Raw genomic sequence first — 115,343 nt, 5'->3', positions numbered from 1 at the left:
GATCGCGGTGCCGCCGCGATCGTCGGCGTCGGCGGCGAACCGCCGCGCGCCGTGTCGCTCGGTGCGGAGGTCACGCCCGGCGCGAAGCTCGCCGAAGTCCGCCCCCGCTCGATCGTCGTCGACCGCAACGGCGCCCGCGCCGAAATCCAGCTGCCGGCGAACACGCCGTCCCCCGCGATCTACATGCGCTGAACGGTAGCGGCCCGATCGACTGTCGGGCCGTTACTGCACCATGTTGTTCAGCTCGATGATCGGCAGCATCACGGCCAGCACGATCACGAGCACGATGCCGCCCATCGCCAGGATCAGGAGCGGCTCGAGCAGGCTCGTCAGGAACATCGTGCGGCGCTCGAGCTCGCGCGCTTCGCCTTCGGCCGCACGATCCAGCATCGTCGTCACGTCGCCCGTCGCTTCGCCGGAACGGATCAGGTGCACGAGCACCGGCGGAAACGTCTTCACGTTGTTCAGCGCGCGCGACAGCGCGGAGCCTTCGCGCACGCGCACGATCGCGTCGTCGATGTTCGCGCGCATCGCGCGGTTCGACAGCGTCTCGCCGGCCGCCTGCAACGCGCGCAGGATCGGCACGCCCGCCGCGGTGAGGATGCCGAGCGTGCTCGCGAACCGCACCGTGTTGTAGCCGCGCACGAGCTTGCCTGCCAGCGGCGCGGTCAGCACCCAGCGGTCGAAGCGCAGCCGCGGGCCGTCACGCGACAGCGTCGCCTTCACGAACCACACGACGAGCACGACCGCGATCAGGATCGCCCACCACCAGTGCCGCACGAAATCCGACAGCGCCATCATCACGATCGTCAGTACGGGCAGCTGCTGCTTCGTGCTCGCGAACACGTTGACGACCTGGGGCACGACATAGCTCAGCAGGAACGTGACGATGCCGAATGCGATCAGCGTGACGATCCCCGGATACGTGAACGCCAGCAGGATCTTCTGCTTCAGCGCGTTGCTTTGCTCGATGTAGTCGGCGAGGCGCGACAGCACGATGCCGAGCTTGCCGGTGTGCTCGCCGGCCGCGACGAGCGCGCGATAGATTTCGGGGAAGTCGCGCGGATGCTGGCCCAGCGCGTTCGCGAGCGAATGGCCGCCGAGCACTTCCGCGCGGATCGCGGCCATCAGTTCGCGGATGTAGTCGCGCTCGGCCTGCTCGGTCAGCACGCCGAGCGCCTCGTCGAGCGGCAGCCCAGCGATCAGCAGGCTCGCGAGCTGGCGCGTCAGGATCGCCTGTTCGCGCTGCGACAGCTTGCGGCCGAACGCGAGCCGCTGCGACCGCGCCCCGCGCGTCGCGCTGGCGGCCGGCTCGACGACGAGCGGCGTCAGCCCCTGCGTACGCAGCTGGCCGCGCGCGGCACGCGCGCTGTCGGCGTCGATGACGCCCTTCTGCGCGCGTCCCGCCGAATCGATTGCTTCGAAACGGAATGCCGGCATCGCGCTATGCGCCTCCCGTCACGCGCAACACTTCCTCGAGCGACGTCGCGCCGGACGCGAGCCAGCGCTCGGCGTCGTCGCGCAGCGTGCGCATCCCTTCCGCACGACCGGCGGCGAGAATCTCCGCGTCGGCCGCGTTGCGGTGGATCAGCGAGCGGATCGACTCGTCGACCAGCAGCAGTTCGTATACCCCGCGCCGGCCCGCGTAGCCCGAATGACCGCACTTGTCGCAGCCGACCGGATGCCACACGGTGCGGCCTTCTTCCTGGCGTTCTTCCTTGCAGACGGGGCAGAGCTGGCGCACGAGCCGCTGCGCGAGCACGCCGAGCAGCGACGACGCGAGCAGGTAGGGTTCGACGCCCATGTCGGTCAGACGCGTGACGGCCGATGCCGCATCGTTCGTGTGCAGCGTCGCGAGCACGAGGTGGCCCGTCAGCGACGCCTGCACCGCGATCTGCGCGGTTTCGAGGTCGCGGATCTCGCCGATCATGATCACGTCCGGATCCTGGCGCAGGATCGAGCGCAGCGCACGGGCAAAGGTCATCCCGATCCGCTCGTTCACCTGCGTCTGGCCGATGCCGCCGAGGTCGTATTCGATCGGGTCCTCGACGGTCATGATGTTGGTCGTCGCGGTTTCGAGCCGCGACATCGACGCATACAGCGTGGTCGTCTTGCCCGAGCCGGTCGGGCCGGTGACGAGCACGATGCCGTGCGGGCGGGCGATCAGCTTGTCGAACTGGACGAGCGTGTCGCGGCCCATCCCGAGCGCCTCGAGGTTCAGCCGCTGCGCATCCTTTTCCAGCAGACGCAGCACCGCGCGCTCGCCGTGCCCGGTCGGCAGCGTCGACACGCGCACGTCCACCGGCCGGCCGCCGACGCGCAGCGTGATGCGGCCGTCCTGCGGCAGGCGCTTCTCCGCGATGTCGAGCTGCGCCATGATCTTGATCCGCGAGATCAGCGCACCGTGCAGCGCTTTCTTCGGCCGCACGACGTCACGCAGCGTGCCGTCGACGCGAAAGCGCACGACGGAAGCATTCTCGAACGGCTCGATGTGGATGTCCGATGCCTGTTCGCGCGCCGCTTGCGTGAGCAGCGCGTTGATCATCCGGATGATCGGCGCGTCGTCCTCCGATTCGAGCAGATCCTCGACTTCGGGGATGTCCTGCATCAGCCGCGACAGGTCGACTTCGCCTTCGACCTCGCCGACCACCTGCGCGGCGCTGCCGTCCTGGCGCGCGTACGCGTGGTTGATCGCCTGCGCGAGCTCGTCGGCCGGCACGCGATGCACGGAGATCGAGCCGAAGTTGCGCGCGATCTCCGCGAGCGCGGCATCGCTCGTGCGTTCGCTGATCCACACCTCGAGCGTGTCGTCGAGCTGGTGCGCGATCAGCACCTGGCCGCTCTTCGCGAAGCCGTACGGCAGCAGCCGCGCGGCGAGCGGCGACGGCGGCTGGCGTTCGCCCGGCGCGCCGTCGTGGGCGGAAGAGGCGAGCACGTCGCTCACTGCGAGGCTCCCGGCGTGGCCGTCAGCGGCTGTTGCGGCACCGCCTGCTGCGGCACGCTCTGCGGCTGCGCGGGCGTCGCCTCCGGCAACGGCTGGGCCGGGACCGGCACCACCTGGCGCTGTACCTGCTGGCGACGCATCTTGTCGAGATCGAACAGGTTGCCCGCGGCCGTGCCACCCTGGCTCGGGCCGATCGGCATCGGCGGGACGACCGGATCGTCCTTGTCGCGCATCACGTTGTTGTCGGACTTGTACGCGCCCGTCACGCCCTGGATGTAGTCGTAACGATTGGCCGTGACTTCCTGCGCGGTATTGCGATCGGAAATGATCACCGGGCGCAGGAATACCATCAGGTTGGTTTTCTGGCGCAGCTTCGTTTCGGAACGGAACAGCTGGCCGATCCACGGAATGTCGCCGAGCAGCGGCACCTTGCTGTTCGACACCTGGTAGTTGTCCTGCATCAAGCCGCCGAGCACGATGATCTCGCCGTTGTCCGCGAGGATCGTCGACTGGATCGAGCGCTTCGTGAAGGTCGGGCCGGTCTGCGCGCTGGTCGTGCCGGCGACCACCGCCGAATCCTCGGTATAGAGCTGCAGCTTGAGGATCCCGCCGTCGGTGATCTGCGGCTTCACGTGCAGCGTCAGGCCAACGTCGCGACGGTCGTAGGTGTTGAACGCATTGTTCGTGTTGCCGCTCGTCAGGTTCGAATACGAACCGGTCGCGATCGGCACGTTCTGGCCGACGACGATCTTCGCTTCCTCGTTGTCGAGCGTGATCAGGTTCGGTGTCGACAGCACGTTCGCGTCGCTCACGCCCGAGAAATACTGCAGCAGTGCACCGAGCCCCTGCACGCCGAACATGTTGTGCAGCCAGCCGATGTTGAGCCCCTGGCTCAGCGCCCCGAGATTGTTGGCCAGCCCGCCGCCGGTGATGCCGCCGGCGGCGTTGGCCACGCCGCCCGCCGTCAGGTTGATGATGCTGTTGCCCAGACCGCCAGTGGGGTTCAGGTTCGTGCCGCCGAGAAACTGGCCGCTCGCGACCTGCCACTGGATACCGAGGTTGCCGGACGTATTCGAGTTCAGCTCGACGATCAGCGCTTCGATATAGACCTGCGCGCGCCGCGCGTCGAGCTGGTCGATCACCGAGCGCAGGTTCCGGTACACCGGATCCGACGCGGTGATGATCAGCGAGTTGGTCGCCGCGTCGGCCTGGATCATGCCGCCCGGCTGGTTGTCGTCGCCTTTGTCCTTGTCGCCGCCGAGCAGGCCGGCGCTGCCGAGACCGCCGCCGCTGCCCGACGAACCGCCGTACCCCGACGAGGACGACGAACCGCCGAGGCCGCCCGACGGCAGCGGCGGGGTGCCGGACGTGCCGGTCGAGAAGTTGCCGCTCGACGACGAGCCGCCGTTCTGGTTGAAGCTGTTCGCATCGTTGGACGATGCCGACGAGCCGCTGTCGCTGCCGCTCCCCTTGCCGAGCATGCCGCGCAGCGTCTTCGCCAGCTTCACCGCATCGGCATTGCGCAGCGGCACGACATGCATGTTGCCGGGCACCCCGCTCGGCGCGTCGAGCTGCTGCACGAGGCGCTTCGCGGCCGCGAGGCGCGACGCGCTCGACGCGCGCAGCAGCAGCGAGTTGGTCCGCGGGTCGGCCGTGACCGACACCTTCAGCGTTGCGTCGCTGTTGCCGATCGCGCCGGGGTCGAGCATTTTCTGCAGCTGCGCGGCGAGGTCGATCGCGTTCGCGTTGCGCAGCGGAACGACCTGCACCTGCGCGCCCGCGGCGCTGTCGACGCCGGCGATGATCTGCGCGATGCGCCGCACGTTGTCCGCGTAGTCGGTGACGACGATCGTGTTGTTCGCCGGGTAGGCCGTCACCGTGTTGTTCGGCGAGATCAGCGGCCGCAGCACGGGCAGCAGGTTGTTCGCCGATTCGTTGTGCAGCTCGAACACCTGCGTGATCACCTGGTCGCCGCGCGCCTGCGGCGCGTTGCCGACGTAGGTCGGCACGCCCTGCAGCTTCGCGTCGGCCTCGGGCACGACCTTCAGCACGCCGTGATCCTGCACGAGCGCGAAGCCCTGCATCCGCAGCGCCGACTGCAGCGTCTTCAGCGCCTGGTCTTCCGGCACCGGCCGTTCGGCCACGAGGTTGAGCTGCCCCTTCACGCGGGGGTCGACGATGATGGTCTTGCCGGTTGCGGCGCCGATCGCCTTGGCGACCTGGTCGATATCCGCATTCACGAAGTTGAGCGTGACCTGAGCGTAGGCGGCCTGCGAAACGATGAGGCCGGCGACGATCAGGGTCGTGGCGACACGCCGCATAACGAAGCGATTTCTTGTCATGGATGAATGGGTCGATGCCGGCTCAGGCCACTTCCGGCGGTAGTGCTTGGGATCCAAGTCCTAAAGAGGCGACATTAGCAGTTTTTCATGTCCGAAATATCACATTGACCCGAGGACTGTCTCACATACGACATGTATTCTGCGAGCCGTATGCAATATGTAATGTTCGGCGCTATGCTCTGCATCCCGGCCATCGCCCCCGTTTCACGATGAACCGACACGGAAATGCGGTATAACCGGGCTGCCGTATTCCTGTATGTCGCAAGCTGACGGACTGTCGGTATGATACGGGCGGCGCGTTTCTCATCGCACGAATAACAGGCACGGGTTTTCCCGACCTTCGCGCAATTTATTATCGATTCCGCACCATGAACAGACGGTTGGCCTCGATTGCGTTGATCGCCGCCGGCGCGTGTTTCGCCAGCGCGAACGCTCGCGCGGACTGTTTCGACGAGGCGGCAAAATATCAGCAGGTCAATCCGCTGATCCTGCGCGCGATCGCGTGGCAGGAGTCGCGCAACCGGCCCGGCGCGCTGAACAAGAACACGAACGGCTCGGTCGACTACGGCCTGATGCAGATCAATTCGATCCACCTGCCGACGCTGTCGCGCTACGGGATCGGCCGCGACACGCTGATGGAGCCGTGCAAGAACGTCTACATCGCCGCGTGGCATCTCAAGCAGAAGATGAACCGCTACGGCAACACGTGGCAGGCGGTCGGCGCCTATCATTCGGAAACACCGTCGCTGCGCGACAAGTACGCGCGGCAGATTGCCGCCATCCTGACGCAGTGGAAGCTGTTGCCGCCCGTGCAATGACGCTGCGGCCCGGCGCGGCCTGACGCCGTACCGGCCGGCCGGCGCGCGTTTGATGCACAATGCGGATCTCACGCCGCAATTTCGCCCGTCCGCGGGACGATCGCGCCCCGGAAGGGCGCCGCGGCCGCTTGTTCAATTTTTCCGTTGGTGCGTATCGCTATGAATCCGGCTATGAACCAGCCGTTGCCCGTCACCGTGCTGTCCGGTTTCCTCGGCGCCGGCAAGACCACGCTGCTCAACCATGTCCTCGCGAACCGCGCGGGCCTGAAAGTCGCCGTGATCGTCAACGATCTCGCTGCGGTCAACATCGACGCATCGCTCGTGCGTGACGCGCAGGCGCTGTCGCACGTCGAGGAACGCCTCGTCGAGATGTCGAACGGCTGCATCTGCTGCACGCTGCGCGACGACCTGCTCGTCGAGATCCGCAACCTCGCGTCCGAGGGCCGCTTCGACGCGATCATGATCGAATCGACCGGTATCGCGGAGCCGATGCCGATCGCCGAAACCTTCACGTTCGTCGACGACGACGGCACGTCGCTGTCCGCGATCGCGCGGCTCGACACGCTCGTCACCGTGGTCGACGCGTACAACTTCCTCCGCGACTACGGCTCGGACGACGCGCTCGCAACCCGCGGCATCGCCGCCTCGGAGGAGGACGACCGCACGCTCGTCGAGCTGCTGATCGAGCAGATCGAATTCTGCGACGTGCTGGTGATCAACAAGGCCGACCTCGTCGGCGCCGACGAACTCGCACGCCTGCAGCACATCCTCGCGCGCCTCAACCCGCGCGCGCACCAGGTCGTGTCGACGTTCGGCAACGTGCCGCTCGACGAAGTGCTGAACACGGGCCGTTTCGATTTCGACGAGGCCGCGAACGCGCCGGGCTGGCTCGCATCGCTCGATCACGATCACACGCATTGCGACGACCCGGACTGCCATGACGAACATCATGCGCACGTGCACGGCGAAGCCGACGAATTCGGCATCGGCAATTTTGTTTACCGCGCGCGCCGGCCGTTTCATCCGGCACGGCTCTGGGCGCTGCTGCACCAGGAGTGGCCGGGCGTGCTGCGCAGCAAGGGCTTCTTCTGGCTCGCGACGCGCAACGACATCGCGGGCTCGCTGTCGCAGGCGGGCGGCGTATGCCGCCATGGCCCGGCGGGTCTGTGGTGGGCGGCGCAGGATCGCGCGGAATGGCCGGACGACGACGAACTGCTCGCGGAAATCCGCGCCGAATGGCACGGCGATCTCGACGATCGCGCAGTGGGCGATCGCCGGCAGGAACTCGTGCTGATCGGCATCGCGCTCGACGCGGATGCGTGGCGCGAGAAACTCGATGCGTGCCTGCTGACCGATGCGGAATTCGCGCTCGGCGCGGCGGGATGGCACGCGTTCGACGATCCGTTCCCGGTGTGGGATATCGATTCGCACGACGACGACGATCACGGCGACACGCAGATCGTGCACGTGTAACGCGTTGTAAAAACAACCGTTAAATCTTGCAAGAGTGGCGCGGACTGTGGCGAAAATGCCGCGCGCGCCCAACAAAAAACCCGCCGAAAGGCGGGTTTTTCTTGGAACAGGCGCTGGATTAACGCTTGTTGACGGCGTCCTTGAACGCCTTGCCAGCCGTGAACTTGACCGTCTTGGCTGCCGGGATCTTGATGGTTTCGCCCGTCTTCGGGTTGCGGCCCGTACGTGCTGCGCGCTTGCCCGAACCGAAGCTGCCGAAGCCGATCAGCTGAACCGCATCACCCTTCGACACGGCCTTCTTGATGACTTCGAGCAGCGTGTCCAGCGTTTCGCCGGTTTGAGCCTTGCTGGCGCCCGTTTGGGCGGCGACGGCGTCGATCAGTTCCTGTTTGTTCATTAAGGTTCCTTTATCAGGTTAGGTTGACACGAACAGCGCGAACGCGCCGATTATACGTGCGCGAACCGTGCCGTCGAGAGTCAGACTCCGACGACACAGCGCCGAATCCTGGCCCGCGCGACGCGCCCTCCGGTATGCCGGCGGCCACCCCGCGGTACGGCGTTGCTATGATAGCGCAGCGCAAACCCAATAACGACAAGGGTTTCAAAGATTTTCATCGGTATTTCGCCGAATGAATCACGGACTGCCCATTTTTTGACCAGCGCCAACCGGACAGGATACGCAGCGCGGTCCGCCCGTACGCCGCCCCGTTGGCTTTTTCCAACGGCCGGACGGACGGCCCCGCGCAATCCCTTGCCAGGCTTGGCTGCCACGTTTTTTGTTTCGCATGACCGACCGACTTGTTCCCGCCACGTTCGCCATCCGCGACGACGGCACGCTCGTGTCGCCCGAGTTCGGCGACATCTATCACAACGTCGCGGGCGCGCTCGCGCAGGCGAACTACGTGTCCGTCGCGGGCAACCGGCTGCCGGCGCGCTGGCAAGGCCGCCGCACGTTCACGATCGTCGAGACGGGGTTCGGCACGGGCGCCAACTTCCTCGCGACCTGGGCCGCGTGGCGCGAGGATCCCGCACGCTGCGAGCGGCTGCATTTCGTGTCGGTCGAGAAGCACCCGTTCTCGCGCGACGACTTGCGCAAGGCGCTTTCCCATATCGTTGCGAACACAACCATGTCGGCCGAAGCCGCGATGCTTGCCGATGCGTGGCCGACGCTCGTGCCGGGTTTGCACCGGCTCGAATTCGACGACGGGCGGGTCGTGCTCACGCTTGCATTCGGCGACGCGCGCGAGATGCTGCCGAAACTCGTCGCACGTGCCGATGCGTTTTATCTGGACGGTTTCGCGCCGGCGAAAAACCCGGACATGTGGTCGGCCGACGTGTTCCGCGCCCTCGGACGCCTCGCTGCCGAAGGCGCGACCTTCGCGACGTATTCGAGTTCGGGCGTCGTGAAACAGGCGCTCACCGACGCGGGTTTCACGTATCGCAAGGTCGACGGGTTTGCCGGCAAGTTCGTGATGCTCGTCGGCGAATACGCGCCGCGCTGGCGCGCGCGCCGGCACGAGCCGCCGCTCGCATTGCCCGTTGCGGCACGCCGCGCGATCGTGATCGGCGCGGGCCTGGCGGGCTGCGCGGTCGTCGAACGTCTCGCCGCGCGCGGCTGGGAGGTCACGCTGATCGAACGGCACGAGCGGATCGCGAGCGAGGCGTCGGGCAATCCGGCCGGCGTGTTCCATCCGCTGATGACGCGCGACGACAACGTCGCGAGCCGGCTCACGCGCGGCGGCTTCCTGCACGCGATCGCGCGCTGGCGCGCACTCGAACGCGCGGGCCATGCATTCGCGCGCAGCACGCACGGGATGATTCATCTCGCCGAATCGGCCGACGACTTCGCGCGGATGCGTGATGCTTTCGATGCGTTCGGCGCACCGTCCGACTACGTATCGCTGCTCGACGCCGATGCCGCGCGCACCCATCTGAACCTGCCGGTCGCGCACGGCGGCCTGCTGTTTCCGCACGGCGGCGCCGTCTGGCCGGCCGGCCTTTGCGCGGCCCAGTGCGAGGCGGCCGGCGAGCGCGTGCGCTTGCTCGCGTCCACCGCCGTGGCACGACTCGAACGGCGGGGCGATGCTTGGCATGCGCTCGACGATGCGGGCGGCACACTGGCCGAAGCGCCCGTCGTCGTGCTCGCGAATGCCGGCGATGCCGCACGCCTCGCCGGGCTGCAGCACGTCGCGCTGCAACCGGTGCGTGGCCAGCTCACGTTGCTGCCCCCCGGCAGCACGGCACCGCTGCCGTGCCCGGCGATCGGCGACGGTTACGCGGTACCGCTCGACGACGGCACGCTGCTGATCGGCGCAACGTTCGAGCCCGACGACGTCGATCCCGCGATGCGCGCGGCCGGTCACGCCGAAAACCTCGAGCGCGTGCGCCGTCTGCTGCCGGGCCTGATCGGCGACGTGCCGGATCCCGGCACGCTGCGCGGCCGCGTTGCGTTCCGCTGGGTTGTCGGCGATCGACTGCCGCTCATCGGCCCGCTCGCGGACGAAGCGGGAGCCGTCGCCAAAGCACGCGCGCTGAGCGGCGCGCAGGCACGCGACCTGCCGCGCATGCCCGGACTCTACGGCGCATTCGGTTTCGGTTCGCGCGGCCTCGTATGGGCCGCACTCGGCGCCGAACTGATCGCATCGCAACTCGAAGGCGAGCCGTGGCCGCTCGAACGCGAACTCGCCGACGCCGTCGATCCCGCACGCTTCTTGATCCGCGCATTGCGCGCGCGCCGCGTCAGCCAGGCCGGCTGACCGGCCCCCGAGCCTGATCACAGTTTCCCGATTTTTTCGCGCAAGGTTATCCACTCGACGCTGTGGATAACTGCGCGGAATCCGCACGCACTTCATGTGCAATCACAGTGGACGTAAACTGGGCAACTCGGCACAGCTGTGAAACGGCCCGAAAGTTGCTCAATCGAAACTTCTGTGCACGAACAGCCTGTGCAACGGGTTATGGACTCTCCAACACCTTGATCCGTCGACGTAAACTGAAGTTATCCACAGAACTGTGCGCGCCTTGTTAACTTCTACTACGTATATATACAAGTAAACCTTTGAAACCAAAGACCTGGGGTGCCGCACAGCGCCGCGAGTCGAATCAATGGGTTCCAGACCGAAAAAGCTGTGGCACAATCGGTTTCCTTCGCGTTCATCCGGCCAGGCGCCGGACATGCTTCAATGGAACGGTCGGCACGATTTCGAATCTGAATCTTCGAGACTGCGCAGTCCGTTCACACACCAGGCCGACAATCCAGATCGGCAACCTGAGCGACTTTCCGCCCTGTGGCGGAGCAGGCGGATCCCATGTCCCGCCGTCGTCGACACAACAATCACATTCGGGGCGATACCCAGCCGGCGCGCATCCATTTCTGACGCTTGACCCTGTGTCGCTGGCGGTCGCTTCCAAAGGAGAAGTCACCACGATGAAGTCGGCGTTCTCATTCCTGCCCAACTGGCCGCTTACGCCTGATGCCGTGTTCTGGGCCGGGCTCGCGCTGTTCGCGGCCGGCCTGTGCGGCGAGCTGTGCTACCGCGCATGGCGGCTGCCGCGCATCACCGGTTATGCGGTAATCGGTCTCGTCGCCGGATCGTTCGGATTCGGCGTGATCGATGCAAGCACCGACGAAACCTCGCGGCTGCTGATCGACGTCGCGCTCGGCCTGCTGCTGTTCGAGCTCGGCAGCCGTCTCGACCTGCGCTGGATCCGGCGCAATCCGTGGCTCGTCGCGTCGAGCCTCGCCGAAGCCACGCTGACGTTCGTGCTGGTGCTGTTCGTGATGCTGGCGCTCGGCGTATCGGGGATGGTCGCGCTCGTGCTGTCGGCGATCGCGATCGCGACATCGCCATCGATGGTGATCCAGCTGAAGACCGAACTGCGCGCGGAAGGGCAGGTGTCGCAACGCCTCATCACGCTCACCGCGCTCAACAGCGTCTATGCGATCGTGCTGACCAAGCTCGTGACGAGCTGGCTCCACCAGGAAGCGTACGGCAACGTTTTCGCGACGATCCTGCAGCCGCTCTACCTGCTCGCTGGTTCGTTCATCGTCGCGTATCTCGTCGCGCGTTCGTGCAATTTCCTGTTCCGCCACATGACGTCGACGATGCGCGACGAGCATTCGTTCGTCGCGCTGTTCGGGCTCGTGATGCTCGCGATCGCGGTGGCCCAGGCACTGAAGCTGTCGACGCTGCTCACGCTGCTGCTCGCCGGCATCATCGTGAAGAACCTCGAGGCGCGCCCGCAGCTGTGGCCCGAGCATTTCGGCACGGCCGGCTGGCTGCTGACGGTGGTCCTGTTCGTGCTCACGCTCACGTCGTTCACATGGGGCGACATCGCGCTCGGCGGCTTGCTCGCGATCGTGCTGATCGTCACGCGGCTCGTCGCGAAGCTGGCCGGTGTCGTCGCGTTCGCGAAGCCGAGCGGCATCGGGATGAAGCAGGGCATCGCGCTCGGCATCGCGCTCACGCCGATGTCCGCGCTGTCGTACCTGCTCGTCGACGACACCTACCAGCTCTATCCGAATTTCGACCCGCACCTGCGCGCGATCGTGATGTGCACGATCGTGATCCTGCAGCTCGTCAGCCCGTTCATCGTCTACCGCTGCCTGTCGGCGGTCGGTGAGCGCAGCGACAGCAACTGATTCCGGAACCTGCCATGGCACTCGAAACCTTCGTCAATTCCGAGCCGTTCACGTTCGGCGTCGAACTGGAGATCCAGGTCGTCAACACGCACAACTACGACCTGACCAAAGCGGCATCCGACCTGATGCGCCTGATCCAGGGCGAGACCTTTCCGGGCAACATCACGCCGGAAATCACCGAGAGCATGATCGAGCTGTCGACCGGCATCTGCCATTCGCACGAGCAGGCGGTGAGCGAGCTGCACGCGATCCGCGACGTGCTCGTGAAGGCGGCCGACCAGCTCAACGTCGGGCTGGCCGGCGGCGGCACGCATGCGTTCCAGCAATGGAGCGACCGGCAGATCTACGATGCGCCGCGCTTCCAGTACATCTCCGAACTGTACGGTTACCTGGCCAAACAGTTCACCGTGTTCGGCCAGCACGTGCACATCGGCTGCCCCGATCCCGACAGTGCGCTGTTCCTGCTGCACTCGATGTCGCGCTTCATTCCGCATTTCATCGCGCTGTCCGCGTCGTCGCCGTTCGTGCAGAACGTCGACACCGGCTTCCATTCGGCCCGCCTGAATTCGGTGTTCGCGTTCCCGCTGTCGGGCCGCGCACCGTTCGTGCTGACCTGGGACAGCTTCGAGGAGTACTTCACGAAGATGGTGAACACGGGTGTCGTCAACTCGATGAAGGACTTCTACTGGGACATCCGCCCGAAACCCGGCTACGGGACGATCGAGGTGCGCGTGATGGACACGCCGCTGTCGGTCGACCGCGCGGCGGCGATCGCCTGCTACATCCAGACGCTCGCACGCTACCTGCTGACCGACCGGCCGCTGAAGCTGTCGGAGGACGACTACCTCGTCTACACGTTCAACCGTTTCGAGGCGTGCCGCTTCGGGCTCGAGGGCACCTGCGTGAATCCTCAGACGGGTGAGCGCCGTACCATCGCCGAGGACATCCTCGACACGCTCGACCGGATCGCGCCGCATGCGGCCGCGCTCGGTTCGCGCGCGGCGCTCGACGAGATCGGCGCACTGGCCCAGGCGCGCGTGAACGACGCCTCGTGGTTGAGAACCGTTTTCAAACAGGAAAAATCGCTCAACGAGACGGTCCGCCAGCAGTGCTTACGTTGGCGCGAATGAAAAAATGTTTTGCAGATTACGGGGTCGACCGAGTCGCGATTCACTGAATGGCTCGCGGCCTCGATTGACGCCGAAATCGTTGCCGGTTGTCCTGAAAATCTGTGGATAACCCGATATTCCACTGCAAAGTCAACGATCTGTGCGCGGGATAACCCGGTGGATCATTGCGGTCGGCCCGATGGCCGATCCGAACAGGAAAATGTCCCGACACCCCGCTGCGCGGGCGTTCGGCATTGCAGGCACAACGAAAAATTTTGGTTATCCAGTGATTTTCCACAGAATGAAGGGGATAACTTAGCTGTGCGATTTTCCGCTCTCGCTTAGAATGTCGGCTTTGCGGACACCGGAACGATGCGTGTCTTACCGGTCGCCGCGAACGCGACCGCCGCGTGTGCCCTCGCGACGGCCGTGCTGACGCACTCGCAAGAGCGTGTCTGTTTTGAGATAGACATTCGATCTCCACACTACGGCCGCTCGGCAAACCGGGCGGCGGCAAAGCGAAAAGACTATGAGCGAAGGCGTTTACGGGAATCAGGCTTCGGGACGTGTGACCCACAGCCTGCTGCGGTTGAGTACGGCCATGCGAAGCCAGGCATGGGATTGGGCGGAAGGCGCTGGCCTCACGCCGACGCAGGGCGAGATTCTCGTGCTGCTGCTGCAGCGCAAGGGCCCGATGCGGCTCGGCGAGATCGCGCGCGAGACGCAGCTGACCGCGGCGACCACGAGCGATGCGGTCAGCACGCTCGAGACGAAGGGGCTCGTCGAGAAGCGCCGCGCGCTGGACGACGGCCGCGCACTGGCCGTGCGCCTGTCGGCTCGTGGCCGCACGGCCGCGAAGAAGGCGCTGCAATGGCCTGAATTCCTGACGAAAGCCGTCGGCAAGCTCGGTGCGGACGAGCAGGGCGCACTGTATCGCGCGCTGCTGAAGACGCTGCGCGAACTGCAGGTGGCCGGTGCGACGCCGCCGCAGCGCATGTGCTTGACGTGCGCCCACTTCCAGCCGGGCAAGCTGTCGAAGAAGACCGTGCATCATTGCGCGGCGCTCGACATCTCGATGTCCGACAGCGATCTGCGTCTCGACTGCTCGGTGCAGGAAGAAGCCGACGCGGCGACGCAGAAGAAGACCTGGAAGATTTTCGCCGGCTGACGTCCGTCGATCGACCGGGAGGCCGATGATGAACGCTGAAGTCGTGGCGATCCGCCACGTGCACTTCGAGGATCTCGGGAGTTTCGAGCAGGTGCTCGGCGAACGGGGCCGGCGGGTGCGCTACGTCGACGTCGGGTCGTCGCGCTTCGAGGTGCTCGACGTACTCGAACCGTCGCTCATCGTCGTGCTCGGCGGGCCGCTCAGCGTGTACGACGACGCGCAGTATCCGACGATCGCGCCGCTCGCGGCGCTCGTGCGCACGCGCATCGACGCCGGGCTGCCGATCCTCGGCATCTGCCTCGGCGCGCAGTTCATCGCCCGGGCGCTCGGCGCGCGCGTCTACCCGGCCGCTCAGCACGAACTCGGCTGGACGCCGTTGACGCTCACCGATGCCGGCCGCGCATCGCCGCTGCGCCATCTCGATGGCGCGGCGACGTCGATGCTGCACTGGCATGGCGACACGTTCGACCTGCCGGGCGGTGCGATTCATCTCGCGTCGACACCCGCCTGCCGCCACCAGGCATTCGCGTGGGGCCAGCATGTGCTGGCGCTGCAATGCCATCCGGAAATCCGCACCGACCGCTTCGAACCGTGGCTGATCGCCAACGCCGGCGAAATCGCGGCCGCGCCCGGCATCGACGCGCGCCAGTTGCGCGCCGATACCGCGCAGCACGGCCCCGCGCTCGAGGCGGCCGCGCGACGGATGTTTGCGGAGTGGCTCGACGGCGTCGGACTCTGACGCGGCAAGCGGCACTGCCGTTTGCCGCGAAGCGGTTGCCCGGCCCGCATCCGTTGCAGGCCGGCGCATCGCCGTATGCGCGCTGTTTGCCGCGTCGCCCGCAACCCGCCGCGGGCCGTACCTGACCATCCGCTTACTGCCGCGTGCACCGTCAGCACGCTTGCGGCCTGCGTGCTACGCTCGTTCGCTCTTTCCTTTCCTGGCGAGCGGCCTCCATGACTGCGCTGTTTTCCCCGTTCACGCTGCGCGGCGTGACTCTTCCGAACCGGATCGTGATCTCCCCGATGTGCCAGTATTCGGCCGAGCGCGGTGAAGCGACCGACTGGCACATGATTCACCTCGGCCATCTCGCGCTGTCGGGCGCGGGGCTGCTCTGCATCGAGGCGACCGCGGTGGAACCCGACGGGCGCATCACGCAGGGCGACCTCGGCCTCTGGGACGACGTGACCGAAGCCGCGCTGAAGCCCGTGCTGACCGCGATCCGCAAGCATTCGCCGATCCGCGTCGCGATGCAGTTGTCGCATGCGGGGCGCAAGGCGTCGAGCAACGTGCCGTGGCAGGGCGGTCAGCTCGTGTCGGTCGCCGACGGCGGCTGGTTGCCGCATGCACCGTCGGCCGTGCCGCACAAGGACGGCGAGACGCCGCCCCTCGCCCTTGATGCCGCCGGCCTGAACCGGATCCGCGAAGCATTCGCGGCCTCGGCGAAGCGTGCCGCACGGCTCGGCATCGACGCGATCGAGGTGCATGCGGCACATGGCTACCTGCTGCACCAGTTCCTGTCGCCGCTCGCGAACCAGCGCACCGACGAATACGGCGGCTCGCTCGAAAACCGGATGCGCTTTCCGCTCGAGATCTTCGAGATCGTGCGCGCGGCGTTTCCGGAGGACCGGCCGGTCGGCGTGCGCGTGTCGGCCACCGACTGGGTCGAAGGCGGCTGGGAGCTCGACGATACGATCGCGTTCGCGCACGAACTGAAGCGCCGCGGCTGCGACTGGATCGACGTGTCGTCCGGCGGCGTGTCGCCGCTGCAGAAAATCCCGCTGTCGCCCGGCTACCAGGTGCCGTTCGCGCAGGCGGTGAAGCGCGCGGTCGGCATGCCGACGGTTGCCGTCGGGCTGATCAACGAACCCGCGCATGCGAACCGGCTGATCGAGGCCGGCGATGCCGATTTCGTCGCGATGGCGCGTGCGATGCTGTACGACCCGCGCTGGCCGTGGCACGCGGCGGCCGAGCTCGGTGCGCAGGTGACGGCGCCGCCGCAGTACTGGCGTTCGCAGCCGCGCGAGCACAAGGCGTTGTTCGGCGACGTTGCCTTCGGCCAGCGTTGAGCAATGCACGCGCAATATTGCGCGTGATGTTGAACGAAGCAATCGTGAACGTGTAGGATGCGGGTGATTCGCCGCATGTCCCGACGCGGCACCGACTGGTGCCGCGTTTTCGTTTTGCGCGACGCCAGGCCGCGATCGCGGCCGCCCCATTCAAGTCGTTTTCACAAGGATTCGTTCGATGAGTTCACGCAGGATCGCGGTGCGCCGCTCGGGAGTACACGGCAAGGGCGTGTTCGCCGTGGCGCCGATCAAGGCCGGCGAGCGCGTAGTGGAATACAAGGGCGAACGAATTTCGTGGAAGGAAGCGCTGCGTCGCCATCCGCACGACCCGAGCGAACCGAACCATACGTTCTACTTCGCACTGGACGAGGGCGGGGTGATCGACGGCAAGATCGACGGCAACAGCGCGCGCTGGATCAACCACTCGTGCGCACCGAACTGCGAAGCCGAGGAAGTCAAAGGCCGCGTGTACATCCACGCGCTGCGCGACATCGGGCCGGAAGAGGAACTGTTCTACGACTACGGCCTCGTGATCGATGCGAAGCTGACGAAGTCGCTCAAGCGCGAATACGCGTGCCATTGCGGCGCATCGTCGTGCCGCGGCACGCTGCTTGCGACGTCCGACGACGGCGGCAAGAAGAAGAAAAAGAAGAAGGACAAGAAGGACGGCAAGTCCGAGTCCCGTTCGAAGGACAAGAAAAACAGGAAGTGACGCAGGCGGCGGTGCATCGTGCGCTGCCGCTGCCGTTTCAGCGCCCGGCTGCTGCATCATGCGGCCGGGTTTTCCGCCTTCGTCATCCGGCGTGCGACCCGGCCAGGGGCCGCCCGCCGCGAATCGCTCAGTGCGTCGACGCGGTGGCCGGGGTTTCGCTGGCCGGCTTGTCCGTGCGTGCAGCCAGCGGCACCCTCACCACGAAGCGCGAGCCGCCTTCCGACGCATCCTCGTACGATACGGTGCCGCCGTGCATCGCGATGATGTCGTGCACGATCGCGAGGCCGAGCCCGGCGCCCGTCTCGACGCCGTTGCCGTTTTGCGCGTCGCCGCGGAAGAAGCGCTTGAACAGGTCGGCCTGCTGGTTGGCGGGCACGCCGGGGCCGTTGTCCTCGACGACGATCTCGGCGGCCGGCTGGCCGTCCTCGAGCGCGCCGCGCGCGACGTTCACCGTGATCCGCGCACCGTCCGGCCGCGCGAGCGGCACGTACTTCAGCGCATTGTCGAGCAGGTTCGCGATCACCTCGCGCAACAGCACGGGGTTGCCGCGCACGACCAGCTTCTCGTCGTCACCCGGATCGTCGGTGCGCTGGAAGCCGAGGTCGACGTGCGACGCGAGTGCGCGCGGCACCCATTCGGCACCCGTCTCGAATGCCATCGCCGCGAGGTCGACGTCGACGAACCGCGCGGCCTGCTCGCCCGGTTCCGCGCGCGCGAGCGACAGCAACTGGTTCGACAGTCGTACCGCGCGGTCGGCGGCCGCGCGCAGCTCGCGCACCGCGGCGAAGGTCTGGTGCGGGTCGCGTGCCACGGCCGCTTGCTCCGCGTGCAGCTTCACGGCCGTGAGCGGCGTGCGCAACTGGTGCGCGGCATCGGCGATGAACTTGCGCTGCGCGTCGAGCGCGGTTTTCAGGCGGCCGAGCAGGGCGTTCATCGCGCTCGTCAGCGGCCGGATTTCCAGCGGCACCTCGGTTTCGTCGACCGGTTCCAGCGACGTGTGGGTCTGCCGGTTCAGTGAATCGGCCAGATGCGTGAGCGGGCCGAGCTGCTGGTTGACGACGCGCCACACGATGCCCCAGCCCGCAAGCAGCAGCAGCAGCAGCGGCATCATGATCGCGACGAGGAATTCGGCCGCGATCCGGTAGCGGTGCCGCACCGGCTGCGCGACCTCGACGACCATCGGCTTGCCGCCTTCGACGTTGTCGACGCGCACCTGCGCGACCCGTACCGCGCGATTGTCGTATTCGGCCTCGAACACGTACGCGTGATGCATGCGGCGCACGTTGATGCCCCGCAGCGGCAGCTTCGGATCGCCGGCGAGTTCCTGTTCGCCGTCGCTGATCCGGTAGATCAGCGCTTCGGCGGGATCGGAGAACATCGCCTGCGCGAGCGGCGGCACCGTAAACGGCGCGTCGGGGCCGGCGATCTGGATCTGTTTGGAAATGGCGGTCGCGAGATCGGCGAGCGAGCGGTCGATCACGTGCTGCGTGTATTGCCACGCGAGCCAGTAGGCGATCAGGCCGCTCATCAGTGCGAGCATCGACAGCGGGGCGGCGAGGCGCCGAAGCAGCGAGCGGCGCAGGCTGGTGGTCACAGCCGGATCAGGTGACATTTCGACGGGCAAATGGATAAGCGCCGCTCACGGGGAGCGGCGCGGTCGTACGCCGGGCGGCGATGCGGGCAGGGTGGGCGCGCCGGCGGGCCAGGCCGGCCGGTGCGCCGCACCGCCGTTCAGACGCTCGCCGTCTGGCGGATTTCCTGCAGCAGGTAGCCGAAGCCGCGCACCGTGACGATTTCGACGCGGCACTGCTCGAGTTTCTTGCGCACGCGGTGCACGTAGACTTCGATCGCGGTGTCGCCGAGATCGCCGCCGAAGTGCGTGAGGTGATCCTGCAGCTGGGCCTTGCTGACGACGCGGCCGTGACGCAGCAGCAGCATCTCGAGCACCGCGAATTCACGCGGCGACAGTTCGAGCGGCTTGTCGTCGTTGAAGATGCGGCGATCGACGCCCGACAGGCGGACGCCGCCGAGCGACACTTCCGGGCGCGGCATGTCGCTGTGCGGGCCGCTGCGGCGCATCACCGCGCGGATGCGCGCTTCGAGCTCGGCCGGCTCGAACGGCTTGAGCATATAGTCGTCGGCGCCGGAGTTCAGGCCCTGGATCCGGTCGTTCAGCTCGTCGCGTGCGGTCAGCACGATGACGGGCGTGTGGCGGTTGGTCTGGCGGAAGCGCGTGAGCAGCGTCATCCCGTCGATGCCCGGCAGGCCGAGGTCGAGGATCACGAGTTCGTGGCGATTCTGTGCCAGCGCCTGTTCGGCAAAGATGCCGTCATGCACCATGTCGACGGTGAAGCCAGCCTGCTCGAGGCTGCTCTGGATACCGCGTGCGATGGGGCGGTCGTCTTCGATCAGAAGGAGTCGCATGAAGTTCGCTCAAGTACAATGGGTTGGCGGTTCAGGCACGCGGACAGCACGACGCCGTTTCCACAGGGGTGCCGCGACACCTGACATCAAGCATGGCGGCCAGCGAACGATTAAATCCAATCATGTCCGATATTTCGATCAACGACCTAGAAGCCGCGATCAATTTCTGGCGCGCCCGCTCGCCGTCGAGCGGCGACGAACTCAAACTCTGCGAAGAGGCCAGCGCGCTTTCCAAGCCGTATGCGCTGCTGATTGTACAGCGCCAAGGCGCGCTGCAACTGGAAGGTTTGGACCCCAAGGCACGGAATGCGTACGAGACTTACGTGCGCCTTAAGGATGGCTTGGAAAGCTGAAGGCTTTCGCTGACTACATCCTAGAAAACGTTCATCGAAATGAAAAGTTGACGCGCCGCGCATCAAAGGACGCGCGGCGGTAGGGGAAGGTGTCAGGCGGCCGGTTTCGCGTGCGCGCCGGCAAGGTCGATGAAAAGCGCCAGTTCGATGTCGCGTTCGGTCAGGCCGTCGGCGTCGTGGGTCGACAGCGTGATGTCGACGCGGTTGTACACGTTGAACCATTCCGGATGGTGGTTCATTTCCTGCGCCTTGATCGCGACGCGCGTCATGAAGCCGAAGGCTTCGTTGAAATCGGCGAAGCGCAGGCTGCGCTGGATCGCGTCGCGGCCCGGTACGGCCGACCAGAGCGGCAGGCCTTCGAGCCGGGTCTTGCGTTCTTCTGATGTGAGCTTGTGGATCATCTTGCACCTCTCGTTCGGTAACGGCGCCCGCGCGCGGCTGCGCCGCGCGACGAAGCCGGCACCGGTCATTGTTTCATAGTTGTGGGACGGCCATCCGGGGACGGCCATCCGGCGACCATCGGCGCGTTCGCGGGTTACGCGTCGGCGTCGTCGGGCCAGCCTTCGCCGGTGCCGCGATGCAGCACGCGATCGGTGTCGAGCACCGCGCCGGCCGCGAACTCGGGCAGCGCCGCCAGCCGGTCGGCCAGCGCGCGGCCGTCGACGTCGGCGAGCGCGAACAGTTGCGCGAAATCGTCGATCACGAAGTAGGTCTTCTGGAACGTGTCGATCCGGTACTTCGTGCGCATCACGCGCTCGAGGTCGAAGCCGAGCCGGTTCGGCGCCGCGCTTTCGAGGCTGTACAGGCTTTCGCCCTTGCTCGATACGATCCCGGCGCCGTAGATCGACAGGCCGTTCGTGCCGCGCGAATCGCGGATCAACCCGAATTCCACCGTATACCAATAGAGTCGCGCGAGCCGCGCCAGCGCCGCTTCGTCGTCGGCGACCGCGAGCGCGGTGCGGCCGTACGCCTGCATGTAGTCGGCGAACACCGGGTCGATCAGCAGCGGCACGTGGCCGAAGAGATCGTGGAAGCAGTCGGGTTCCTGCAGGTAGTCGAGCTGGTCGGGGCGGCGCATCCACCAGGTGACCGGGAAGCGCCGGTTCGCGAGATGCTCGAAGAACACGCGGTCGGGCACGAGGCCCGGCACGGCGACGATCTCCCAGCCCGTTGCCGGCTTCAGCTGGCGGTTCACGTCGGCGAACGACGGCACGCGATCGGCCGGCAGGTCGATCTTCCCGAGCCCCGCGACGAACGCGTCGCACGCGCGCCCGCGCAGCAGCGCCGACTGGCGTGCATAGAGCTGCTTCCACACCGCGTGGTCGACCTGGCCGTATCGCGCGAGCGGCTGGTCGATGGTGAAATCGGCGCGGGTTTCGAGGCCCGCATCGAACTGCTCCTGCAGTTTCGCGGTGACGACGGTGGACATGATCTGGCTCTGCACGCGGCGGTTGTGAACCATGCAAGTGTAGAGCGGGCTGCGCGCGGAATGGGCGCAATATTGGCGTTGATTCGCACGATGATGCGATAATCGCGCATCAAATCAAGGATCAATGCGGAGAATGCTCATGCTGGAACTCGATCACTTCGATCTCGCGCTGCTGGACGTGCTGCAGCGCTTTGGCCGCGCGACGCATCAGCAGCTCGGCGAGGAGGTGCCGCTGTCGCCGTCGCAGATCGGCCGGCGGCTGCAGCGGCTCGAGGCGGCCGGCGTGATCGAAGGCTACCGCGTGATGCTCCGGCCCGAAAAGCTCGGGCTCGGCGTCACCGCGTTCACGAGCCTCAAGCTCAAGCACCACGGCGATTCGATCATCGAGCAGTTCCAGCAGCAGATCGACGTGCTGCCCGAAGTGCTCGAATGCCATGCGGTGGTGGGCGACGCGGACTACCTGCTGCGGATCGTTGCGCCCGACCTGAACGCGCTGTCGCAGTTCGTGATGAAGAAGCTGATGCGCGTGCCGGGCGTCGACAGTGTGCGCTCGAACATCGTGCTGACGACCTTCAAGCGCAACGGCGCGCTGCCGCTCGCGCACCTGGCGCCCGGCGCGGCCTGACACGGCGGCAGGGCGGCGACGGCGCGGCAGGGCCGAAGGCGGCGCGGGTTGCGCTGCCCCGGGGCGGGGCCGGATCAGGCCGCTTCGTGCTGCGTGTCGGCGTTCAGCAGGTCGACGTATGCGACCGCGACGAGATCGTCCGGCGACACGCCGAGCTTCGCGAACACGTCGTGCGCTTCGGCTTCGCCGCCTGCTTCGTCGTCGTCGGGGCCGAGCACGACTTCCAGTTCGATGAAATCGCCGAGGCCGTCGACGCGGTCGAGATGGATGCGCGTGCGGCCCGCCAGGTACACGTGCCGTTCCTTCGTCACGATCCCGCGCGTGGTCAGCGCGGTGGCGAGCAGCGCGTGCATCGCGTCGGGGTTCGTCACCGGGCTGCGCGTGTAGTACGACGCCTTCGGGCCGTCGCGGTCGTCGCGCTGGTAGAAGATCAGTTCGGCCGGCGTGCCGTCCTCGAAGCGGCGCAGCTTCAGCCGGCCGCGCGGCACGTCGTAGAAGAAATCCTGCTGGCGATAGAAGAGCGGCGCTTCGGTCGCGAGTTTGGCCGCCTGTTCGCGCAGCTGGTCGAATTCGCGGGCGCGGGCTTTGATCTCGATGTTGCGGGCCATGCGGGTCTCCTTCAATCGGGGTCTCGCGGTGTGCGAACGCACAATCTAGCAAAAACGTGGAGACGGTGGCGTGACGGCGGGGGCGGGGTGCGGCGTGATGACGCGTGTCGTGCCCGGCAACGGGATGCCCGACGCCCGACGCCCGGCACGCGCACTTTCATCAGCACCGCTCATATCGCCCACTGCGCTTCGATCAGCCGCAGCGCCGCCGCGATCGCCGGTTCGTCGCGCCGCTCGGCGAGCGTCACGAAGGTGAGCTCGGTCGGCACCGTCACGCGTTCGACGATCGTCAGCGCATGCGCGTGCGCTTCGGCCAGCGCGGTCGAATCGCGCGCGAGCGTCAATCCGATGCCCGATTTGACGAGATCGAGCATCGACTGCTCCTGGTCGACCTCGGCAACCTTGAGCGGCTGCGCGCCGGCGTCGGCGAAGCGCCGCGACAGCAGCCGGTGGTGCGCGGATGCCGGCGGCGTCCAGATCCACGGCAGCGTGGCAAGCGAGCGCCAGTCGTTCACGCGCTGTACGCGCTCCTTCCAGCCGGCCGGCGCGAGCACGCGGTACTCGAAATGCGTGAGCGTGACGGTGTGGAACAGTGCGCCGTCGAGCGGATCGTCCTCGCCCGGCCGGCCGATGTAATAGCCGACGTCGAGCGCCTGCGTGCGCACCTGTTCGATGACCCACCCCGACATCCCGTGCCGCAGCGCCGTTTCGATCTGCGGATGGGTTTCGACGAGCGCGCGCAGGAAGCCGCCGAGCCGCAGGAAGCCCGGATCGAGGATCGTGCCGATCCGCAGCCGGCCGCGCACCTCGTGCCGCAGCGCAGCAGCGGCGCGCTGCACGTCGGCGGCCGCGGCGAGCGCGCGTTCCGCATGCGGCAGCAGGGTCTGGCCGTCGCGCGTGAGCGCGAGCCCGCGCGACGTGCGCGTAAACAGCGTGACGCCGAGCGTTTCCTGCAGATGCTTGATCTGCAGGCTGACGGCCGGCTGCGTCAGGTGCAGCTGCACGGCGGCGCGTGTCAGGTTGCCTTCGCGTGCGACCGTCGCGAACGCACGGAGCAGGGTGAGATCCATCGTCGTGATATGAGCGCGGCTTATAACGCAGTTCAGCATAACTCATTGGATCGGCAGCCGGCGGCGGGAGTACGCTTCATCGGTCGTGTCGCGCGGCCGCCAGCGCGGGCCGCGACGCACTATGCTGAAAATGCGCGCGGCACCGCGCCGCGCGGCGCACAACAACGAAGAAGGGGACACGCCGTGAGTACTCCACGCACGCTCGAAGGCGAATTCGACTACGTGATCGTCGGTGCGGGCACCGCAGGCTGCGTGCTCGCGAACCGCCTGACCGAGGATCCCGACATCCGCGTGCTGCTGCTCGAAGCAGGCGGCAAGGACGACTATCACTGGATCCACATCCCGGTCGGCTACCTGTATTGCATCGGCAACCCGCGCACCGACTGGCTGTACAAGACCCAACCCGAAGCGGCGCTCAACGGCCGGGCGCTGTCGTATCCGCGCGGCCGCGTGCTCGGCGGCTGCTCGTCGATCAACGGGATGATCTACATGCGCGGCCAGCGCGAGGATTACGACAGCTGGGCGCAGGAAACCGGCGACGCCGGCTGGTCGTGGGACAGCGTGCTGCCGATCTTCAAGCGCAGCGAGGACCACCATGCGGGCGCGAGCGACGCACACGGCGCGGGCGGTTACTGGCGCGTCGAGAAGCAGCGGCTGCGCTGGGAGATCCTCGAATCGTTCGCGCAGGCCGCGCAGCAGACGGGCATCCCGGCAACCGACGACTTCAACCGCGGCGACAATTCCGGGGTCGGTTATTTCGAGGTGAACCAGAAGCGCGGCGTGCGCTGGAATACGTCGAAGGCGTTCCTGCGGCCCGCGATGGCGCGCCCGAACCTGACCGTGATCACCGGCGCGCACGCGCAGCGCGTGATTTTCGACGGGCGGCGCGCGGTCGGTGTCGAATATCGCGGCGGCGGCACCGATTACGTTGCGCGGGCGCGCTCGGAGGTGCTGCTGACATCCGGCGCCGTGAATTCGCCGCAGCTGCTCGAACTGTCGGGCATCGGCGACGGCCGGCGGCTGCAGGCGCTCGGCATCGACGTCGTGCAGGATCTGCCGGGCGTCGGCGAAAACCTGCAGGATCACCTGCAATTGCGGATGGCGTTTCGCGTCGAAGGCGTGCGCACGCTCAACACGCTGTCCGCGCACTGGTGGGGCAAGCTGATGATCGGCGCGGAATATGCGTTGCTGCAGCGCGGGCCGATGTCGATGGCGCCGTCGCAGCTCGGCGCATTCGCGAAATCCGATCCCGACGATCCGGCACTCACGCGCCCCGATCTCGAATACCACGTGCAGCCGCTGTCGCTCGAACGTTTCGGCGAGCCGCTGCACAGCTTCAATGCATTTACGGCGTCCGTGTGCCATCTGCGGCCGACGTCGCGCGGCAGCGTGCATGTCGTGAGCGCCGATCCGGGTGTCGCACCCGCAATCGCGCCGAACTATCTGTCGACCGACCACGATCGCCACGTCGCCGCGAACGCGTTGCGCCTCACGCGCCGGATCGCGTCCGCGCCGGCGCTCGCGCGTTATCGGCCCGAGGAAATCCTGCCCGGCACGCAGTACCGCAGCGAAGCCGAGCTGATCGACGCGGCGGGCGCCGTCGGCACGACGATCTTCCACCCGGTCGGCACCTGCCGGATGGGGCGGGCCGACGACGAGCATGCGGTTGTCGACAGCCGGCTGCGCGTACGCGGCATCGCCGGGCTGCGGATCGTCGATGCGTCGGTGATGCCCTTCATTACATCGGGCAATACCAATTCGCCGACGCTGATGATCGCCGAGCGCGCGAGCGACATGATCCGTGCCGATCGCCGCGCGGCGCGCGAAGCGACGCCGGTGCGAACGGAGCCCGCGGCGACGGCCGCGTGACGGAACGCTGACACGCACGACAGCGGGCCGTCATGATGACGCCCGCTGATTCGATATGCGAAACAAGCTGCCGGTGCCGATCGTGTCGATTGGGTCGCTTCACCGGCAAGATCCATGCAAGCCGTGCAGCCGCACGGCTTTCCTGTTGCGTGCCTGCCGCGCGTGCGAAGACGCAACGGTCGATGATGCACGTGTCAAAAAAACGTGGCGAAAAACCGAGCACAACCGCACGCGACATGGCGGCCAGCCCTATAAGTGCAAATCCCGATGATTGCACTGCACCAACGGCGAGACAATGTGGCGCAGTGTGCATACGCGTCGGCGCGGGAGACCACCCTCGAGGCGTAACACGGCGCCCGGGGCAGCCTGCTCATCCGCTGACGTGTTTCGCGGCCGCTTCGCGCGAATCTTCCCGGTGCTTCGCCTGACTTCGTATGGAAGGGAACATGATTCTCGGCGACACGATTCTGGAAACACGCGGACTGACCAAGGAATTCAGGGGTTTCACGGCCGTCAACGGCGTGAACCTGCGTGTGCGTCGCGGTGCGATCCATGCGTTGATCGGACCGAACGGCGCAGGCAAGACGACCTGCTTCAACCTCCTCACCAAATTCCTGACGCCGACGGCCGGGCAGATCGTCTTCAACGGGATCGACATCACCGACGAGCGGCCCGCGCAGGTCGCGCGGCGCGGCATCATCCGTTCGTTCCAGATCTCGGCCGTCTTTCCGCACCTGACCGCATTGCAGAACGTGCGCATCGGCCTGCAGCGCGCGCTCGGCACCGAATTCCATTTCTGGCGCAGCGAACGCACGCTCAAGCGGCTCGACGACCGTGCGATGGATCTGCTCACGCAGGTCGGCCTCACCGATTTCGCGCAGGTGCCGACCGTCGAACTCGCATACGGCCGCAAGCGCGCGCTGGAGATCGCGACCACGCTCGCGATGGAGCCCGAGCTGATGCTGCTCGACGAGCCCACGCAAGGGATGGGCCACGAGGACGTCGATCGCGTGACCGCACTGATCAAGAAGGTCGCGAGCGGCCGCACGATCCTGATGGTCGAGCACAACATGAACGTGATCGCGGGCATCTCCGACACGATCACCGTCCTGCAACGCGGCGAGGTGCTGGCCGAAGGCTCGTATGCGGAAGTGTCGAAGAATCCGCTCGTCATCGAGGCCTACATGGGCAGCGCCGACGCGGCGCTCGCGGGGGCGCACGCATGAAGCACAGCGAACGGGAGGAACGCGAATTGAGCGGCGTCGAAAGCGGTACGCCCGCGCTGGAGATTACGGGCCTGGAGGCCTGGTACGGGGAATCCCACATATTGCACGGTGTCGACCTGACGGTGCATCGCGGCGAGGTCGTCACGCTGCTCGGCCGCAACGGCGCAGGCCGCACGACGACGCTGCGCGCGATCATGGGCCTCACGGGTCGCCGCAGCGGGTCGATCAAGGTTGCGGGCAACGAGACGATCGGCCTCGCGACACACCGCATCGCGCATTTCGGTGTCGGCTACTGCCCGGAGGAGCGCGGGATCTTCTCGAGCCTGTCGTGCGAGGAGAACCTGATGCTGCCGCCGCCGATCGGGCCGCGCGATCACGCGATGTCGATCGACGAGATCTACACGATGTTTCCGAACCTCGCATCGCGCCGGCAGAGCCAGGGCACGCGGCTGTCCGGCGGCGAGCAGCAGATGCTCGCGGTCGCGCGGATCCTGCGCACCGGCGCGAACCTGCTGCTGCTCGACGAGATCTCCGAAGGCCTCGCGCCGGTAATCGTGCAGTCGCTGGCGCGGATGATCGTCGCGCTGAAGGCGCGCGGCTACACGATCGTGATGGTCGAACAGAATTTCCGCTTCGCGGCGCCGCTCGCCGACCGGTTCTACGTGATGGAGCACGGCAGCATCGTCGAACATTTCCAGGCGGCCGAACTGGAAAGCAAGATGCCGACCCTGCACGACCTGCTCGGGGTGTGACGCCGCCCCGTCTCTTTCGCCGCTAGCCGTGGCGGCTTCGAACAACCACAACGCATCAGAACAACAGGAGACGTCAATGAAAATGAAGACCCTCGCACACGCCTGTCTCGCGCTCGCGGCGGCCGCGTTCACCACCGGCGCCGCGCAGGCCGCGGATACCGTGAAGATCGGCTTCATCACCGACATGTCGGGGCTTTACGCGGACATCGACGGGCAGGGCGGCCTCGAGGCGATCCGCATGGCGGTCGCCGATTTCGGCGGCAAGGTGCTCGGCAAGCCGATCGAGGTCGTCTATGCCGATCACCAGAACAAGGCCGACATCGCCGCGTCGAAGGCGCGTGAATGGATGGACCGCGGCGGGCTCGACCTGCTGGTCGGCGGCACGAACTCCGCCACCGCGCTGTCGATGAACCAGGTCGCGGCCGAGAAGAAGAAGGTCTACATCAACATCGGCGCGGGCGCCGACACGCTGACGAACGAGCAGTGCACGCCGTACACGGTGCACTACGCATACGACACGATGGCGCTCGCGAAGGGCACCGGTTCGGCGGTGGTGAAGCAGGGCGGCAAGAGCTGGTTCTTCCTGACCGCCGACTACGCGTTCGGCAAGGCGCTCGAGAAGAACACGTCGGACGTCGTGAAGGCGAACGGCGGGCAGGTGCTCGGCGCGGTGCGTCACCCGCTGTCCGCGTCGGATTTCTCGTCGTTCCTGCTGCAGGCGCAGGCGTCGAAGGCGCAGATCCTCGGGCTCGCGAACGCGGGCGGCGACACGATCAACTCGATCAAGGCCGCGAAGGAGTTCGGCATCACGAAGACGATGAAGCTCGCCGCGCTGCTGATGTTCATCGACGACGTGCACAGCCTCGGCCTCGAGACGACGCAGGGCCTTGTGCTGACCGACAGCTGGTACTGGAACCGCGATGCGGCGTCGCGCCAGTGGGCGCAACGCTACTTCGGCAAGATGAAGAAGATGCCGTCGAGCCTGCAGGCGGCCGACTACTCGTCGGTGACGACCTACCTGAAGGCGGTCCAGGCTGCCGGCACGACCGATTCCGACAAGGTGATGGCCGAGCTGAAGAAGATCAAGATCAACGACTTCTACGCGAAGGGCTACATCCGCACGGACGGCAGCATGATCCACGACATGTACCTGATGGAAGTGAAGAAGCCTGCTGAATCGAAGGAGCCGTGGGATTACTACAAGGTGCTCGCGACGATTCCGGGCGAACAGGCGTTCGGGACCAAGCAGGAATCGCGCTGCGCGTTGTGGAAGTAAGCGGGGCTTGGCGGCGCGCGAGTTGCGCGCCGCACGGTGGCGGCCGCAGCGATGTGCCCCGCTGCGCCGCCCGCGTGCGCATCCCGAGAAGGTTGCGCGCGCAACGAAACTCATACTGACGGCTAAGTCGATGGAAATCTTTGGCATTCCGTTGCCGGCGATGCTGAGCCAGTTGCTGCTCGGGCTCGTCAACGGCTCGTTCTACGCGATCCTGAGCCTCGGGCTCGCGGTGATCTTCGGGCTGCTCAACGTGATCAACTTCGCGCACGGCGCGCTGTTCATGCTGGGCGCGATGCTCGCGTGGATGGGCCTGTCGTACTTCGGGCTGCCGTACTGGGCGATGCTCGTGATCGCGCCGCTGGTCGTCGGTGCGTTCGGGATCCTGATCGAGCGCTCGATGCTGCGCTGGCTGTACAAGCTCGATCACCTGTACGGGCTGCTGCTCACGTTCGGGCTCACGCTGGTCGTCGAAGGCGTGTTCCGGTCGATCTACGGCTCGTCCGGCCAGCCGTACGACGTGCCGTCGCAGCTGTCCGGCGCCACCAACCTCGGCTTCATGTTCCTGCCGAACTACCGCGCGTGGGTGGTCGTCGCGTCGCTCGCGGTGTGTCTCGTGACCTGGTTCGTGATCGAGAAGACGCGCCTGGGCGCCTACCTGCGCGCGGGCACCGAGAACCCGAAGCTCGTCGAGGCATTCGGCGTGAACGTGCCGATGATGATCACGCTCACGTACGGCTTCGGCGTCGCGCTCGCGGCGTTCGCGGGCGTGCTGGCCGCGCCGGTGATCCAGGTGTCGCCGCTGATGGGCCAGCCGATGATCATCACCGTGTTCGCGGTGGTCGTGATCGGCGGGATGGGGTCGATCCTCGGCTCGATCGTCACGGGCCTGATGCTCGGCGTGATCGAGGGTTTCACGCGCGTGTTCTACCCCGAAGCGTCGGCCACCGTCGTGTTCGTGATCATGGCGATCGTGCTGCTGTTCCGCCCGGCGGGCCTCTTCGGCAAGGAAAAATGATGCAGAGAAAAGTGCTCTACGGCGTGCTGCTTGCCGCACTGCTCGCCGCGCCGTTCATCGGCGCGTACCCGGTGTTCGTGATGAAGGTGCTCACGTTCGCGCTGTTCGCGGCCGCATTCAACCTGCTGATCGGCTATACGGGGCTGCTGTCGTTCGGTCATGCGATGTTCCTCGCGACCGCCGGTTATGCGACCGGTTATTCGATGCAGACGCTCGGCTTCACGCCGGAACTCGGGGTGCTCGTCGGCACCGTTGCCGCGACGCTGCTCGGGCTCGTCGTCGGGCTGTTCGCGATCCGCCGGCAGGGCATCTACTTCGCGATGATCACGCTCGCGTTCGCGCAGATGGTCTATTTCATCTACCTGCAGGCGCCGTTCACGCACGGCGAAGACGGGTTGCAGGGCGTGCCGCGCGGTCACCTGTTCGGGCTGCTCGACCTGTCGAACGACGTCGCGCTGTACTACGTCGTGGTGGCGGTGGTCGTTGCCGCGTGCGCGTTCATCGTGCGGGTCGTGCATTCGCCGTTCGGCCAGGTGCTCGTCGCGATCAAGGAGAACGAGGCGCGCGCGATCTCGCTCGGCTACGACACCGACCGTTTCAAGCTGCTCGCGTTCATCCTGTCGGCGGGCATCGCGGGGCTGGCCGGCTCGCTGAAGGTGCTCGTGCTCGGCTTCGAGACGCTGTCGGACGCGTACTGGACGATGTCGGGCCTGGTCGTGCTGATGACGCTCGTCGGCGGCATGGGCACGCTGTTCGGGCCGCTGCTCGGCGCGGCGCTGATCGTCGCGCTCGAAGACCGGCTCGGCGACATCGGCGAATGGCTCGCATCGGCGACGGGCGTCGCGTGGTTCCATTCGCTCGGCGAATCGGCGACGATCGTCACGGGGCTGATCTTCATCGTGTGCGTGCTCGCGTTCCGGCGCGGCATCGTCGGCGAGATGGTCGCGCGGATCAAGCCGCTCAGGGCCTCCTGAGCGCATGCCGCGCACGTCGCCGCCGGTTGATGCGAAGCACCATCCGGCATGCGCGTGAAGCGCGTCGCAGCGCGCTCGGGGCGGCACCGCGCGGCTGGCTGCTGCCCCATTTTCGTGCGGCGATGCACCATAGGGGTAAATGCTAAGTTGCCGTGGTGCTTAAGCCTCTTTAAGATTCACCCTAGTTCTGATGCACCGCGAAACGAATTTGCAGGTGGAGAACGAGGAGACAATCGAGGCACAAAGTGCCCGGACCCTAAAGCGCTGTTGGACGGAATCCAACAGCGCTTTTTCATTTGGTGCACGAATTTTCATCGATGGTGCAGGCGAACCGCGCTGCGTTCCGCGCGCCCGTGTTCTGCCTCGCGTCACTCGCGCGTCATCCCGTCCCCCCGATTTCATCCGTTCCTGCCGGTCGATCGCCGCCGGCGCGCAGCCGTGTGCATGCCGTCCGGGCTTACCCGGTTGGCGTGCGCAAAAAGCGTCCGTTACACTCAGCTTTCGCCGACCGTGCGGTCGGGAAAACGGTCGGCAGTTCTCCTACAAGCAAAATGCAGAAGAGGGAGTGCGGTTGGATGAGAAGCGCGGGACGAAGGATCGGGGCGGGAGGGGCGGCTGGCGCCGCTCGTTCGGGGGCGGACGTGCATCGGTATGCCCCGGCTTTCACGAGCCGCTCTGCGGCCGGCATGTGCGTTCCGATGCAATTTGCCGGCACGATGGTCTGTCCGGTCGTTGCGTTCGCATTCGATGCGTCGTTCGCATTCGCATGAACGGCCGTTTTTCCGATCCTGCATTGCCCGCGCATGGAGCCGTATCAGGCCCGCCGGCCGACCTTCCGGCGATCGTTGCGCCCGCATCGATCGCGTTTCGCACAGCGCCGCTTTTCTCCGTTTCCTTCATCCTGACGACATTGCCGCCGCGCATCGTGGCGGTCGAACGACCGTTTCGGCACGCGCTGCGGCGCGTGCATGTGCGGTATCGCCGGGGCTCGATGGCGGCGCCGGCGTTTCACGGGAAAACGAGTGTAGGCGGGGCAAGGCGAGATAGTTAAATTATTAACTTGTTTGGAGACCGGGAGCCGCCCGAGCGACCCGTGGCTTTTTCGAGCAGCGTTTGGAGACGACATAAATGAAGATGAATCGATGGATGGAAGTTCTGCTTGCCGCGGGCCTCGTGTGCGCGGCCGCCACGGCGTCGGCGCAGGTGAAGATCGGCGTGACGCTGTCGGCCACCGGGCCGGCCGCGTCGCTCGGGATTCCGGAAAAGAACACGATCGCGCTGCTGCCGAAGGAAATCGCCGGCAAGAGCGTGCAGTACATCGTGCTCGACGACGCATCCGACACGAGCCGCGCGGTGCAGAACGTGCGCAAGCTGATCGACGAGGATCACGTCGACGCGATCATCGGTTCGTCCGTCACGCCGAACTCGCTCGCGATGCTCGATCCCGTGTCGCAGGGCAAGACGCCGACGATCTCGCTCGCGGCGAGCGCGCAGATCATCTCGCCGATGGATGCGAAGCGCGCCTGGATGTTCAAGGTGCCGCAGAACGACCAGCTGATGGCCGACGCGATCGCCGGCTACATGGCGAAGCACGGCGTGAAGACGGTCGGCTTCATCGGCTTCGCCGATGCGTACGGCGACAGCTGGTACAACACGTTCAACGCGGCGGCCGCGAAGAACGGCCTGAAGGTCGTGTCGAACGAGCGCTTCAACCGTACCGACGCGTCGGTGATGGGGCAGGTGCTGAAGCTGATGGGCTCGAATCCGGATGCGGTGCTGATCGCCGGCTCGGGCACGCCGGCGGCGCTGCCGGCGAAGACGCTGAAGGAGCGCGGCTACAAGGGCAAGGTGTACCAGACGCACGGCGTCGCGAACAACGACTTCCTGCGTGTGTGCGGCAAGGACTGCGAAGGCGAGATCCTGCCGGCCGGCCCGGTGCTCGTGACCGACCAGCTGCCCGATTCGAATCCGGTGAAGAAGCCGGCGCTCGGGTACAAGGCCGCGTACGAGAAGGCCTACGGCGCGGGCTCGCTGGCGACGTTCGGCGGCCATGCGTGGGATGCGGGGCTGCTGCTGCAGCGCGCGATTCCGGAAGCGCTGAAGAAGGGCCAGCCGGGCACCGAGGCGTTCCGCGAAGCGCTGCGCGCGTCGCTCGAAAGCGTGAAGGACCTGCCCGTGTCGCACGGCGTGATCAACATGACGCCGACCGATCACAACGGCTTCGATACGCGTGCACGCGTGATGGTGCAGATCGTCGACGGCAAGTGGAAGCTGCAGGCCGAGTAAGCATCACGTGAAACCGGCGTGCGCGGCGCGAACGGCGCCGTGCGTGCCGTCGGCAGGGTGCGCGGCCCGACGGGTCGCGCCCATGCCGCCTGGAACCGCCGGGGCCCGTCGCCGGGTGCCTGCGCACCGGTCTTGCCGTCCGCGCGCCCCGGCCGTTTCCGTCTTTCGTTTCTCCGCAGCATTCTCGATACACGAAACGTATGGATCTCTCGATTGCAGCGATCCTCGCGCAAGACGGCATCACGACCGGCGCCATATATGCATTGCTGTCGCTGGCGCTCGTGCTGGTGTTTTCCGTCACGCGGGTGATCTTCATTCCCCAGGGCGAATTCGTCGCCTACGGTGCGCTGACGCTTGCCGCGTTGCAGGCGCAGAAATTTCCCGCCACCTGCTGGCTGTTGTTCGTGATGGGCATCGCGTGCTTCCTGCTCGAAGTCGGCGGCCTGATCCGGCATCGCGAACGTCGCCATCAGCTCGGCCGCACACTCGCGACACTCGGCAGCCGCTACGTCCTGCTGCCGCTCGCGGTGTTCGCGATCACGCGCAGCTTTGCCGCGCAGCCGCTGCCAATGCTCGCGCAGATCGCGCTGACGCTTGCGATCGTCGTGCCGATGGGGCCGTTCGTCTACCGGCTCGTGTACCAGCCGATCGCCGAAGGCACGACGCTGCTGCTGCTGATCGTGTCGGTCGCCGTCCACTTCGCGATGGTCGGCCTCGGGCTCGTGATGTTCGGCGCGGAAGGTTCGCGCACCAACGGGTTCTCGGATGCGTCGCTCGCGATCGGCAGCATGACTGTGTCGGTGCAGAGCATCCTGGTCGTCGTGACGGCACTCGTGCTGATCGGTGCGCTCTACGTGTACTTCGGCCGCACGATCGCCGGCAAGGCGCTGCGCGCGACGTCGGTGAACCGGCTCGGCGCGCGGCTCGTCGGCATCGGCACGACCGAGGCAGGGCGGCTCGCGTTCACGTTCGCGGCGGGGCTCGGCGTGCTGTCCGGGATCCTCGTCGGCCCGCTGACGACGATCTACTACGACTCGGGCTTCCTGATCGGCCTGAAGGGTTTCGTCGGCGCGATCATCGGCGGGCTCGTCAGCTATCCGCTCGCGGCCGCCGGCTCGCTGCTCGTCGGCGTGCTCGAATCGTATTCGTCGTTCTGGGCGAGCGCGTACAAGGAGGTGATCGTGTTCACGCTGATCATTCCGGTGCTGCTGTGGCGGAGCTTCGCGACGCCGCACGCGGAAGAGGAAGAGGAGTGACACGATGAAGACGATGGTACGCAACAAGACCTTCTGGGTGTTTCTCGTGGTGCTGTTCGCGCTGCCGGTGCTGCCTGGTGCGCTGCAGGTGCCCGAATACTGGATCACGCTGCTGAACTACATCGGCCTCTACGCGATCGTCGCGATCGGGCTCGTGCTGCTGACGGGCGTCGGCGGGATGACGAGCTTCGGGCAGGCCGCGTTCGTCGGCATCGGCGCCTATGCGACCGCGTTCCTGACGACGCGATACGGCGTGTCGCCGTGGCTCGCGCTGATCGTCGGCGTCGTACTGACGGCGCTCGTCGCGCTCGTGCTCGGCGCGGTCACGATGCGGCTGTCCGGCCACTTCCTGCCGCTCGGCACGATCGCGTGGGGCCTTGCGCTGTTCTACCTGTTCGGCAACCTCGAACTGCTCGGCAAGTACGACGGCATCAACGGGATTCCGGCACTGAACCTGTTCGGCGTCGAGCTTGGAAGCGGGCGCAGCCTGTATTTCCTGATCTGGGCCGTCGTGCTGGCTGCGATCGTGTCGGTGCAGAACCTGCTGAACAGCCGCCCGGGCCGTGCGATCCGCGCGCTGCGCGGCGGCGGCGTGATGGCCGAGGCGATGGGCGTGAATACCGCGTGGATGCGCGTCGTGATCTTCGTCTATGCGGCCGTGCTCGCGGCCGTATCGGGCTTCCTGTACGCGCACCTGCAGCGCGCGGTGAACCCGACGCCGTTCGGGCTGAACCACGGGATCGAGTTCCTGTTTATGGCCGTGGTCGGCGGCGTGTCGCACGTGTGGGGCGCGGTGCTCGGCGCGGCGATCCTGACCGTGCTGCAGGACTATCTGCAGACGCTGCTGCCGAAGCTGCTCGGCTCGGAAGGCAACTTCGAGATCATCGTGTTCGGCGTGCTGATGGTGCTGCTGCTGCAGTACGCGCGTCAGGGCGTGTGGCCGTTCGTCGCGAGGCTGTTCCCGCGTGGGCCGCGCGCGCATGTGCCCGAGCACGCGGATCCGTTGCCGCAACGCGCGAAGCCGACGGCCGGCGAGCCGCTGCTCGTCGTCGACAACGCGCGCAAGCAGTTCGGCGGGCTCGTGGCCGTCAACGACGTCAGCTTCGACGTGAAAGCGGGGCAGATCATCGGGCTGATCGGCCCGAACGGCGCCGGCAAGTCGACCACGTTCAACCTCGTGACGGGTGTGCTGAAGCCGACGGGCGGCACGATCACATTCCGTGGCGAGCGTATCGACGGGCTCACATCGCGCCAGATCGTCCGCCGCGGCATCGGCCGGACGTTCCAGCACGTGAAGCTGTTGCCGGCGATGACGGTGCTCGAGAACGTCGCGATCGGTGCGCACCTGCGTGGCCGTACGGGCGTGTGGCGCAGCGTCGCGCGGCTCAATGCACATGAGGAAGCGCAGCTGCTGGCTGAGGCCGCACGCCAGATCCGCCGCGTCGGGCTTGAAAAGCACATGTACGACGAAGCGGGCAGCCTCGCGCTGGGGCAGCAGCGGATTCTCGAAATCGCGCGGGCGCTGTGCTGCGATCCGACGCTGCTGCTGCTCGACGAGCCGGCCGCCGGGCTGCGTTACCAGGAGAAGCAGCAACTCGCCGATCTGCTGCGACGGCTGAAGGCGGAAGGCATGAGCGTGTTGCTCGTGGAACACGACATGGATTTCGTGATGAATCTCACCGACCGTTTGGTGGTGATGGAGTTCGGCACGCGGATCGCGGAAGGACTGCCGCAAGACGTGCAGCAGGATCCGGCGGTGCTGGAAGCGTATCTGGGCGGGGTGGAGTGATGACGGACACGACGATGCCGATTCTCGAAGTGCGCGGGCTGGCGGTCCGGTACGGGAAGGTGGAGGCGCTGCACGGCGCGGCGATCAAGGTTGGCGCGGGGCAGATCGTCAGCGTGATCGGCCCGAACGGCGCCGGCAAATCGACGCTGCTGAACGCGATCATGGGCGCGCTGCCGGTGACCGGGCATGCATCGGGTGCGATCGTGTACCGCGGGCACGACGTCGGCGCATTGCCGGTCGAACAGCGCGTCGCACGCGGGATGTGCCTCGTACCGGAAAAGCGTGAGCTGTTCAGCACGATGACGGTCGAAGACAACCTCGTATTGGGCGCGTATCGGCGCAAGCAGGCCGGTGAAGCGAACTTCCTCGACCAGCTCGATCATGTGTTCGCCCTGTTTCCGCGGCTGAAGGAGCGCCGCAAGCAGGCGGCCGGCACGCTATCCGGCGGCGAGCGGCAGATGCTTGCGGTTGGACGCGCACTGATGGGCAAGCCCGATCTGCTGATGCTCGACGAGCCGAGCCTCGGGCTGGCGCCGCTGATCGTGAAGGAGATTTTTCATATCATCAGCGCGTTGCGCGGTACGGGCGTGGCGACACTGCTGATCGAGCAGAACGCCCGGGCTGCACTGCAGATCTCCGATTACGGCTATGTGCTGGAGACAGGCGAATTTGCGCTGGAAGGGCCGGCGGCCGAACTCGCGCAGAATCCACGCGTGATCGAGACGTACCTCGGGCTGGCGAAGAAAACGGCCTGATCGGTGGCGTGATGGGCGGGAAACGGGCGGCGTGTTTCACGTGAAACACGCCGTTTTTGTTTTTTGGTGAGATGTGACCCCGGCACGCAACGGCTAGCGGCCGGGGGATAAGTGCAAGGTAAACAATCGGAAGCTCTGTGCAGCGCGGACGACGATCCGGAGCATCGTTCGCCGATGGCTGTCGCCTGTTCCGCACACTGGGGATGTTGTGCCGGATCACAGGGGATAAGTGTCGGGCGAACTGTCTGAAATTCTGTGAGGGAGAGGGTGGGTGCGGTCGCACAGGGTGTTCCGTCCAGGTTGCCGTGCGGGGCACAGGCATCGAACGGGTGTGTGTTCCGCGTGAAATTCCCCGGCAAGAGAATTTTTTGCACAGGCACGACGATGTGCTGCCGGCGGGCCGGAAGCGTTGCCGGAGTGGGCTCTGCGCCACGGATTCTTCGGCCGAGCACAGAAAAATCGCCGAAATGCACAGACCCTACCATTCGGACGGCCTTCGGGTGAAAAGCGAACCCGCTATAATTCGGCCCATACATTTCTCAGATAGGTTCGTGCGCCGTCCTGCGTACGGAATCCACCATGCTTTTTCCCACAGAATTTGACGTCATCGTTGTCGGTGGCGGTCATGCCGGCACGGAAGCCGCGCTGGCGTCCGCCCGCATGGGCGCAAAGACATTACTGCTGACCCACAACATCGAAACGCTTGGGCAGATGAGCTGCAATCCGTCGATCGGCGGCATTGGCAAGGGCCATCTGGTCAAGGAAGTCGATGCGCTGGGTGGCGCAATGGCAGCCGCGACCGACGAGAGCGGTATTCAGTTCCGGATCCTCAATTCGTCGAAGGGGCCGGCCGTGCGCGCGACGCGTGCGCAGGCCGATCGCATCCTGTACAAGGCCGCGATTCGCCACCGGCTCGAGAATCAGCCGAACCTGTGGCTGTTCCAGCAGGCTGTCGACGACCTGATGGTCGAAGGCGACCGGGTGGTGGGCGCCGTCACGCAGATCGGCATCCGCTTCCGTGCGCGTGCGGTCGTGCTGACCGCCGGTACGTTCCTCGACGGCAAGATTCACGTCGGCCTGAACAACTATACGGGTGGCCGCGCGGGCGATCCGGCGGCCGTGTCGCTGTCGTCGCGCCTGAAGGAGCTGAAGCTGCCGCAGGGCCGCCTGAAGACCGGTACGCCGCCGCGTATCGATGGTCGCTCGATCGACTTCTCGCAGCTGGATGAACAGCCGGGCGATCTCGATCCGATCCCCGTCTTCTCGTTCCTGGGCCGTGCGGAGCAGCATCCGCAGCAACTGCCGTGCTGGGTCACGCATACGAACGAGCGCACGCACGACATCATTCGTGGCGGCCTCGACCGTTCGCCTATGTATACAGGCGTGATCGAAGGCGTCGGGCCGCGCTATTGCCCGTCGATCGAGGACAAGATTCACCGGTTCGCTTCGAAGGAATCGCACCAGATCTTCCTGGAACCGGAAGGGCTGACGACCAACGAGTTCTACCCGAACGGGATCTCGACGAGCCTGCCGTTCGACGTCCAGCTCGAGCTCGTGCACTCGATGCGCGGTCTCGAGAACGCGCATATCCTGCGCCCCGGCTACGCGATCGAGTACGACTACTTCGACCCGCGTGCGCTGAAGGCGTCGCTCGAAACGAAGGCGATCAACGGGCTGTTCTTTGCGGGCCAGATCAACGGGACGACGGGCTATGAAGAAGCGGCCGCGCAGGGTCTGCTGGCCGGTCTCAACGCTGGCCGCTACGTGCAGGAGAAGGACGCATGGTGCCCGCGCCGTGACCAGGCCTACCTTGGCGTGCTGGTCGACGATCTCGTGACGCGCGGTGTGGCCGAGCCGTACCGGATGTTCACGAGCCGCGCCGAGTATCGCCTCAGCCTGCGTGAAGACAATGCCGACATGCGCTTGACCGAGATCGGCCGCGAACTGGGGCTCGTCGACGACGCACGCTGGGACGCATTCAGCCGGAAGCGCGACGCTGTTTCACGTGAAACCGAACGCCTGAAGTCGACGTGGGTCACGCCGAAGACGTTGCCGCCGGAAGAGGCGACCGCGCTCCTCGGCAAGGCGATCGACCACGAATACAGCCTCGCCGAACTGCTGCGCCGTCCGGGTATCAGCTACGACGGTGTGTGCGGACTGAAGGGTGGCGAGTGCGGCCCCGCCGAGCCGCTGGCCGACGATCCGGTGCTGCTCGAGCAGATCAAGGAGCAGGTCGAGATCGGCATCAAGTATCAGGGCTACATCGAGCGGCAGGCATCGGAAATCGAACGCAACGATGCGAACGAGAACACGCGCCTGCCCGACGGTATCGATTACCGCGAAGTCCGCGGCCTGTCGTTCGAGGTGAGCCAGAAGCTCAACGAGTTCCGACCGGAAACGATCGGGCAGGCGTCGCGCATCTCGGGTGTCACGCCGGCGGCAATCTCGCTGCTGATGGTGCACCTGAAGCGTCGCGGCCTGGGCCGCCGTAATGGCACGGCCGAAGCGGCAGCGGAGCAGGGGGACGGCGCCGTCCCGACGCGACAATGACGGCGCGTCGCGCGCCGGCGGTTAATCGGGACGTACTGGAACAGATGCTCGTCGAAGGCACGACGGCGCTCGACCTCACGCTGACGGATGCACAACGCAACCAGCTGCTCGACTATGTCGCGCTGCTCGGCAAGTGGAACGCGGTCTACAACCTGACCGCGATCCGCGACCCGAAGCAGATGCTGATCCAGCACATCCTCGATTCGCTTTCCATCGTTCCGCATCTGCGTGGCCGTGCATCGGCCCGCGTGCTCGACGTCGGCTCGGGCGGCGGATTGCCCGGTATCGTGCTGGCGATCGTCGAGCCGGATTGGCAGATCACGCTGAACGATATCGTGCAGAAGAAGTCTGCATTCCAGACCCAGATGCGTGCGGAGCTGAAGCTCGCGAACCTGTCGGTGGTCACGGGGCGGGTCGAATCGCTGCAGCCGGGTGTCGAAGTGCCGGAAAAATTCGACATGATCGTATCCCGCGCTTTCGCGGATCTGTCCGACTTCGTTAAACTTGCTCGACACCTGGTTGCGCCGGGCGGATCGATCTGGGCAATGAAGGGCGTTCATCCGGACGACGAGATTGCTCGGTTGCCGGAAGGCAGCCGCGTGAAGCAGACGATACGGCTGGCGGTGCCGTTGCTCGATGCCGAACGGCATCTGATCGAAGTGGCCGTCGACGAAGCGAATTGAAGGGCCGGCGCGCGATGGCGCGCCGTTTGTTTGAAGGTAAAGGGAACACACCAACGATGGCAAAGATCTTCTGCGTTGCGAACCAGAAGGGGGGCGTCGGCAAGACGACGACATCGGTCAATCTCGCCGCAAGCCTTGCAGCGCAGGAGCAACGAGTCCTGCTGATCGATCTCGACCCTCAGGGTAACGCGACGATGGGCAGCGGGATCGACAAGGCTGCTTGCGAAGCGACCGTGTACGAGGTGCTGGTCGACGGCGTGTCGGTGACCGACGCGCGCATCCGGCCGGAAGGCGTCACCTACGACGTGCTGCCCGCGAACCGCGAGCTGTCCGGTGCCGAGATCGAACTGATCAGCATCGACAACCGCGAGCGCCGGCTGAAGGCCGCGCTCGAGCAAGTGGCCGACGATTACGATTTCGTGCTGATCGATTGCCCGCCGACGCTGTCGCTGCTGACGCTGAACGGCTTGTGCGCGGCACATGGCGTCGTGATCCCCATGCAGTGCGAATACTTTGCACTGGAGGGGTTGTCGGACCTCGTCAACACGATCAAGCAGGTTCACGCGAACATGAACCGCGACCTGAAGATCATCGGCTTGCTGCGTGTGATGTTCGATCCGCGCATCACGCTGCAGCAGCAAGTCTCCGATCAACTGAAAGCGCACTTCGGCGACAAGGTGTTCGACGCGGTGATTCCGCGCAACGTGCGCCTGGCGGAAGCGCCGAGTTACGGGCTGCCGGGCGTCGTGTTCGACCGCAGCTCGCGCGGTGCGCAAGCGTATCTCCAGTTCGGTGCCGAGATGATCGACCGCGTTCGCGCGTTCGAGGTGTCGTGATCCGGACATGAGCGAAGCGAGGAAGAAAGACATGAACGCGGTACCAAAGAAGAAGGGCTTGGGACGTGGCCTCGAAGCGCTGCTCGGCGGCAGTGCCGATATCACCGAAGCGGTGAAGATCGAAGGGGCACCGAACACGCTCGCGCTCGGCAAGCTGCAGGCCGGCAAGTACCAGCCGCGGACGCGGATGGACGAAGGCAGCCTGCAGGAGCTCGCGGCGAGCATTCGCGCGCAGGGCGTGATGCAGCCGATCCTGGTACGGCCCATTTCGTCAGACAAATACGAGATCATCGCGGGCGAGCGCCGTTTCCGCGCGGCACGCCTCGCGGGCCTCGATGAAGTGCCGGTGCTCGTGAAGGATGTGTCCGACCAGGCCGCCGCGGCGATGGCGCTGATCGAGAACATCCAGCGCGAGGATCTGAACCCGCTCGAAGAGGCGCACGGTATCCAGCGCCTGCTCGACGAGTTCGGTTTCACGCACGAACAGGCGGCCGAATCGGTCGGCCGTTCGCGCAGCGCGGTGTCGAACCTGCTGCGCCTGCTGAACCTGGCTTCGCCGGTGCAGACGATGCTGCTGGCCGGTGATCTCGACATGGGGCACGCACGCGCGCTGCTCGCCGTCGATGCGGCCACGCAGATCACGCTCGCCCATCAGGTCGTCAACAAGCGCATGTCGGTGCGGGAGACCGAGAAGCTCGTCACGCACACGACGAAGGAAGCGCCGGCCGTGAAGGCGCGCGCGAAGGACGACGGCGGGCGCGATACGCGCCGTCTCGAGGAGGAGTTGTCCGACCTGCTCGCGTCGACGGTGAAGATCAAGCTCGGCCGCCGCGGACGAGGGCAGGTCACGATCGACTTCGGCAACCTCGACGCGCTCGAGGGCATTCTCGTGCGGCTGCGCGGCAACGTCGCGACCGAAGAGTAACGCGGTGCCGATGGAGAAGACGGGCGCGCCGACGCCGCGCCGGTGGCTGGGATGGCTTGCGCAGGAGCCGGTGCTGTCGGTGCTCGTACTTGGCCTGATCGTGCTGCAATGGGTGCGTCCGCAACCATTTTCCGTGTTGGCCGGTCGCGTCGACTGGCAGACGGTCGCGACGCTGGCGGGCCTGCTGATGCTGACCAAGGCGCTCGAATTGTCCGGCTGCCTGATGTGGCTCGCACACCGCATCGTGCATCACGTGCATTCCGAACGCGGGCTCGCGTTGTTGCTCGTGGGGTTCGCCGCGTTGTTGTCGATGTGGCTCACCAACGACGTCGCGCTGTTCGTCGTCGTGCCGTTGATGGTCTCGTTGCGTGCGCTGACGCCACTGCCGTTCCGGCGGCTCGTGATCGTCGTCGCGCTGGCGGTCAACGCGGGGTCCGTCGCGACGCCGCTCGGCAATCCCCAGAATCTATTCCTGTGGCAATTGAGCGGTGCGTCGTTCGGCCGCTTCGTGGTCACGCTCGGGCCGCTCGCGATCGCGCTGATGGCGCTGCTGCTCGTGCTGACCGCATGCGCGTTTCGCGCGAAGCCGCTCGACTTGTCCGGCGATGTTACAGCGCTGCCCGTGCAACGCATGCACGCGCTGATCGCGGCGGTGCTGTTCGCCGCGTTCGTGCTGCTCGCCGATGCGCATCATCCGCTGCCCGGTCTCGTCGGTGTCGCCATCGTGCTGCTCGCCGTCAAACGCGACGCAGTCCTGAAGATCGACTGGCTGCTGCTGCTGATCTTCGTACTGATGTTCGTCGTGCTGCGTAGCGCGGCTGCGCTGCCCGTCGTGCACGACACGATTGCGAATGCGCAACTCGATTCGCCGCTGCGCGTCTACGCGGCCGGCGCGCTGTTGTCACAGGTCATCAGCAATGTACCGGCCGCGATCCTGCTGTCGGAGTTCACGCACGACTGGCGTGCGCTCGCGTTCGGCGTATCGGTCGGCGGCTTCGGTTTCGCGATCGGCTCGCTTGCGAACCTGATCGCGGTGCGTCTCGCGAAGGAGCCGCGCATGTGGCTGCCGTTCCATCTGGTCTCGATTCCGTTCGCACTCGCCAGCGCGGCGGTCGGCGCGTGGCTGCTCGTTCACGGTTGAGTGACGCGGCTGCGTGTGGCACAGCCGTGCGATTCGGGTGGCGGGGCAGGTGCACAGTATTCGCGCTGGTTGCGGGGCTGTTGATAAGTCCGGCAATTCACAGTCGATCGCCTGTGGTGGCATGACAACTGATTGGATGATTCGACGCGTCGGCGTCGGCCCCGATTTCGGGCATCCGGTGCCGCCGGATGGTCACAGGTTTTTCGTGCTCGGCGCTTCGTGCTTGGCGTGAGCCCGGGGCCGCGTCACGGCGTGGATTCCGGGTGGCGTTCGAGCCGTCCCGCCGGCATCCGCATCGGGCCTCGTTTCCTTGTCATTTCCTCGTCGCCGGATTTTTTCGAGCAAGAAATACCGGCGCAAAAAAGCGACCTTACAACTGTCATCGTACGTCGTCGAATCGCGTGTTTTTTCACATGATGAGGCGTCGTTTTACGCAGGTTTTTGTCGCGTCTAAAGCCTTGAATCACTTGCAACTATCGCTTACAATCGCCCGGATTTGTTAGCTAGGCACCCCTGAAAGCTTTCAGAAAGCTTGGGGCCGGGTTCAAGGATTTTGCGGAAGATTGCGATGGCGGGTCAGGCGCCGGACGACAGGCACGATGATCAGCGCACGCAACGCACCGCTTCGGCGGCCGGCGAGCGGCGCGAATCCGACGATGACTGGGACGCCGAGCAGCAAGATAACAACATCGTTCCGCTCACGCGGGCAGAAGCCGAAAAGCTGTTCGGCCCGAACGTGAGCAAGCCCTCGCGCGTGACCCCCTATAAGGTGGTATTCGCGCAAGTGGTTCTGTCCCTGGTTGCAACGCTGGCGTGGTGGCTGTTTTCGAAGTCGCCGGGCGCCGCTGCGCAATCCGCGTTTCTGGGCGGAGCGATCGGCTGGGTGCCAAGTGCGGTATTCGTGGCACGACTGAAGGCAGGTGGTTCGGCCACCGTGATGAGCTGGGTGATGGGCGAAGCCCTGAAGCTCGCTCTGACGATCGGGATGTTCACTGCAGTGGCGTTCGGCTGGGCCGGCGTGCACTGGGTGCCGTTCCTCGTCACGTACCTCGTCGTGCTGAAGACGTACTGGATCGCACTGGCCTGGCGGTAAGGAACAAGCAGCGTGCGGTTTCGACAACGAACCGCGCCGGCCCGTTCCCGCAATAGCGTGTTGCGGAACTGGCAAAACGATTTTCGACAATTTGGGTGGCATTAACGATATGGCAGCTAGCGAAGGCACGCGCGGTCCGGATCCGTCCGAGTACATTGCGCACCACTTGCAGAATTTCTCCACCTCGCATCAGACGTCGATTTTCGACATCCACGTCTGGAATCTCGACACGCTGTTCTGGTCGATCGTTTGCGGCATCGTGACGATCGTCCTGCTGCGTCTGGCTGCCCGCAAGGCGACGTCGGGCGTGCCGGGCCGTTTCCAGTGCGCGATCGAGATGCTCGTCGAGATGGTCGAAGACCAATCGAAGGCCATCGTTCACGGCAATCGTACCTTCATCGCTCCGCTCGCGCTCACGGTGTTCGTGTGGGTCGCGCTGATGAACTCCCTCGACTTCCTCCCGGTCGACCTGCCGGGCCGCGTGATCGGCCTGCTCGGTCTGTCGGACGTGATTTCCCACCATCGCATCGTCCCGACGGCCGACCTGAACGGCACGCTCGGCATCGCGCTCGGCGTGTTCGTCCTGATGATCTACTACAGCATCAAGATCAAGGGCGCGGGCGGCTTTGTGCATGAGCTGCTGTCGGCACCGTTCGGCGCCCACCCGCTGCTGTGGATCCCTAACCTCGCGCTCAACATCGTCGAATATCTCGCCAAGACCGTCTCCCTCGGTATGCGGCTGTTCGGCAACATGTACGCGGGTGAGCTGTTGTTCCTGTTGATCGCCCTGCTCGGCAGCATGTGGAGCTTCGGTGGCGACGCAACGTTCCTCGGCTTCGTTGGCCACGTGATCGCGGGCAGCGTCTGGGCAATCTTCCACATCCTGATTGTTCTGTTGCAGGCATTCATTTTCATGATGCTGACGCTGGTGTATCTCGGCCAGGCGCACGACAAGCACTAAGCGCGGCGTGCAAAAAAGAGTTTCCGTTTTAGTTTTTTAAATCTCAGTTCCAAGTCTTTTCACAAAGGAGTGATCATGCAAGCTTACATCGCCAACATCCAGGGTCTGACCGCCATCGGTATCGGCATCATCATCGGCCTGGGTGCAATCGGCGCCTGTATCGGTATCGCGCTGATGGGTGGTAAGTACATCGAAGCCTGCGCACGTCAGCCGGAACTCATCAACCCGCTGCAAACGAAGATGTTCCTGCTGGCTGGTCTGATCGACGCGGCATTCCTGATCGGCGTGGGTGTTGCAATGCTGTTCGCGTTCGCGAACCCGCTCCTGTCGAAGCTCGTCGCAGGCTAAGGTTCCTCGGAAATATGCGTCCGGCGTGAGCCGGCGCAGGGCGGAACGGAGACTTGGGGCGCTGATCGAATGCAACTCGATGAGCGCCTTACCGTTTCATTTTTCCGGAATAGCAGATAAGGAAACACCGTGAATCTCAACGCAACTCTGTTTGCGCAAATGGTCGTGTTCCTGGTCCTCGCGTGGTTCACGATGAAGTTCGTGTGGCCGCCGTTGATCAACGCCCTCGACGAACGTTCGAAGAAGATCGCCGACGGCCTCGCCGCCGCCGAGAAGGGCAAGGCAGAACTCGACGCAGCGCACAAGCGCGTGGACCAGGAACTCGCGCAGGCCCGCAATGACGGCCAGCAGCGCATCGCCGACGCTGAAAAGCGTGCCCAGGCGGTCGCCGAGGAAATCAAGGCCAACGCCCAGGCTGAAGCCGCCCGCATCGTCGCCCAGGCGAAGGCGGAAGCAGAACAGCAAATCGTGAAGGCGCGCGAAGCGCTGCGTGGCGAAGTCGCTACGCTGGCCGTGAAGGGCGCCGAGCAGATCCTGAAGCGCGAAGTCGATCAAACGGCCCACGCCCAACTGCTGAATCAACTGAAAGCCGAGCTCTGATCATGGCCGAACTTGCAACCATCGCCCGCCCTTACGCAGAAGCGCTGTTCCGCGTGGCCGAGGGCGGTGACATCGCCGCCTGGTCCACGCTCGTGCAAGAGCTGGCCCAGGTTGCGCGTCTGCCGGAAGTGCTGTCGGTCGCGTCGAGCCCGAAGGTGACGCGCACGCAAGTAGCCGAGTTGCTGCTTGCTGCTGCGAAGTCGCCGCTCGCGGCCGGCGCCGAAGCGAAGAACTTCGTGCAGATGCTGGTCGACAATCATCGCATCGCGCTGCTGCCGGAAATTGCCGAGCAGTTCGAGGCGCTCAAGAACGAACGTGAAGGTGCCGCCGACGCCGAGATCGTGAGCGCGTTCCCGCTGAACGGCGCGGATCTCGACAGTCTCGTCTCGGGCCTCGAACGCAAGTTCAAGCGCAAGCTGAAACCGACGGTCGAAGTCGATTCGTCGCTGATCGGCGGCGTGCGCGTGACGGTCGGCGACGAAGTGCTCGACACCTCGGTTCGCGCGCGCCTCGCATCGATGCAGGCTGCCTTGACCGCCTGAGCGCCACGCCGGCACGCAACAGAATTGACTATCAGGAGCGAATAATGCAACTCAATCCCTCTGAGATCAGCGAGCTGATCAAGAGCCGGATCCAGGGCCTTGAAGCGAGCGCAGACGTTCGCAACCAGGGCACCGTGATCTCCGTGACCGACGGTATCGTGCGTATCCACGGCCTGTCGGACGTGATGCAGGGCGAAATGCTCGAGTTTCCGGGCAACACGTTCGGCCTCGCGCTGAACCTCGAGCGCGACTCGGTCGGCGCGGTGATTCTCGGCGAATACGAACACATCTCGGAAGGCGACATCGTCAAGACGACGGGCCGCATTCTCGAAGTCCCGGTTGGCCCGGAACTCGTCGGCCGCGTGGTCGATGCGCTCGGCAACCCGATCGACGGCAAGGGCCCGGTCAATGCGAAGCTGACCGATGCGATCGAAAAGATCGCCCCGGGCGTGATCTGGCGTAAGTCGGTGTCGCAGCCGGTGCAGACGGGCATCAAGTCGATCGACGCGATGGTGCCGATCGGCCGTGGCCAGCGTGAGCTGATCATCGGCGACCGTCAGTGCGGCAAGACCGCGGTGGCGCTCGACGCGATCATCAACCAGAAGGGCAAGGACCTGATCTGTATCTACGTCGCGATCGGCCAGAAGGCTTCGTCGATCATGAACGTGGTTCGCAAGCTCGAAGAAACGGGCGCGATGGAATACACGATCGTCGTCGCCGCTTCGGCTTCGGATTCGGCAGCGATGCAGTACCTCGCACCGTACGCCGGCTGCACGATGGGCGAATACTTCCGCGACCGCGGTCAAGACGCGCTGATCATCTATGACGACTTGACCAAGCAGGCCTGGGCATACCGTCAGATCTCGCTGCTGCTGCGCCGCCCGCCGGGCCGTGAAGCGTACCCGGGCGACGTGTTCTATCTGCACTCGCGTCTGCTCGAGCGTGCAGCTCGCGTGTCGGAAGAGTATGTCGAGAAGTTCACGAACGGCGAAGTGAAGGGCAAGAGCGGCTCGCTGACGGCACTGCCGGTCATCGAAACGCAAGCTGGCGACGTGACCGCATTCGTTCCGACGAACGTGATCTCGATTACCGACGGCCAGATCTTCCTGGAAACCGACCTGTTCAACGCAGGCATCCGCCCGGCAATCAACGCCGGCGTGTCGGTGTCGCGAGTCGGTGGCGCCGCTCAGACGAAGGTCGTGAAGAAGCTGTCGGGCGGTATCCGTACCGACCTCGCGCAGTACCGTGAACTGGCGGCATTCGCCCAGTTCGCATCGGACCTCGACGAAGCGACCCGCAAGCAGCTCGAGCGCGGCCGCCGCGTGACGGAACTGCTGAAGCAGCCGCAGTACCAGCCGCTGCAGGTCTGGGAACTGGCCGTGTCGCTGTACGCCGCGAACAACGGCTACCTCGACGACCTCGACGTCAAGCAAGTGCTGTCGTTCGAGAAGGGCCTGCGCGAATACCTGAAGACCAGCCACGCTGACCTCATCAAGCGCATCGAAGACACCAAGGATCTCTCGAAGGACGACGAAGGCGCACTGCGCTCGGCGATCGAATCCTTCAAGAAGTCCGGTGCCTATTGATCCGCGAGTGACACACTGAGGCCGCGTGGGTGCTGATGCGCCCGCGCCGCTTCGGTCAAGGAGCAAGCTATGGCTGGAATGAAGGAAATTCGCGGGAAGATCAAGAGCGTGCAGAACACGCGCAAGATCACGAAGGCGATGGAGATGGTGGCCGCATCGAAGATGCGTCGCGCGCAGGAACGCATGCGCGCCGCTCGTCCGTATGCGGACAAGGTCCGTGCCATCGCCGCGCACATGAGCCGCGCGAACCCGGAGTACCGTCACCCGTTCATGGTGGCGAACGAAGGCGCGAACACGGCCGGCATCATTCTCGTCACGACGGACAAGGGTCTGTGCGGCGGTTTGAACACCAACGTGCTGCGTGCGACGGTTCAGAAGTTCAAGGAGCTGGAAGAGAAGGGCCAGAAGGTCGAAGCTACCGCGATCGGTAGCAAGGGCCTCGGGTTCCTGAACCGCTTCGGCGCGAAGGTGATGTCGCAGGTCGTGCACCTCGGCGACACCCCGCATCTGGACAAGCTGATCGGCGCCGTGAAGACGCAGCTCGATCTGTACTCGGAAGGCAAGCTGTCGGCGGTTTATATCGCTTACACGCGCTTCGTCAACACGATGAAGCAGGAAGCCGTGATCGAGCAGTTGCTGCCGCTGTCGTCGGAACACTTCGAAGCCGATGACGGTACGCCGGCCACGTCGTGGGACTACATCTACGAGCCGGACGCGCAGGCAGTCGTCGACGAACTGCTCGTGCGTTACGTCGAGGCGCTGGTGTACCAGGCCGTCGCGGAAAACATGGCGTCCGAGCAATCGGCGCGCATGGTCGCGATGAAGGCCGCGTCCGACAACGCGAAGACGGTGATCAGCGAACTGCAGCTCGTGTACAACAAGAGCCGCCAGGCCGCGATCACGAAAGAACTGTCGGAGATCGTCGGCGGCGCAGCCGCTGTTTAAGCGCGCGCCACGGACGACAACTGCGCCTTTGCGCGAGTAAAGAATCAGGTATTTAAAGGAAAAGCGATGAGTACTGCTGCTTTGGTAGAAGGCAAGATCGTACAGTGCATCGGCGCCGTTATCGACGTGGAATTCCCGCGCGACAGCATGCCGAAGATCTACGACGCGCTCATTCTCGATGGCTCGGAACTGACGCTCGAAGTCCAGCAGCAGCTGGGCGACGGCGTGGTCCGTACCATTTGTCTGGGTGCATCCGACGGCCTGCGCCGCGGCCTGACCGTGAAGAACACGGCAAAGCCGATCTCGGTGCCGGTCGGCAAGCCGACCCTCGGCCGAATCATGGACGTCCTCGGCCGTCCGATCGACGAAGCCGGCCCGATCGAAAGCGAAACGACGCGTTCGATCCACCAGAAGGCTCCGGCGTTCGACGAACTGTCGCCGTCGACCGAACTGCTCGAAACGGGTATCAAGGTTATCGACCTGATCTGCCCGTTCGCAAAGGGCGGCAAGGTTGGCCTGTTCGGCGGTGCTGGCGTGGGCAAGACCGTCAACATGATGGAGCTCATCAACAACATCGCGAAGGAGCACGGCGGTTACTCCGTGTTCGCGGGCGTGGGCGAGCGTACCCGTGAAGGGAACGACTTCTACCACGAAATGAAGGACTCGAACGTTCTCGACAAGGTCGCGCTGGTGTACGGCCAGATGAACGAGCCGCCGGGCAACCGTCTGCGCGTCGCGCTGACCGGCCTGACGATGGCCGAGCACTTCCGTGACGAAGGCCTCGACGTGCTGTTCTTCGTCGACAACATCTACCGTTTCACGCTGGCCGGTACCGAAGTGTCGGCACTGCTCGGCCGTATGCCGTCGGCAGTGGGCTATCAGCCGACGCTGGCTGAAGAAATGGGCAAGCTGCAAGAGCGCATCACGTCGACCAAGAAGGGCTCGATTACGTCGGTCCAGGCCGTGTACGTCCCTGCGGACGACTTGACCGACCCGTCGCCGGCTACGACCTTCGGCCACCTGGACGCAACCGTCGTTCTGTCGCGTGACATCGCTTCGCTGGGTATCTACCCGGCGGTCGACCCGCTCGACTCGACGTCGCGCCAGATCGACCCGAACGTGATCGGTGAAGAGCACTACTCGATCACCCGTCGCGTTCAGCAGACGCTGCAGCGCTACAAGGAACTGCGCGACATCATCGCGATTCTGGGCATGGACGAACTGTCGCCTGAAGACAAGCTGTCGGTCGCACGCGCGCGTAAGATCCAGCGTTTCCTGTCGCAGCCGTTCCACGTCGCTGAAGTGTTCACGGGCTCGCCGGGCAAGTACGTGCCGCTGAAGGAAACGATCCGTGGCTTCAAGATGATCGTCGACGGCGAGTGCGACCACCTGCCGGAACAGGCGTTCTACATGGTCGGCACGATCGACGAAGCCTTCGAAAAGGCCAAGAAGATCTCGTAAGGGTCAGGCGTAACGCAGCGGGCGCCGCTACGTCCGTGAGGGATACCTTGATGGTATCCGTTCGCGGACAGGCGCTCACGTAATACGCTCAACCCGCCGTGCATGGGATCGGAGCAGGCGCTGAAGCGCTCGTTCCGATCGACAGGAGTCGATATGGCAACCATCAAAGTAGACGTCGTCAGCGCGGAAGAGCAGATCTTCTCGGGCGAGGCGAAATTCGTCGCGCTGCCGGGCGAAACGGGTGAGCTGGGTATTCTGCCGGGTCACACGCCGCTGATCACGCGGATTCGTCCGGGTGCGGTGCGCATCGAAGTCGAGGGCGGCAACGACGAATTCGTGTTCGTCGCGGGCGGCATTCTCGAAGTGCAGCCGGGTGCCGTGACGGTGCTCGCCGACACCGCGATCCGCGGCAAGGACCTCGACGCGGCGAAAGCCGAGGAAGCACGCAAGCGTGCCGAGGAAACGCTGCAGAACGCGAAGTCGGATCTCGACCTTGCGAAGGCGCAATCCGAGCTCGCGACCGCGATGGCGCAGCTCGAAGCGATCCAGCGTCTGGCGAAGATCCGCAGCCGGCACTGAGCCGCGCCGCGTATCCCGCGAAAGAAAGCAGCCTTCGGGCTGCTTTTTTTTCGGCCGTCGGTTTCGTCTGTTTTTACGGGTCGGATCATACCGTCCGGTCGTGCTATTTCACCCGTCCGCAGTAATTCGATGTCAGAGTGTCGTCAGCCGCGCACGGCATCATCCCGGAGAGGCTATCCGTCGCGACGGCGGCGGAGCAGACACGCGTGAGCCGCATGTCGGGCCGGTCAGACAAAAACGGACGGAGACATTCATGGCAGCAGACCTTGGCGTGGGGGCGCTGATCGCGCCCGAAAACGGATTGTCGTACGTGCGCGGCACGACCGACGTGCCGCTCTCCGAAGCGACGATCGGCCGGTTCCTGCTCGACACGGCGGGCCGCTTTCCCGATCGGCCGGCCGTCGTGTTCCGCGAGCAGCAGGTGCGCTGGACCTGGCGCGAGTTCGCGAACGAGGTCGACGTGCTGGCGACCGGGCTGGCCTCGCTCGGCATCGTGAAGGGCGATCGCGTCGGCATCTGGTCGCCGAACCGCAGCGAATGGCTGCTCACGCAGTTCGCGACCGCGCGGATCGGCGCGGTGCTCGTCAACATCAATCCGGCCTACCGGCTCGCGGAGCTCGAATACGCGCTGAACAAGGTCGGCTGTAAAGCCGTGATCGCCGCCGAGCGCTTCAAGACGTCCGCGTACGTCGAGATGCTGCAGACCATCGCGCCGGAACTCGCGACCGCGACGCCGGGCGACCTGCATGCGGCGCGCGTGCCGAGCCTGCGCACGGTCGTGTCGATGGGCGACGTCGCGCCGGCCGGCATGTTCCGCTTCGCGGACGTGATGGCGCGCGGCCGCCAGGCCGTCGATCCCGCGCTGCTCGATGCGATCGGCGCGACGCTCGAGGCCCATGAGCCGATCAACATCCAGTTCACGAGCGGCACGACGGGCAGCCCGAAGGGCGCGACGCTCACGCATCGCAACGTCGTCAACAACGGCCGCTCGATCGCGACCGCGATGCGCTTCACCGAACAGGACACGCTGTGCATCCCGGTGCCGCTGTATCACTGCTTCGGGATGGTGCTCGCAGTGCTCGCGTGCGTGTCGAAGGGGGCGGCGATGGTGTTCCCGGGCGAAGCATTCGACCCGGTCGCGACGCTCGCGGCGGTGGCCGACGAGCGTTGCACCGCGCTGCACGGCGTGCCGACGATGTTCATCGCGGAGCTCGATCATCCGGCGTTCGCGCAATTCGACCTGTCGACGCTGCGCACCGGGATCATGGCCGGCTCGCCGTGCCCGATCGAGACGATGAAGCGCGTCGTGTCGCAGATGCACCTGTCCGAAATCACGATCGCGTACGGGATGACGGAGACGAGCCCCGTGTCGTTCCAGAGCTCGACCGACGACCCGCTCGAGAAGCGCACGACGACGGTCGGCCGCATCCAGCCGCACCTGGAAGTGAAGATCGTCGATCCGGGCGGCGATATCGTGCCGGTCGGCGCGACGGGCGAGCTGTGCACGAAGGGCTATTCGGTGATGCTCGGCTACTGGGACGACGACACGAAGACGCGCGAGGTGCTCGTGGACGGCTGGATGCATACGGGCGACCTCGCGACGCTCGATGCGGACGGTTACTGCAACATCGTCGGCCGGTTGAAGGACATGGTGATTCGCGGCGGCGAGAACGTCTATCCGCGCGAGATCGAGGAATTCCTGTTTCGGCATCCGAAGATTCAGAGCGCGCAGGTATTCGGCGTACCCGATGCGAAGTACGGCGAGGAGCTGTGCGCGTGGATCGTGCTGCGCGCGGACGAGCAGATGACAGAGGACGACGTGCGTGCGTTCTGCAACGGGCAGATCGCCCACTACAAGATCCCGCGCTACATCCGCTTCGTCGACGAGCTGCCGATGACGGTGACAGGCAAGGTGCAGAAGTTCGTGATGCGCGACCGGATGATCGAGGAGCTGAAGCTCGACGTGCAGAAGACCGCTTAGCGCGGCATGAAGAAGGGAAAATGAGCTGGAAAAACGCGGCGGCCTGCGGGCCGTTGCGTTTTCGATGGACGAAAAAAAGCGGGCTTATTAGCCCGCTAAAAACCACACGCTACGGGGTTAGCGCGAGGAGACCAAAGATGAAACCGAGTCCGGCGGGGGGCCGGAAACGACTCCAACAGGGATGCCCCTTGGAAGGGCTTCGGTACGTGACCGACTGGCTCGCAGCGCTTCGCGTCCGCTCACACTTGGCACACGAGACCGCATCCGTGTTGAAACCGTTGAGGCCATTGTGGGCGAATTAATGACCCCTCGCGGTAACAAAGTGTTTCAGGTTGTAACGCCCGCCAGATAAGGCTTTCCGGGATTTTTTGCTGTTTTTGAGGGCCCGAAAAAGGTCATTTTTACCCATATTTTCCGCAGCGTTTTCAGCGCGTGCGCACGATGCGTTTTTCATGCGTATCAGGCTCGACGAATTGCCGATTTACACGCGAGAAAATGCGCGGTTCGGCAGATGCCGCGCATGACGATTCATTCGTCAGAAAGATTTTGAAACGTGATTGGGCGGCGCGGAAGTCGACCGTTCGGCCAGTTCGCCGGCATCGGGCCGATTTTGCCGGCGCCGGCGAGCTGCGTCGAAGTGTAACGGCGGCGATTCGGCCGCCACCGTGCAGCGATTTTCGCGGGCGGTGGCCGCGGGGTCGGTGCCCGCTAAAGTCACTGCGGGCCGCCGCGTGCGAACCCGCTTACTTCAGCCATTTGTCCGAAATCGCCTGGTATTCGCCGGTCGACAGCGCGAGATGCAGCCACTGATCGACGTACTGCTGGAACGCGACGTCGCCGCGCGGCACCATGTACGCCTTCTCGCCGAACTGGAACGGCTTGTCCGGATGCACCGAGCACAGGCCCGGATTCAGCTTTTGCTGCAGCAGCGTTTCGGACGCATCCGTCACCATCACGTCCGCCTTGCCCGCGAGGATTTGCTTGAAGATCGTTACGTTGTCCGGATAGACCGTGAGGTTCGCGTGCGTGAAATACTGCTTCGCGAAACGCTCGTTGGTGCCGCCCGGGTTCACGATCACGCGCGTTTCCGGCCGGTCGATCTGCGCGACGGTCTGGTATTTGTCGGCGTCCGCGCAGCGCACGATCGGCGTCTTGCCGTCCACGACGTACGGCTGCGTGAAGAACACGCGCTTCTGGCGCTCGAGCGTCGTCGAGACGCCGCCCACCGCGATGTCGCATTTCGAGACGAAGTCGCCGGTCAGGTTCGGCCAGCTCGTCTTCACGTAGTCGGTCTTCACGCCGAGCGATTTCGCGAGCGATTCGGCCATGTCGATGTCGATGCCCTCGAAGCGGCCGTCCGCACGGTAGTACGAATACGGCTTGTAGTCGCCCGTCGTGCAGACGCGCAGCGTGCCGCGCGCGAGCACGTCGTCGAGCCGCGAGCCGGCGCCCGGTGCGGCGGCGGCGGCGCCTGCGGCGGTCTGCGCGTGCGCGGCGGCGCAGCAAAACAACGCGGCGGCAGCGAGCGTGGCGAATGGTTTCATCGGTCTCCTCCTTCGTTTCGTTCGATATGAGCGTCCGATCATAACGGAGCCATCGCGCGCGTCATATGGCCGCCATCGTGTCGGCATGCGCAGCCTTGCGGCGGCTGTCCGGTAAAATGCCGCTTTGCCTTCGCACCGTCGCTCCTACCGTGGCCCATACCCTGCTCAACGACACCTTCCTGCGTGCGCTTCTGCGCGAGCCGACCGACTACACGCCGATCTGGCTGATGCGCCAGGCCGGCCGCTACCTGCCCGAATACAACGCGACGCGCGCACGCGCCGGCAGCTTCCTCGGTCTCGCGAAGAATCCCGACTACGCGACCGAAGTGACGCTGCAGCCGCTCGAGCGCTTTCCGCTCGACGCCGCGATCCTGTTCTCGGACATCCTGACGATTCCGGACGCGATGGGCCTCGGCCTCGACTTCCAGGTCGGCGAAGGGCCGAAGTTCGCGCATCCGGTGCGTACCGAGGCCGACGTCGCCAGGCTCGCGGTGCCGGACATCGAGGAGACGCTCGGCTACGTGACGGGCGCGGTGCGCGAGATCCGCCGCGCGCTTACCGACGGCCAGGGCCGCCAGCGCGTGCCGCTGATCGGCTTTTCGGGCAGCCCGTGGACGCTCGCGTGCTACATGGTCGAAGGCGGCGGGTCGGACGATTTCCGCACGGTGAAGTCGATGGCGTATTCGCGCCCCGACCTGATGCACCGGATCCTCGACGTGAACGCGCAGGCCGTGGCGGCCTACCTGAACGCGCAGATCGAAGCGGGCGCGCAGGCCGTGATGATCTTCGATACATGGGGCGGCGCGCTGGCGGACGGCGCGTACCAGCGCTTCTCGCTGGACTACATCCGCCGCGTGGTGGCGCAGCTCAAGCGCGAGCATGACGGCGAGCGCGTGCCGGTCATCACGTTCACGAAGGGCGGCGGGCTGTGGCTCGAGGAGATCGCGGCGACCGGCGTCGACGCGGTCGGGCTCGACTGGACGGTCAACCTCGGCGCCGCGCGCGAGCGCGTCGCGGGGCGTGTCGCGCTGCAGGGCAACCTCGACCCGACGATCCTGTTTGCGCCGCCCGCCGCGGTGCGCGAGCAGGCGCGCGCGGTGCTCGACAGCTACGGCAACCATCCGGGCCACGTATTCAACCTCGGGCACGGTATTTCGCAATTCACGTCGCCCGATCACGTCGCTGAACTCGTCGACGAGGTGCATAACCACAGCCGCGCGATCCGTAGCGGAGCCGCCGGCTGAACGCAAGCGCTGTCATGCTGCACTGCGGGGTGACAGCGTTTCGTTTTCGGCGCTAAACAGGGCGCAACCCCGCACCGGTTGCCGATTCAGTGCTTGTCAAGACTTGACTTATACACATTTTCCTCGTTGCAGCGCGGTAGAGCCCTGTGTCGGTCAAATTGCCTCGCTATGGTTCGGTAATTTGAATAGCAGCCTTATGGAATAAGGCTCCGCGGGGGACCGCCACAAACGGCGAAAATCAGCGGAAAGCGCGGCCCCGCGTGCGTTGCGGCCCGTGAGCGGCGAGTTCTCAACAAAGTTATCCACAGGCTGGGCAGGGTATACGGCGATTCCTAATGCGAATCCAAAACTTAGCGCCGAATCTGACGTTTTACTTTAAGTCCGCCGCCACGATGCGGGCGCGGATGCCGGCCGCCCGTCTCGATGCGGTGCATGCCGTCGCCGGAGCGCCGCGATGAGCGGCACCTACCTGCGCGTCGCGCTCGACCATCCGCTCGCCACCCTGTTCGACTATCGCTGCGACGCGCAACCGGCGCCCGTGCCGGGCACGCTTGTGCAGGTGCCGTTCGGCAAGCGGCAGGCGGTCGGGCTCGTCTGCGAAGTGACGACTCACACCGACGTGCCGCCGTCCCGGCTGCGTGCGGTCGACGCGATCTGCACCGACCTGCCGCCGTTGTCGCCGGACTGGCTCGCGCTCGTGTCGTTCGCTGCCGATTACTACCAGCGCGGGCGCGGCGAGGTCGCGCTGCCGGCGCTGCCGCAGGCGCTGCGCGATGCGGGGCGCTGGGGGCGGCTGCTCGCGCCCGAGGTGCGCTACCGGCCGACGGAGGCCGGCCGCGCGGCGCTGCCCGATGCGTTGCCCGCACGCGGGGCCGCGCTGCGGCGGCTCGCGCAGGCGCTGGTCGACACCGGCTCGCTCGCGCTCCCCGATGCACGCGCGCTGCACCCGAAGGCGGCCGCGACGCTCGACGACTGGGCGGCGCGCGGCTGGGTCGACGTCGAGGAGATCGGCTGGGCCGATGCGCCTGTGCCCAAAGCTGTGGATAACCTGTTGGCAGCCGGTGGACGAACTGTGCCGCCGGCGCTCACGGATCAGCAGGCCGAGGCGCTCGACGCGATCCGCGCCGCGCAGGGCTTTGCGCCGTTCCTGCTGCACGGCGTGACGGGCAGCGGCAAGACCGAGGTCTATCTGCACGCGCTCGCGTCGCTGCTCGACGCCCGGCCGGACGCGCAGGCGCTCGTGCTCGTCCCCGAAATCAACCTGACGCCGCAGTTCGAGGCCGCGTTTCGCGCGCGCTTCGCGGGTGCGCTCGCCGACGACGCGATCGTCACGCTGCACAGCGGGCTCGCCGAGGGCGAGCGGGCGCGCAACTGGCTCGCCGCGCATACGGGGCGTGCGCGGATCGTGCTCGGCACACGCCTCGCGGTGCTCGCGTCGATGCCGGCGCTCGCGCTGATCGTCGTCGACGAGGAGCACGAGCCCGCGTACAAGCAGCAGGAAGGGCTGCGCTATTCGGCACGCGATCTCGCCGTGTGGCGCGCGAAGCAGCTCGGCATCACGGTCGTGCTCGGCTCGGCCACGCCGTCGCTCGAAAGCTGGTGGCAGGCGGAGCAGGGCCGCTACACGCGACTCACGCTGTCGCGCCGCGCGGTGGCCGACGCGACGCTGCCGACCGTGCGGCTGATCGACCTCGAAGAGGAGCGGCGGCGCGGCCGCGCGTCGATGGGCGGGCTGTCGGGGCCGCTCGTCGCGGCGCTGAAGGCGCGGCTCGAACGCGGCGAGCAGAGCCTCGTGTTCCTGAACCGGCGCGGCTACGCGCCGCAGCTCGCGTGCGACGCATGCGGCTGGGTCGCAGGCTGCCCGCGCTGCAGCGCGTACGTCGTGCTGCACAAGCCCGAGCATGCGCTGCGCTGCCATCACTGCGGCTGGGAAGCCCGCATTCCGCGATCGTGCCCCGAGTGCGGGAACGTCGACATCGCGCCGCTCGGGCGCGGCACGCAACGCATCGAGGAGGCGCTCGCCGAGGCCGTGCCGGGCGCGCGCGTGCTGCGGATCGACGCGGACAGCACGCGCCGCAAGGGCAGTGCGCAGGCGCTCTTTTCCGATGTGCACGCGGGCGAGGTCGATATCCTCGTCGGCACGCAGATGATCGCGAAGGGGCACGACTTCCAGCGCGTGTCGCTCGTCGGTGTGCTCAATGCCGACACGGCGTTGTTCTCGCATGACTTCCGCGCGAGCGAACGGCTGTTCGCGCAACTGATGCAGGTGAGCGGCCGCGCGGGGCGCGCGGGGCTGCCGGGCGAGGTGCTCGTGCAGACGCGCTACCCGCGTCACGCGCTGTATCACGCGCTCGGGCGGCAGGACTATGTCGGCTTCGCGAATTCGACGCTCGGCGAGCGCCGCGACGCGCACCTGCCGCCGTTCGTCTATCAGGCGCTGCTGCGCGCCGAGGGGCGCACGCTCGACGCGGCGCTCGCGTTCCTGCTGCAAGCCGCGGCCGCGTTGCCTGGGCTGCCGGGCGCCGATCGCGTGACCGTGTACGACGCGGTGCCGATGACGATCGTCAAGGTCGCGAACGTCCACCGCGCGCAGTTGCTGCTCGAAAGCGCGTCGCGGGCGGCGCTGCAGCATGCGCTGCGCGCATGGCAGCCGGAGTTGCGCGCGCTGAAGGGCGTGCTGCGGTGGAGTGTCGAGGTCGATCCGCTGGATATCTGAGCGGCGCGCCATGCGGCCGTCGTGCCGCACACCGCACACCGCACACCGCACACCACGTGCCGCTGCGTCGACGCCCGGGCCGTCGGGCAGCCCCGAACCGTCTCTTGCGGCACGGCCACCCCCGGCCACCTCATCCGCCGCCACCCCAGTGCAACCCGTTTTCGTCCACCGCCACGCGCGGGGAAGGTTGCGCACGCACGCCAAACCGGCCTGCTCAGGGAAAACACCGATCCCCCGACCACGGGCAACTCCTAGGTTGCAACCGCATAAGTGGTTGATTATATTGACTAACCAAAGGGTGCAACCCATCTTGCAATTTGGTTGCACCTTTTTATTGCGTGCCGTAGGATTTCGCGCATCCTCTCACACCACATTGCCGGGCTCGCACCGGCGCACGAACCCACCATGGCAAGCACGACTCTCGGCGTCAAGGTCGACGACCTTCTCCGCTCGCGCCTCAAGGACGCAGCCGCGCGTCTCGAGCGCACTCCCCACTGGCTGATCAAGCAGGCGATCTTCGCGTATCTCGAGCGGATCGAGCACGGCCAGTTGCCGCCCGAGCTGTCGGGCCACAGCGGCGTCACGGAGCTCGCCGACGGCCAGGCCGCGGACGGCGACGACGACAACTCGCCGCACCCGTTCCTCGAATTCGCGCAGAACGTGCAGCCGCAATCGGTGCTGCGCGCGGCGATCACGGCCGCGTACCGCCGCCCCGAGCCGGAATGCGTGCCGTTCCTGCTCGGCCAGGCGCGCCTGCCCGCGAACCTGCAGGCTGACGTGCAGGCGCTCGCGACGAAGCTCGTCGAGGCGCTGCGCGAGAAGAGCTCGGGCGGCGGCGTCGAAGGGCTGATCCACGAATTCTCGCTGTCGAGCCAGGAAGGCGTCGCGCTGATGTGCCTCGCCGAGGCGCTGCTGCGCATTCCCGATCGCGCGACGCGCGATGCACTGATTCGCGACAAGATCAGCAAGGGCGACTGGCGCTCGCACGTCGGCCATGCGCCGTCGCTGTTCGTGAACGCGGCGACCTGGGGGTTGATGATCACCGGCAAGCTCGTGACGACCAACAGCGAAGCGGGGCTGTCGTCGGCGCTCACGCGCCTGATCGGCCGCGGCGGCGAGCCGCTGATCCGCAAGGGCGTCGACATGGCGATGCGCCTGATGGGCGAGCAGTTCGTCACCGGCGAGACGATTTCCGAAGCGCTGGCCAACAGCCGCAAGTACGAAGCGCGCGGCTTCCGCTACTCGTACGACATGCTCGGCGAAGCGGCGACGACCGAAGAGGACGCGCAGCGCTACTACGCGTCGTACGAACAGGCGATCCACGCGATCGGCAAGGCGGCCGGCGGCCGCGGCATCTACGAAGGCCCGGGCATCTCGATCAAGCTGTCGGCGCTGCACGCACGCTACTCGCGCTCGCAGCAGGACCGCACGATGAGCGAGCTGCTGCCGCGCGTGCGCGCGCTCGCGCTGCTCGCCCGCCGCTACGACATCGGCCTGAACATCGACGCGGAAGAAGCCGACCGCCTCGAACTGTCGCTCGACCTGCTCGAGGCGCTGTGCTTCGATCCGGATCTCGCGGGCTGGAACGGCATCGGCTTCGTGGTGCAGGGCTACCAGAAGCGCTGCCCGTTCGTGATCGACTACCTGATCGATCTCGCGCGCCGCAGCCGTCACCGCCTGATGATCCGTCTGGTCAAGGGCGCGTACTGGGATACCGAGATCAAGCGTGCGCAGGTCGACGGCCTCGAAGGCTATCCGGTCTATACGCGCAAGATCTACACGGACGTGTCGTACCTCGCGTGCGCGAAGAAGCTGCTCGCCGCCCCCGACGCCGTCTATCCGCAGTTCGCGACGCACAACGCGTACACGCTCGCCGCGATCTACCAGCTCGCGGGCCAGAACTACTACCCGGGCCAGTACGAATTCCAGTGCCTGCACGGGATGGGCGAGCCGCTGTACGAGGAAGTCACCGGCCGCGACAAGCTGAACCGGCCGTGCCGGGTGTACGCGCCGGTCGGCACGCACGAGACGCTGCTCGCGTACCTGGTGCGCCGCCTGCTGGAAAACGGCGCGAACACGTCGTTCGTGAACCGCATCGCGGACAAGACCGTGTCGGTGAAGGAACTGGTCGCCGATCCGGTCGACGAAGCGTCGAAGGTCGTGCCGCTCGGCGCGCCGCACGCGAAGATCCCGCTGCCGCGCAACCTGTACGGCGACGAGCGTCCCAACTCGATGGGCCTCGACCTGTCGAACGAACACCGCCTCGCGTCGCTGTCGTCCGCGCTGCTCGCGAGCGCGCACTTCCCGTGGCGCGCGGCGCCGATGCTCGCCGACGACACGCTCGCCGACGCGCCGGCCCGCGACGTGCGCAACCCGGCCGACCAGCGCGACACGGTCGGCACCGTCAGCGAAGCGACGGCCGAACACGTGAGCGCGGCACTCGCGCACGCGGTGGCCGCCGCGCCGATCTGGCAGGCGACGCCGGTCGACGCACGCGCCGATTGCCTGGTGCGCGCGGCCGACCTGCTCGAAGCGCAGATGCACACGCTGATGGGCCTGATCGTGCGCGAAGCCGGCAAGTCGCTGCCGAACGCGATCGCCGAGATCCGCGAAGCGGTCGACTTCCTGCGCTATTACGCCGCGCAGATCCGCGACGAATTCTCGAACGACACGCACCGCCCGCTCGGTCCCGTGGTCTGCATCAGCCCGTGGAACTTCCCGCTCGCGATCTTCATGGGCCAGGTGGCCGCCGCGCTCGCGGCTGGCAACACGGTGCTCGCGAAGCCGGCCGAACAGACGCCGCTGATCGCCGCCCAGGCCGTGCGCCTGCTGCGCGAGGCCGGCGTGCCGGCCGGCGCGGTGCAGCTGCTGCCGGGCGACGGCGAGACCGTCGGTGCGGCGCTGGTCGCCGATCCGCGCACGCGTGCGGTGATGTTCACCGGTTCGACCGAAGTCGCGCGCCTGATCAACAAGACGCTGTCGGCGCGCCTCGACCCGGACGGCAAGCCGATCCCGCTGATCGCGGAAACGGGCGGCCAGAACGCGATGATCGTCGACTCGTCGGCGCTCGCGGAGCAGGTGGTCGCGGACGTGATGCAGTCGTCGTTCGACTCGGCCGGTCAACGGTGTTCGGCGCTGCGCGTTCTGTGTCTGCAGGACGATGTCGCGGACCGCACGCTGACGATGCTGAAGGGCGCGATGCACGAGCTGGCGCTCGGCAACCCCGACCGGCTGTCGACGGACGTCGGCCCGGTGATCGACGGTGAAGCGAAGCAGACGATCGACACGCACGTCGCGGCGATGAAGGAGAAGGGCCACGCGGTCACGCAGCTGCCGGCGCCGGAAGCCTGCGCGCACGGCACGTTCGTGCCGCCGACGCTGATCGAGATCGGCAGCATCGACGAGCTGAAGCGCGAAGTGTTCGGCCCCGTGCTGCACGTGGTGCGCTACCGCCGCAGCCAGCTCGACAAGCTGCTGGAGCAGATCCGCGCGACCGGCTACGGTCTGACGCTCGGCATCCACACGCGGATCGACGAGACGATCGCGCACGTGATCTCGAATGCGCACGTCGGCAACATCTACGTGAACCGCAACGTGATCGGCGCGGTGGTCGGCGTGCAGCCGTTCGGCGGCGAGGGGCTGTCGGGCACGGGCCCGAAGGCCGGCGGCGCGCTGTACCTGCAGCGCCTGCTCGCGACGCGTCCGTCGGGCCTGCCGCGTTCGCTCGCGCAGACGCTGATCGCGGACGGCGCGGTCGAAGGCGATGCGCGCGGCAACCCGGCGGCAGCGCTCACGACGCTGCGCGACTGGCTGATCGAGCAGCGCGAGCCGGCACTGGCCGCGCGTTGCGACGGCTACCTGGCGCAGGTGCCGGCCGGTGCGACCGCCGTGCTGACCGGCCCGACGGGCGAGCGAAACACGTATACACTCGGCCCGCGCGGCACGGTGCTGTGTGTCGCGGCGACGCCGGGCGGCGCGCGCGCGCAGTTCGCGGCAGTGCTGGCGACCGGCAACCGCGCGCTGTTCGCGGGCGCGGCCGGCGAGGCGCTGGTCGCCGCGCTGCCGGCGTCGCTGAAGGCGCATGCGACCGTGCGCAAGCAGGCCGATACGCCGTTCGACGCGGTGCTGTTCGAAGGCGACAGCGACGAACTGCAGACGCTCGTGAAGGACGTCGCGCAGCGACCGGGCCCGATCGTGTCGGTGCAGGGCGTGTCGGTGGGCGCGTTCGAGAACGGCGATGCGGAAGATTACGCGCTGGAACGGCTGTTGACGGAGCGCTCGGTGAGCGTGAACACGGCCGCGGCGGGCGGCAATGCGAATTTGATGACGATCGGCTGAGCATCCTTGCCGTTCGGATCAAACAAAGGAAGCGGCTAGGCGATCCCGAAGCCGCTCCATTTACCCTGGTACCAAGGAGATGCTATGCAACACACGATGAAAAAGGTGGCAGGCGCGACGTTCGTCGCGGTCATGTCGCTGGCGGGGACGGCCCATGCGGATGACGTGAAGATCGGTTACGCAGGGCCGATGACGGGCGCGCAGGCGCACTACGGCAAGGATATGCAGAACGGGATCGTGCTCGCGATCGAGGATTTCAACGCGACGAGCCCGAAGATCGGCGGCAAGCCGGTGAAGTTCGCACTCGATACGCAGGACGACCAGGCTGACCCGCGCACCGGCACGACGGTCGCGCAGAAGCTCGTCGACGACGGCATCAAGGGCATGCTCGGCCACTTCAACTCGGGCACGACGATTCCGGCCTCGCGCATCTACGCGAACGCGGGCATTCCGCAGATCGCGATGGCGACCGCACCGGAATACACGCAGCAGGGTTACAAGACGACGTTCCGCATGATGACGTCCGACACGCAGCAGGGCTCGGTGGCCGGCACGTTCGCGTCGAAGGATCTCGGCATGAAGAAGATCGCGATCGTCGACGACCGCACGGCCTACGGCCAGGGTCTCGCCGACCAGTTCGAGAAGGCCGCGAAGGCCGGCGGCGCGACGATCGTCGACCGTGAATTCACGAACGACAAGGCGGTGGACTTCAAGGCGATCCTGACCAAGCTGAAGGCGGCGAAGCCGGATCTCGTCTACTACGGCGGCGCGGATTCGCAGGCTGCACCGATGGTCAAGCAGATGAAGACGCTCGGCATCACCGCCCCGCTGATGAGCGGCGAAATGGTGAAGACGCCGACGTTCCTGAAGATCGCGGGCAACGCGGCCGACGGCACGATCGCCTCGCTGGCAGGCCTGCCGCTCGAAGAGATGCCGGGCGGCAAGACGTACGCCGACAAGTACAAGAAGCGCTTCGGCGAAGACGTGCAGACCTACTCGCCGTATGCGTACGACGGCGCGATGGCGCTGTTCAACGCGATGAAGAAGGCCGATTCGACCGATCCGGCGAAGTACCTGCCGGTGCTCGCGAAGACCGACATGGCCGGCGTGACGTCGACGCACGTCGCGTATGACGCGAAGGGCGACCTGAAGAACGGCGGCATCACGATGTACAAGGTCGAGAAGGGCGAGTGGAAGCCGCTGAAGAGCATCGGCGGCAAGTAAGCAGCCTGTGACGTGACGAACGGGCGGCGGCGCACGTCGCTGCCCCGCCGGTCATGCGAAAAAGCCACCTGGCCGTCGGGCCGGGTGGCTTTTTCTTTTTTGCGGCCGGGCAAGCGGATTTAAGCGGCTTTAAGCGGCCATATGCGCCTATTCGCGACGCACACGCAGCAGGAACTTCTGCAGCTTGCCCGTAGGCGTGCGCGGCAGCGCCTGCACGAACGTGAACTCACGCGGAATCTTGTAAGCGGCGAGCCGCTCGCCGCAGAACGCGCGCAGCGCGTCCGCGTCGGGTACCGTGCCCGCGCGCAGCGCCACGTGCGCGACGACCGTCTCGCCCCAGTCGGGATGCGGGACACCGACGACGGCCGCCTCGGCGATGTCCGGGTGCGCGCCGAGCACGTCCTCCACTTCCTTCGAATAGACGTTCTCGCCGCCCGTCACGATCATGTCCTTCAGCCGGTCGACGATGAACAGGTAGCCATCCTGATCGATCCGCGCGATGTCGCCGGTGCGATACCAGCCGTGCGGCGCGAACGCGGCGCGGGTCGCGGCCGCATCGTCGAGATAGCCGAGCATCATGCTGTCGGTCTTCAGCCAGATCTCGCCGGTCTCGCCCGGCTGCGCATCGACGCCGTCCATCCGCACGACGCGCAGGTCGACGCCCGGGCCGCCGTGGCGGCCGATCGAACCGGCCTTCGCGATCTGCTCGTCCGGATACAGCGTCGTGCCGGCCGGGCCCGCTTCCGTCATGCCGTACACCTGGAAGAACGCGTCGCTGCGATACGCGCGCGCGAGCCGTTCGGCCTGCGCGGCGCCGATCGGGCCGCCGCCGTACAGCCATGCGCGCACGCTCGACAGGTCGAACGCCGCGAAACCCTCGATCGTGTCGAGCGGCAGCAGGTACGACACCGGCGCGCCGAAATACAGCGTCACGCGCTCGCGCTCGACGGCCTGCAGGAACCGCAGCGGATGGTATTCGCGCAGCAGCACGACGGTGCCGCCCGCATACAGCGTGCCGCCGAACCAGTTGTTGAGCGGCGACGAATGCCAGATCGGCATCGCCATCAGCGTGCGCTCGTTGCGGCCGATGCCGGTCGCGAGGGCCGCCTGCATCGCGGCGAGCGTCACGGTGCGGTGGCTGTGCACGCAGCCTTTCGGGTGGCCGGTCGTGCCGGACGTATAGAGGATCTGCGCGATGTCGCCGTCGGCCGGCTCGATGCCCGCGAGGCCATCCATCGTTGCGCACAGCGTGTCGAAGCACGGCACGCCGTCGAGCTCGCCTTCGGTCACGAGCCGTCGCGCGGGATGCACGATGCGCTCGACCACCGGCGCGAGCGTCACGTCGAACAGCAGCACCTTGCTGCGGCTGTGTTCGAGCACGTAGTCGACTTCCGGCGCCTGCAGCTTGTGGTTGATCGGCACGAACGTCGCGCCGAGCCGCCACGCGCCGAACATCAGGTCGACGAAGGCCGGCGTGTTGAAGCACATCGCGGCGACCCGGTCGCCGGCCGCGACGCCGAGCGCGCTCAGCACGGCCGCCGCGCGGTGCGAGCGCTCGCGCGCGGCGGCATAGGTGATCGTCGCGGATTCGCTGACGAGGAACGGCTTGTCGGGCGTCGCGCGGGCGGCGCGGTCGAGGGCGGCGACGAGGTTCATCGGGGCTCCGGGCGGGCGAACGAAGGCGAACGGGGGGAACCGGGCCGGACGAACGGGCGTCAGGCCGGGTACGCGCGCTGCAGCAGCGCGGCGACGTCGATCGCGTACGGGTCGAAGCCGCCCGCGATGCGGCCCCAGTCGGGCGCGGCAAGCCGTGTCGCGACGAACGCGTCGGCGACGGCCGCCGGCGCGTCGCGGCGCAGCAGGCACGCCTGCGCGACGAGCGCGAGGCGCTGTGCGAACACGCGGCCCGACGCCTCGAGCGTGTCGGCCGGTGCGTCGAGCATCGCGCGCAGCGCGTCGAGCGCCGCGCGGATGCGCGGTTCGCCCGCGCCGAGGTCGGCGAGTTCGGTGAACAGCGCGGCAGCCGCGTCGGGCTCGCGCGACACCGCGCGCAGCACGTCGAGGCACATCACGTTGCCCGAGCCTTCCCAGATCGAGTTGACGGGCGCCTCGCGGAAAAGCCGCGCGATCGGGCCGTCGTCGACATAGCCGTTGCCGCCGAACACTTCCATCACCTCGCCGGTCAGCTCGACCGCGCGCTTGCACACCCAGAATTTCGCGGCGGGCGTGACGATGCGCTTCCATGCGCGTTCGCGCGGCGAGTCGTCGCGCTCGAACGCGTCGGCCAGACGCATCGCCAGCACGAGCGCGGCTTCGCTTTCGAGCGCGAGATCGGCCAGCACGGTGCGCATCAGCGGCTGTTCGGCGAGCGCGCGGCCGAATGCATGGCGCTGGCGCGTGTACGCGATCGCCTGCACGACGCCCTGGCGCAGCATCGCCGCGCTGCCGAGCACGCAGTTCAGCCGCGTGTAGGTGGCCATTTCGATGATGGTCGGAATGCCGCGTCCTTCGTCGCCGAGCATGATGCCCCACGCGTCGTTCAGCTCGATCTCGCTGCTCGAGTTGCTGCGGTTGCCGACCTTGTCCTTCAGCCGCTGGATCTCGACCGCGTTCTTCGTGCCGTCCGGCCGCCAGCGCGGCACGTAGAAGCACGACGGGCCGCCGCCTTCGGTCTGCGCGACGACGAGGTGCGCATCGCACATCGGCGCGGAGAAAAACCACTTGTGGCCGCGCAGCCGGTATTCGCCGCCGCGCCCGCCCGCGCCGACGGCGGTCGCGAGCGTCGTGTTCGCGCGTACGTCGGAGCCGCCCTGTTTCTCGGTCATGCCCATGCCGAACCAGATCGAGCGCTTGTCGGCGACCGGCACGTCGCGCGGATCGTAGTCGTCGCTGTAGAGCTTGTCGCGCAGCAGCGCCCACAGCGCGGGCTCCTTCTGCAGCACGGGGATCGCGGACTGCGTCATCGTCGCCGGGCACAGCGTGCCGGCCTCGATCTGGCCATGCAGGTAGAAGCCGGCCGCGGTCGCGGCCCAGCGGCCGCGGCGCGATTCGCGGAACGCGAGCGACACGAAGCCTTCCCGGCGGTACCGGCCGAGCAGCGCGTGCCACGCCGGGTGAAAGTCGACGCGGTCGATGCGCCGGCCGCGCCGGTCGAACGTGTTCAGTTCCGGCGTGTGACGGTTCGCTTCGTCGGCAAGCCGCGCGGTGTCGGCGCTGCCGAGCCACGCGCCGTATGCGTCGAGCTGCGGCGCGGCCCAGTCGGCGCCCGCGCGGGTGAGCGCGTCGCGCAGCGCGATGTCCGTCGTGAAGAGGTTATAGTCGACCAGTTCGTCGAACTGGTTCGTGACGGCGTGAGTCGATTCGGTCATCGAAGTTGTCTCCGGTCTCATGCTTCGCGGGCGGCCGGCGTCATGCCGCCCGGATGACGCTTCGGCGCCGGTTCCGGCCCCCGGTAAAACGCATGCCCTGCTGATTTCCAGAGTAGCAAATATGCCGCCGCGACATGTTCAGGTTCCAGCGCCGCCCGGCCAGCCGGCGGCGCAACCCACGCCCGCGTTGCGTCGCCGGCCGCGCCAGTCGCGCGCGCAGGCGAGTTCCGACGCGCTGCAGCAGGCGTTCGTTCAGCTTTTGCTCGAACGCGGCTACGCGAAAGCGACGATCCGCGAGATCGCGGCCGTCGCGGGCGTCAGCATCGGCACCTTCTACGAGTATTTCGGCGACAAGCAGAGCCTCGCGGCGCTCTGCATCCATCGGCACGTGCTGGCGCTGGCCGACCGGCTGCGCGACGCGGTGGCGGGGCTGCGCGGCGCGCCGCGGGCCGAACTCGCCGCCGCGCTCGTCGACCTGCAGGTCGACGCGATCGGCGCCGACGCGGCGCTGTGGGGCGCGCTCTTCGCACTGGAGCGGCAGGTGTCGCCGCTCGCCGCCTACCGCCGGCATTACGACGCGTACGTCGCGCTGTGGCGCGACGCGCTCGCGCATGCGGCCGATCCGCCGCCGGCCGCGCGGCTCGACGGGATCGCGCGGATGGCGCACACGCTCTGCTACGGCGGGCTCTCGCAGGCGCTGCTGACGCTCGGGCCCGCGTTCGACATCGCCGCGCTGCGTGGCGAATTGCGGGCCGTGCTGCTCGCCTATCTGGCGGCGGCCGGCCGGTAGCATCCCTTAAGGGAAATGCCGGATTCGCATGTCGGCCAGGCAGGCGAGCCTTGCCGCAGCGTGCTTCTCTCCATGGGGCATGAGAAAAATACATGACCGCCATGACGAACTTTCGTTTGTCCGCCGATATTGGCTCGGGCTAAATCATGCGGCAGATGCAGGCCGCGCGCGTCGCGCGGGGCCGCCCGAAGGACATCAGAAGGAGGAGTCATGCGAAGCGCCACCGCGCCCCGTTCGAAACTGCCCGACGTCGGGACGACGATCTTCACGGTGATCGGCCAGCTGGCAGCCCGGCACGATGCGTTGAACCTGTCGCAGGGGGCGCCGAATTTCGCGCCCGATCCGGCGCTCGTCGAAGGCGTCGCGCGCGCGATGCGCGACGGGCACAACCAGTACGCACCGATGGCCGGCGTGATGGCGCTGCGCGAGCGGCTCGCGGAAAAGACCGAGGCGCTGTACGGCGCGCGCTACGACCCGGCCACCGAGATCACGGTGATCGCGAGCGCGAGCGAGGGGCTGTACGCGGCGATCAGCGCGCTCGTGCATCCGGGCGACGAGGTGATCTACTTCGAGCCGTCGTTCGACAGCTATGCGCCGATCGTGCGGCTGCAGGGCGCGACGCCCGTGGCGATCAAGCTGTCACCGGAGCATTTCCGCGTGAACTGGGATGAGGTGGCGGCCGCGATCACGCCGCGCACGCGGATGATCATCGTCAACACGCCGCACAACCCGACCGCGACCGTGTTCTCGGCCGACGATCTCGAGCGGCTCGCGCAGCTCACGCGCGACACGGGCATCGTCGTGCTGTCCGACGAAGTCTACGAGCACGTCGTGTTCGACGGCGCGCAGCACCAGAGCGTCGCGCGCCACCGCGAGCTGGCCGAGCGCAGCGTGATCGTGTCGTCGTTCGGCAAGTCGTTCCACGTGACCGGCTGGCGGGTCGGCCATTGCCTCGCGCCGGCCGAACTGATGGACGAGATCCGCAAGGTGCACCAGTTCATGGTGTTCTCGGCCGATACGCCGATGCAGATCGCGTTCGCGGAGATCCTCGCGCGGCCGGACAGCTATCTCGGCCTGTCGGCGTTCTACGAGGCCAAGCGCGACCTGCTCGCGCGCGAGCTGGCCGATTCGCGTTTCGAGCTGCTGCCGAGCGAGGGCTCGTTCTTCATGCTCGCGCGCTTCCGGCACTTCTCGGACGAAAGCGACAGCGATTTCGTGCTGCGCCTGATCCGCGACGCGCGTGTCGCGACGATTCCGCTGTCGGCGTTCTACACCGACGGCACCGACGCCGGCGTGATCCGGCTCAGCTTTTCGAAGGACGACGCGACGCTGGTCGAAGGCGCGCGGCGGCTGCGTTCGCTGTAAACCCCGTACGGCATCCGGCCACGGGCATCCGGCGACGGGTACGTCGCATCGACCAGACACAGGAGATCACGATGAAGCACACGGCCACCCTGAAACTCGCGTTCGCACTCGCGTGCGCCATCGGTTCCGGCGCGGCGCTCGCCGATGCGCAGACGCTGCGCTTCGGCCTCGAGGCGCAATACCCGCCGTTCGAATCGAAAGCGCCGAACGGCGACCTGCAGGGCTTCGACATCGACGTCGGCAACGCCGTCTGCCAGACGGCGAAGCTGTCGTGCAAATGGGTCGAGACGTCGTTCGACGGCCTGATTCCCGCGCTGAAGGGCCGCAAGTTCGACGCGATCAACTCGGCGATGAATGCGACCGAGCAGCGGCGCCAGGCGATCGACTTCACGACGATCATCTATCGCGTGCCGACCCAACTGATCGCGCGCACCGGCAGCGGCCTGCTGCCGACGCCGGAATCGCTGAAGGGCAAGCGGGTCGGCGTGCTGCAGGCGTCGATCCAGGAAACCTTCGCGAAGGCGCACTGGGAGCCGGCCGGCGTCGCGGTCGTCGCGTACCAGGACCAGAACCAGGCGTATGCGGATCTGGTCGCGGGCCGTCTCGACGCGACGCTCGTGCTCGCACCGTCCGGCCAGCGCGGCTTCCTGTCGCGTCCGGACGGCAAGGGCTTTTCGTTCGTCGGCCAGCCGGTGCACGACGACCGGATCCTCGGCAGCGGCATCGCATTCGGGCTGCGCAAGGGCGACAGCGCGCTGAAGGCGAAACTCGATGCGGCGATCGACAAGCTGAAGGCGGACGGCACGGTGAAGTCGCTCGGCCTGAAGTATTTCGGCGATATCGACATTTCGGCGAAGTAAGCGGGGCAGCGCGCGATGCAGAACCGGAACACGACCGCCGCGGGCGCCGAACCGGCGGGCACGCCGCTGTCGGGCGACGCGCTCGAAGCCGTGCTCGTCGCCGAACTGGGCGATGCGCTCGTCACGCGCGCGGCCGACATCGATCCGCGTTATTTCACCGCCTACAACGAGCCGGCCGGCGCGCGACCGCGCGCGCTGGTGCGCCCGCGCAGTGTCGGCGACGTGTCGCGCACGCTTGCGCTGTGCGCGCGGCTCGGCCAGACGGTCGTGCCGCAGGGGGGCCTGACGGGGCTCGCGCGCGGCGCGGTCGCGCTCGGCGGCGAGGTCGTGCTGTCGATGGAACGCTTCGCGGGCGTCGAGGCGCTCGACGCGGCGGCCGGCACGATGACCGTGCGCGCCGGGACGCCGCTGCAGACGGTGCAGGAAGCCGCGGAAGCGGCGGGTTTCACGTTCGGTGTCGATCTCGGCGCTCGCGGCTCGTGCCAGATCGGCGGGATGCTCGCGACCAACGCGGGCGGCACGCGCGCGATCCGCTACGGGATGATGCGCGAGCAGGTGCTCGGGCTCGAGGCCGTGCTCGCGGACGGCACGGTCGTGTCGTCGATGAACCGGATGCTGAAGAACAACGCGGGCTACGACCTGAAGCAGCTGTTCATCGGCAGCGAGGGGACGCTCGGCGTCGTCACGCGCGCCGTGCTGCGGCTGCATCCGTTGCTCGCCGCGCCGGCCACGGCGCTCTGCCGCGTGCGCGACTACGACGCGGTCATCGCGCTGTGGAATCGCGTGCGCACGCTGCCGGAGGTCGTCAGTTTCGAGGCGATGTGGCCGGCGTTCTACGACTACGTCGCGCGCCGCACGCCGGGCGTCTCGGCGCCGTTTGTCGGCGACGACGGCTTCGCGGTGCTGATCGAATGCGCGACGAGCGCACCGGGCGGCGATGCGCACCAGGCGCTGGAAACCGGCCTCGCGGCGGGAATCGAGGCCGGGCTCGTGGAGGATGCGGTGCTCGCGACGTCGGAGCGGCAGGCGCGGGACTTGTGGACGCTGCGCGAAGGCCTCGCGATCGACGCACTGCCGCATCTGGTCAACTTCGACGTGAGTTTGCCGACCGGCGAACTCGGCGTGTTCGCCGAACGCTGCGAAGCGGCGCTGCGCATGCAATGGCCGGATGCCGTGTGCCTGTTCTTCGGGCACGTCGGCGACGGCAACGTGCATATCGGCGTGTCACTGGCCGGGATGAGCGATGCGGACGCCGACGCGCTCGATCACTGCGTGTACGCGGTGGTGCGGGACATGGGCGGCTCGGTGTCGGCCGAGCACGGCATCGGCGTGCTCAAGCGGCCCTATCTCGCGCACACACGCAGCGACGCGGAAATCGGGCTGATGCGACGCCTGAAGGCCGCGCTCGATCCGGGCGGCATCCTGAATCCGGGCAAGGTGCTTTGACGGCGGCGTTGCCTGCCGCCGCCGGGCGCCCGCCTGCGTGATTCGTCAGTCGTCCACCCAGCGCAGCGCGCCGATCTTCAGGTGTTCGACGACGCTGCGCGCCCATCCGAGCTCGGCATTGAGCAGCACGAGCGCATGTTCGTTCTGCAGCAGGAACAGGCGCGGCACCTGGTCGGCCTGCGCGGCGTTGCGCAGCGATTCGAGGCGCTCGCGTTCGGCGTCGAGCCGGGCGATCCGAAGCTCGAGCTGGTGGCGGGCATCTTCGGCGTCGAGCAGCGGCAGGAAGGCGAGGCCGGCGCCGAACGCCGGGAATTCGCGCGCGGGCTCCGCGAGCAGCGCATGCAGCCACGCCTGCCCGGCCGTGTGCCCGGCCTCGGTCAGCGCATACAGCGTGCGCTCGGGAAACGCGCCGTCGCGCTCGGTGTCGTGAACGGCGATCAGCCCGTCGCGCAGCAGCCGGTCGATCGTCTGGTAGAGGCTCGTGCGCTGCCGGACGTTGACGACTTCGTCGTACCCGCGGGCCTTCAGTTGCTGCAGCATCCCGTACGGATGCATCGGCGTTTCGGTGAGCGTCGCGAGGACGGCCAGCGCGAGCGGGGACGGACGACTAGTGGACATGAATAGTTATCTCATATCTAGTAATAATATAACTATTCTCGATGAAACCATCATATTCCACAAGGATTTCAGCCGAGGTGCGAGCGCTTCGCGGTCGGTGCGACGGTTTCCATCGTCGCGAGACCGTGCACGATGCCGCAATCCTCGACCGAATGCTCGCCGACGCACTGTCGGCGCAATTCGGTGAGCTGGTCGCGCAGATGCGTGAGTTCCGCGAGGCGCGCATCGACGTGGCCGATGTGTTCGTCGAGCAGCGCATTGATCGAATCGCAGGGATCGGCCGGCGTGTCGGTGAGCTGCAGCAGCGCGCGGATTTCGTCGTGGGCCATGTCGAGTGCGCGGCAGTTGCGGATGAAGCGCAGCCGTTCGACATGCACGTCGGTGTAGTTGCGGTAGTTCGAGTCGGTGCGCTCCGCATCCGGCATCAGCCCCTCTTTCTCGTAGAAACGGATCGTCTCGGGTGTGCAGCGGGCCGCCTTGGCCAGTTCGCCGATCTTCATTGTCCTTCTCCCGTGCAAGGGTTGACCTTGTAGTGGCTTCAGGGTGTTAACTCTACTCCGTCAAGCCATTGAAAGCCATTGAGGAGGTTGTCATGACCGATGCCCAGCGTACCCACGACCCACGACACCGTCATGCCGGCGGCGCCGATGCGTGCTGCGCCGATTCGCGCGACACGCAGACGGCGACCGTTGCCGACGCGGTGCCGGCGGCCGGCGAGCGCGCGCACGGCCACGACCATGATCACGGCGACCACGGCGACGCGCATCGGCACGGCGCGGCGTGCACGCACGACCACGGCGCGCACGATCATTCGGGTCATGGCCACGATCATGCGGAAGGCAACGGCCATGTACACGGCGACGCGTGCTCTCACGACCACGGCAAGCACGACCATGCCGACCACGACCACGACCACGACCACGACCACGACCACGACCACGACCACGCGGCCGGCGACTGCTGCGCGCCTGCCGCGCTGACGCTCGCGCCGCTGCCGGTCGCGCAGGCGACCGCGTCGGGCCACGTGCGCTCCGCGTTCCGGATCATGCAGATGGACTGCCCGACCGAGGAAACGCTGATCCGCAAGAAGCTCGGCGGGATGAGCGAAGTGTCGGCGCTCGAATTCAACCTGATGCAGCGGATGTTGACCGTCGAACACGTGCCGGGCGCCCAGCCGGCGATCGAAGGCGCGATCCGCACGCTCGGGATGACGCCCGAGGCCGCGGCGGCCGGCGCGCCGGCGTCGCGCGTCGTCGACGCGCCCGCGAAGCCGTGGTGGCCGCTGGCGCTGGCCGGCGTCGCCGCGATCGCATCCGAGGGCGCGACGTGGGCCGGGCTGCCGGTGTGGCTCGCGGCGGCGCTCGCGCTTGCCGCGGTGCTCGCGTGCGGGCTCACCACGTACAAGAAGGGCTGGATCGCGATCCGCAACGGCAACCTGAACATCAACGCGCTGATGAGCATCGCGGTGACGGGGGCGATGGCGATCGGCCAGTGGCCCGAAGCCGCGATGGTGATGGTGCTGTTCACGATTGCCGAGCTGATCGAGGCGAAGTCGCTCGACCGCGCGCGCAATGCGATCCAGGGCCTGATGCAGCTCGCGCCGGACACCGCGACCGTGCAGGACGCTGACGGCTCGTGGCGCACGATCGAGGCCGCGCAGGTGGCGCTCGGCGCGGTCGTGCGCGTGAAGCCGGGCGAGCGGATCGGGCTGGACGGCGAGGTCGTCGCCGGCCGCTCGACGGTGAACCAGGCGCCGATCACCGGCGAGAGCCTGCCCGTCGAAAAGACGACCGGCGACGCCGTGTACGCGGGCACGATCAACGAATCGGGTTCGTTCGAATACCGCGTGACGGCGGTGGCGGCCAACTCGACGCTCGCGCGGATCATCCACGCGGTCGAGGAGGCGCAGGGCGCGAAGGCGCCGACGCAGCGCTTCGTCGACCAGTTCGCGCGTGTCTACACGCCGATCGTGTTCGCGGTCGCGCTGCTGGTGGCGGTGGTGCCGCCGCTCGTCATGGGCGGTGCGTGGCACGACTGGATCTATCGCGCGCTGGTGCTGCTCGTGATCGCGTGCCCGTGCGCGCTGGTGATCTCGACGCCGGTGACGATCGTGTCGGGGCTCGCGGCCGCGGCGCGACGCGGGATTCTCGTGAAGGGCGGCGTCTATCTGGAGGAAGGGCGCAAGCTCGCCTGGCTCGCGCTCGACAAGACCGGCACGATCACGCACGGCAAGCCGGTGCAGACCGACTTCGACCTGCATGCGACCGACGCCGATGCGGTGCGGGTGCGGCACCTTGGTGCGAGCCTCGCGGCGCGCTCCGATCACCCGGTGTCGCAGGCGATCGCCGCCGCGGCCCGTGACGCCGGCACGACGGCGTTCGCCGATGTGCAGGATTTCGAAGCGATCGTCGGGCGCGGGGTGCGCGGCACGATCGACGGCACGCGCTACTGGCTCGGCAACCACCGGCTCGTCGAGGAGCTCGAACGCTGCTCGACGGCGCTCGAAGCGAAGCTCGACGCGCTCGAGCGGCAGGGCAAGAGCGTCGTGGTGCTGGTCGACGAAGCGCGCGTGCTCGGCATCTTCGCGGTGGCCGACACGATCAAGGACACGAGCCGTGAAGCGATCGCCGATCTGCACGCGCTCGGCATCCGCACCGCGATGCTGACGGGCGACAACCCGCATACCGCGCAGGCGATCGCGAAGCAGGCCGGCATCGACGACGCGCGCGGCAACCAGTTGCCGGAAGACAAGCTCGCGGCGGTCGAGGAGCTGTCGGCCGGCGGCGCGGGCGCGGTCGGGATGGTCGGCGACGGGATCAACGACGCACCGGCGCTCGCCCGTGCCGACATCGGCTTCGCGATGGGGGCGATGGGCACCGACACGGCGATCGAGACGGCCGACGTCGCGCTGATGGACGACGACCTGCGCAAGATTCCCGCGTTCGTGCGGCTGTCGCGCGCGACGCATCGCGTCCTGGTGCAGAACATCGGCTTCGCGCTCGGCGTGAAGGTCGTGTTCCTCGGCCTCACGGTCGCGGGGCTCGGCACGATGTGGATGGCGGTCTTCGCCGACGCGGGCGCCAGCCTGATCGTCGTGGCCAACGGCTTGCGGCTGCTGTCGTCCTCCGGGGCGTTCGGCGGCGCGCAGGCCACGCGTTGAGGAGCGGGCGATGAGCTTTCTGAAGCGAATCCTGGGCGGCCATGGCGGTGGCCACGGCAATGGCGGCCACGGCGGCGGAGGCCACGGCGGCGGAGGCGGGCATCACGGCGGGCAGCGTCAGGACGCACACGGCGGCCACGACGCGCGCGGCCGCGATCGCCACGGCTGGGGCTGGCAGGCGCCGGCCGACGCCAGTGGCGGGCGAGGCGGCCAGGGCGGCAACGCGCCGCTGAGCCAGCTCGCGTGCGCCGGCTGCGGCGCGCTCAATGGGGCCGATGCGCGCTTCTGCGCGCAGTGCGGCGCGGCGCAACGCGGCAAGGCCTGCAGCCGCTGCCATGCGGCGCTGGCGGCCGACGCGCGGTTCTGTCCCGGCTGCGGGACGCAGGCGGCTTGAAGACGTCCGCGCGTTCGTGCCGGCTGCGCATGAGCGCAGGCCGGCACGCTTCGTTCGACGGCCGGCGCACCAGCCTGCCCGATATCGTCCAGGGCATCCTCGCGCCGGCAATATCGTCGCGGTCCGTCCAGTTACACGGCTCCACGACGCCCCCTTTGCTCAGCGCAGCGGCAGATGAATTTCGGTACGCAGGTCGGCCGGTGCCGCATCCATCGGCGTGTTGAGGTACAGCTCGAACGGCGGCGCGTCGGCGGCTTCGCGGCCCGAATGACGCAGCCAGTCGCCGTAGAGCCACTGGTAGGCCGTCTTCAGGTCCGCGTACGGCCCCGTATGCAGCAGCACCGCGTATTCGCCGCCCGCGACCGTCGCGCGTTCGACCGGCGGCACGGGCTCGACGTCCGGCGCGCCGTCGGCCGGCATGAAACACGCCTTCGCGCGCAGCTGCGCTTCGGGCGTCGTGTCCGGATCGTCGTAGAAAATGCCGATCATCTTCGCGCCCGGGCCGATCAGCCCGTGCTGCCCGACCCACGCGCCGATCCGCCCGAACGCGTCGCCGACCTTCATGTACGCGCCCGTGTGCGCCACCGCGTAGCCACGCAGTTCCGGCAGCCGCCGGATTTCGACTTCATGCTTGAACATGTCTTCCTCTCCTCTCTGTAGTGGATAGATGGGCCGGTGGCTGCCCGTGCGCCGGTGCTGCGCGGGCGGCACACCGTATGCGTCGCGAAACGCCCGCGCGAACGCGTGCGTCGAACCGTAGCCCGCGCGCCGCGCGATCTCGTCGATTGGCCGCGCCGTGCACACGAGATCCTCGGACGCGCGCACGATCCGCATCCGCCGCACCGTCAGCACGATCGATTCGCCGTACAGCGCGCGATAGACGCGCTGCCAGTGATACGGCGACAGGCACGCGACTTCGGCGAGCCGGTTCAGGTCGAGCGGGCCGTCGAGGTGCGCGCGGATGTATTCGTGGACGCGCGCCACGCTTGCCGCGTAGCGGGCCCAGGCAGGCTGGTCGGATTTCGTTTCGACGGTCATCGGCGTATCCGGGCAGGAACCGACGCCACGGTAGCACGGTGCGAATTGATAAATCTTGCGGAAATACGCAGGCGCGCCGACCCGTCGGGCCCTTTTTCATTTTGACGAAATGGGGTCTTGCCCCTCTGCGATCTATGACTAAAGTTAAAGACGGTGAAATCGGGTGATCGCGTCATTTTTCTCGGGTAAGTTGCTCCGTCGGGGCAGCACGCTTTTCGAAGTACGCAGGTAGTTCGTCGATGTCCAATCGCAACACCACGTTTTCGGGAGAAGAAGAAATGGATGCTTCCAGCTTCATCACGTCGCTGCAGACCACGCTAGGGGGGTATCTGCCAAAGATTGCCGGCGCGATCGGCATCCTGGTGATCGGCTGGCTGATCGCCGTCGTGGTGCGGGCCGGCGCGATGCGTCTGCTCGGCGCGCTGAAGGTCGATCAGCGGATCAACGAAAGCACCGGCCAGGGCGCATGCGTCGAGCGCATCATCGCCGGCGGCCTGTTCTGGCTCGTGCTGCTGGTCACCGCGGTGGGCATCTTCAACGTGCTCAACCTGTATGCGGTCTCCAACCCGTTCTCGCTGCTCGTCACCCACATCGTCAACTACCTGCCGAACCTGATCGGCGGCGCGGCGCTGACGCTGATCGCGTGGCTCATCGCGTCGTTGCTGCGCAGCCTCGCGAACCGCGCGCTGAAGGCGAGCAAGATCGACGACAAATTGTCCGAAGGCGCCGGCTTGCAGCCGATGAGCGGTTATCTCGGCGACGTGCTGTTCTGGCTCGTGATCCTGATGTTCCTGCCGGCGATCCTCGCGTCGTTCGCGCTGTCGGGGCTGCTGACGCCCGTGCAGGGGATGGTCGACAAGCTGCTCGCGATCGTGCCGAACCTGTTCGCGGCCGCGGTGATCGGCATCGTCGGCTGGATCGTCGCGCGCGTGCTGCGCGGCCTCGTGACGAACCTGCTCGTCGCCGCCGGCGCCGACCGCCTCACGCAGCGTCTCGACAGCCCGACGCCCGTGCGCGTGTCGAGCCTGATCGGCACGGTCGTCTACGTGTTCGTGTTCGTGCCGACGCTGATCTCCGCGCTCGACGCGCTGAAGATCGACGCGATCTCGGTGCCGGCCACCAACATGCTGAACCAGTTCCTCGGCGCGGTGCCGGACATCGTCGCGGCGATCGTGATCGTGCTGGTGACGTTCTACTTCGCGCGCTTCGTCGCGTCGCTCGCGCAGAAGCTGCTGGAAGCCGCGGGCGCCGACGGGCTCCCGGCCGTGCTCGGCGTCGAGCGCGTGTTCTCGGGGATCCTGCAGCCGTCGGTGCTGGTGGCGCGGCTGATCGTGTTCTTCGCGATGCTGTTCGCCTCGGTCGAAGCGGCGAACCGGCTCGGCTTCTCGCAGGTGCGCGACGTCGTCACGCTGTTCATCGAATTCGGCGGCCACGTGCTGACGGGCGGCGTGATCCTCGTGATCGGCGTGTGGCTCGCGGGCCTCGCGCGCCGCGTGATCGAGCAGGCCGACCGCGAGCACAGCGTGCTGTTCGCGCGCATCGCGCAATTCGCGATCCTCGGCCTCGTGTTCGCGATGGGGCTGCGCGCGATGGGCATCGCGAACGAGATCGTGCAGCTCGCGTTCGGCCTCGTGCTCGGTGCGATCGCGGTGGCGGTGGCGCTGTCGTTCGGCCTCGGCGGCCGCGAAGCGGCCGGCAAGCTGCTCGACCGCTGGTTCAACCAGCGCGGCGGCGGGCAATAAGTCTTGTGCGTCGATCATCCGTCCGGCCGCTTCGTGCGGCCGGCGGCGGCGGTCGCAGCGGGGCGGGCCCGGCATCGGCGCCTTTCGCGCATCGGGAGGCCGTACACGCCCGGAACAGGCGTTTCCGTCAGCGAAATGTCAGCCGCGATCTTTGCCGAATTTCGATAACACGTCGTTTAATGACTCTCTAGCATCGATTCTCAGTCGCGCAGGCCGCCAGGCCCGGCGCATTTGAGGAGAGAGTCCGATGAAAGCAGAGTCGAATGGCCGGCCCGCCGCCGGCGCCAAGTCGTCCGGCCAGCCCGCGCTGCAGCAGACGCTCGGGACCTGGCAACTGTGGGGCATCGCGGTCGGCCTCGTGATTTCCGGCGAATACTTCGGCTGGAGTTACGGCTGGGCGAGCGCCGGCACGCTGGGTTTCGTCATCACCGCGCTGTTCGTCGCGGCGATGTACACGACCTTCATCTTCAGTTTCACCGAGCTGACGACGTCGATCCCGCACGCGGGCGGCCCGTTCGCGTATGCGCGCCGCGCGTTCGGCCCGACCGGCGGTTATCTCGCCGGCGCGGCGACGCTCGTCGAATTCGTGTTCGCGCCGCCCGCGATCGCGCTCGCGATCGGCGCGTACCTGCACGTGCAGTTTCCGGGGCTCGAACCGAAGCACGCGGCGATGGGCGCGTATCTCGTGTTCATGGCGCTGAACATCGTCGGCGTGCAGATCGCCGCGACCTTCGAGCTGGTCGTCACGCTGTTCGCGATCTTCGAGCTGCTGGTGTTCATGGGCGTCGTGTCGCCGGGCTTCGCGTGGAGCAACTTCATGAAGGGCGGCTGGTCGGGTGCCGATCATTTCAGCCTGGGCGCGTTCCATGGGATGTTCGCGGCGATCCCGTTCGCGATCTGGTTCTTCCTCGCGATCGAAGGCGTAGCGATGGCCGCCGAAGAGGCGAAGAACCCGAAGCGCTCGATCCCGATCGCGTACGTGGCCGGGATCCTGACGCTCGTCATTCTCGCGATCGGCGTGATGGTGTTCGCCGGCGGCGCGGGCGACTGGACCAAGCTCGCGAACATCAACGACCCGCTGCCGCAGGCGATGAAGTACATCGTCGGCGAGAACAGCGGCTGGATGCACATGCTCGTGTGGCTCGGCCTGTTCGGCCTCGTCGCGTCGTTCCACGGGATCATCCTCGGTTATTCGCGCCAGATCTTCGCGCTGGCCCGCGAAGGCTACCTGCCGGAGTGGCTCGGCAAGGTGCATCCGCGCTTCAAGACCCCGCACCGTGCGATTCTCGCGGGCGGCGTGGTCGGCATCGCGGCGATCTACAGCGACGAGCTGATCCAGTTCGGCGGGCAGACGCTGACCGCGAATATCGTGACGATGTCGGTATTCGGCGCGATCGTGATGTATATCGTGAGCATGGCGTCGCTGTTCAAGCTGCGCCGCACGCAGCCGAACATGGCGCGGCCGTTCCGCGCGCCGCTGTACCCGGTCTTCCCGGCCTTCGCGATCCTCGCGGCGCTCGTCTGCCTCGCTACGATGGTGTATTTCAACGGGCTGGTCGCGCTGGTGTTCGTCGGCTTCCTCGCGGTCGGCTACGCGTACTTCCTCGCGACGCGTTCGCAGCGGGCGAGCGCGCCGGGCGACGCGCTGCTGGAGGAGTGAGCAGGTGAAGGTGAACGGCCGTTCCTGACGGCATCCGGCGCGCCCCGTCGAACGGGCGCGCCGTCAGCTTTTGGCAAGGCAAGGAGACTCGCACGATGTCCTATACGGAGACGATCGGCCCGCGCACGTACCGTTTCGCGGACCTGAAGACGCTGCTCGCGAAAGCGAGCCCGCTGCGTTCCGGCGACCAGCTCGCCGGTGTCGCGGCGGCGAGCGAGGAGGAGCGCGTGGCCGCGAAGATCGCGCTCGCGGGCGTGCCGCTGAAGGCGTTCCTGAACGAGGCGGTGATTCCGTACGAACACGACGAGGTCACGCGCCTGATCCTCGACGATCACGATGCGGCGGCGTTCGCGGAAATCTCGCATCTCACCGTCGGCGACTTCCGCAACTGGCTGCTGTCGCCCGCCGCCGACGGCGCGGCGCTCGAACGGATCGCGCCGGGCCTCACGCCCGAGATGGTCGCCGCCGTGTCGAAGCTGATGCGCAACCAGGACCTGATCGCGGCGGCGCGAAAGCGCCGCGTCGTCACGCGCTTTCGCAACACGGTCGGGCTGCCGGGCCGGATGTCGGTGCGGCTGCAGCCGAACCACCCGACCGACGACGTGAAGGGGATCGCCGCGTCGATGCTCGACGGGCTGATGTACGGCTGCGGCGACGCGATGATCGGCATCAACCCGGCCACCGACAGCCTCGCGGCGATCGTGAAGCTGCTCGCGATGATCGACGGGTTCCGCGAACGCTACGGCGTGCCGACGCAGTCGTGCGTGCTCACGCACGTGACCAACACGATCGCGGCGGTCGAGAAGGGCGCGCCGGTCGATCTGGTGTTCCAGTCGATCGCGGGCACCGAGAAGGCGAACGCGAGCTTCGGCATCTCGCTCGCGCTGCTCGGCGAGGCGCGCGAGGCCGCGCTGTCGCTCAAGCGCGGCACCGTCGGCAACAATCTCATGTACTTCGAGACGGGGCAGGGCAGTGCGTTGTCGGCGAACGCGCATTTCGGCGTCGACCAGCAGACCTGCGAAGTGCGCGCGTATGCGGTGGCGCGCAAGTTCGAGCCGTTCCTCGTGAACACGGTGGTCGGCTTCATCGGGCCCGAATACCTGTACGACGGCAAGCAGATCATCCGCGCGGGGCTCGAGGATCACTTCTGCGGGAAGCTGCTCGGCGTGCCGATGGGCTGCGACATCTGCTACACGAACCACGCGGAAGCCGACCAGGACGACATGGACACGCTGCTGACGCTGCTGGGCGCGGCCGGCATCAACTTCATCATGGGGATTCCGGGCGCGGACGACGTGATGCTGAACTACCAGAGCACGTCGTTTCACGACCAGCTCTACGTGCGCGAGGTGCTCGGCCTGCGCCGCGCGCCGGAATTCGAGGAGTGGCTGGAGACGATGGAGATCGCCGACGCGCACGGTGCATTGCGCGCCGCGAGCTCGCGCGTGCCGCTGCTCGCGGGCGCGAACGACTGGATGGGGATTTCGGCATGAGCGACGCCGTCGAAAAGAATCCGTGGGGCCAGTTGAAGTCGTTCACGAACGCGCGGATCGCGCTCGGCCGCGCGGGCAACAGCCTGCCGACCGCGCCGCTGCTGGCCTTCAACCTGTCGCACGCGCAGGCGCGCGACGCGGTGCACCAGCCGCTCGACTCGGACGCGCTGCGGCGCGAGATCGAGGCGGCCGGCCTGCTGCCGACGCTCGGCGTGCAGAGCGCCGCGCCCGACCGTGACCACTATCTGCGCCGGCCCGATCTCGGCCGCAAGCTGTCGGACGACAGCCGCGGGCTGCTCGCCGGTTACGGCGCGGCGCTCGACGACGCGCCCGATGTCGTGTTCGTGGTCGGCGACGGGCTCTCGGCGTTCGCGGCCGCGAAGCAGGCACTGCCGCTGCTGCAGGCCGTGCGGCCGCGGCTCGACGCGGACGGCTGGCGGATCGGCCCGGTGGTGGTCGCGACGCAGGCGCGCGTCGCCCTCGGCGACGAGATCGGCGAGCTGCTGCGCGCGAAGGTCGTGGCGATGCTGATCGGCGAACGGCCGGGGCTCAGCTCGCCGGACAGCCTCGGCGTGTACCTGACGTGGGCGCCGAAGGTCGGCTGCCACGATGCGCTGCGCAACTGCATCTCGAACGTGCGGCCCGAAGGGCTGCCGTACGCGGCGGCCGCGCACAAGCTGCATTACCTGATGACGCATGCGCGCCGGCTCCAGCTGACGGGCGTCGGGCTGAAGGACGACAGCGACGCGCTGTTGCCGCAGGCGGAAGCGGAGCGGATCGGGGCGGACTGAAAACGGTCGCGCGCGGGCCGCTCCCGCATCGCGGGTTGCGTGCTTTTCGGGCGGCAGGAGCGGCACGAGGGCGGCTGTCGAGGTGCCCGCTACCCGGCTACCTGAACAGCCGCTCGCACAGAAAATCGACGAACACGCGCAGCTTCGGCGACAACTGCCGGCTCGACGGCCACACGATCGAGAACTGCCCCGGCGCGATCCGGTAGTCGTCGAGCACGGTGACGAGCGCGCCGTGTTCGAGCGCGTCGCGCGCGAGGAAGTCGGGCATGTAGCCGATGCCGAGCCCCGCGAGCACGGTGCCGCGCAGGGCTTCCATGTTGTTGCAGGTCAGCGCGGTGCGCAGCTTCGGCGGCGTGCCGTCGGCGGCCGAGAGCGCCCAGTCCTGCAGCTTGCCGGTGGTCGGGAAGCAGTAGCGCACGCATTCGTGCGCTTCGAGATCGCGCGGCGCGCGCGGCGTGCCGGCCCGCGCGAGATACGCGGGCGTCGCGCACAGCACGAACGCAAACGGGCCGAGCCGCCGTGACATCAGGCTCGAATCGGACAGCGGGCCGCTACGGATCGCCGCGTCGAAGCCGCCTTCGACGACATCCACCATCCGGTCGTTGAAATCGAGATCGAGCTCGACGTCCGGGTAGCGCTGCCGGAACTCGGGCAGCACCGGCAGCAGGAACCGGTAGCCGATCACCGGCAGGCTCACGCGCAGCCTGCCGCGCGGGCGCTGCGCCGACGCCGTCACGGTCGCTTCCGCGTCGCGGAAATCCTCGAGGATCCGCTGGCAACGTTCGTAGAAGTGGCGCCCCTCTTCGGTGAGCGTGACGCGGCGGGTCGTGCGGTTGAACAGGCGCACGCCCAGCGACTGTTCGAGTTTCGCGATCGTCTTGCCGACCGCCGACGCCGAGATGCCGAGCGCGCGGCCCGCCGCGACGAAGCTCAGCGCTTCGGCGGTGCGGACGAACGCGACGATGCCGGACAGGTTTTCCATCGAATCGAAGCGCGCACGACGACGCGCGCGGTGAAGTGAATTGCGGAATTCTAGTCCGGTATATGCGGAACTTCGCGTGGTTTTTCTTCGATTGAATCGGATTTATCTTCTGTCGCTCTGACGGCGCATCCGCGCCGGCCTTTTGAGGAGCGATGATGGATCAGCCTTTTTCAGCCGCATCGACGCAGTCGGCACGCCGGCGCGCGTGGGTGCTGGCCGCCGTCTGCATGGCCGCCGTCGCGCTGCCGTTGTCGTTTTCGGGCGGCGCGGTCGCGACGCCCGCGATCGGCCGCGACCTGCACGGCGGCACGGTCGCGATGAACTGGATCACCAACGCGTTCATGCTCGCGTTCGGCAGCTGCCTGATGGCGGCGGGCGCGCTGGCCGACCAGTTCGGCCGCAAGCGCGTGTTCGCGATCGGCGTCGGCGGTTTCACGCTGATGTCGGTCGCGCTCGCGTTCGCGCCGTCGATGCTCGCGGTCGACCTGCTGCGCGCCGCGCAGGGGCTCGCGGCGGCCGCGGCGCTCGCGGGCGGCACGGCCGCGCTCGCGCAGGAGTTCGACGGCGCGGCGCGCACACGCGCATTCAGCCTGCTCGGCACGACCTTCGGCATCGGGCTCGCGTTCGGGCCCGTGCTGGCCGGCGCGCTGATCGGGCACGGCGGCTGGCGCACGATCTTCGTGACGAGCGCGGTGGCCGGCGGGCTGTCGCTCGGCTTCGGGCTGCCGCGCATGCACGAGTCGCGCGACCCGCACGCGACGGGGCTCGACTGGCCCGGCACGGCCGCGTTCACCGCCGCGCTGACGCTGTTCACGTTCGGCGTGATCGAGGCCCCCGCACGCGGATGGTCGAACGCGCTCGTGATCGCGCTGCTGGCCGGCGCGGCGCTCGGCGCCTGCGCGTTCGTGGCGATCGAGACGCGGGTCGCGCGGCCGATGCTCGACCTGTCGTTGTTCCGGATCGCGCGCTTCGTCGGCGTGCAGGTACTGCCGGTGTCGACCTGCTGCTGCTACATCGTGCTGCTCGTCGTGCTGCCGCTGCGCTTCATCGGCATCGACGGCTTCAGCGAGATCGACGCCGGCTGGCTGATGCTCGCGATTTCCGCGCCGATGCTGGTCGTGCCGCTGGTCGCGGCGACGCTCACGCGCTGGCTGACGGCCGGCGTGATCTCGGGGCTCGGGTTGCTGATCGCGGCGGCCGGGCTGGTGTGGCTGGACGTCGCGCTGCGCGGCGGTGCGGGGCCGGCGGCGATCGCGCCGATGCTCGCGATCGGCGTCGGGGCCGGCATGCCGTGGGGGCTGATGGACGGGCTGTCGGTGAGCGTTGTGCCGAAGGAGCGCGCGGGGATGGCGACGGGCATCTTCAGCACGACGCGCGTGGCCGGCGAAGGGATCGCGCTCGCGATCGTCGGCGCGGTACTGGCCGCACTCGCGCAGACGGGGCTGCGACAGGCGGCGGGCGCCGCCGGCACGCCCGATGCGACGCTGCGTGCGGCCGCGCGGCTCGCGACCGGCGATCTCGCGGGCGCGGCGGCTGCATTGCCGGGTGTCGGCGAGGCGGCGCTGCTCGCGAGTTACGCGCATGCATTCGACCGGTTGCTGATCGGGCTGGCGGTCGTCACCGTGCTGTGTGCGGTGGTGGTGTTCGTGTTTCTCGGCGGGCGGCGGGTGGCTGCGGAAGCGGGCGACGGCGCCGACGGGCACGCCCATGCCGACGTGCCGGTGCGCAACCGGATCGATGCGGCCTGCACGGAAACGCACGGGCGTTGAGCGGCGTATCGCCATGCACGGGCGCTTCGGTCACGGCAGCCGGAGCGCCGCGTCGTTTCATCGTCGTTTGCATCGCAAGTCGACGATCCGTTCAGTGCATCCCGTGAATCACGCCAGCACCAGCGGCGGCAGCGCCGCATCCGCGCGCGCCTGCGCCCGTTCCACTTCAACCACCACATAGCGCTGCGCGTCCGGCCACAGGTGGGCACGGCCTTGCGCATCCTCGTCGATCGTCGCGCGGCCCTGCACGAGCCAGGTCGTCTGGCGCACGAAATCGACGAACAGCAGCGCGACGGCCGGATTCACGAGCAGGTTGCCGATCGTGTTGAACAGGTTGTTGCCCGCGAAGTCGGGCAGCACGAGCGTGCGGCGGTCGGGGATGTCGACGAGCGGTTCGAACGAGCCGTCGGCGCGCGGCTGGCGGCCGCGGTACGAGCAGTCGCTGTTGCCGCCTTCGTCGGCGGTCGCGACGATCAGGAACGCCTGCTCGCGGATGAACGCGATGGCGTCGTCGGTCAGGGGGCCGCGGTCGTTCATGGTGTCGGTCGGCGCACTCGCCGTTGCGTGGGAATGCACGATGCGCACGCAAGCGACATGCCACGCGTCGCGGCCGGCGTCCGCCTGCACGCGCGCCCGCGCACTGTGGAAATTTCGCACACCGGCCTGGCTGCTGCGCAATCGCGCTGTTCAGAATGGGTACACCCGCCGTGCTGCATGGGTGAACACGGCACGGTGCGCACGCGGGCCGGCCGTGGTCGCCGTGCTTCCGTCCGGTTTGGCACGCATGTTGCGTAAACGGATGCAGCGCGATCCAACCGGCGCTGTACGCACACAAGCACGATGAACAGGAGACATGTATGAACCCGTTTGACCTGAAGCAACTGGGCCTCGACGTCGAATACCCGTACCGTCAGCAATACGACAACTACATCGGCGGCAAGTGGGTTCCGCCGGTGAAAGGCGAGTATTTCGAGAACGTGTCGCCGATCAACGGCCAGCCGTTCTGCCGCATTCCGCGCTCGGGCGCCGACGACATCGAGCTGGCGCTCGACGCCGCGCATGCCGCGCGCCGCAAGTGGGGCAAGACGTCCGTGGCCGAGCGCGCGAACCTGCTGCTCGCCGCCGCCGACCGGATGGAAAAGAACCTGAAGCTGCTGGCCGTGGCCGAGACGATCGACAACGGCAAGCCACTGCGCGAGACGATGGCGGCCGACCTGCCGCTCGCGATCGACCACTTCCGCTACTTCGCGGGCTGCATCCGCGCGCAGGAAGGCGGCATCTCCGAGATCGACGACAACACCGTCGCGTACCACTTCCACGAGCCGCTCGGCGTCGTCGGCCAGATCATCCCGTGGAACTTCCCGCTGCTGATGGCCGCATGGAAGCTCGCGCCGGCGCTCGCGGCCGGCTGCTGCGTCGTGATGAAGCCCGCCGAGCAGACGCCCGCGTCGGTGCTCGTGCTGATGGAGCTGATCGGCGACCTGTTCCCGGCCGGCACGATCAACATCGTGAACGGCTTCGGCAAGGAAGCGGGCGAAGCGCTCGCGACCAGCAAGCGGATCGCGAAGATCGCGTTCACGGGCTCGACGCCGGTCGGCAAGCACATCCTGCGCGCGGCGGCCGACAGCCTGATCCCGTCGACGGTCGAACTCGGCGGCAAGAGCCCGAACATCTTCTTCGCCGACGTGCTCGACCAGGACGACGCGTTCCTCGACAAGGCGCTCGAAGGGCTCGCGATGTTCGCGCTGAACCAGGGCGAGGTGTGCACGTGCCCGTCGCGGATCCTGATCCAGGAATCGATCTACGAGAAGTTCATCGAGAAGGCGGTCGCGCGCGTCGAGCGCATCAAGGCCGGCCACCCGCTCGACCTGCAGACGATGATCGGTGCGCAGGCGTCGCAGCAGCAGCTCGACAAGATCCTGTCGTACATCGACATCGGCCGCGGCGAAGGCGCGCAATGCCTGACGGGCGGCGAACGCACGGCGCCGGCCGCCGGCCTCGACACGGGCTACTACGTGAAGCCGACGATGCTGCTCGGCAACAACAAGATGCGCGTGTTCCAGGAAGAGATCTTCGGGCCGGTCGCGTCGGTGATGACGTTCAAGGACGAGCAGGAGGCGATCGAACTCGCGAACGACACGTTCTACGGGCTCGGCGCGGGTGTGTGGACGCGCAACGGCACGCGGGCGTACCGGATGGGCCGCGAGGTCGAGGCCGGCCGCGTGTGGACCAACTGCTACCACCTGTACCCCGCGCACGCGGCGTTCGGCGGCTACAAGCAGTCGGGGATCGGCCGCGAGACGCACAAGATGGCGCTGTCGAACTATCAGCAGACGAAGTGCCTGCTGGTCAGCTACCAAGCCGAGGCGCTCGGGTTCTTCTGACCCGGGGCGTCGACGCAGTGGCGGGGCGCCGGGATCGGCCGGCCGGCAGGGCAGCGCCGGCCGGGACGATCGCCGGGGTTCGTTGGTGGGGCGCGCGGGCTGCGTTCAATGTTCGATGGCCGGGTGACGTTTGCCCGTCCGTCGGGCGTTGCACATGCGGGTGCGATGCGGCGGCTACCGGCTATCGGCTGGTGGCCGTCGGCCCACCCGGCCACCCGGCACTTCGCCATTTTCGACTTCGACATCCGACCCCCGGCGCCGGCCGAGCATCGTCGCGGCCGGCGCCGGAAACGATACCGGCCGTCGTGTCGTCGCTGCGGCAGGGCGCGCCGATGCGTGTAACGAAAACCAGCATGGCAGAACTGCCCCGATCCTTTCCGCGTCACCCCGTGTTCCATGCGGGCGAACTCGACGCGCAGCACCGCTTCGGCGTGGCCGACGAAGCCGAGCGGATGAGCGACGTGGTGACGACACGCGTGAGCATCGGCGTGCGGCAGTTCGTCGAATCTCAGCCGTTCATGTTCATCGCCACCGCAGGCGGCTCGCGCACATCCGTGAGCTGCGACATCGTGCCGGGCATGCGCGATGCGAACGGCGATCTGCTGCCGGTCGTCCGCGTGATCGACACGAAGACGCTGCGGTTCGCGTTGCCCGCCGCCCCCGGCGCCGGGGGCCGGATCGATGCGGCGGCATGCGACGGCAGCGGCGTCGGGTTGCTGTTCGTCGACTTCGTGCGCGGCATCCGCTACCGGATCAACGGTCGCGCGACGCTGCGCGCCGATTTGCCCGAAGCCGACGCGGCGCCCTGGCCGGCCGGAAGCGCGATCGTCGAGCTGGCGGTCGCGCAGGCGTATGGCAATTGCGGCACGCGGGTCGTCCGGCTGAAGCCGGCCGGGTAGCCGGGATTCGGTGGCCGGCGGCGGTCGAGATGCGCGGTCGTCGCGCGGATCGCACCGGCGGCGTGCGCGGCACGCCGCCTTCGGGTGCGCCCGGATGGCGCGCAACGGCCGGGCAACGTGGAATGACGGGCCGTGCGCCGAACCGTGCGGTTCGGCACGGGACTTGCGTGACAGACGCGGTTCCGGGCAGGTGAGGGAGGACACGATGGACCAACACGTGGCGTATAGCGAAGAACCGACGGCCGAAGACACGCGGCGCAACGCGCAGGGCGACGATGCGCTGGCCGGGCAGGCGGTCGTCAGCGTCGCGCACGACGCCGACGAGCAGGCGCGCAACCTGATCGGCTGGCGGCAGACCTACGACCAGCTCGCGGCCGGCCGTTTCGTCGGCACGCTGACCGAGCTGCCGCTCGACACGATGAAACTGTTTCGGGAATCGACGAGCCACCTGCTGCGCCAGGCATGCGAGGTGCGCGGCGATGCGTACTGGTTCGGCATCCCGCTCGTGAGCGACGGCACCGCGCGCGTCGATGCGTGCCGCATCGGGCCCGGCGCGCTCGCGTTCCGGCCCGGTAACGTCGAATTCGAACTGGTGACGCCCGCGCAGTTCTCGATCTACGGGATCGTCGTGCGCGGCGACGTGCTGCGCCGTTATGCGGAGGAGGTCGAACACCGCGCGCTCGACGAGCGGCTGTTCACGCAGCGCGTGATGCAGGTCGGCGATGCGCGGCTCGCGCGCCTGTGCGCGCTGCTCGGCCGCCGGCTCGACGGGGCGGTGGCGATGGCCGGCCCGCTGGCCGATGCGCAGCGCGACGACCTGCAGGCCGAGGTGCTGGCCGCGCTGTTCGACGTGTGCGCGCAACCGGCCGACGACGATGCCGGCCGCGCGCCGTCGATGCGCCGCTGGATCGTCGAACAGGCGCGTGACTACGTGCTCGCGCATCGCACGCGCCCGGTCGGCGTGCCCGAACTGTGCGAGCAGTTGCACGTGAGCCGGCGCACGCTGCAGTACTGCTTCCAGGACGTGCTCGGCATGGCGCCCGCCACCTACCTGCGCACGCTGCGGCTGAACGGCGCGCGGCGCGACCTGTGCGGCCGCGCGGCCGGTTCGGTGCAGGACGTTGCGGAGGCGTGGGGCTTCTGGCATCTCAGCCAGTTCGCGACCGATTACCGGCGGCTGTTCGGCAAGCGGCCGTCGGAGACGCTGCGCGATCGCGCGGTGATGGTGGCGGGGTGAGCGCGGGGCGGCAGTCGGGGTGAGCCTGGCTCGGGCTCAGGCTCGGACTCGGACTCGGACTCGGACTCGGACTCGGACTCAGGCTCAGGCTCAGGCTCAGGCTCAGGCTCAGGCTCAGGCTCAGGCTCAGGCTCAGGCTCAGGCTCAGGCTCAGGCGGCGCGGGCACGCTATTGCGCTTTCGGCCACGCAGCGGATGCTGGCGTCCGGTTTTCCCGTGCGGCGGTCGCCGCGGCTTTGCGCGGCGCGGGCCAGGCCAGCGCGTCCCAGTCGATCGCCCGGTAAGCGGCCTCGACCGCCGCGAGATCGGCCGGCCGCTCGCTGCGATGCAGCCCGCGCAATTCGGCCGGCACGTCGAGCGCGACCGGCACGCAATGCGGATAGTCGCGCACACGCAGCGCCGGCCCGATCGTCGTGAAGCACGCGAGCGTCGGCACGTCGAAACCGTCGGCGAGGTGCAGCGCGGCCGTGTCGGGCGCGAACAGCAGGCTGGCGCCCTTGACCCATGCGATGAACCGGGCCGTATCGCCTGCCGCATCGGCGCTCACGTCGACATACGCGGGATGCGCGACCGGCCCGAACCCGGCCACCGGCAAGCCGTAGCGCCGGGACAGCTGTTCGACGAACGTTGCCCGAAGGGCAGGCGGCACGCTGCGCAACGCGGTGCTCGCGTTCGGACAGAACAGCACGTACGGACGCTGCCATTGCGCGGGCAACGCGGGCAACGGCAGCCGCGCGAGCCAGCGGTTGCGCCTGGCCGACGCCGGCACCGAGGCAGGCTCCACGCCGAGCGCGTCGAGGAAGAAATCGATCATCGGCAACCGCGCGAACGCGGGCCAGTACAGGTGATTGCCGACGTCGATGCACGGCGCGTCCGCCGGCAGCGCGTCGGCGGGGTACGGCAGCGCGCGCGACGGCGCGACGATGTCGGCCGCGAGCGCGTACAGCGCATCGACGTAGCGCGGCGCGCGGGCAGGCCGGTACAGCGTGAAGCCCAGGCCCGGGTGCGCTGCGCGCAGCGCGGCGAGGGCGGTGAGCCCGATCACCGAATCGCCGAGCGTGACCCCCATCCCGTTGATCACGTGCACCTGCCGTGCGCGGCCATAGTCGAGCCGGAACGGCCGGTGCGCCGCGTGCAGCAGGCCGCGCGCGGGCGCGGCCGCGACGTGGCCGGCGGCACGCGCGTCGCCGTGCTCGAGGTCGTAGGGCGCGACGAGCGTGCCGTCCGGTGCGAGCAGCGTGCCGGGGAGCGCGAGCGCGTCGTCGTGCGACAGCGCGCCGGCAGGCGGCGCGGCGTGCGTGCTCACCGTCATCCGCCGCGCGCGCGGCGGCCCTGTTCGCGGATCTGCTCGAGGGTCGCGGCCGGCGTGCTGGCGTCCTGCGGGATGCGGATCTCGATCAGCGCGGGCAGCCCGCAGGTCAGCGCGCGTTCGAGCGCGGGCGCGAAATCGGCGGTGCGCTCGACGGTCTCGCCATGCGCGCCGAATGCGCGCGCATACGCGGCGAAATCGGGATTCGTGAGCCCCGTGCCGTGCACGCGGCCCGGGTAGTTGCGCTCCTGATGCATGCGGATCGTGCCGAAATGCCCGTTGTTGACGACGATTGCCACGATGTTCAGCCCGTACTGCATCGCGGTCGCGAGCTCGTTGCCGGCCATCATGAAGCAGCCGTCTCCCGCGAGCGCGACGACGGCGCGCGACGGGTACAGCGACTTCGCGGCGAGCGCGGCCGGCAGCCCGTAGCCCATCGCGCCGCTCGTCGGCGCGAGCTGCGAGCGGAAGTGCCGGTACGCGAAGTGGCGATGCAGCCAGATCGCATAGTTGCCCGCGCCGTTGGTGAGGATCGCGTCGTGCGGCAGGCGCTCGCGCAACTGCACCATCACGTCGCCGAGCTGGACGTCGCCGGGCATCGGCAGCGGTGCATGCCATTCGCGATACGCGCGATGCGCGTCGGCGGCGCTGCCGGCCCATGCGGGGTGCTCGGGCGGCTCGAGCGCGGCGAGCGGCGCGGCGATCTCGGGCATCCCGGACACGATCGGCAGGTCGGCCGCATACACGCGGCCGAGCTCGTCCGCGCCCTGGTGCACGTGAACCAGCGTCTGGCGTGTCTTCGGGATGTCGAGCAGCGTGTAGCCGCCGGTCGTCGCTTCGCCGAGGCGCGGCCCGATCACGAGCAGCAGGTCGGCGTCGCGGATGCGCTTCGCGAGCGCGGGGTTGATCCCGAGCCCGACGTCGCCCGCATAGTTCGGGTGCGCGTTGTCGATCGTGTCCTGGTAGCGGAACGCGCAGGCCACCGGCAACTGCCAGCGCTCGACGAAGGTGCGCAGGTTCGCGCACGCGTCGGGCGTCCAGCCGCTGCCGCCGACGATCGCGAACGGACGTTCGGCGCGCGCGAGCCGCTCGCGCAGCTCGTCGAGCTGCGCGGCCGACGGCGCGGCCGCGACGCGTTTCGCGGCCGGCACGACGGGCTGCGGCGCGCAGGCTTCGGACAGCACGTCCTCCGGCAACGCGAGCACGACCGGGCCGGGCCGGCCGGCGGTCGCGACGTGGAACGCATGGCTCAGGTACTCGGGAATGCGGCGCGGATCGTCGATCTGCGCGACCCATTTCGCCATCTGGCCGAACATCCGCCGGTAGTCGATTTCCTGGAAGGCTTCGCGGTCGAGGTGCTCGCGCGCGCACTGGCCGACGAACAGGATCATCGGCGTCGAATCCTGGAACGCGGTGTGCACGCCGATCGACGCATGGGTCGCGCCGGGCCCGCGCGTGACGAACGCGATGCCGGGGCGGCCGGTCAGCTTGCCGACCGCCTCGGCCATGTTCGCGGCGGCCGCCTCGTGGCGGCAGACGACGGTCTGGATGCGCGCGGTGTCGTCCGCCAGCGCATCGAGTACGGCGAGGAAACTCTCGCCGGGCACGCAGAACACGCGTTCGACGTGATTGGCGAGCAACGCATCGACGAGCAGTCGCGCGCCGGTGGTGGCGGGCTGCTCGAGATCCTTGGAATGCGACATGGGCTGCCGTCTCCCTGGGTAGCGGGACGTACAGCTTACGCCTGTCGGCGGGGCGCCGGTACGCCGGCCGGAGAAAAGTGTCGGAACGCGGAGCGGTTCGTGGCGCGCGTCGTGGCTTCGGGTGGCCGAACGGCCGGCTTGTGTCGGCGTGCGCGAAGGTGAAAAGTGATTGCCATGGATGCGAAGCTGGACCCAATACCTGTTTGTCCGCTGAAAGTGGGCGCCGATTAACAATAAAATGGGCAGCCAGGCAATAGTAAAATTTCAACGAACGATGGATAAAGGGATCGAGGATCGCCATGACAACCGAAACGATCGATCAAAAGATGCTGACGGAGCTTGTCAAAGCCGGCGCCGTAAGCGCGGCCCGCGTGGTGGGGTGCGGCAACGGTTGGGCACTTTCCGCCCGTTGCGGTGCGCACGAACGTTTCCTGTCGGCGAAACGCGGCGACGTGCGGGTGTTTCGCCGCTTTGAAACGCTGGTCGGCTTTCTGCGCGACATCGGCATCAGCCGGTTCGATGTGGACGCGTCCACGTTCGACCCGGATGCGGCCTGCCGCGCGACCCGGCCCGATCGCGCAGCTGCGCTGAAGGCGGCACACGAGGCAGCGGCCCACGATCGCTGGTTTCGCGAGCAGGTGCAGCAGGCGCTGGACGACCCGCGCGCGTCGATTCCCGACGCGGAGGTGAGCGCCGACTTCGCGTCGCGCCGTGCGGCGCTGCGTGAACGGCTCGCGGGCAGGCGAGGGGATGCTTCTTGACCCTCGCGCTGCACTGGAATCCGAAGGCGTACGAGGATCGCGCCGCGATCATGGACCACATCGGCGAGGACGACCCGCAGGCCGCAATCGAACTCGACGAACTGCTGGAACAAAGGGCCGCCACGTTGCCGGCCCGTGCAGAGCTGTATCGGCAAGGGCGAGTGGCCGGCACGCGCGAACTGGTGGTCGCGCCGAACTACGTGCTCGTGTATCGCATCAGACCGGCTGAGGGGATCGTCGAGATCCTCCGCGTGCTGCATGCGCGACGGCAGTGGCCGTGATGCCCGATATCCGCAAGTCGGCGTCGAGCAGCGGATGAAGGATTTCACGGGAACGCATGTTATGTACACACATGGATTTACATCGCAGACCGCATCGGATAATGTACATCCCATGTACATCCGTGCGGAGATCGACATGCACACGACGAAGGTATTTCGGAACGGCAACTCGCAGGCCGTGCGAATTCCTGCCGACCTCGCCTATGAGCGTAACGATATCGAACTGGAAATCGAGCGTATCGGTGACGAAATCCGTATTCGACCGATGCGGCGGCCGTTGACCCGCGTACTCGAGAAGTTCGCGAAATTCGGGCCGGATTTCATGGCCGCAGGGCGCGGCGACCAGGAGCAGGCCGATCGCGAGGAGCTGTAATGCCGCGCTACATGCTCGACACCAACATGTGCATCTATCTGATGAAGAACCAGCCCGAGCAAGTCGCGAAACGATTTGCGCAGTGCTACACGGGGGATGTGGTGATGTCGGCGATCACGTATGCCGAGCTCGAGTACGGCGTCGCCGCATGTGCGAATCCTGCGCGGGAGCGTCGCCATCTCGCCGCGCTGATCGACGATATCCCCGTTGCGCCGTTCGACGTCGCGGCGGCGCAAGCGTACGGTCCGGTCCGCGACGCAACCCGCGAGCGGAAGAGGGATCATCTCGACAAGCTGATCGCCGCGCACGCGGTGTCGCTCGACGTTGCGCTCGTGACCAACAACGAGCGGGATTTCGTCAGCTATCCGGGATTGCGGCTGGAGAACTGGCTGAACGATTGATGTCGGGCATCGAGCCCGGCGGTCAGGCGGGACATCGATCCGCCCCGCATGACCGCCGAACCGGCATCAGCACTCGACGATGTTCACCGCGAGCCCGCCGCGCGACGTTTCCTTGTACTTCGTCTTCATGTCGGCACCGGTCTCGCGCATCGTCTTGATCACCGAATCGAGCGACACGTAGTGCGAGCCGTCGCCGCGCAACGCCATGCGCGCCGCGTTGACCGCCTTCACCGACGCCATCGCGTTGCGCTCGATGCAGGGAATCTGCACCATCCCGCCGACCGGGTCGCAGGTGAGGCCGAGGTTGTGCTCCATCCCGATCTCGGCCGCGTTCTCGACCTGTTGCGGCGTGCCGCCGAGCACGGCCGCGAGCGCGCCCGCGGCCATCGAGCACGCGACGCCCACTTCACCCTGGCAGCCGACTTCCGCGCCGGAGATCGACGCATTCAGCTTGTAGAGAATGCCGATCGCGGCGGCGGTGAGCAGGAAGTCGATCACGCCCTGCTCGTTCGCGCCCGGCGTGAAGCGCGTGTAGTAGTGCAGCACGGCGGGGATGATGCCGGCCGCGCCGTTGGTCGGCGCGGTCACGACGCGCCCGCCGGCCGCGTTTTCCTCGTTGACCGCGATCGCGTACAGGTTGATCCAGTCGATCATCGACAGCGGATCCTGCAGCGCACGCTCCGGGCTGCCCGTCAGCGTGCGGTACAGCTGCGGCGCGCGGCGCTTGACCTGGAACGGGCCGGGCAGGTTGCCGTCGGCATCCGGGTTGCCGATTCCGCAGCCGCGCGACACGCACGACTGCATCACCGCCCAGATCTTCAGCAGGCCGTCGCGCGTCTCTTCCTCGGTGTGCCACGCGCGCTCGTTTTCCCACATCAGCTGCGCGATCGACTTGCCGGTCGACTCGGTCAGCGCGAGCAGCTCGGCGCCGGTGCGGAACGGGTGCGTCATCTGCTCGGCCGCGCTCAGCACCTTCGTGTTCGGCGCGCCGGCCGTCACGACGAAACCGCCGCCGACCGACAGGTAGGTGCGCTCGACCAGCACCGCGCCGTTCGCGTCGCTCGCGCGCAGCTTCATCCCGTTCGGATGCTCGGGCAGCGCCTGGCGGTAGAACGCGATGTTCTCCTTCAGCACGAACGGCACCGGGTGCGTGCCGAGCAGCGCGAGCTTCTTCGACTGGCGGACGTCTTCCAGCCGCGCGTCGATCGTGTCGGGATCGACGGTGTCGGGCGCGTCGCCGAGCAGGCCGAGCATCACGCCGCGGTCGGTGCCGTGGCCCTTGCCGGTGGCGCCGAGCGAGCCGTACAGCTCGACCTTCACGTGGGCGGTCGCGTCGAGCATCCCGTCGCGCTCGAGGCCCTGGACGAACATCAGCGCCGCGCGCATCGGCCCGACCGTATGCGAACTGGATGGACCGATACCGATCTTGAAGAGGTCAAAGACGCTGACTGCCATTTCGATTCCTGCCTTGCTTTAAGAGTAGTGCTAGCGCGCCTGCAATGGCAGGCACGCGGCGAGCCATGCGGGCGGCGTTGGGGAAAGTTGCTGCGCGACGCGGGCATAGCGCCCGTCGAGCCGCGCGGCCAGATGAAAGAGTTCGGTGGCGTTTTTCGGGTCCCACTGCCCCGTGTAGCCCGGCAGGCCGGCTTCGCGGCGCTTCGCGTCGAACGGCACCGGCGAATTCACGAATTCCTCGTGCGTTTTCTCGCCGAGCGCGTACGGCACGAGCCAGTCGAGCGCGGCCTCCAGGGTCGCACCGTTCGTGCCGCGCTCGCGCAGCCAGTTGCGGTTGAAGCGGCGCGCGGCGAGCGCGGCCGTCACCAGCGGCTGCAGGTCGTAGACCGCGTAGTGCAGCGCATCGCGCTCCTCGAAGTCCCACGTCTTGCCGTCCGGGCCGATGTTGTCCGCCAGATGCTCGACAAACAGCCGCTGCGCGGCGTTCATCATCCTGCGGTCGCCGAGCGTGAACGCGGACAGCGCGATCAGCTTGATCCGGTGGCTCTGCCAGTTGTTGCGCCAGGTGCCGGTGAGCGGGCGCTTCTGCGCGTCGATCTGCGCGACATAACCGGCGCCGAGCTTCGCGATGAACGCCGCGGTCGCGTTGCGGGTCTTCACCGGCAGCGCGCTTGCGGTCATGTCGTACGCGACGATCAGGCTGTCGAAACGCGTCTCGTCGATCGGGTTGAAGCTCGGCTGGTAGGTGCCGACCCACGCGGACAGGAAGCGGTCGACGAGCTGCAGGTAGCGCGGCGCGTTCGTCACGCGCCACGCGAGCGCGGCATCGCGCATCAGGTCGAGATCCTTCAGCGCGGCGGCGCTCTGGTCGTAGATGCCTTCGTGCGGCAGCGTGCCCTCGGTGTGCACGCGCGCCATCGCCTTCGGCTGCTCGCCGATGCGTGCGTCGACGCTGCGGATCAGCGCCTGGACGCCCGGCTCGGCCTGCGTCGTCTCGCTCGCCTGCAGGGCCGGCGCCGCGCAGAAATTCATCGCCGCGCGCGCGCTGCCGCACGCGCCGAGGCCGGCAGCGGCCAACGACAGCGACGCGACGAACATCGGCACGAAGCGGCGCGCGCGCGGCCGCCCTTGCAGTGCACCATGGCCCGGAAACATCGGACGCACCATGCGGAACTCCTTCATTGGCTGGATCGCGTGTGATGTTAGCCGGATTGGCGCACGAACGTGCACGGGTTCGAGCGGCGAACAAAAAAACCGCACGCAACCCCGGGTTGCGTGCGGTGCGGGCACCATCGGACGGCTCCTGGCCTCGTGTGCGTTATGCGTATTCCGACATCGGCACGCACGAGCAGAACAGGTTGCGGTCGCCGTAGACGTTGTCCGCGCGGCCGACCGGCGGCCAGTACTTGTTCGTGCCGAGCGACGCGACCGGGTACGCGGCCTGCTCGCGCGAGTACGCGTGCGGCCATTCGTTCGCGGTGACGACGGCCGCCGTGTGCGGCGCGTGACGCAGCGGGTTGTCCTCGCGGTCGGCGCGGCCTTCCTCGACCGCACGGATTTCCTCGCGGATCGCGATCATCGCGGCGATGAAGCGGTCGAGTTCCTCCTGCGATTCCGATTCGGTCGGCTCGACCATCAGCGTGCCCGGCACCGGGAAGCTCATCGTCGGCGCGTGGAAGCCGTAATCCATCAGGCGCTTCGCGACGTCGTCGACGGTGATGCCGCTCGATTCCTTGATCGGGCGCAGGTCGAGAATGCACTCGTGCGCCACCAGTCCGCCCGGGCCCGAATACAGCACCGGGTAGTGCGGCGCGAGGCGCTTCGCGATGTAGTTCGCGTTGAGGATCGCGGTTTCCGTCGCGGCGGTCAGGTTCTTCGCGCCCATCATCGCGATGTACATCCACGAGATCGGCAGGATCGACGCCGAGCCGTACGGCGCGGCCGACACCGCGCCGATGCCGTTTTCGTCGCGCGAGTAGCCGGTCGAACGCTGGTTCGGCAGGAACTTCGCGAGGTGCGCGCCGACCGCGACCGGGCCGACGCCCGGGCCGCCGCCGCCGTGCGGGATGCAGAAGGTCTTGTGCAGGTTCAGGTGCGACACGTCGCCGCCGAACTGGCCCGGCGCGGTCAGGCCGACCATCGCGTTCATGTTCGCGCCGTCGACGTACACCTGGCCGCCGTGCGCATGCACGATCTCGCAGATCTCGCGGACGTTCTGCTCGAACACGCCGTGCGTCGACGGATACGTGATCATGATCGCCGCGAGGTCCTTCGCGTGCTCGTCGGCCTTGGCCTTGAGATCGGCGATGTCGACGTTGCCCTGCGCGTCGCAGGCGACGACCACGACCTTCATGCCGGCCATGTGCGCGGACGCCGGGTTCGTGCCGTGCGCGGACGCCGGGATCAGGCACACGTCGCGGTGCGCTTCGCCGCGCGATGCGTGGTAAGCGTGGATGATCAGCAGGCCCGCGTACTCGCCCTGCGAGCCGGCGTTCGGCTGCAGCGACACGGCCGCGTAGCCGGTGGCCGCGACGAGCATCTGCTCGAGCTGGTCGATCATCTCGCGGTAGCCGACGGTCTGCTCGGCCGGCGCGAACGGGTGGATGCCGCCGAATTCGGGCCACGTGACCGGCAGCATTTCCGACGTCGCGTTCAGCTTCATCGTGCACGAGCCGAGCGGGATCATCGAGCGGTCGAGAGCGAGATCCTTGTCCGACAGGCTGCGCAGGTAGCGCAGCATTTCGGTTTCGGAATGGTGGCGGTTGAACACGTGGTGCGTCAGGTACGCGCTCGTGCGCTCGAGGCCGGCCGGCAGCGCGGCAACGCCGGCAAGGCCCGCGTCGAGGGCATCGACGGCCGGGGCGGTGCCGCCCGCGGCCTGCGCGAACACGGCGAGGAGATCGGCGAGGTCGTCGCGCGTCGTCGTTTCGTCGACCGACACGCCGACTTGCGTGTCGCTCACGCGGCGCAGGTTGATGCGCTTGGCCTTCGCGAGTTCGTGGACCTGCGCGGTGCGCGCACCGGTATCGATCGTCAGCGTGTCGAAGAACGTGTCGTTGACGGTCGCGAAGCCGAGCTGCTTCACGCCGGCGGCGAAGAGGGCCGCGATGCGGTTCACGCGCAGCGCGATCGTCTTCAGGCCGTGCGGGCCGTGGTAGACCGCGTACATGCTGGCCATGATCGCGAGCAGCGCCTGCGCGGTACACACGTTCGACGTCGCCTTCTCGCGGCGGATGTGCTGTTCGCGCGTCTGCAGCGCGAGGCGCAGCGCGGGCTTGCCCTGCGCGTCGACCGTCACGCCGACGAGGCGGCCCGGCATCTGGCGCTTGAATTCGTCACGCACCGCGAGATACGCGGCGTGCGGGCCGCCGAAGCCCATCGGCACGCCGAAGCGCTGCGTGTTGCCGATCGCGACGTCCGCGCCCCAGTCGCCGGGCGGCGTCAGCACGGTCAGCGCGAGCAGGTCGGCCGCGACGACCACGTGGCCGCCGGCCGCGTGGATCGCTTCGGTGAGCGCGCGGTAGTCGCGCACGTCGCCGTTCACGCCCGGGTATTGCAGCAGCACGCCGAACGCATTCGCCTGCGCCGCGTCGGCGGCCGGGCCCGTCTTGACCTCGATGCCGACCGGCAGCGCGCGCGTGCGGATCACTTCGAGCGTTTGCGGCAGCACGTCGTCGGCGACGTAGAACACGTTCGACGCCGGCTTGCCGGTGCGTTGCAGCAGCGTCATCGCTTCGGCGGCGGCGGTGGCTTCATCGAGCAGCGACGCGTTCGAGATCGCGAGACCCGTCAGGTCGGCGACCATCTGCTGGAAGTTCAGGAGCGCCTCGAGGCGGCCCTGGGAAATTTCGGGCTGGTACGGCGTGTAGGCCGTGTACCACGCCGGGTTTTCGAGCACGTTGCGCAGGATCACGGCCGGCGTGTGCGTGTCGTGGTAACCCTGACCGATATACGAGCGGAACACCTGGTTCTTGTTCGCGAGAACCCGCAGCGCGGCGAGGGCTTCGGCCTCGCTCTTCGGCTGCGCGAACGGGCCGAGCGGCAGCGTTTCGGCGCGGCGGATCGAGGCCGGGATCACGGCGTCGATCAGGGCGGCGCGCGACGCGAAGCCGAGCGTGTCGAGCATGGCCTGCTGGCTGGCGGCGTCGGGGCCGATGTGGCGTTCGGCGAACGCGTCGTGCGTTTCGAGCGCGGCGAGCGAGAGGGGCGTGCGGTTCATCAGGCGGTCCGGGTGTTCGAGCTTCATGGCGTGACTCTGGTCCCGCGCGACGCCGGCCGGCGTCGCGCGGTTCGGGTAAGGGAATTAGTCGATCAGCTTGCTGTAGGCGGCGGCGTCGAGCAGGCCGTCGGTCGATGCGCCGTCGGCGAGCTTGATCTTGAACAGCCACGTGTCGTACGCGTCGCTGTTCACTTCTTCCGGCGTGTCGACGGCGTCCGCGTTGATCGCGACCACCTCGCCCGACACCGGCGAATAGATGTCCGACGCGGCTTTCACCGATTCGACGACGCCGATCGCGTCGCCCGCCTTCACCTGCTTGCCGACGGCCGGCAGCTCGAGGAAAACGATGTCGCCGAGCGTGTTCTGCGCGTGATCGGTGATGCCGACCGTCAGCGTGCCGTCGGCTTCAGTGCGGATCCACTCGTGTTCGTCGGTGTACTTCAGATCGGCCGGGACGTTGCTCATCGGATGCTCCTGATAAAAGGGTTTGTTCGTTTTGCTGGCGCGCCGCCGGGGCGCGCCGGGTGTGGTGTTGCGCCAGGCGCCATCTCCCGGCTTCCCGGGAGGCGGGCCTCCCGGCCGTTACGCAGCGAGGACCTTGCCGTTGCGCACGAACGGCAGTTTTACCACGCGCGCGGGAAGATTCTTGTCTCGAATTTGCACCTGGACCACGTCGCCGATCTGGACGGCCGCCGGCACGCGCGCGAACGCGATCGATTCCTGCATCGACGGCGAGAACGTGCCGCTCGTGATCTCGCCTTCGCCGTGCGGCGTGACGACCTTCTGGTGCGCGCGCAGCACGCCGCCCGCCTTGCCGTTTTCCTTCTGCAGGATCAGGCCGACGAACGCGGCGCGGGTGCCGTTTGCTTCAAGGGCGGCGCGGCCGACGAAGTCGCGCGGCGCGCCGAGGTCGACCGTCCACGCGAGGCCCGCGTCGAGCGGGGAGACGGTGTCGTCCATGTCCTGGCCGTACAGGTTCATGCCGGCCTCGAGGCGCAGCGTGTCGCGCGCGCCGAGCCCGCACGGGCGCACGCCGTTCTGCTGCAGCGCGTTCCACAGCGCTTCGACGTGCACGGCCGGGACGATCACTTCGAAGCCGTCTTCGCCGGTATAGCCGGTGCGTGCGACGGTGAGATCGCCGAACGGCGTGCCGGCGACCTGCGCGGCGTTGAACGGCTTCAGCTCGCTCGTCGCGGCACGCGCGGCGGGCACGGTTGCCCAGGCTTTTTCGCGGGCGTTCGGGCCCTGTACGGCGATGATCGCGAAATCGCGGCGCGGCGCGATCGTGACGCCGTAGCCGCCTTGCTCGTTCAGCTGGTTGAACCACGCGATGTCTTTCTCGGCCGTGCCGGCGTTGACGACGACGCGGAAGAATTCTTCGGTGAAATAGTAGACGATCAGGTCGTCGATGACGCCGCCCTGCGGATTGAGCAGGCACGAGTAGAGTGCCTTGCCGGGCGTCTTGAGCTTGCCGACGTTGTTCGCGATCGCGTGCTCGAAGAACGCGCGCACGCGGCTGCCGGTGAAATCGACGACGCACATGTGCGACACGTCGAACATGCCGGCGTCGGTGCGCACGGCTTCATGTTCTTCGATCTGCGAGCCGTAGTTGACGGGCATGTCCCAGCCGCCGAAGTCGACCATGCGGGCATTGAGCGCGCGGTGCGCGGCGTTGAGCGGGGTGTGATTCAGTGCAGTCATCGAGGCCTCAGGCAAGGCGCTTGCGCGCGGATCAGAACGGCCATGTGCCGACCACCGCGGCCGACGGCCTGCGAGCGATCCGGTACATGCCCCTCTGTCCTCGATACCTGAGAGATTGCGCTGCCGGCCAGGCCTGGCGAACGCGCGCCCCTTCGGTGGGCAGCCTGCCCGCGCAGCCTATGCGCTGCGGGCTACTGCCGCTCTCCAGAGTGCGGGGAGTGTGTGGCCCGCGCGATGCGCGGACGAGGTTCCCCGACGCGGTCGGTCCTTTTGCCTGAGAGTTTGCGGGTGTGCCCCTTCGGCGGCGCAACCGGCTGGAACAGCACGGTCACACGCTCTCCCGACGCGTGCGGGCGACTGTACGCGAGCAGGTGGGCCTTGTCAATTTGAGCAAAAGAATGTCGCTTCGCGACAAGCGGCGGCAACCGGTGCCGCCGCTTTTTCCGCGCCGGCGGGCGCCGGTGCGTTACTCGCCGATCGCGCGCGCGGCCGTGTCGAGTTCCTGGTTCAGCACGCGCTGCTCGTCGCCGGACAGGCCGCCGCTGTGCTGCGCGGACATGTCGTTCGCTTCCTGGCGGATCACGTCGAGGCGGTGGTGAAGCTGCGCGCCGTACGGCGGCGGGTAGTAGCCGCCGTTCACGCGCGCATCGATGCGGCGGTGCAGGTTGTCGATCCGGCCCTGGATCTGCTGCATCCGCTCGTTCGCGACGACCTGCGGATTCGGCCGCGGCGGAGGGGCCGGGCGAACCGGCTGCTGCGGCTGCACGATACAGGCCGCAAGCGAGGAAACCAGGACGCAGCACGCTGCTGCGCGAATCAACCGTTGCATCAACATTCTCCAGACGGATTGGTGTCGGATCGACTTTTTCGAGAAACGCGTCAGACTGGTCGGACGCTGACTTTCGTTCCCCCGGCATTTGTAACCGAATGTTCCTGTAATCGAATCCGCCGGGCCGGCCGCGCATGCCGGCCGGCCGTGACCGGCCGGCGCGCGGTGTCAGATCGTGCGGCGCACGAACGGCAGCCGGCGGCCGTCGTGCTCGCTCTGCGCGGCGAGCTCGATGATCGTCATCACGTCGACGGCATCCTGCGTGGTGACGGGGAACGGCGCGCCGTCGCGGATCGACGCGGCGAGCGCGCGGTAGAACTCCGCGTACTGGCCGTCGAGTGTCGGCACCGGGCGTTCGACCTCGACCTCGCCGTCGAGCACGCGCAGCAGGCCCGGCGGGTTGCCGCCGCCGAATTCGACGTCGTCCGCGGTGAGGCCTGCCTTGAGCTGGTCTTCCTGCGTGTCGAGCCCGAACTTCTGGTAGCTGCCGCGTGTGCCGTGCAGCGTGAAGCGCGCGGGTTCGATCGCCGACAGCGCGCTCGCATGCAGCGCCACTTCCTTGTCCGGATAACCGAGCTGCAGGTGCACGAAATCGGGCGCCGTGCCGTTGTCGCGACGGGTCTTGACGGTCGCGCCCACCGTTTCGGGCAGGCCGAACAGCGCGAGCGCCTGGTCGATCAGGTGCGGGCCGAGGTCGAGCAGCAGGCCGCCGCCGCGGGCGGGCTCCTCGCGCCAGCGCGTGCGCGGCGTCGGGCGGAAGCGGTCGAAGTGCGACGCGAAATACGTGAGCCGGCCGAGCTCGCCCGATTCGACGATGCGGCGCACGGTGAGGAAATCGCCGTCCCAGCGGCGGTTGTGGAACGGCGCGAACAGCCGGCTGCGCGCGTTCGCGAGCCGCGCGAGCGCAAGCGCCTCGTCGGCGGTGAGCGTGACGGGCTTGTCGACGACCACGTGGCGGCCGGCTTCGAGCACCTGGCGCGCGAGCGCGAAGTGCGTGTCGTTCGGCGTGGCGATCACCACGCATTCGATGTCGTCGAGGCCGAGCAGCGTGTCGAGATCGGGGACGACGCGCGCGCCCGGATACGCGGCCTGCGCGCGATCGGGCTGCCCCGTCGCGATCGCGGCGACTTCAGTGCGGCCGCTCGTGGCGATGACCGGCGCGTGGAACGTCGCGCCGGCGAAACCGAAACCCATCAAACCAATCCTGAGCAATGACGACATGGCAATCCCTGGCTGCGAAGGAAACTAAAGGATGGTGCGCCGAGACGGCGCGAAGACGACCGGCTATTTTGGCATGGCGCCGCCGCTCGTACCGGGGCGTTCGGGCGACACGCGCGGTGCGATGCGGCACTGGCGCAAGGAAAGCCGGCATTTTGCGCGGGCCCGTGTGCCGACCGGGCGGGGGTTTTGCCTCCCGGCCCGCGCGGTGAAAGGCCGGTGCCGGGGCGTCGTGCCGCGTCATGCGGCCGTCCGGCGCAGCACGGCGGCGGCGACTTGCGTGGCCCACACCGTGCAGGCGGCGGCACCGGGGTGGAAGCCGTCGGCGGCCATCAGATGGCGCTCGAGCGGCAGCTCGACGCGCAGGAACGTGCAGTGCGGCTGCGTGGCGGCCCAGCCGGCGAGCGCCGTATTGAGCCGTTTCGCGCGCAACCCGAGATACCACGCGAGCGGCTGCGGCAGCGCCGGAAAGCGCTCCATCGGCGGCACCGCCGACAGGATCGCGTGGCCGACCCGGAAGCGCGTGGCGAGCAGCCGGACGAGCTCGGCCTGCTGCGCCTGCCAGCGGGCCGGCGGCACGCCGCCCGTCACGTCGTTGACGCCGAGCGACGTGACGGCCACGTCGAACGGCTCGGCCGGTTCGGCGGCGAGCCAGTCGACGAGCTCCCGCGTGGTCAGGCCCGTGCGCGCGAGCAGCTTCCAGCGGACGCGGTGCGTGGCCGCGAGCGCGTTCGCCAGCTGCCCGGACAGCGCGTCGCGCTGCGTCGCGACGCCGACGCCCGCGGCGGCCGAGTCGCCGACCACCAGCACGCGCAGCGGCGGGCCGTCGCCCGCCACGCCGTCGCGCGGGCCGGCCGCCTCGGGCAGGCGCGGCGTGACGCGGCGCACGTAGCGCCCCTGCGCGAACAGCAGCGGGCCAAGGGCGGCGGTGGCGAACGGGTATCCCATGATGTCGATCCGGTGGCGATTCAGGCGATTCAGGCGATTCAGGCGATTCAGGCGGTTGGGCGCGGGGCGGCGCCGGGTGGAGATATTGTGGCCGATCGCTGCGCGAACGGGGCCGGATTGGCCGCACGGACAAGGGGCGGCTGCGGGATCCGCCCGCGCGGCCCCGTCCGGCGGCGCTCCCGAAAAGCGCGCCGCCGACGTGTTAACATGCGCGTCCTGCCCCGCGTGTCCGCCTGCTTCGCCGGCCCGCCGCGCACGGCATCCTCCCGGCGTTCCGCCGTCAACCGCAACACCATCCGCCATCATGTCCGCAGGCCTCAATCCCGCCCAGAACGAAGCGGTGCGCTACCTCGACGGTCCCTGTCTCGTGCTCGCCGGCGCGGGCAGCGGCAAGACCCGCGTGATCACGCAGAAGATCGCGCACCTGATCGAAGCGAAAGGCTTCGAGCCGCGCCACATCGCGGCCGTCACGTTCACGAACAAGGCGGCTGCCGAAATGCGCGAGCGCGTGGGGAAGCTGCTCGAGGGCAAGACGCTCACCACGCCCGGCAAGGAAGGGCGCAAGGTGCCCGTCAACCAGCTCACCGTCTGCACGTTCCACTCGCTCGGCGTGCAGATCCTGCGCCAGGAGGCCGAGCACGTCGGCCTGAAGCCGCAGTTCTCGATCATGGATTCGGACGACTGCTTCGGGATGATCCAGGAGCAGCTCGGCACGACCGACAAGGGGCTGATCCGCAAGATCCAGAGCATCATCTCGCTGTGGAAGAACGGCCTGATCATGCCCGACGAGGCGATGGCGATCGCGGCCAACGAGGACGAGCATCAGGCCGCGCTGGTCTACCGCAACTACGTCGCGACGCTGCACGCGTACCAGGCGGTCGACTTCGACGACCTGATCCGCCTGCCGGCCGAGCTGTTCGCGAAGAACGAGCAGGTGCGCGACCGCTGGCAGAACAAGCTGCGCTACCTGCTGATCGACGAGTACCAGGACACCAACGCGTGCCAGTACGAGCTGCTGAAGCTGCTCGCGGGCCCGCGCGCCGCGTTCACGGCGGTCGGCGACGACGACCAGGCGATCTACGGCTGGCGCGGTGCGACGCTCGAGAACCTCGCGCAGCTCGGCAAGGATTTTCCGAAGCTGCACCTGGTCAAGCTCGAGCAGAACTACCGGTCGACGGTGCGCATCCTCACCGCCGCGAACAACGTGATCGCGAACAACCCGAAACTGTTCGAGAAGAAGCTGTGGTCCGAGCACGGGATGGGCGATTCGATCACCGTCACGCCTTGCAACGACGAGGAGCATGAAGCCGAATCGGTCGTGTTCCGGCTGTCCGCGCACAAGTTCGAGCGGCGCGCGCAGTTCCGCGACTACGCGATCCTGTATCGCGGCAACTTCCAGGCGCGCATCTTCGAGCAGGTGCTGCGGCGCGAACGCATTCCGTACGTGCTGTCGGGCGGCCAGTCGTTCTTCGACAAGGCCGAGATCAAGGACCTGTGCGCGTACCTGCGGCTGATCGCGAACGCAGACGACGATCCCGCGTTCATCCGCGCGGTCACGACGCCGCGCCGAGGGATCGGCAACACGACGCTCGAGGCGCTCGGCTCGTTCGCGGGCCAGGCGAAGGTGTCGCTGTTCGAAGCGGTGTACATGGGCGGCATCGAGGCGCGGCTGTCGGCGCGCCAGGTCGAGCCGCTGCGGATGTTCTGCGACTTCATCCAGCGCCTGACCGAGCGCGCGGACAAGGAGCCCGCGACCGTCGTGCTCGACGACATGATGGAGGCGATCCACTACGAGGCGTACCTGTACGACGCGTTCGACGAGCGCCAGGCGCAGTCGAAGTGGCAGAACGTGCTCGAATTCCTCGAATGGCTGAAGCGCAAGGGCACCAAGCCCGAGACGGAAGCCGTCGACGGCGAGGCCGAAGGCTTCCACAACGCCGACGGGCTCGCCGATACCGGCAAGAACCTGCTCGGCCTGATCCAGACCGTCGCGCTGATGTCGATGCTCGAGGGCAAGGACGAGGATCCGGACGCCGTGCGGCTGTCGACCGTCCATGCATCGAAGGGGCTCGAGTATCCGCACGTGTTCCTGGTCGGCGTCGAGGAAGGCATCATGCCGCACCGCGGCGGCAGCGAGGACGACGGCCCGATCGACAACGAGCGGATCGAGGAGGAGCGCCGGCTGATGTATGTCGCGATCACGCGTGCGCAGCGCAGCCTGCACCTGAACTGGTGCAAGAAGCGCAAGCGGGCGCGCGAGACGGTCGTGTGCGAGCCGTCGCGCTTCATTCCGGAGATGGGGCTCGACGATGCGCCGCCGCCTACCCCGGAAGAGGCGCCGATGTCGCCGAAGGACCGGCTCGCCAGCCTGAAGGCGCTGCTGCAGAAGTGAGGCGGCGGCGCCGTCGGGCGTGCGGTGTTTCGACTAACCGACGGTCCGACAGTCAGCCGGTCAGGCAAAAACAAACCCCCGCGGTGCGCGTGCGCCGCGGGGGTTTTTTCTGGCCGGCTGGTGTTACTTCGCCGAGTTGACCATGTAGTCGACGGCGGCCTTCACGTCGGCGTCGGACGCGTTCGACCCGCCCTTCGGCGGCATCGCGCCCTTGCCGTGCAGCGCGTAGTTGTAGACCGTGTCCATCGAGTCCTTCAGGCGCGGCGCCCAGTCTTCCTTGCTGCCGAACTTCGGCGCGCCGAGCACGCCTGCTCCGTGGCAGGCCACGCAGGTCGACGAGTACAGTGCCTTGCCGGCGGTTGCGGCATCGGCGCTGGCCGGGGCGGCCGCCGGTTGTTCGCCGGCCTTCGGGATCGCGGCGATCGCGGCCTGCGCGGCGGCGATCTGTGCGCTCGCGGCGTCGGCCGGGCCCGATGCGCCTGCCGCGCCGCTGGCGGGCTGCGCCGCGTTGGCGGCCGGTGCTGCCGGTTCGGGGAAGTTCGCGCCGTCGTTGTTCGCCATGTAGACGATCGCACGGGCGATTTCATAGTCGCTGACGTCGTCGGGGCTCGTGCCGCCGCGCGGCGGCATCGCGCCCTTGCCGGCCAGCGCCGTCTTCAGCAGCGTGTCGAAGCCTTGCGAGATGCGCGGCGCCCAGTCGTCCTTGTTGCCGAATTTCGGCGCGCCGGCGGCGCCCGTGCCGTGGCAGGTCACGCAGACGGCCTTGTAGACTGCCTCGCCGGTCTTGTACGTGCGGGGCGCGTTGGCGTCCTTCACTTCGACCTGCGCGAGCGGGGCGATACGCGCGGCGACCTGCTCGTCGGATAGCGCGTCCGTGCCGGCGCCGGCGCGGAACGCATGGTTCGCATAATTGGCGAACAGGACGATCAGGATGATCGGAATCGCGAACGACGCGATGATGACGGCAATCAGCTGCCCGGGGGTTTTGACGGGAGATTCGTGGGGTGCTTCGCTCATGCTTGCCTCGTCTCCGTGAATAGGAATTGTGAGCGCGGTGCAACGGCAAAATGGCAGTCCAATGAAGCACGGACGATTATAGACGGAACGTTTACATCACGGCGAGCGGCGCGATGGCGCGTGTTTACCCGCACGCAGCGCGGTGCGGCGGGGATTCGTCGGGCAAGGTGGACGCGTCATGGGAAACCGGGTATCCTTGCCGTCTTGCCAATCGTGGGCGGCCTGTATATTGGGGTCGTTTCACTGTCACACGCGCCCGTAGCTCAATGGATAGAGTACTGCCCTCCGAAGGCAGGGGTTGCTGGTTCGATCCCAGCCGGGCGCGCCAAAACATGCCTGTTCAGGCGCTCGGCGGTTGCGCCGTCTCATCCGCATCACCATTTCCCCGCTTGCAGTAATATTCCGGCCGGCTATCAGCATGGCGGTTTCCGATCGCGTGCATCCGACCGGGCGAAACCTTGCACCGATGTCGTTCGACGCACCCGAAGCCCGCCTGAAACGCCGATTGAACATGTCGACCGAAACGAGGAACAGCCGCCCGGAAACCGGCGCCGCGATCATCGCATGAGCAAGTCCCTCCCAGTCCGGATCATCAACGACCCGGACGGCGCGCCAGCCTTCGTCGTGATTCCGTACGCGGACTATGTCGCGCAGCGGTGCGCCGCACGCGACCTGATTCCGCACGAGCTCGTGACGCGCGTCGTGTTCGACGGAAGCTCGCCCGCGCGTGCGTGGCGCGAGCATCTCGGCCTGACGCGGGCCGAGGTCGCGCGGCGGATCGGCATCAGTCGCACGGACTACGCCAAACAGGAAAAGCGCGGGAAGCTGTGCAAGTCGATGCGCAAGAAGATCGCGGCCGCGCTCGACATCACGATCGCGCAGCTCGATTTCTGACTTTCCGACCCGCGGCGCAGCGCGGCGAGCGGCCCCGGATGCAGGTGGCCGGCACGCCGTCGCGCCGCCTCGCCGATGTGCGAGAATCCCGCGCAATGACAACTCCAAGCGTCGATCGCGGCGGCCGTCCGCGCATCGCGCCGACTCCCGATGGCTGCCATTCCGTCTACCTCGACCGCAGTCGATGCCCGCGCGCTGACCGATGCGCAGCACGCGCTGCTCGCGCGTCTGCACGCGTATTCTCCTGACGACCCGAACGCGCCGCTGCCGTACAGCCGGCGTCTTGCCGAAGCCGAAGGCTGGTCGCATGCGCACGCGCTGGCCGTGATCGACGAATACAAGCGCTTCGCGTTTCTCGCGCAGGCGGCCGGACACCCGGTCACGCCGTCGGTCGCGGTCGATGCCGCGTGGCATTTCCACCTGCAATACACGCTCGAATACTGGGACGTCTTCTGCGCCGGCGTGCTGCGCGCGCGGCTGCATCACATGCCCGGCACGGGCGCGCCGGACGAGGCCGCCGTGTACGCGCAGCGTTATCGCGACACGCTGGACAGCTATCGCCGGCTGTTCGGCTGCGAGCCGCCGGAGTCGATCTGGCCGCGGCCTGCCGGCCTGCGTGCCGCATCCGGATCGCTGCCCCCGGAACCGTCGGCCGCGAATGGGGCGGGGGACGCGAACTCGCCGGCCGCCGTGCCGGCGCGCAGGACCTGGCGCGACCGGCTGCCGAAACTCGCCTGGCCGGCTGCCGCCGCGAGCGTCGCGGCGACCTGCGCATCGGCGCAGGACTTCAACGTGCTGAACTACGCGGGGCCGCAGTTTCTCGCGTTCTATGTGCCGGCGTGCGTCGTCGCGTTGTTGTTGATCGTCGTGCTTCAGGCGATCGAGTTCCGCTGTCGACGCTGGGGCGGGCGTACGCGCAAGGCGTCGGCCGACCTGAGCACCGACGAAGTCGCCTATCTCACCGGCGGCGAGGCACGGGTCGCCCAGGTCGTGACGATGTCGCTCGCGCAGGCGGGCGCGGTCGACCTGTGGACCGCACCCGGGCAGGGTGGCTACGTGCAGATCGCCGACATGGAACGTGCGGGGCGCCATGACGACCACTGCGCGTGGCTCAAGGAGCAGCCGTCCAGCACCGTGAGCTACGACGTGTTTCGCAAGCGACTCGCCGGGTATGCGCAGGAGGTCATCGACGGAATGCGCGCGCAAGGCTGGCTGTGGGCACCCGGCGAGATGCGCGCGTCGCGCCTGGCCGCGCGTGCGATCGTACTGATCGTACTGGGCATGGGGGCTGCGAAACTCGCGATCGGCCTGAGCCGCGGGCGGCCCGTGTTGCTGCTCGCGGTCTGCATGGTGGTGTTCGCGGTCGCGTACCGGATCGTCGTGCGGCGACTGACCGGTTTCGGGCGCGGTGGGGCGACGGCTGCCGGGCGGGCCGCGCTGCTTGCGCGCCGGATCGCGCACGATCCGCGCGCCGCGCGAAATTCGCAGCGCCCGCAACCCTTGCAACCCGATGCGCACGCAGCACAGCAGACGCAGCAGACGCAGGGCCGCGAACGCGACGACCCGGACCCGTTGCTGTGGACTGCCGCGCTGTTCGGTGCGGGTGCGCTGGCCGGCACCGCTTGGTCGGTGTATTCGCAAACCGTGCAGACCGCGTCGCGGATGTCGTCGCTCGCCGCGCTGAAAGCTGGCAGCGGTAGTTCGTTCGATGCATCGGACAGCAGTTGCTCGTCGTCGAGCTGCAGTTCGTCGAGTTCGTGCAGTTCCAGCTCGTGCAGTTCGAGTAGTTGCGGCGGGTGTTCGTCGAGTAATTGAGCGCGGGGGAGTGAGCGGCGCACACCGTTGGTGAAGGCGGCGGCAGCACATCGCCACGGCGGCCGGCTCCGGTGACGGAACGTGCTGGCCGGATCGAAGCGGCGACTCTGCCGACGTGTGAGCATCACGAAGGAAAACCGGGCGTCAACGCCCGAGCGCCGAATGATGCACGCACCCGTCATCGGCCGGCGACGGCAATTCCACGCCCACGCGCGGCGCATCCGGGCCGCGGACGCGAGACCTCACCAGCCCCTATCTCCGGAACAGAAGCCAGAACGCCGTTCTTATTCGTTGTCGGTTGCCGTCGCCGGCTTTCTATACTGCATCGTCCATGTTTGCGGCCGATGCGCCGCGACCTTTCCCACCGCCGTATCGAGCGGCCCGGCATCGAGCCGCCGCAGCGGCACACTTGCGACCGCGAATGAACGTTACGACCTCCGACGATTGTATTGGCGTGCTGCCTGACCATCCGTGGGCGAAGCATTTCATCGTACTGGGCTACCGGGATGGTGCCTTGTCGACGATTCCGAACAATTTTTTCCGCGACTGGCTCGATGAAGAGGCGCAGGTCGGTACTTTTCATATCGGCCGTTGCTCCGGGCTCGGTGTGGGCTCACTCGTGAAGTACGACCAGGGCCATCAGAAACTCATGATCGGCAAGAATGTGTCCGGCGGAATGCGTCTGCGATTCCTGTTGAACGGTCAGCACGAGATGCGCACCATTTCCACGAGCATGTTCAGCATCTACGGTAACGGCCTCACCAATCCGCCGATGCCGCAATACGCGGACACCGTGATCCACAACGACGTCTGGATCGGCGACGAAGCGCTGTTTCTCGGTGGCAGTCAGATCGAGAGCGGATGCGTGATCGGCGCGCGGGCCGTCATCCCGCCCAATTTCCGCACCGAGGCGTACGGCATCTATGCCGGCTCGCCGGCCCGTCTGGTGCGCTTCCGTTTCACGGAAAAAGTGCGCGAACGACTGCTGCAGCTCGCGTGGTGGGACATGCCGCTCGACTGGATCAAGCAGAACAACGATGCATTTCTGGTCGATCTCACCGCCGACGAAGGGCGTGCACTCGACACGCTCGCGGCGCTCCAGGAAGCCAGGGACCGGGCCGTCAGCCAGCCGGGCCAACCGGCCGCCGTGCCGGCGTCCGTCTGAACGTCCGTTCGCGCCGCGCGCCGTGCGGCGCCGCATGACATGACCCCTGCTTCCGACGAATCCGCGCTGGTTCAACACGCCGCAACCCGGTGCCAGAACGGACAGTTCGCCGACGCGCTGTCGCTCGTCGCGCCCCTGCTCGGCCGGCCGGCGCCGGCAGTCGCGGCGCTGCACATCGCGGCCGTCTGCGCGCTCGGCCTGAACCGGCTGGCCGACGCGGAAGCATGGTGGCGGCGCGCGATCGACGCGATGCCGGCGTTCGAGCCGGCCTGCGACGGCCTCGGCGCGCTGCTCGTGTCGCAAGGGCGCCTGGCCGATGCCGAGGCGCTCCTGCGCCGGCAGCTCGCGTCCGTCACGCCGTTGCGGGCGTCGCACCATCACCGGTTCGGCAAGGTGCTCGAAGCGCTCGGCCGGCTCGATGAAGCCGAGCAGGCATTCGGGCAGGCGCTGCTGATCGAGCCGCAGTCGGCCGACGTGCTGACCGATCTCGGCAACCTGTTGCGTGTGCTCGGCCGCCAGGCCGAAGCGGAACTCGCCTACCGGCTCGCGATTACCGTGCGCACGGACTCCGTGCTCGCGCACGCCAATCTCGGCGCGATCCTCGTCGACATGCAGCGGCTGCCGGAAGCGGAAGCCGCCAGCCGCCAGGCGCTCGTGCTGTGCCCGGATCACCCGGAGGCGCACTACAACCTCGGCGTCGCGCTGCAGAACCTCGATCGCCTGCCGGAAGCCGAAGCGGCCTATCGCGACGCGATACGTTGCCGTCCCGACCTGCCGCAGCCGCACAACAATCTCGGCTGCGTCCTGCGCGCGCAGGGTCGTCACGACGAAGCGATGGCCGTGTTCGCCGAGGCGCTGTCGCTCGCTCCGGACATGGCCGAAGTGCATTACAACCTCGGCACCACGTTCGCGCATGCCGGCCGCCACGACGACGCCGAACGCGCGTACCGCCGCGCGCTAGAACTGCGTGCGGACTATGGCGATGCGCGTTTCGGCCTGGCGACGCTGTTGCTCGGCCTGGGCCGGTTCGAAGAAGGCTGGCGGCGCTACGAATCGCGCTACGAACACGCGGCGTTCGTGCACCGCCGGACCCGCGAGGTGCTGCGGTGCGCGCAGTGGCAGGGCGAGCCGCTCGCCGGCAAGACGCTGCTCGTCTGGCAGGAAGACGGCCTGGGCGACATGCTGCAGTTCAGCCGCTATTTCGCGGAATTTCGTGCGCGGCACGCGGCACGCGTGGTGTTCGCGTGCCAGCCCGCGCTGCATCGGCTGATGGCGACGGTCGACGGCGTCGACGCGGTGCTCGATCACGAGACGGCGACGGCGCAAGCCGCGCAGTTCGATTACTGGACGAGTTTGCTGAGCACGCCGATGCACATGGGCACGACACTCGACACGATCCCGCCTCCGGTACGGCTCGCGCCCGATCCGGCCAGCGTCGCGCGCTGGCGCGCATGCCTCGATGTATTGCCGGCCGGCCCGCGCGTCGGCCTCGTGTGGAAAGGCAACCCGAAGCATCACAACGACGCGCACCGCTCGCTGCCGTCGCTTGCGTTGCTGACGCCGCTTTGGAGCGTGCCGGGGGTGAATTTCGTGAGTCTGCAGAAAGGGCAGGGCGAGGACGAGGCGCGTCAGCCGCCGGGCGGCCTGCCGTTGCTGCATCTGGGCTCGGAGATCGACGATTTCGCGGATACGGCCGCGATCGTCGCGCAACTCGATCTCGTGGTGTGCGTCGACACGTCCACCGCGCATCTGGCCGCGTCGCTCGGCAAGCCTTGCTGGGTGCTGCTGCCGAATCAGGACGTGGACTGGCGCTGGATGCACGGCCGCGACGATTCGCCGTGGTATCCGGGCACGGTGCGGCTGTTCCGGCGCGGGCGCGACGAGAGCTGGATCCGGTTGGCAGAGCGCTTGCGGGCGGCGTTTGCCGCGCATTTTGCAGCGGGTCGCGTGACGGCGGACGAGACGGCGCAGGTCGTCTGACACGATGACCGGAACGATCGATGGATCACCCGGTCCATCGCCGGACACGAGCAGCCTGCGTGTGCATAAATACAAAACGCCCGATGCGGTGCATCGGGCGCAATGGTGACCGACAACGGTCGATTCATGTCACGACTCGACAGGTTGAGTCATCCCGCGCAGGTAACACGAGGAACAGGATGCAATCCTGCTCGGTTCGTGCAAACGGCGCTCAGTTCGTGGGTTGAAACAACAACGCAGCTTGTCCCGTGTTGTCGAGGCAGTAGTCGTCGCTCACATAGGCGAAGACATTCGTGCCGCTACCGGCCATCTCGATGACGGTTGGACGCGCCGTGACTGCACCGCCCCACCGAATGCTGCCGAAGCCACCCTGGATGATCGCAGTGTCGATGTTGCAGCCATGCTCCAGCGCGCCGCCGCCGCAGCTCATCGAATTCGCGATAAGCGAAACGGTATATCGGCCCGGCGCGAGTGCGAGCTTGACCGGCGTGCCGCCGGACACCGTTCCGACATAGCTGGAAAGACAGTTGGCTCTCGCGTCGATCACGACGCTCGTCGCCGCGTCGCACATCAAGGGGACCATGGCCGCAAGTGCCGCAGTGATCAGT

General features: G+C 67.3%; 95 protein-coding genes, 1 tRNA gene and 2 riboswitches (2 of these 98 only partly in view). Of the genes, 66 read left to right on the top strand and 30 right to left on the bottom strand.

What is annotated here, in order from left to right:
• Positions 1–192 carry the end of a type II secretion system protein N gene (locus ACTJLD_RS23740; RefSeq protein WP_027788737.1) on the top strand. 219 nt of this gene lie to the left of the window's left edge, so 192 of the gene's 411 nt are visible here — the last part of the coding sequence; its start codon lies off the left edge, out of view; it ends in the stop codon at positions 190–192.
• Positions 193–222: 30 nt separating this feature from the next.
• On the opposite strand, the gene gspF is transcribed toward ACTJLD_RS23740, so the two are convergent.
• Genes gspF through gspD form a run of 3 tightly spaced genes read right to left on the bottom strand, consistent with a single transcriptional unit; the run spans position 223 to position 5,286 of the window.
• Positions 223–1,440, bottom strand: coding sequence for a type II secretion system inner membrane protein GspF (gspF, locus tag ACTJLD_RS23735; protein ID WP_021160406.1), 1,218 nt, complete (start codon positions 1,438–1,440; stop codon positions 223–225).
• 4 nt (positions 1,441–1,444) lie between these two features.
• Positions 1,445–2,944 (bottom strand): type II secretion system ATPase GspE, encoded by a 1,500-nt coding sequence (gene gspE / locus ACTJLD_RS23730; protein WP_027788736.1) that lies wholly within the window; start codon positions 2,942–2,944, stop codon positions 1,445–1,447.
• Complete coding sequence (gene gspD, locus ACTJLD_RS23725) at positions 2,941–5,286, bottom strand: type II secretion system secretin GspD (RefSeq protein WP_027788735.1); 2,346 nt, start codon at positions 5,284–5,286, stop codon at positions 2,941–2,943. Before gspD ends, gspE begins: the two co-directional genes overlap by 4 nt.
• Before the next feature lie 368 nt (positions 5,287–5,654).
• On the opposite strand from gspD, the gene ACTJLD_RS23720 reads away from it, so the two are divergent.
• Both ACTJLD_RS23720 and ACTJLD_RS23715 read left to right on the top strand, forming a co-directional pair.
• Positions 5,655–6,104, top strand: a complete 450-nt coding sequence (locus tag ACTJLD_RS23720) for a lytic transglycosylase domain-containing protein (RefSeq protein ID WP_440659772.1) — start codon at positions 5,655–5,657, stop codon at positions 6,102–6,104.
• A gap of 159 nt (positions 6,105–6,263) precedes the next feature.
• On the top strand, positions 6,264–7,577 hold the full coding sequence (locus tag ACTJLD_RS23715; RefSeq protein ID WP_027788733.1) for a GTP-binding protein: 1,314 nt from the start codon (positions 6,264–6,266) through the stop codon (positions 7,575–7,577).
• 118 nt (positions 7,578–7,695) lie between these two features.
• On the opposite strand, the gene ACTJLD_RS23710 is transcribed toward ACTJLD_RS23715, so the two are convergent.
• Complete coding sequence (locus ACTJLD_RS23710; RefSeq protein ID WP_006401505.1) at positions 7,696–7,974, bottom strand: HU family DNA-binding protein; 279 nt, start codon at positions 7,972–7,974, stop codon at positions 7,696–7,698.
• A 388-nt stretch (positions 7,975–8,362) separates the two neighbouring features.
• Between ACTJLD_RS23710 and mnmC the strand changes: the two genes are divergently transcribed.
• The 7 genes from mnmC to ACTJLD_RS23675 all read left to right on the top strand — a co-directional run bounded on the left by mnmC (position 8,363) and on the right by ACTJLD_RS23675 (position 17,275).
• Entirely contained in the window at positions 8,363–10,333 is a 1,971-nt protein-coding gene (gene mnmC, locus ACTJLD_RS23705) for a bifunctional tRNA (5-methylaminomethyl-2-thiouridine)(34)-methyltransferase MnmD/FAD-dependent 5-carboxymethylaminomethyl-2-thiouridine(34) oxidoreductase MnmC (RefSeq protein WP_440659771.1), read from the top strand.
• Positions 10,334–11,004: 671 nt separating this feature from the next.
• Positions 11,005–12,219, top strand: coding sequence for a cation:proton antiporter (locus ACTJLD_RS23700; RefSeq protein ID WP_027788731.1), 1,215 nt, complete (start codon positions 11,005–11,007; stop codon positions 12,217–12,219).
• A gap of 14 nt (positions 12,220–12,233) precedes the next feature.
• Complete coding sequence (locus tag ACTJLD_RS23695) at positions 12,234–13,349, top strand: YbdK family carboxylate-amine ligase (protein WP_021160413.1); 1,116 nt, start codon at positions 12,234–12,236, stop codon at positions 13,347–13,349.
• A gap of 508 nt (positions 13,350–13,857) precedes the next feature.
• On the top strand, positions 13,858–14,496 hold the full coding sequence (locus tag ACTJLD_RS23690) for a MarR family winged helix-turn-helix transcriptional regulator (protein WP_027788730.1): 639 nt from the start codon (positions 13,858–13,860) through the stop codon (positions 14,494–14,496).
• Between the two features lie 28 nt (positions 14,497–14,524).
• Positions 14,525–15,235, top strand: a complete 711-nt coding sequence (locus ACTJLD_RS23685; protein WP_124544915.1) for a glutamine amidotransferase — start codon at positions 14,525–14,527, stop codon at positions 15,233–15,235.
• 215 nt (positions 15,236–15,450) lie between these two features.
• Entirely contained in the window at positions 15,451–16,563 is a 1,113-nt protein-coding gene (locus ACTJLD_RS23680) for an NADH:flavin oxidoreductase/NADH oxidase (protein WP_226255889.1), read from the top strand.
• 178 nt (positions 16,564–16,741) lie between these two features.
• The gene (locus ACTJLD_RS23675) at positions 16,742–17,275 is read left to right on the top strand and encodes an SET domain-containing protein (protein ID WP_027788727.1); all 534 of its coding nucleotides are present in this window, start codon (positions 16,742–16,744) and stop codon (positions 17,273–17,275) included.
• 127 nt (positions 17,276–17,402) lie between these two features.
• On the opposite strand, the gene ACTJLD_RS23670 is transcribed toward ACTJLD_RS23675, so the two are convergent.
• Both ACTJLD_RS23670 and ACTJLD_RS23665 read right to left on the bottom strand, forming a co-directional pair.
• Positions 17,403–18,887, bottom strand: coding sequence for a sensor histidine kinase (locus ACTJLD_RS23670; protein ID WP_060349826.1), 1,485 nt, complete (start codon positions 18,885–18,887; stop codon positions 17,403–17,405).
• 119 nt (positions 18,888–19,006) lie between these two features.
• On the bottom strand, positions 19,007–19,699 hold the full coding sequence (locus ACTJLD_RS23665) for a response regulator (RefSeq protein ID WP_006401494.1): 693 nt from the start codon (positions 19,697–19,699) through the stop codon (positions 19,007–19,009).
• A 122-nt stretch (positions 19,700–19,821) separates the two neighbouring features.
• Between ACTJLD_RS23665 and ACTJLD_RS23660 the strand changes: the two genes are divergently transcribed.
• Positions 19,822–20,052: a DUF3717 domain-containing protein gene (locus tag ACTJLD_RS23660; RefSeq protein ID WP_021160419.1), complete on the top strand. Its 231-nt coding sequence runs from the start codon at positions 19,822–19,824 to the stop codon at positions 20,050–20,052.
• A 92-nt stretch (positions 20,053–20,144) separates the two neighbouring features.
• On the opposite strand, the gene ACTJLD_RS23655 is transcribed toward ACTJLD_RS23660, so the two are convergent.
• Together ACTJLD_RS23655 and phhA are read right to left on the bottom strand one after the other, a co-directional pair.
• Positions 20,145–20,522 carry a 4a-hydroxytetrahydrobiopterin dehydratase gene (locus tag ACTJLD_RS23655; RefSeq protein ID WP_255221837.1) on the bottom strand — a complete coding sequence of 126 codons (378 nt, stop codon included), beginning with the start codon at positions 20,520–20,522 and terminating at the stop codon, positions 20,145–20,147.
• Positions 20,523–20,587: 65 nt separating this feature from the next.
• Positions 20,588–21,481: a phenylalanine 4-monooxygenase gene (gene phhA, locus ACTJLD_RS23650; RefSeq protein ID WP_322036769.1), complete on the bottom strand. Its 894-nt coding sequence runs from the start codon at positions 21,479–21,481 to the stop codon at positions 20,588–20,590.
• Positions 21,482–21,620: 139 nt separating this feature from the next.
• On the opposite strand from phhA, the gene ACTJLD_RS23645 reads away from it, so the two are divergent.
• Complete coding sequence (locus ACTJLD_RS23645; protein WP_006408082.1) at positions 21,621–22,106, top strand: Lrp/AsnC family transcriptional regulator; 486 nt, start codon at positions 21,621–21,623, stop codon at positions 22,104–22,106.
• Positions 22,107–22,180: 74 nt separating this feature from the next.
• On the opposite strand, the gene ACTJLD_RS23640 is transcribed toward ACTJLD_RS23645, so the two are convergent.
• Both ACTJLD_RS23640 and ACTJLD_RS23635 read right to left on the bottom strand, forming a co-directional pair.
• The gene (locus ACTJLD_RS23640) at positions 22,181–22,714 is read right to left on the bottom strand and encodes a class IV adenylate cyclase (protein WP_027788723.1); all 534 of its coding nucleotides are present in this window, start codon (positions 22,712–22,714) and stop codon (positions 22,181–22,183) included.
• Positions 22,715–22,884: 170 nt separating this feature from the next.
• Entirely contained in the window at positions 22,885–23,784 is a 900-nt protein-coding gene (locus ACTJLD_RS23635; RefSeq protein WP_060062259.1) for a LysR family transcriptional regulator, read from the bottom strand.
• A gap of 183 nt (positions 23,785–23,967) precedes the next feature.
• Here ACTJLD_RS23635 and ACTJLD_RS23630 point away from each other — a divergent pair, with 183 nt between their 5' ends.
• The 25 genes from ACTJLD_RS23630 (at position 23,968) to ACTJLD_RS23510 (ending at position 53,213) form a co-directional block, all read left to right on the top strand.
• A complete protein-coding gene (locus tag ACTJLD_RS23630; protein ID WP_226190546.1) occupies positions 23,968–25,653 on the top strand; it encodes a GMC family oxidoreductase in 1,686 nt (561 codons plus the stop codon).
• A gap of 446 nt (positions 25,654–26,099) precedes the next feature.
• Positions 26,100–26,879, top strand: coding sequence for an ABC transporter ATP-binding protein (locus ACTJLD_RS23625; RefSeq protein ID WP_021160426.1), 780 nt, complete (start codon positions 26,100–26,102; stop codon positions 26,877–26,879).
• Positions 26,876–27,631 (top strand): ABC transporter ATP-binding protein, encoded by a 756-nt coding sequence (locus ACTJLD_RS23620; RefSeq protein ID WP_021160427.1) that lies wholly within the window; start codon positions 26,876–26,878, stop codon positions 27,629–27,631. The genes ACTJLD_RS23625 and ACTJLD_RS23620 overlap by 4 nt, the downstream gene beginning before the upstream one ends.
• A 76-nt stretch (positions 27,632–27,707) precedes the next feature.
• Positions 27,708–28,907: an ABC transporter substrate-binding protein gene (locus tag ACTJLD_RS23615; protein WP_027788720.1), complete on the top strand. Its 1,200-nt coding sequence runs from the start codon at positions 27,708–27,710 to the stop codon at positions 28,905–28,907.
• Positions 28,908–29,037: 130 nt separating this feature from the next.
• On the top strand, positions 29,038–29,922 hold the full coding sequence (locus ACTJLD_RS23610; protein ID WP_021160429.1) for a branched-chain amino acid ABC transporter permease: 885 nt from the start codon (positions 29,038–29,040) through the stop codon (positions 29,920–29,922).
• Positions 29,922–30,896 carry a branched-chain amino acid ABC transporter permease gene (locus ACTJLD_RS23605; protein ID WP_059490387.1) on the top strand — a complete coding sequence of 325 codons (975 nt, stop codon included), beginning with the start codon at positions 29,922–29,924 and terminating at the stop codon, positions 30,894–30,896. The genes ACTJLD_RS23610 and ACTJLD_RS23605 overlap by 1 nt, the downstream gene beginning before the upstream one ends.
• Positions 30,897–32,024: 1,128 nt before the next feature.
• Positions 32,025–33,182 carry an ABC transporter substrate-binding protein gene (locus tag ACTJLD_RS23600; protein WP_021160432.1) on the top strand — a complete coding sequence of 386 codons (1,158 nt, stop codon included), beginning with the start codon at positions 32,025–32,027 and terminating at the stop codon, positions 33,180–33,182.
• 200 nt (positions 33,183–33,382) lie between these two features.
• Positions 33,383–34,438, top strand: a complete 1,056-nt coding sequence (locus ACTJLD_RS23595) for a branched-chain amino acid ABC transporter permease (RefSeq protein WP_027788718.1) — start codon at positions 33,383–33,385, stop codon at positions 34,436–34,438.
• A 4-nt stretch (positions 34,439–34,442) separates the two neighbouring features.
• Positions 34,443–36,227: a branched-chain amino acid ABC transporter ATP-binding protein/permease gene (locus ACTJLD_RS23590; protein WP_222211340.1), complete on the top strand. Its 1,785-nt coding sequence runs from the start codon at positions 34,443–34,445 to the stop codon at positions 36,225–36,227.
• Positions 36,227–36,982, top strand: a complete 756-nt coding sequence (locus ACTJLD_RS23585; protein ID WP_059490317.1) for an ABC transporter ATP-binding protein — start codon at positions 36,227–36,229, stop codon at positions 36,980–36,982. Before ACTJLD_RS23590 ends, ACTJLD_RS23585 begins: the two co-directional genes overlap by 1 nt.
• Positions 36,983–37,561: 579 nt before the next feature.
• The gene (mnmG, locus tag ACTJLD_RS23580) at positions 37,562–39,532 is read left to right on the top strand and encodes a tRNA uridine-5-carboxymethylaminomethyl(34) synthesis enzyme MnmG (protein WP_226157720.1); all 1,971 of its coding nucleotides are present in this window, start codon (positions 37,562–37,564) and stop codon (positions 39,530–39,532) included.
• Complete coding sequence (gene rsmG / locus ACTJLD_RS23575) at positions 39,529–40,215, top strand: 16S rRNA (guanine(527)-N(7))-methyltransferase RsmG (protein ID WP_048023976.1); 687 nt, start codon at positions 39,529–39,531, stop codon at positions 40,213–40,215. The genes mnmG and rsmG overlap by 4 nt, the downstream gene beginning before the upstream one ends.
• A gap of 56 nt (positions 40,216–40,271) precedes the next feature.
• Complete coding sequence (locus ACTJLD_RS23570; RefSeq protein ID WP_440659770.1) at positions 40,272–41,051, top strand: ParA family protein; 780 nt, start codon at positions 40,272–40,274, stop codon at positions 41,049–41,051.
• Between the two features lie 31 nt (positions 41,052–41,082).
• Complete coding sequence (locus ACTJLD_RS23565) at positions 41,083–41,976, top strand: ParB/RepB/Spo0J family partition protein (protein ID WP_027788713.1); 894 nt, start codon at positions 41,083–41,085, stop codon at positions 41,974–41,976.
• Positions 41,977–41,986: 10 nt separating this feature from the next.
• Positions 41,987–43,117: an SLC13 family permease gene (locus tag ACTJLD_RS23560; RefSeq protein ID WP_440659769.1), complete on the top strand. Its 1,131-nt coding sequence runs from the start codon at positions 41,987–41,989 to the stop codon at positions 43,115–43,117.
• A 568-nt stretch (positions 43,118–43,685) separates the two neighbouring features.
• Positions 43,686–44,210: an ATP synthase subunit I gene (locus tag ACTJLD_RS23555; RefSeq protein ID WP_021160441.1), complete on the top strand. Its 525-nt coding sequence runs from the start codon at positions 43,686–43,688 to the stop codon at positions 44,208–44,210.
• Positions 44,211–44,319: 109 nt separating this feature from the next.
• The gene (atpB, locus tag ACTJLD_RS23550) at positions 44,320–45,171 is read left to right on the top strand and encodes a F0F1 ATP synthase subunit A (protein WP_012492242.1); all 852 of its coding nucleotides are present in this window, start codon (positions 44,320–44,322) and stop codon (positions 45,169–45,171) included.
• A 75-nt stretch (positions 45,172–45,246) separates the two neighbouring features.
• A complete protein-coding gene (atpE, locus tag ACTJLD_RS23545) occupies positions 45,247–45,519 on the top strand; it encodes a F0F1 ATP synthase subunit C (protein ID WP_021160442.1) in 273 nt (90 codons plus the stop codon).
• 129 nt (positions 45,520–45,648) lie between these two features.
• Entirely contained in the window at positions 45,649–46,119 is a 471-nt protein-coding gene (locus tag ACTJLD_RS23540; RefSeq protein ID WP_021160443.1) for a F0F1 ATP synthase subunit B, read from the top strand.
• Between the two features lie 2 nt (positions 46,120–46,121).
• Positions 46,122–46,661 carry a F0F1 ATP synthase subunit delta gene (locus tag ACTJLD_RS23535; protein ID WP_006482713.1) on the top strand — a complete coding sequence of 180 codons (540 nt, stop codon included), beginning with the start codon at positions 46,122–46,124 and terminating at the stop codon, positions 46,659–46,661.
• Between the two features lie 44 nt (positions 46,662–46,705).
• Positions 46,706–48,247 carry a F0F1 ATP synthase subunit alpha gene (atpA, locus tag ACTJLD_RS23530; RefSeq protein WP_031397081.1) on the top strand — a complete coding sequence of 514 codons (1,542 nt, stop codon included), beginning with the start codon at positions 46,706–46,708 and terminating at the stop codon, positions 48,245–48,247.
• 69 nt (positions 48,248–48,316) lie between these two features.
• The gene (atpG, locus tag ACTJLD_RS23525; protein ID WP_021160445.1) at positions 48,317–49,192 is read left to right on the top strand and encodes a F0F1 ATP synthase subunit gamma; all 876 of its coding nucleotides are present in this window, start codon (positions 48,317–48,319) and stop codon (positions 49,190–49,192) included.
• Positions 49,193–49,258: 66 nt separating this feature from the next.
• The gene (gene atpD, locus ACTJLD_RS23520; RefSeq protein WP_011350527.1) at positions 49,259–50,653 is read left to right on the top strand and encodes a F0F1 ATP synthase subunit beta; all 1,395 of its coding nucleotides are present in this window, start codon (positions 49,259–49,261) and stop codon (positions 50,651–50,653) included.
• 153 nt (positions 50,654–50,806) lie between these two features.
• Positions 50,807–51,232, top strand: a complete 426-nt coding sequence (locus ACTJLD_RS23515; RefSeq protein ID WP_006477288.1) for a F0F1 ATP synthase subunit epsilon — start codon at positions 50,807–50,809, stop codon at positions 51,230–51,232.
• 253 nt (positions 51,233–51,485) lie between these two features.
• Positions 51,486–53,213, top strand: coding sequence for an AMP-binding protein (locus ACTJLD_RS23510; protein ID WP_124533400.1), 1,728 nt, complete (start codon positions 51,486–51,488; stop codon positions 53,211–53,213).
• Positions 53,214–53,956: 743 nt separating this feature from the next.
• On the opposite strand, the gene ACTJLD_RS23505 is transcribed toward ACTJLD_RS23510, so the two are convergent.
• Complete coding sequence (locus ACTJLD_RS23505) at positions 53,957–54,757, bottom strand: transporter substrate-binding domain-containing protein (RefSeq protein ID WP_440659768.1); 801 nt, start codon at positions 54,755–54,757, stop codon at positions 53,957–53,959.
• 149 nt (positions 54,758–54,906) lie between these two features.
• On the opposite strand from ACTJLD_RS23505, the gene hemE reads away from it, so the two are divergent.
• From hemE to ACTJLD_RS23485, 4 genes are all read left to right on the top strand, one after another.
• Positions 54,907–56,001 carry a uroporphyrinogen decarboxylase gene (gene hemE / locus ACTJLD_RS23500; RefSeq protein WP_034195829.1) on the top strand — a complete coding sequence of 365 codons (1,095 nt, stop codon included), beginning with the start codon at positions 54,907–54,909 and terminating at the stop codon, positions 55,999–56,001.
• Between the two features lie 454 nt (positions 56,002–56,455).
• A complete protein-coding gene (locus ACTJLD_RS23495; RefSeq protein ID WP_027788705.1) occupies positions 56,456–58,717 on the top strand; it encodes a primosomal protein N' in 2,262 nt (753 codons plus the stop codon).
• Between the two features lie 405 nt (positions 58,718–59,122).
• Complete coding sequence (gene putA / locus ACTJLD_RS23490) at positions 59,123–63,055, top strand: trifunctional transcriptional regulator/proline dehydrogenase/L-glutamate gamma-semialdehyde dehydrogenase (RefSeq protein ID WP_048026158.1); 3,933 nt, start codon at positions 59,123–59,125, stop codon at positions 63,053–63,055.
• A gap of 84 nt (positions 63,056–63,139) precedes the next feature.
• Positions 63,140–64,279: a branched-chain amino acid ABC transporter substrate-binding protein gene (locus ACTJLD_RS23485; RefSeq protein WP_027788703.1), complete on the top strand. Its 1,140-nt coding sequence runs from the start codon at positions 63,140–63,142 to the stop codon at positions 64,277–64,279.
• Positions 64,280–64,426: 147 nt separating this feature from the next.
• Here ACTJLD_RS23485 and ACTJLD_RS23480 read toward each other — a convergent pair whose 3' ends face one another.
• The gene (locus ACTJLD_RS23480; RefSeq protein WP_440659767.1) at positions 64,427–65,935 is read right to left on the bottom strand and encodes a class I adenylate-forming enzyme family protein; all 1,509 of its coding nucleotides are present in this window, start codon (positions 65,933–65,935) and stop codon (positions 64,427–64,429) included.
• 59 nt (positions 65,936–65,994) lie between these two features.
• Positions 65,995–67,647 (bottom strand): acyl-CoA dehydrogenase family protein, encoded by a 1,653-nt coding sequence (locus ACTJLD_RS23475; protein WP_440659766.1) that lies wholly within the window; start codon positions 67,645–67,647, stop codon positions 65,995–65,997.
• A 121-nt stretch (positions 67,648–67,768) separates the two neighbouring features.
• On the opposite strand from ACTJLD_RS23475, the gene ACTJLD_RS23470 reads away from it, so the two are divergent.
• The 4 genes from ACTJLD_RS23470 to ACTJLD_RS23455 all read left to right on the top strand — a co-directional run bounded on the left by ACTJLD_RS23470 (position 67,769) and on the right by ACTJLD_RS23455 (position 72,108).
• The gene (locus ACTJLD_RS23470) at positions 67,769–68,437 is read left to right on the top strand and encodes a TetR/AcrR family transcriptional regulator (RefSeq protein ID WP_124839356.1); all 669 of its coding nucleotides are present in this window, start codon (positions 67,769–67,771) and stop codon (positions 68,435–68,437) included.
• 210 nt (positions 68,438–68,647) lie between these two features.
• A complete protein-coding gene (locus tag ACTJLD_RS23465; RefSeq protein WP_027788697.1) occupies positions 68,648–69,802 on the top strand; it encodes a pyridoxal phosphate-dependent aminotransferase in 1,155 nt (384 codons plus the stop codon).
• A gap of 71 nt (positions 69,803–69,873) precedes the next feature.
• The gene (locus ACTJLD_RS23460) at positions 69,874–70,662 is read left to right on the top strand and encodes an ABC transporter substrate-binding protein (protein ID WP_027788696.1); all 789 of its coding nucleotides are present in this window, start codon (positions 69,874–69,876) and stop codon (positions 70,660–70,662) included.
• A 15-nt stretch (positions 70,663–70,677) separates the two neighbouring features.
• Entirely contained in the window at positions 70,678–72,108 is a 1,431-nt protein-coding gene (locus tag ACTJLD_RS23455) for an FAD-binding oxidoreductase (RefSeq protein ID WP_440659765.1), read from the top strand.
• A 45-nt stretch (positions 72,109–72,153) separates the two neighbouring features.
• On the opposite strand, the gene ACTJLD_RS23450 is transcribed toward ACTJLD_RS23455, so the two are convergent.
• Positions 72,154–72,726: a PadR family transcriptional regulator gene (locus ACTJLD_RS23450; RefSeq protein ID WP_440659764.1), complete on the bottom strand. Its 573-nt coding sequence runs from the start codon at positions 72,724–72,726 to the stop codon at positions 72,154–72,156.
• Positions 72,727–72,794: 68 nt separating this feature from the next.
• Positions 72,795–73,226 carry a Cd(II)/Pb(II)-responsive transcriptional regulator gene (gene cadR, locus ACTJLD_RS23445; RefSeq protein ID WP_440659763.1) on the bottom strand — a complete coding sequence of 144 codons (432 nt, stop codon included), beginning with the start codon at positions 73,224–73,226 and terminating at the stop codon, positions 72,795–72,797.
• Between the two features lie 92 nt (positions 73,227–73,318).
• On the opposite strand from cadR, the gene ACTJLD_RS23440 reads away from it, so the two are divergent.
• Together ACTJLD_RS23440 and ACTJLD_RS23435 are read left to right on the top strand one after the other, a co-directional pair.
• A complete protein-coding gene (locus ACTJLD_RS23440; RefSeq protein ID WP_440659762.1) occupies positions 73,319–75,886 on the top strand; it encodes a heavy metal translocating P-type ATPase in 2,568 nt (855 codons plus the stop codon).
• A gap of 10 nt (positions 75,887–75,896) precedes the next feature.
• The gene (locus ACTJLD_RS23435; protein ID WP_226157708.1) at positions 75,897–76,280 is read left to right on the top strand and encodes a zinc ribbon domain-containing protein; all 384 of its coding nucleotides are present in this window, start codon (positions 75,897–75,899) and stop codon (positions 76,278–76,280) included.
• A gap of 159 nt (positions 76,281–76,439) precedes the next feature.
• On the opposite strand, the gene ACTJLD_RS23430 is transcribed toward ACTJLD_RS23435, so the two are convergent.
• Entirely contained in the window at positions 76,440–77,318 is an 879-nt protein-coding gene (locus ACTJLD_RS23430) for an AraC family transcriptional regulator (RefSeq protein WP_440659761.1), read from the bottom strand.
• A 278-nt stretch (positions 77,319–77,596) separates the two neighbouring features.
• On the opposite strand from ACTJLD_RS23430, the gene ACTJLD_RS23425 reads away from it, so the two are divergent.
• From ACTJLD_RS23425 to eutC, 4 genes are all read left to right on the top strand, one after another.
• Entirely contained in the window at positions 77,597–79,060 is a 1,464-nt protein-coding gene (locus tag ACTJLD_RS23425; RefSeq protein WP_059687899.1) for a mechanosensitive ion channel, read from the top strand.
• 247 nt (positions 79,061–79,307) lie between these two features.
• Positions 79,308–80,720, top strand: coding sequence for an ethanolamine permease (gene eat, locus ACTJLD_RS23420; RefSeq protein ID WP_222211307.1), 1,413 nt, complete (start codon positions 79,308–79,310; stop codon positions 80,718–80,720).
• A gap of 95 nt (positions 80,721–80,815) precedes the next feature.
• Complete coding sequence (locus tag ACTJLD_RS23415; RefSeq protein ID WP_027788688.1) at positions 80,816–82,213, top strand: ethanolamine ammonia-lyase subunit EutB; 1,398 nt, start codon at positions 80,816–80,818, stop codon at positions 82,211–82,213.
• Positions 82,210–83,004, top strand: a complete 795-nt coding sequence (eutC, locus tag ACTJLD_RS23410) for an ethanolamine ammonia-lyase subunit EutC (RefSeq protein ID WP_021164100.1) — start codon at positions 82,210–82,212, stop codon at positions 83,002–83,004. The genes ACTJLD_RS23415 and eutC overlap by 4 nt, the downstream gene beginning before the upstream one ends.
• Before the next feature lie 97 nt (positions 83,005–83,101).
• Here eutC and ACTJLD_RS23405 read toward each other — a convergent pair whose 3' ends face one another.
• Positions 83,102–83,986 (bottom strand): LysR family transcriptional regulator, encoded by an 885-nt coding sequence (locus ACTJLD_RS23405; RefSeq protein ID WP_226182932.1) that lies wholly within the window; start codon positions 83,984–83,986, stop codon positions 83,102–83,104.
• A 155-nt stretch (positions 83,987–84,141) separates the two neighbouring features.
• Here ACTJLD_RS23405 and ACTJLD_RS23400 point away from each other — a divergent pair, with 155 nt between their 5' ends.
• Positions 84,142–85,755 (top strand): MFS transporter, encoded by a 1,614-nt coding sequence (locus ACTJLD_RS23400; RefSeq protein ID WP_440659760.1) that lies wholly within the window; start codon positions 84,142–84,144, stop codon positions 85,753–85,755.
• 108 nt (positions 85,756–85,863) lie between these two features.
• Here the strand turns inward: ACTJLD_RS23400 and ACTJLD_RS23395 are convergent, their stop codons facing one another.
• Entirely contained in the window at positions 85,864–86,292 is a 429-nt protein-coding gene (locus ACTJLD_RS23395; protein WP_333997628.1) for a pyridoxamine 5'-phosphate oxidase family protein, read from the bottom strand.
• Between the two features lie 320 nt (positions 86,293–86,612).
• On the opposite strand from ACTJLD_RS23395, the gene exaC reads away from it, so the two are divergent.
• The 3 genes from exaC to ACTJLD_RS23380 all read left to right on the top strand — a co-directional run bounded on the left by exaC (position 86,613) and on the right by ACTJLD_RS23380 (position 90,275).
• The gene (exaC, locus tag ACTJLD_RS23390; protein WP_021163584.1) at positions 86,613–88,139 is read left to right on the top strand and encodes an acetaldehyde dehydrogenase ExaC; all 1,527 of its coding nucleotides are present in this window, start codon (positions 86,613–86,615) and stop codon (positions 88,137–88,139) included.
• Positions 88,140–88,492: 353 nt separating this feature from the next.
• On the top strand, positions 88,493–89,038 hold the full coding sequence (locus ACTJLD_RS23385; protein WP_059687892.1) for a hypothetical protein: 546 nt from the start codon (positions 88,493–88,495) through the stop codon (positions 89,036–89,038).
• A gap of 205 nt (positions 89,039–89,243) precedes the next feature.
• Complete coding sequence (locus tag ACTJLD_RS23380) at positions 89,244–90,275, top strand: helix-turn-helix domain-containing protein (protein ID WP_027788682.1); 1,032 nt, start codon at positions 89,244–89,246, stop codon at positions 90,273–90,275.
• 168 nt (positions 90,276–90,443) lie between these two features.
• On the opposite strand, the gene ACTJLD_RS23375 is transcribed toward ACTJLD_RS23380, so the two are convergent.
• Complete coding sequence (locus tag ACTJLD_RS23375; protein ID WP_226161188.1) at positions 90,444–91,586, bottom strand: ADP-heptose--LPS heptosyltransferase; 1,143 nt, start codon at positions 91,584–91,586, stop codon at positions 90,444–90,446.
• Positions 91,583–93,286: a thiamine pyrophosphate-binding protein gene (locus ACTJLD_RS23370; protein WP_059678233.1), complete on the bottom strand. Its 1,704-nt coding sequence runs from the start codon at positions 93,284–93,286 to the stop codon at positions 91,583–91,585. The genes ACTJLD_RS23375 and ACTJLD_RS23370 overlap by 4 nt, the downstream gene beginning before the upstream one ends.
• Before the next feature lie 299 nt (positions 93,287–93,585).
• Here ACTJLD_RS23370 and ACTJLD_RS23365 point away from each other — a divergent pair, with 299 nt between their 5' ends.
• The 4 genes from ACTJLD_RS23365 (at position 93,586) to ACTJLD_RS23350 (ending at position 95,102) form a co-directional block, all read left to right on the top strand.
• Positions 93,586–94,047: an antitoxin PaaA2 family protein gene (locus ACTJLD_RS23365; RefSeq protein WP_027788680.1), complete on the top strand. Its 462-nt coding sequence runs from the start codon at positions 93,586–93,588 to the stop codon at positions 94,045–94,047.
• The gene (locus ACTJLD_RS23360; protein ID WP_440659759.1) at positions 94,044–94,328 is read left to right on the top strand and encodes a type II toxin-antitoxin system RelE/ParE family toxin; all 285 of its coding nucleotides are present in this window, start codon (positions 94,044–94,046) and stop codon (positions 94,326–94,328) included. The genes ACTJLD_RS23365 and ACTJLD_RS23360 overlap by 4 nt, the downstream gene beginning before the upstream one ends.
• A gap of 136 nt (positions 94,329–94,464) precedes the next feature.
• On the top strand, positions 94,465–94,701 hold the full coding sequence (locus ACTJLD_RS23355) for an antitoxin (protein WP_440659782.1): 237 nt from the start codon (positions 94,465–94,467) through the stop codon (positions 94,699–94,701).
• Complete coding sequence (locus ACTJLD_RS23350) at positions 94,701–95,102, top strand: type II toxin-antitoxin system VapC family toxin (protein ID WP_044848378.1); 402 nt, start codon at positions 94,701–94,703, stop codon at positions 95,100–95,102. Before ACTJLD_RS23355 ends, ACTJLD_RS23350 begins: the two co-directional genes overlap by 1 nt.
• Before the next feature lie 66 nt (positions 95,103–95,168).
• Here the strand turns inward: ACTJLD_RS23350 and ACTJLD_RS23345 are convergent, their stop codons facing one another.
• From ACTJLD_RS23345 to ACTJLD_RS23310, 8 genes are all read right to left on the bottom strand, one after another.
• Entirely contained in the window at positions 95,169–96,557 is a 1,389-nt protein-coding gene (locus ACTJLD_RS23345; protein ID WP_027788676.1) for an L-serine ammonia-lyase, read from the bottom strand.
• A 30-nt stretch (positions 96,558–96,587) separates the two neighbouring features.
• Positions 96,588–97,724 (bottom strand): alginate lyase family protein, encoded by a 1,137-nt coding sequence (locus tag ACTJLD_RS23340; RefSeq protein ID WP_027788675.1) that lies wholly within the window; start codon positions 97,722–97,724, stop codon positions 96,588–96,590.
• Between the two features lie 151 nt (positions 97,725–97,875).
• Positions 97,876–100,803, bottom strand: coding sequence for an aminomethyl-transferring glycine dehydrogenase (gene gcvP, locus ACTJLD_RS23335; RefSeq protein ID WP_091922517.1), 2,928 nt, complete (start codon positions 100,801–100,803; stop codon positions 97,876–97,878).
• Positions 100,804–100,860: 57 nt separating this feature from the next.
• Complete coding sequence (gcvH, locus tag ACTJLD_RS23330) at positions 100,861–101,241, bottom strand: glycine cleavage system protein GcvH (protein WP_027788673.1); 381 nt, start codon at positions 101,239–101,241, stop codon at positions 100,861–100,863.
• A 117-nt stretch (positions 101,242–101,358) separates the two neighbouring features.
• On the bottom strand, positions 101,359–102,477 hold the full coding sequence (gcvT, locus tag ACTJLD_RS23325; RefSeq protein WP_059694458.1) for a glycine cleavage system aminomethyltransferase GcvT: 1,119 nt from the start codon (positions 102,475–102,477) through the stop codon (positions 101,359–101,361).
• Between the two features lie 84 nt (positions 102,478–102,561).
• A riboswitch (glycine riboswitch) is annotated at positions 102,562–102,695 on the bottom strand.
• A 34-nt stretch (positions 102,696–102,729) separates the two neighbouring features.
• A riboswitch (glycine riboswitch) is annotated at positions 102,730–102,830 on the bottom strand.
• Between the two features lie 113 nt (positions 102,831–102,943).
• On the bottom strand, positions 102,944–103,306 hold the full coding sequence (locus ACTJLD_RS23320; RefSeq protein ID WP_027788671.1) for a hypothetical protein: 363 nt from the start codon (positions 103,304–103,306) through the stop codon (positions 102,944–102,946).
• A 168-nt stretch (positions 103,307–103,474) separates the two neighbouring features.
• Positions 103,475–104,527 carry an oxidoreductase gene (locus tag ACTJLD_RS23315; RefSeq protein ID WP_027788670.1) on the bottom strand — a complete coding sequence of 351 codons (1,053 nt, stop codon included), beginning with the start codon at positions 104,525–104,527 and terminating at the stop codon, positions 103,475–103,477.
• Between the two features lie 237 nt (positions 104,528–104,764).
• Positions 104,765–105,472, bottom strand: coding sequence for an SGNH/GDSL hydrolase family protein (locus tag ACTJLD_RS23310; protein ID WP_060084425.1), 708 nt, complete (start codon positions 105,470–105,472; stop codon positions 104,765–104,767).
• A gap of 304 nt (positions 105,473–105,776) precedes the next feature.
• Here ACTJLD_RS23310 and ACTJLD_RS23305 point away from each other — a divergent pair, with 304 nt between their 5' ends.
• On the top strand, positions 105,777–107,864 hold the full coding sequence (locus ACTJLD_RS23305; protein ID WP_027788668.1) for a UvrD-helicase domain-containing protein: 2,088 nt from the start codon (positions 105,777–105,779) through the stop codon (positions 107,862–107,864).
• Positions 107,865–107,987: 123 nt separating this feature from the next.
• On the opposite strand, the gene ACTJLD_RS23300 is transcribed toward ACTJLD_RS23305, so the two are convergent.
• Positions 107,988–108,881, bottom strand: coding sequence for a c-type cytochrome (locus ACTJLD_RS23300; protein WP_048025223.1), 894 nt, complete (start codon positions 108,879–108,881; stop codon positions 107,988–107,990).
• A gap of 252 nt (positions 108,882–109,133) precedes the next feature.
• On the opposite strand from ACTJLD_RS23300, the gene ACTJLD_RS23295 reads away from it, so the two are divergent.
• The 6 genes from ACTJLD_RS23295 (at position 109,134) to ACTJLD_RS23270 (ending at position 114,735) form a co-directional block, all read left to right on the top strand.
• Positions 109,134–109,209, top strand: a tRNA-Arg gene (locus ACTJLD_RS23295).
• Positions 109,180–109,449, top strand: coding sequence for a hypothetical protein (locus tag ACTJLD_RS23290; protein WP_440659758.1), 270 nt, complete (start codon positions 109,180–109,182; stop codon positions 109,447–109,449). Before ACTJLD_RS23295 ends, ACTJLD_RS23290 begins: the two co-directional genes overlap by 30 nt.
• A complete protein-coding gene (locus ACTJLD_RS23285) occupies positions 109,446–109,775 on the top strand; it encodes a helix-turn-helix domain-containing protein (protein ID WP_440659757.1) in 330 nt (109 codons plus the stop codon). Before ACTJLD_RS23290 ends, ACTJLD_RS23285 begins: the two co-directional genes overlap by 4 nt.
• A 150-nt stretch (positions 109,776–109,925) precedes the next feature.
• Positions 109,926–111,590 (top strand): TIGR04222 domain-containing membrane protein, encoded by a 1,665-nt coding sequence (locus ACTJLD_RS23280; RefSeq protein WP_440659756.1) that lies wholly within the window; start codon positions 109,926–109,928, stop codon positions 111,588–111,590.
• A 421-nt stretch (positions 111,591–112,011) separates the two neighbouring features.
• Positions 112,012–112,755: an acetyltransferase gene (locus tag ACTJLD_RS23275; RefSeq protein WP_060084462.1), complete on the top strand. Its 744-nt coding sequence runs from the start codon at positions 112,012–112,014 to the stop codon at positions 112,753–112,755.
• A 39-nt stretch (positions 112,756–112,794) separates the two neighbouring features.
• Positions 112,795–114,735: a tetratricopeptide repeat protein gene (locus tag ACTJLD_RS23270; protein WP_440659755.1), complete on the top strand. Its 1,941-nt coding sequence runs from the start codon at positions 112,795–112,797 to the stop codon at positions 114,733–114,735.
• Between the two features lie 211 nt (positions 114,736–114,946).
• Here the strand turns inward: ACTJLD_RS23270 and ACTJLD_RS23265 are convergent, their stop codons facing one another.
• A protein-coding gene (locus tag ACTJLD_RS23265) for a hypothetical protein (protein WP_059667700.1) crosses the window boundary here: on the bottom strand, positions 114,947–115,343 show its 3' portion. Its footprint extends 11 nt past the window's final position; the window shows 397 of its 408 coding nt (coding positions 12–408); its start codon lies off the right edge, out of view; the stop codon is at positions 114,947–114,949.

Source organism: Burkholderia sp. 22088 (assembly GCF_052045915.1).
Taxonomy (GTDB): Bacteria; Pseudomonadota; Gammaproteobacteria; order Burkholderiales; family Burkholderiaceae; genus Burkholderia; species Burkholderia cepacia.
Note: the sequence above shows the minus strand (reverse complement) of the source record. Positions and strands in the feature narration are given on the sequence as shown.

Bases quoted from the DNA above. Each gene is read 5' to 3' on its own strand.
- ACTJLD_RS23345 (WP_027788676.1), bottom strand. From the start codon at position 96,557: ATGGCAGTCAGCGTCTTTGACCTCTTCAAGATCGGTATCGGTCCATCC.
- ACTJLD_RS23715 (WP_027788733.1), top strand. From the start codon at position 6,264: ATGAATCCGGCTATGAACCAGCCGTTGCCCGTCACCGTGCTGTCCGGT.
- ACTJLD_RS23375 (WP_226161188.1), bottom strand. From the start codon at position 91,586: ATGACGGTGAGCACGCACGCCGCGCCGCCTGCCGGCGCGCTGTCGCAC.
- ACTJLD_RS23620 (WP_021160427.1), top strand. From the start codon at position 26,876: ATGAAGCACAGCGAACGGGAGGAACGCGAATTGAGCGGCGTCGAAAGC.
- ACTJLD_RS23710 (WP_006401505.1), bottom strand. From the start codon at position 7,974: ATGAACAAACAGGAACTGATCGACGCCGTCGCCGCCCAAACGGGCGCC.
- ACTJLD_RS23405 (WP_226182932.1), bottom strand. From the start codon at position 83,986: ATGGAAAACCTGTCCGGCATCGTCGCGTTCGTCCGCACCGCCGAAGCG.
- ACTJLD_RS23370 (WP_059678233.1), bottom strand. From the start codon at position 93,286: ATGTCGCATTCCAAGGATCTCGAGCAGCCCGCCACCACCGGCGCGCGA.
- ACTJLD_RS23415 (WP_027788688.1), top strand. From the start codon at position 80,816: ATGTCCTATACGGAGACGATCGGCCCGCGCACGTACCGTTTCGCGGAC.
- ACTJLD_RS23475 (WP_440659766.1), bottom strand. From the start codon at position 67,647: ATGACCGAATCGACTCACGCCGTCACGAACCAGTTCGACGAACTGGTC.
- gcvT (WP_059694458.1), bottom strand. From the start codon at position 102,477: ATGACTGCACTGAATCACACCCCGCTCAACGCCGCGCACCGCGCGCTC.
- ACTJLD_RS23690 (WP_027788730.1), top strand. From the start codon at position 13,858: ATGAGCGAAGGCGTTTACGGGAATCAGGCTTCGGGACGTGTGACCCAC.
- ACTJLD_RS23585 (WP_059490317.1), top strand. From the start codon at position 36,227: ATGACGGACACGACGATGCCGATTCTCGAAGTGCGCGGGCTGGCGGTC.
- ACTJLD_RS23425 (WP_059687899.1), top strand. From the start codon at position 77,597: ATGGATGCTTCCAGCTTCATCACGTCGCTGCAGACCACGCTAGGGGGG.
- ACTJLD_RS23430 (WP_440659761.1), bottom strand. From the start codon at position 77,318: ATGACCGTCGAAACGAAATCCGACCAGCCTGCCTGGGCCCGCTACGCG.
- ACTJLD_RS23560 (WP_440659769.1), top strand. From the start codon at position 41,987: ATGGAGAAGACGGGCGCGCCGACGCCGCGCCGGTGGCTGGGATGGCTT.
- ACTJLD_RS23440 (WP_440659762.1), top strand. From the start codon at position 73,319: ATGACCGATGCCCAGCGTACCCACGACCCACGACACCGTCATGCCGGC.
- atpB (WP_012492242.1), top strand. From the start codon at position 44,320: ATGGCAGCTAGCGAAGGCACGCGCGGTCCGGATCCGTCCGAGTACATT.
- ACTJLD_RS23300 (WP_048025223.1), bottom strand. From the start codon at position 108,881: ATGAGCGAAGCACCCCACGAATCTCCCGTCAAAACCCCCGGGCAGCTG.
- ACTJLD_RS23605 (WP_059490387.1), top strand. From the start codon at position 29,922: ATGCAGAGAAAAGTGCTCTACGGCGTGCTGCTTGCCGCACTGCTCGCC.
- putA (WP_048026158.1), top strand. From the start codon at position 59,123: ATGGCAAGCACGACTCTCGGCGTCAAGGTCGACGACCTTCTCCGCTCG.
- ACTJLD_RS23685 (WP_124544915.1), top strand. From the start codon at position 14,525: ATGAACGCTGAAGTCGTGGCGATCCGCCACGTGCACTTCGAGGATCTC.
- ACTJLD_RS23305 (WP_027788668.1), top strand. From the start codon at position 105,777: ATGTCCGCAGGCCTCAATCCCGCCCAGAACGAAGCGGTGCGCTACCTC.
- ACTJLD_RS23610 (WP_021160429.1), top strand. From the start codon at position 29,038: ATGGAAATCTTTGGCATTCCGTTGCCGGCGATGCTGAGCCAGTTGCTG.
- eutC (WP_021164100.1), top strand. From the start codon at position 82,210: ATGAGCGACGCCGTCGAAAAGAATCCGTGGGGCCAGTTGAAGTCGTTC.
- ACTJLD_RS23555 (WP_021160441.1), top strand. From the start codon at position 43,686: ATGGCGGGTCAGGCGCCGGACGACAGGCACGATGATCAGCGCACGCAA.
- ACTJLD_RS23640 (WP_027788723.1), bottom strand. From the start codon at position 22,714: ATGGCCCGCAACATCGAGATCAAAGCCCGCGCCCGCGAATTCGACCAG.
- ACTJLD_RS23660 (WP_021160419.1), top strand. From the start codon at position 19,822: ATGTCCGATATTTCGATCAACGACCTAGAAGCCGCGATCAATTTCTGG.
- atpE (WP_021160442.1), top strand. From the start codon at position 45,247: ATGCAAGCTTACATCGCCAACATCCAGGGTCTGACCGCCATCGGTATC.
- ACTJLD_RS23365 (WP_027788680.1), top strand. From the start codon at position 93,586: ATGACAACCGAAACGATCGATCAAAAGATGCTGACGGAGCTTGTCAAA.
- ACTJLD_RS23400 (WP_440659760.1), top strand. From the start codon at position 84,142: ATGGATCAGCCTTTTTCAGCCGCATCGACGCAGTCGGCACGCCGGCGC.
- ACTJLD_RS23385 (WP_059687892.1), top strand. From the start codon at position 88,493: ATGGCAGAACTGCCCCGATCCTTTCCGCGTCACCCCGTGTTCCATGCG.
- ACTJLD_RS23565 (WP_027788713.1), top strand. From the start codon at position 41,083: ATGAACGCGGTACCAAAGAAGAAGGGCTTGGGACGTGGCCTCGAAGCG.
- ACTJLD_RS23505 (WP_440659768.1), bottom strand. From the start codon at position 54,757: ATGAAACCATTCGCCACGCTCGCTGCCGCCGCGTTGTTTTGCTGCGCC.
- ACTJLD_RS23280 (WP_440659756.1), top strand. From the start codon at position 109,926: ATGGCTGCCATTCCGTCTACCTCGACCGCAGTCGATGCCCGCGCGCTG.
- ACTJLD_RS23615 (WP_027788720.1), top strand. From the start codon at position 27,708: ATGAAAATGAAGACCCTCGCACACGCCTGTCTCGCGCTCGCGGCGGCC.
- ACTJLD_RS23590 (WP_222211340.1), top strand. From the start codon at position 34,443: ATGAAGACGATGGTACGCAACAAGACCTTCTGGGTGTTTCTCGTGGTG.
- ACTJLD_RS23515 (WP_006477288.1), top strand. From the start codon at position 50,807: ATGGCAACCATCAAAGTAGACGTCGTCAGCGCGGAAGAGCAGATCTTC.
- ACTJLD_RS23625 (WP_021160426.1), top strand. From the start codon at position 26,100: ATGATTCTCGGCGACACGATTCTGGAAACACGCGGACTGACCAAGGAA.
- ACTJLD_RS23465 (WP_027788697.1), top strand. From the start codon at position 68,648: ATGCGAAGCGCCACCGCGCCCCGTTCGAAACTGCCCGACGTCGGGACG.
- ACTJLD_RS23665 (WP_006401494.1), bottom strand. From the start codon at position 19,699: ATGCGACTCCTTCTGATCGAAGACGACCGCCCCATCGCACGCGGTATC.
- ACTJLD_RS23670 (WP_060349826.1), bottom strand. From the start codon at position 18,887: ATGTCACCTGATCCGGCTGTGACCACCAGCCTGCGCCGCTCGCTGCTT.
- ACTJLD_RS23495 (WP_027788705.1), top strand. From the start codon at position 56,456: ATGAGCGGCACCTACCTGCGCGTCGCGCTCGACCATCCGCTCGCCACC.
- ACTJLD_RS23720 (WP_440659772.1), top strand. From the start codon at position 5,655: ATGAACAGACGGTTGGCCTCGATTGCGTTGATCGCCGCCGGCGCGTGT.
- ACTJLD_RS23455 (WP_440659765.1), top strand. From the start codon at position 70,678: ATGCAGAACCGGAACACGACCGCCGCGGGCGCCGAACCGGCGGGCACG.
- ACTJLD_RS23320 (WP_027788671.1), bottom strand. From the start codon at position 103,306: ATGCAACGGTTGATTCGCGCAGCAGCGTGCTGCGTCCTGGTTTCCTCG.
- mnmG (WP_226157720.1), top strand. From the start codon at position 37,562: ATGCTTTTTCCCACAGAATTTGACGTCATCGTTGTCGGTGGCGGTCAT.
- ACTJLD_RS23680 (WP_226255889.1), top strand. From the start codon at position 15,451: ATGACTGCGCTGTTTTCCCCGTTCACGCTGCGCGGCGTGACTCTTCCG.
- ACTJLD_RS23510 (WP_124533400.1), top strand. From the start codon at position 51,486: ATGGCAGCAGACCTTGGCGTGGGGGCGCTGATCGCGCCCGAAAACGGA.
- rsmG (WP_048023976.1), top strand. From the start codon at position 39,529: ATGACGGCGCGTCGCGCGCCGGCGGTTAATCGGGACGTACTGGAACAG.
- ACTJLD_RS23355 (WP_440659782.1), top strand. From the start codon at position 94,465: ATGCACACGACGAAGGTATTTCGGAACGGCAACTCGCAGGCCGTGCGA.
- ACTJLD_RS23695 (WP_021160413.1), top strand. From the start codon at position 12,234: ATGGCACTCGAAACCTTCGTCAATTCCGAGCCGTTCACGTTCGGCGTC.
- ACTJLD_RS23485 (WP_027788703.1), top strand. From the start codon at position 63,140: ATGCAACACACGATGAAAAAGGTGGCAGGCGCGACGTTCGTCGCGGTC.
- mnmC (WP_440659771.1), top strand. From the start codon at position 8,363: ATGACCGACCGACTTGTTCCCGCCACGTTCGCCATCCGCGACGACGGC.
- ACTJLD_RS23380 (WP_027788682.1), top strand. From the start codon at position 89,244: ATGGACCAACACGTGGCGTATAGCGAAGAACCGACGGCCGAAGACACG.
- ACTJLD_RS23275 (WP_060084462.1), top strand. From the start codon at position 112,012: ATGAACGTTACGACCTCCGACGATTGTATTGGCGTGCTGCCTGACCAT.
- ACTJLD_RS23315 (WP_027788670.1), bottom strand. From the start codon at position 104,527: ATGTCGTCATTGCTCAGGATTGGTTTGATGGGTTTCGGTTTCGCCGGC.
- atpD (WP_011350527.1), top strand. From the start codon at position 49,259: ATGAGTACTGCTGCTTTGGTAGAAGGCAAGATCGTACAGTGCATCGGC.
- ACTJLD_RS23570 (WP_440659770.1), top strand. From the start codon at position 40,272: ATGGCAAAGATCTTCTGCGTTGCGAACCAGAAGGGGGGCGTCGGCAAG.
- ACTJLD_RS23270 (WP_440659755.1), top strand. From the start codon at position 112,795: ATGACCCCTGCTTCCGACGAATCCGCGCTGGTTCAACACGCCGCAACC.
- ACTJLD_RS23645 (WP_006408082.1), top strand. From the start codon at position 21,621: ATGCTGGAACTCGATCACTTCGATCTCGCGCTGCTGGACGTGCTGCAG.
- ACTJLD_RS23480 (WP_440659767.1), bottom strand. From the start codon at position 65,935: ATGAACCTCGTCGCCGCCCTCGACCGCGCCGCCCGCGCGACGCCCGAC.
- atpG (WP_021160445.1), top strand. From the start codon at position 48,317: ATGGCTGGAATGAAGGAAATTCGCGGGAAGATCAAGAGCGTGCAGAAC.
- gcvP (WP_091922517.1), bottom strand. From the start codon at position 100,803: ATGAAGCTCGAACACCCGGACCGCCTGATGAACCGCACGCCCCTCTCG.
- ACTJLD_RS23460 (WP_027788696.1), top strand. From the start codon at position 69,874: ATGAAGCACACGGCCACCCTGAAACTCGCGTTCGCACTCGCGTGCGCC.
- ACTJLD_RS23600 (WP_021160432.1), top strand. From the start codon at position 32,025: ATGAAGATGAATCGATGGATGGAAGTTCTGCTTGCCGCGGGCCTCGTG.
- gspD (WP_027788735.1), bottom strand. From the start codon at position 5,286: ATGACAAGAAATCGCTTCGTTATGCGGCGTGTCGCCACGACCCTGATC.
- ACTJLD_RS23595 (WP_027788718.1), top strand. From the start codon at position 33,383: ATGGATCTCTCGATTGCAGCGATCCTCGCGCAAGACGGCATCACGACC.
- atpA (WP_031397081.1), top strand. From the start codon at position 46,706: ATGCAACTCAATCCCTCTGAGATCAGCGAGCTGATCAAGAGCCGGATC.
- cadR (WP_440659763.1), bottom strand. From the start codon at position 73,226: ATGAAGATCGGCGAACTGGCCAAGGCGGCCCGCTGCACACCCGAGACG.
- ACTJLD_RS23395 (WP_333997628.1), bottom strand. From the start codon at position 86,292: ATGAACGACCGCGGCCCCCTGACCGACGACGCCATCGCGTTCATCCGC.
- ACTJLD_RS23310 (WP_060084425.1), bottom strand. From the start codon at position 105,472: ATGGGATACCCGTTCGCCACCGCCGCCCTTGGCCCGCTGCTGTTCGCG.
- ACTJLD_RS23450 (WP_440659764.1), bottom strand. From the start codon at position 72,726: ATGTCCACTAGTCGTCCGTCCCCGCTCGCGCTGGCCGTCCTCGCGACG.
- ACTJLD_RS23435 (WP_226157708.1), top strand. From the start codon at position 75,897: ATGAGCTTTCTGAAGCGAATCCTGGGCGGCCATGGCGGTGGCCACGGC.
- ACTJLD_RS23700 (WP_027788731.1), top strand. From the start codon at position 11,005: ATGAAGTCGGCGTTCTCATTCCTGCCCAACTGGCCGCTTACGCCTGAT.
- ACTJLD_RS23535 (WP_006482713.1), top strand. From the start codon at position 46,122: ATGGCCGAACTTGCAACCATCGCCCGCCCTTACGCAGAAGCGCTGTTC.
- ACTJLD_RS23350 (WP_044848378.1), top strand. From the start codon at position 94,701: ATGCCGCGCTACATGCTCGACACCAACATGTGCATCTATCTGATGAAG.
- ACTJLD_RS23340 (WP_027788675.1), bottom strand. From the start codon at position 97,724: ATGGTGCGTCCGATGTTTCCGGGCCATGGTGCACTGCAAGGGCGGCCG.
- ACTJLD_RS23285 (WP_440659757.1), top strand. From the start codon at position 109,446: ATGAGCAAGTCCCTCCCAGTCCGGATCATCAACGACCCGGACGGCGCG.
- gcvH (WP_027788673.1), bottom strand. From the start codon at position 101,241: ATGAGCAACGTCCCGGCCGATCTGAAGTACACCGACGAACACGAGTGG.
- ACTJLD_RS23675 (WP_027788727.1), top strand. From the start codon at position 16,742: ATGAGTTCACGCAGGATCGCGGTGCGCCGCTCGGGAGTACACGGCAAG.
- phhA (WP_322036769.1), bottom strand. From the start codon at position 21,481: ATGTCCACCGTCGTCACCGCGAAACTGCAGGAGCAGTTCGATGCGGGC.
- ACTJLD_RS23635 (WP_060062259.1), bottom strand. From the start codon at position 23,784: ATGGATCTCACCCTGCTCCGTGCGTTCGCGACGGTCGCACGCGAAGGC.
- gspF (WP_021160406.1), bottom strand. From the start codon at position 1,440: ATGCCGGCATTCCGTTTCGAAGCAATCGATTCGGCGGGACGCGCGCAG.
- exaC (WP_021163584.1), top strand. From the start codon at position 86,613: ATGAACCCGTTTGACCTGAAGCAACTGGGCCTCGACGTCGAATACCCG.
- ACTJLD_RS23655 (WP_255221837.1), bottom strand. From the start codon at position 20,522: ATGACCGGTGCCGGCTTCGTCGCGCGGCGCAGCCGCGCGCGGGCGCCG.
- ACTJLD_RS23470 (WP_124839356.1), top strand. From the start codon at position 67,769: ATGCCGCCGCGACATGTTCAGGTTCCAGCGCCGCCCGGCCAGCCGGCG.
- eat (WP_222211307.1), top strand. From the start codon at position 79,308: ATGAAAGCAGAGTCGAATGGCCGGCCCGCCGCCGGCGCCAAGTCGTCC.